Origin of the sequence: Microcoleus sp. PH2017_34_RAT_O_A (assembly GCF_020737885.1) — a bacterium.
In the GTDB taxonomy this organism is placed as follows: domain Bacteria; phylum Cyanobacteriota; class Cyanobacteriia; order Cyanobacteriales; family Microcoleaceae; genus Microcoleus.
Genome location: NZ_JAEQDD010000001.1, coordinates 108,540 through 223,882 on the forward strand (window position 1 = coordinate 108,540; position 115,343 = coordinate 223,882).

At 44.8% G+C, this 115,343-nt stretch carries 103 protein-coding genes and 2 pseudogenes (1 of these 105 only partly in view); 46 read left to right on the forward strand and 59 right to left on the reverse strand.

The genetic code is table 11. The features are described 5' to 3' along the window. Positions 1 to 335: 335 nt before the first annotated feature. The 5 genes from cruF (at position 336) to JGK11_RS00430 (ending at position 4,171) form a co-directional block, all read left to right on the forward strand. Entirely contained in the window at positions 336 to 1,274 is a 939-nt protein-coding gene (gene cruF / locus JGK11_RS00410; protein ID WP_293179163.1) for a gamma-carotene 1'-hydroxylase CruF, read from the forward strand. Positions 1,275 to 1,877: 603 nt separating this feature from the next. Beyond that, the gene (cruG, locus tag JGK11_RS00415; protein WP_293207237.1) at positions 1,878 to 3,068 is read left to right on the forward strand and encodes a 2'-O-glycosyltransferase CruG; all 1,191 of its coding nucleotides are present in this window, start codon (positions 1,878 to 1,880) and stop codon (positions 3,066 to 3,068) included. Between the two features lie 3 nt (positions 3,069 to 3,071). After that, complete coding sequence (locus JGK11_RS00420) at positions 3,072 to 3,218, forward strand: hypothetical protein (RefSeq protein ID WP_293179157.1); 147 nt, start codon at positions 3,072 to 3,074, stop codon at positions 3,216 to 3,218. A 16-nt stretch (positions 3,219 to 3,234) separates the two neighbouring features. Continuing rightward, positions 3,235 to 3,822 (forward strand): type II toxin-antitoxin system antitoxin SocA domain-containing protein, encoded by a 588-nt coding sequence (locus JGK11_RS00425; RefSeq protein ID WP_293179154.1) that lies wholly within the window; start codon positions 3,235 to 3,237, stop codon positions 3,820 to 3,822. Continuing rightward, a complete protein-coding gene (locus JGK11_RS00430; protein ID WP_293179151.1) occupies positions 3,794 to 4,171 on the forward strand; it encodes a hypothetical protein in 378 nt (125 codons plus the stop codon). The genes JGK11_RS00425 and JGK11_RS00430 overlap by 29 nt, the downstream gene beginning before the upstream one ends. Positions 4,172 to 4,338: 167 nt before the next feature. Here JGK11_RS00430 and JGK11_RS00435 read toward each other — a convergent pair whose 3' ends face one another. From JGK11_RS00435 to JGK11_RS00450, 4 genes are all read right to left on the reverse strand, one after another. After that, positions 4,339 to 6,018, reverse strand: coding sequence for a hypothetical protein (locus tag JGK11_RS00435; protein WP_293210186.1), 1,680 nt, complete (start codon positions 6,016 to 6,018; stop codon positions 4,339 to 4,341). Positions 6,019 to 6,319: 301 nt separating this feature from the next. Next, entirely contained in the window at positions 6,320 to 7,270 is a 951-nt protein-coding gene (locus JGK11_RS00440; protein ID WP_293179145.1) for an ABC transporter ATP-binding protein, read from the reverse strand. Between the two features lie 439 nt (positions 7,271 to 7,709). After that, complete coding sequence (locus JGK11_RS00445) at positions 7,710 to 8,099, reverse strand: MAPEG family protein (RefSeq protein WP_293210188.1); 390 nt, start codon at positions 8,097 to 8,099, stop codon at positions 7,710 to 7,712. A gap of 128 nt (positions 8,100 to 8,227) precedes the next feature. Next, positions 8,228 to 8,770, reverse strand: a complete 543-nt coding sequence (locus JGK11_RS00450; RefSeq protein ID WP_293179139.1) for a PadR family transcriptional regulator — start codon at positions 8,768 to 8,770, stop codon at positions 8,228 to 8,230. A gap of 121 nt (positions 8,771 to 8,891) precedes the next feature. Between JGK11_RS00450 and JGK11_RS00455 the strand changes: the two genes are divergently transcribed. Then, positions 8,892 to 9,296, forward strand: a complete 405-nt coding sequence (locus JGK11_RS00455; protein WP_293195781.1) for a DUF4188 domain-containing protein — start codon at positions 8,892 to 8,894, stop codon at positions 9,294 to 9,296. A 369-nt stretch (positions 9,297 to 9,665) separates the two neighbouring features. On the opposite strand, the gene JGK11_RS00460 is transcribed toward JGK11_RS00455, so the two are convergent. Both JGK11_RS00460 and JGK11_RS00465 read right to left on the reverse strand, forming a co-directional pair. Further along, positions 9,666 to 9,881, reverse strand: a complete 216-nt coding sequence (locus JGK11_RS00460; protein WP_293195784.1) for a hypothetical protein — start codon at positions 9,879 to 9,881, stop codon at positions 9,666 to 9,668. Between the two features lie 133 nt (positions 9,882 to 10,014). Then, positions 10,015 to 11,154, reverse strand: coding sequence for a helix-turn-helix transcriptional regulator (locus JGK11_RS00465; protein ID WP_293210190.1), 1,140 nt, complete (start codon positions 11,152 to 11,154; stop codon positions 10,015 to 10,017). A gap of 614 nt (positions 11,155 to 11,768) precedes the next feature. Between JGK11_RS00465 and JGK11_RS00470 the strand changes: the two genes are divergently transcribed. Further along, positions 11,769 to 12,803 (forward strand): RRXRR domain-containing protein, encoded by a 1,035-nt coding sequence (locus JGK11_RS00470; protein ID WP_293179127.1) that lies wholly within the window; start codon positions 11,769 to 11,771, stop codon positions 12,801 to 12,803. 46 nt (positions 12,804 to 12,849) lie between these two features. After that, the gene (locus JGK11_RS00475; RefSeq protein ID WP_293179124.1) at positions 12,850 to 16,467 is read left to right on the forward strand and encodes an NACHT domain-containing protein; all 3,618 of its coding nucleotides are present in this window, start codon (positions 12,850 to 12,852) and stop codon (positions 16,465 to 16,467) included. A 121-nt stretch (positions 16,468 to 16,588) separates the two neighbouring features. Here the strand turns inward: JGK11_RS00475 and JGK11_RS00480 are convergent, their stop codons facing one another. The 5 genes from JGK11_RS00480 to JGK11_RS00500 all read right to left on the reverse strand — a co-directional run bounded on the left by JGK11_RS00480 (position 16,589) and on the right by JGK11_RS00500 (position 21,153). After that, positions 16,589 to 16,753, reverse strand: coding sequence for a hypothetical protein (locus JGK11_RS00480; protein ID WP_293179121.1), 165 nt, complete (start codon positions 16,751 to 16,753; stop codon positions 16,589 to 16,591). A gap of 107 nt (positions 16,754 to 16,860) precedes the next feature. After that, positions 16,861 to 17,646 (reverse strand): calcium-binding protein, encoded by a 786-nt coding sequence (locus tag JGK11_RS00485; protein ID WP_293179118.1) that lies wholly within the window; start codon positions 17,644 to 17,646, stop codon positions 16,861 to 16,863. A 474-nt stretch (positions 17,647 to 18,120) separates the two neighbouring features. Continuing rightward, complete coding sequence (locus JGK11_RS00490; protein ID WP_293179115.1) at positions 18,121 to 18,906, reverse strand: calcium-binding protein; 786 nt, start codon at positions 18,904 to 18,906, stop codon at positions 18,121 to 18,123. A 21-nt stretch (positions 18,907 to 18,927) separates the two neighbouring features. After that, positions 18,928 to 19,059 (reverse strand): hypothetical protein, encoded by a 132-nt coding sequence (locus JGK11_RS00495; RefSeq protein ID WP_293179112.1) that lies wholly within the window; start codon positions 19,057 to 19,059, stop codon positions 18,928 to 18,930. Between the two features lie 870 nt (positions 19,060 to 19,929). Further along, the gene (locus JGK11_RS00500) at positions 19,930 to 21,153 is read right to left on the reverse strand and encodes a calcium-binding protein (protein WP_293210192.1); all 1,224 of its coding nucleotides are present in this window, start codon (positions 21,151 to 21,153) and stop codon (positions 19,930 to 19,932) included. A 390-nt stretch (positions 21,154 to 21,543) separates the two neighbouring features. On the opposite strand from JGK11_RS00500, the gene JGK11_RS00505 reads away from it, so the two are divergent. Then, positions 21,544 to 22,068 carry a dual specificity protein phosphatase family protein gene (locus JGK11_RS00505; RefSeq protein ID WP_293185276.1) on the forward strand — a complete coding sequence of 175 codons (525 nt, stop codon included), beginning with the start codon at positions 21,544 to 21,546 and terminating at the stop codon, positions 22,066 to 22,068. Between the two features lie 325 nt (positions 22,069 to 22,393). Here the strand turns inward: JGK11_RS00505 and JGK11_RS00510 are convergent, their stop codons facing one another. The 3 genes from JGK11_RS00510 to rnhA all read right to left on the reverse strand — a co-directional run bounded on the left by JGK11_RS00510 (position 22,394) and on the right by rnhA (position 25,125). Further along, positions 22,394 to 23,221 (reverse strand): alpha/beta fold hydrolase, encoded by an 828-nt coding sequence (locus JGK11_RS00510; protein WP_293210195.1) that lies wholly within the window; start codon positions 23,219 to 23,221, stop codon positions 22,394 to 22,396. Between the two features lie 195 nt (positions 23,222 to 23,416). Next, entirely contained in the window at positions 23,417 to 24,055 is a 639-nt protein-coding gene (locus JGK11_RS00515; protein WP_293192459.1) for a pentapeptide repeat-containing protein, read from the reverse strand. 176 nt (positions 24,056 to 24,231) lie between these two features. Beyond that, complete coding sequence (rnhA, locus tag JGK11_RS00520; protein WP_293185270.1) at positions 24,232 to 25,125, reverse strand: ribonuclease HI; 894 nt, start codon at positions 25,123 to 25,125, stop codon at positions 24,232 to 24,234. 81 nt (positions 25,126 to 25,206) lie between these two features. Here rnhA and JGK11_RS00525 point away from each other — a divergent pair, with 81 nt between their 5' ends. Next, positions 25,207 to 30,342: a CHAT domain-containing protein gene (locus JGK11_RS00525; protein WP_293210197.1), complete on the forward strand. Its 5,136-nt coding sequence runs from the start codon at positions 25,207 to 25,209 to the stop codon at positions 30,340 to 30,342. A 14-nt stretch (positions 30,343 to 30,356) separates the two neighbouring features. Here the strand turns inward: JGK11_RS00525 and JGK11_RS00530 are convergent, their stop codons facing one another. The 8 genes from JGK11_RS00530 to JGK11_RS00565 all read right to left on the reverse strand — a co-directional run bounded on the left by JGK11_RS00530 (position 30,357) and on the right by JGK11_RS00565 (position 39,302). Then, positions 30,357 to 32,105 (reverse strand): hypothetical protein, encoded by a 1,749-nt coding sequence (locus JGK11_RS00530; protein ID WP_293185267.1) that lies wholly within the window; start codon positions 32,103 to 32,105, stop codon positions 30,357 to 30,359. 74 nt (positions 32,106 to 32,179) lie between these two features. Beyond that, on the reverse strand, positions 32,180 to 32,383 hold the full coding sequence (locus JGK11_RS00535; protein ID WP_293210200.1) for a hypothetical protein: 204 nt from the start codon (positions 32,381 to 32,383) through the stop codon (positions 32,180 to 32,182). Further along, on the reverse strand, positions 32,359 to 33,759 hold the full coding sequence (locus JGK11_RS00540; RefSeq protein WP_293185265.1) for a hypothetical protein: 1,401 nt from the start codon (positions 33,757 to 33,759) through the stop codon (positions 32,359 to 32,361). The genes JGK11_RS00535 and JGK11_RS00540 overlap by 25 nt, the downstream gene beginning before the upstream one ends. A gap of 1 nt (position 33,760) precedes the next feature. Next, complete coding sequence (locus JGK11_RS00545; RefSeq protein ID WP_293185264.1) at positions 33,761 to 34,093, reverse strand: hypothetical protein; 333 nt, start codon at positions 34,091 to 34,093, stop codon at positions 33,761 to 33,763. A gap of 228 nt (positions 34,094 to 34,321) precedes the next feature. Then, positions 34,322 to 37,285, reverse strand: a complete 2,964-nt coding sequence (locus JGK11_RS00550; RefSeq protein ID WP_293185263.1) for a CHAT domain-containing protein — start codon at positions 37,283 to 37,285, stop codon at positions 34,322 to 34,324. A 91-nt stretch (positions 37,286 to 37,376) separates the two neighbouring features. Next, positions 37,377 to 37,499, reverse strand: a complete 123-nt coding sequence (locus JGK11_RS00555; protein ID WP_293185262.1) for a hypothetical protein — start codon at positions 37,497 to 37,499, stop codon at positions 37,377 to 37,379. Further along, complete coding sequence (locus JGK11_RS00560) at positions 37,496 to 37,822, reverse strand: nucleotidyltransferase domain-containing protein (protein ID WP_293185260.1); 327 nt, start codon at positions 37,820 to 37,822, stop codon at positions 37,496 to 37,498. The genes JGK11_RS00555 and JGK11_RS00560 overlap by 4 nt, the downstream gene beginning before the upstream one ends. A gap of 265 nt (positions 37,823 to 38,087) precedes the next feature. After that, positions 38,088 to 39,302 carry an acetate kinase gene (locus JGK11_RS00565; RefSeq protein ID WP_293210348.1) on the reverse strand — a complete coding sequence of 405 codons (1,215 nt, stop codon included), beginning with the start codon at positions 39,300 to 39,302 and terminating at the stop codon, positions 38,088 to 38,090. A gap of 349 nt (positions 39,303 to 39,651) precedes the next feature. Between JGK11_RS00565 and psaK the strand changes: the two genes are divergently transcribed. Next, complete coding sequence (psaK, locus tag JGK11_RS00570) at positions 39,652 to 39,912, forward strand: photosystem I reaction center subunit PsaK (protein ID WP_293185258.1); 261 nt, start codon at positions 39,652 to 39,654, stop codon at positions 39,910 to 39,912. 27 nt (positions 39,913 to 39,939) lie between these two features. On the opposite strand, the gene JGK11_RS00575 is transcribed toward psaK, so the two are convergent. The 13 genes and pseudogenes from JGK11_RS00575 to JGK11_RS00635 all read right to left on the reverse strand — a co-directional run bounded on the left by JGK11_RS00575 (position 39,940) and on the right by JGK11_RS00635 (position 52,555). Further along, entirely contained in the window at positions 39,940 to 40,578 is a 639-nt protein-coding gene (locus JGK11_RS00575; protein ID WP_293185257.1) for a histidine phosphatase family protein, read from the reverse strand. A gap of 105 nt (positions 40,579 to 40,683) precedes the next feature. Beyond that, positions 40,684 to 41,370 (reverse strand): DUF3226 domain-containing protein, encoded by a 687-nt coding sequence (locus JGK11_RS00580; protein ID WP_293185256.1) that lies wholly within the window; start codon positions 41,368 to 41,370, stop codon positions 40,684 to 40,686. Continuing rightward, entirely contained in the window at positions 41,363 to 42,472 is a 1,110-nt protein-coding gene (locus JGK11_RS00585) for an ATP-binding protein (RefSeq protein WP_293210203.1), read from the reverse strand. Before JGK11_RS00585 ends, JGK11_RS00580 begins: the two co-directional genes overlap by 8 nt. A 141-nt stretch (positions 42,473 to 42,613) precedes the next feature. Continuing rightward, the gene (locus JGK11_RS00590; RefSeq protein WP_293210205.1) at positions 42,614 to 45,091 is read right to left on the reverse strand and encodes a phosphoketolase family protein; all 2,478 of its coding nucleotides are present in this window, start codon (positions 45,089 to 45,091) and stop codon (positions 42,614 to 42,616) included. A gap of 668 nt (positions 45,092 to 45,759) precedes the next feature. After that, positions 45,760 to 46,410 (reverse strand): Rho termination factor N-terminal domain-containing protein, encoded by a 651-nt coding sequence (locus tag JGK11_RS00595; RefSeq protein ID WP_293210350.1) that lies wholly within the window; start codon positions 46,408 to 46,410, stop codon positions 45,760 to 45,762. A 16-nt stretch (positions 46,411 to 46,426) separates the two neighbouring features. After that, the gene (locus JGK11_RS00600) at positions 46,427 to 47,773 is read right to left on the reverse strand and encodes an AAA family ATPase (RefSeq protein WP_293210207.1); all 1,347 of its coding nucleotides are present in this window, start codon (positions 47,771 to 47,773) and stop codon (positions 46,427 to 46,429) included. 58 nt (positions 47,774 to 47,831) lie between these two features. Continuing rightward, positions 47,832 to 48,086, reverse strand: a complete 255-nt coding sequence (locus JGK11_RS00605; RefSeq protein ID WP_293210354.1) for an HNH endonuclease — start codon at positions 48,084 to 48,086, stop codon at positions 47,832 to 47,834. 9 nt (positions 48,087 to 48,095) lie between these two features. Next, positions 48,096 to 48,284: pseudogene (locus JGK11_RS00610) on the reverse strand (HNH endonuclease); the annotation flags it as partial. Beyond that, complete coding sequence (locus tag JGK11_RS00615) at positions 48,275 to 48,520, reverse strand: hypothetical protein (protein ID WP_293210208.1); 246 nt, start codon at positions 48,518 to 48,520, stop codon at positions 48,275 to 48,277. The gene JGK11_RS00615 and the pseudogene JGK11_RS00610, both read right to left, overlap by 10 nt. Positions 48,521 to 48,622: 102 nt before the next feature. Continuing rightward, on the reverse strand, positions 48,623 to 48,871 hold the full coding sequence (locus tag JGK11_RS00620) for a DUF4926 domain-containing protein (protein WP_180274614.1): 249 nt from the start codon (positions 48,869 to 48,871) through the stop codon (positions 48,623 to 48,625). 1 nt (position 48,872) lies between these two features. Further along, entirely contained in the window at positions 48,873 to 49,202 is a 330-nt protein-coding gene (locus JGK11_RS00625) for a DUF6883 domain-containing protein (protein ID WP_293187014.1), read from the reverse strand. A gap of 155 nt (positions 49,203 to 49,357) precedes the next feature. Then, complete coding sequence (gene topA / locus JGK11_RS00630) at positions 49,358 to 52,117, reverse strand: type I DNA topoisomerase (RefSeq protein ID WP_293210210.1); 2,760 nt, start codon at positions 52,115 to 52,117, stop codon at positions 49,358 to 49,360. A 219-nt stretch (positions 52,118 to 52,336) separates the two neighbouring features. Next, positions 52,337 to 52,555, reverse strand: a complete 219-nt coding sequence (locus tag JGK11_RS00635) for a hypothetical protein (protein ID WP_293192493.1) — start codon at positions 52,553 to 52,555, stop codon at positions 52,337 to 52,339. A gap of 181 nt (positions 52,556 to 52,736) precedes the next feature. On the opposite strand from JGK11_RS00635, the gene JGK11_RS00640 reads away from it, so the two are divergent. After that, the gene (locus JGK11_RS00640) at positions 52,737 to 53,114 is read left to right on the forward strand and encodes a transcriptional regulator (RefSeq protein ID WP_293187011.1); all 378 of its coding nucleotides are present in this window, start codon (positions 52,737 to 52,739) and stop codon (positions 53,112 to 53,114) included. A gap of 33 nt (positions 53,115 to 53,147) precedes the next feature. After that, the gene (locus JGK11_RS00645; RefSeq protein WP_293187010.1) at positions 53,148 to 53,819 is read left to right on the forward strand and encodes a VOC family protein; all 672 of its coding nucleotides are present in this window, start codon (positions 53,148 to 53,150) and stop codon (positions 53,817 to 53,819) included. Between the two features lie 132 nt (positions 53,820 to 53,951). Here the strand turns inward: JGK11_RS00645 and JGK11_RS00650 are convergent, their stop codons facing one another. Both JGK11_RS00650 and JGK11_RS00655 read right to left on the reverse strand, forming a co-directional pair. Next, the gene (locus tag JGK11_RS00650; RefSeq protein WP_293195812.1) at positions 53,952 to 54,323 is read right to left on the reverse strand and encodes an AraC family transcriptional regulator; all 372 of its coding nucleotides are present in this window, start codon (positions 54,321 to 54,323) and stop codon (positions 53,952 to 53,954) included. Between the two features lie 18 nt (positions 54,324 to 54,341). Beyond that, on the reverse strand, positions 54,342 to 54,824 hold the full coding sequence (locus JGK11_RS00655; protein WP_293187008.1) for a hypothetical protein: 483 nt from the start codon (positions 54,822 to 54,824) through the stop codon (positions 54,342 to 54,344). Positions 54,825 to 55,091: 267 nt separating this feature from the next. On the opposite strand from JGK11_RS00655, the gene JGK11_RS00660 reads away from it, so the two are divergent. Further along, complete coding sequence (locus JGK11_RS00660) at positions 55,092 to 55,523, forward strand: GFA family protein (RefSeq protein WP_293187007.1); 432 nt, start codon at positions 55,092 to 55,094, stop codon at positions 55,521 to 55,523. 323 nt (positions 55,524 to 55,846) lie between these two features. On the opposite strand, the gene JGK11_RS00665 is transcribed toward JGK11_RS00660, so the two are convergent. After that, entirely contained in the window at positions 55,847 to 57,100 is a 1,254-nt protein-coding gene (locus JGK11_RS00665; RefSeq protein ID WP_293210212.1) for an RNA polymerase sigma factor, read from the reverse strand. A gap of 257 nt (positions 57,101 to 57,357) precedes the next feature. On the opposite strand from JGK11_RS00665, the gene JGK11_RS00670 reads away from it, so the two are divergent. The 19 genes and pseudogenes from JGK11_RS00670 (at position 57,358) to JGK11_RS00755 (ending at position 72,088) form a co-directional block, all read left to right on the forward strand. Then, entirely contained in the window at positions 57,358 to 57,930 is a 573-nt protein-coding gene (locus JGK11_RS00670; protein WP_293176345.1) for a TetR/AcrR family transcriptional regulator, read from the forward strand. 97 nt (positions 57,931 to 58,027) lie between these two features. Beyond that, positions 58,028 to 58,909, forward strand: a complete 882-nt coding sequence (locus tag JGK11_RS00675; protein ID WP_293176347.1) for a sterol desaturase family protein — start codon at positions 58,028 to 58,030, stop codon at positions 58,907 to 58,909. Between the two features lie 20 nt (positions 58,910 to 58,929). Beyond that, positions 58,930 to 59,808, forward strand: a complete 879-nt coding sequence (locus JGK11_RS00680) for an ABC transporter six-transmembrane domain-containing protein (RefSeq protein WP_293176349.1) — start codon at positions 58,930 to 58,932, stop codon at positions 59,806 to 59,808. A gap of 201 nt (positions 59,809 to 60,009) precedes the next feature. Then, positions 60,010 to 60,759: a CPBP family intramembrane glutamic endopeptidase gene (locus JGK11_RS00685; RefSeq protein WP_293190297.1), complete on the forward strand. Its 750-nt coding sequence runs from the start codon at positions 60,010 to 60,012 to the stop codon at positions 60,757 to 60,759. 614 nt (positions 60,760 to 61,373) lie between these two features. Beyond that, positions 61,374 to 61,658: pseudogene (locus JGK11_RS32780) on the forward strand (transposase); the annotation flags it as partial. Positions 61,659 to 61,984: 326 nt separating this feature from the next. Then, a complete protein-coding gene (locus JGK11_RS00690) occupies positions 61,985 to 62,410 on the forward strand; it encodes a YciI family protein (protein WP_293176353.1) in 426 nt (141 codons plus the stop codon). A 70-nt stretch (positions 62,411 to 62,480) separates the two neighbouring features. Then, positions 62,481 to 62,903 (forward strand): VOC family protein, encoded by a 423-nt coding sequence (locus tag JGK11_RS00695; protein ID WP_293205884.1) that lies wholly within the window; start codon positions 62,481 to 62,483, stop codon positions 62,901 to 62,903. A gap of 61 nt (positions 62,904 to 62,964) precedes the next feature. Then, positions 62,965 to 63,447 (forward strand): VOC family protein, encoded by a 483-nt coding sequence (locus JGK11_RS00700; protein WP_293210214.1) that lies wholly within the window; start codon positions 62,965 to 62,967, stop codon positions 63,445 to 63,447. A 56-nt stretch (positions 63,448 to 63,503) separates the two neighbouring features. Beyond that, a complete protein-coding gene (locus JGK11_RS00705; RefSeq protein WP_293210216.1) occupies positions 63,504 to 63,908 on the forward strand; it encodes a VOC family protein in 405 nt (134 codons plus the stop codon). 72 nt (positions 63,909 to 63,980) lie between these two features. Continuing rightward, positions 63,981 to 64,472, forward strand: coding sequence for a GNAT family N-acetyltransferase (locus tag JGK11_RS00710; RefSeq protein ID WP_293210218.1), 492 nt, complete (start codon positions 63,981 to 63,983; stop codon positions 64,470 to 64,472). Between the two features lie 95 nt (positions 64,473 to 64,567). After that, positions 64,568 to 64,954 (forward strand): VOC family protein, encoded by a 387-nt coding sequence (locus JGK11_RS00715; RefSeq protein ID WP_293205882.1) that lies wholly within the window; start codon positions 64,568 to 64,570, stop codon positions 64,952 to 64,954. Between the two features lie 41 nt (positions 64,955 to 64,995). Beyond that, a complete protein-coding gene (locus JGK11_RS00720) occupies positions 64,996 to 65,514 on the forward strand; it encodes a GNAT family N-acetyltransferase (RefSeq protein ID WP_293176364.1) in 519 nt (172 codons plus the stop codon). 43 nt (positions 65,515 to 65,557) lie between these two features. Then, positions 65,558 to 66,091 (forward strand): dihydrofolate reductase family protein, encoded by a 534-nt coding sequence (locus tag JGK11_RS00725; RefSeq protein WP_293176366.1) that lies wholly within the window; start codon positions 65,558 to 65,560, stop codon positions 66,089 to 66,091. Between the two features lie 156 nt (positions 66,092 to 66,247). Continuing rightward, positions 66,248 to 66,451: a hypothetical protein gene (locus JGK11_RS00730; protein ID WP_293210220.1), complete on the forward strand. Its 204-nt coding sequence runs from the start codon at positions 66,248 to 66,250 to the stop codon at positions 66,449 to 66,451. A 754-nt stretch (positions 66,452 to 67,205) separates the two neighbouring features. Then, on the forward strand, positions 67,206 to 68,315 hold the full coding sequence (locus tag JGK11_RS00735) for a phosphotransferase (protein WP_293176368.1): 1,110 nt from the start codon (positions 67,206 to 67,208) through the stop codon (positions 68,313 to 68,315). Positions 68,316 to 68,423: 108 nt separating this feature from the next. Further along, a complete protein-coding gene (locus tag JGK11_RS00740) occupies positions 68,424 to 68,846 on the forward strand; it encodes a hypothetical protein (RefSeq protein WP_293176370.1) in 423 nt (140 codons plus the stop codon). Between the two features lie 245 nt (positions 68,847 to 69,091). Continuing rightward, the gene (locus JGK11_RS00745) at positions 69,092 to 69,949 is read left to right on the forward strand and encodes a hypothetical protein (protein ID WP_293176372.1); all 858 of its coding nucleotides are present in this window, start codon (positions 69,092 to 69,094) and stop codon (positions 69,947 to 69,949) included. A 466-nt stretch (positions 69,950 to 70,415) separates the two neighbouring features. Continuing rightward, positions 70,416 to 71,498 (forward strand): transposase, encoded by a 1,083-nt coding sequence (locus JGK11_RS00750; RefSeq protein WP_293176376.1) that lies wholly within the window; start codon positions 70,416 to 70,418, stop codon positions 71,496 to 71,498. Positions 71,499 to 71,686: 188 nt separating this feature from the next. Continuing rightward, the gene (locus JGK11_RS00755) at positions 71,687 to 72,088 is read left to right on the forward strand and encodes a GNAT family N-acetyltransferase (RefSeq protein WP_293176534.1); all 402 of its coding nucleotides are present in this window, start codon (positions 71,687 to 71,689) and stop codon (positions 72,086 to 72,088) included. A gap of 236 nt (positions 72,089 to 72,324) precedes the next feature. Here the strand turns inward: JGK11_RS00755 and JGK11_RS00760 are convergent, their stop codons facing one another. Genes JGK11_RS00760 through JGK11_RS00770 form a run of 3 tightly spaced genes read right to left on the reverse strand, consistent with a single transcriptional unit; the run spans position 72,325 to position 73,476 of the window. Then, positions 72,325 to 73,056 carry a WecB/TagA/CpsF family glycosyltransferase gene (locus JGK11_RS00760; protein WP_293176378.1) on the reverse strand — a complete coding sequence of 244 codons (732 nt, stop codon included), beginning with the start codon at positions 73,054 to 73,056 and terminating at the stop codon, positions 72,325 to 72,327. 36 nt (positions 73,057 to 73,092) lie between these two features. Continuing rightward, entirely contained in the window at positions 73,093 to 73,323 is a 231-nt protein-coding gene (locus JGK11_RS00765) for a hypothetical protein (RefSeq protein ID WP_293190301.1), read from the reverse strand. A gap of 15 nt (positions 73,324 to 73,338) precedes the next feature. Next, positions 73,339 to 73,476 (reverse strand): hypothetical protein, encoded by a 138-nt coding sequence (locus tag JGK11_RS00770; RefSeq protein ID WP_293176380.1) that lies wholly within the window; start codon positions 73,474 to 73,476, stop codon positions 73,339 to 73,341. Positions 73,477 to 73,587: 111 nt separating this feature from the next. Between JGK11_RS00770 and JGK11_RS00775 the strand changes: the two genes are divergently transcribed. Then, a complete protein-coding gene (locus JGK11_RS00775) occupies positions 73,588 to 76,797 on the forward strand; it encodes a glycoside hydrolase family 15 protein (RefSeq protein WP_293176382.1) in 3,210 nt (1,069 codons plus the stop codon). Positions 76,798 to 76,901: 104 nt separating this feature from the next. Here the strand turns inward: JGK11_RS00775 and hisB are convergent, their stop codons facing one another. Both hisB and fabI read right to left on the reverse strand, forming a co-directional pair. After that, complete coding sequence (gene hisB, locus JGK11_RS00780) at positions 76,902 to 77,564, reverse strand: imidazoleglycerol-phosphate dehydratase HisB (protein WP_325314964.1); 663 nt, start codon at positions 77,562 to 77,564, stop codon at positions 76,902 to 76,904. Positions 77,565 to 77,711: 147 nt separating this feature from the next. Then, a complete protein-coding gene (gene fabI / locus JGK11_RS00785; protein ID WP_293130545.1) occupies positions 77,712 to 78,488 on the reverse strand; it encodes an enoyl-ACP reductase FabI in 777 nt (258 codons plus the stop codon). A gap of 317 nt (positions 78,489 to 78,805) precedes the next feature. On the opposite strand from fabI, the gene ntcA reads away from it, so the two are divergent. The 5 genes from ntcA (at position 78,806) to ruvX (ending at position 83,695) form a co-directional block, all read left to right on the forward strand. Beyond that, a complete protein-coding gene (ntcA, locus tag JGK11_RS00790) occupies positions 78,806 to 79,471 on the forward strand; it encodes a global nitrogen regulator NtcA (protein WP_293145473.1) in 666 nt (221 codons plus the stop codon). Between the two features lie 77 nt (positions 79,472 to 79,548). Continuing rightward, complete coding sequence (locus tag JGK11_RS00795) at positions 79,549 to 81,237, forward strand: DUF3084 domain-containing protein (protein WP_293210222.1); 1,689 nt, start codon at positions 79,549 to 79,551, stop codon at positions 81,235 to 81,237. 136 nt (positions 81,238 to 81,373) lie between these two features. Next, positions 81,374 to 81,520, forward strand: a complete 147-nt coding sequence (locus tag JGK11_RS00800; RefSeq protein WP_293210224.1) for a hypothetical protein — start codon at positions 81,374 to 81,376, stop codon at positions 81,518 to 81,520. Between the two features lie 80 nt (positions 81,521 to 81,600). Beyond that, on the forward strand, positions 81,601 to 82,719 hold the full coding sequence (locus JGK11_RS00805) for a formylglycine-generating enzyme family protein (protein ID WP_293210226.1): 1,119 nt from the start codon (positions 81,601 to 81,603) through the stop codon (positions 82,717 to 82,719). Positions 82,720 to 83,284: 565 nt separating this feature from the next. Continuing rightward, entirely contained in the window at positions 83,285 to 83,695 is a 411-nt protein-coding gene (gene ruvX, locus JGK11_RS00810; protein ID WP_293176388.1) for a Holliday junction resolvase RuvX, read from the forward strand. Positions 83,696 to 83,774: 79 nt separating this feature from the next. Here the strand turns inward: ruvX and JGK11_RS00815 are convergent, their stop codons facing one another. From JGK11_RS00815 to JGK11_RS00825, 3 genes are all read right to left on the reverse strand, one after another. Beyond that, a complete protein-coding gene (locus JGK11_RS00815; RefSeq protein WP_293176390.1) occupies positions 83,775 to 84,374 on the reverse strand; it encodes a hypothetical protein in 600 nt (199 codons plus the stop codon). Between the two features lie 71 nt (positions 84,375 to 84,445). Further along, on the reverse strand, positions 84,446 to 85,351 hold the full coding sequence (locus JGK11_RS00820; RefSeq protein ID WP_293210229.1) for an Rpn family recombination-promoting nuclease/putative transposase: 906 nt from the start codon (positions 85,349 to 85,351) through the stop codon (positions 84,446 to 84,448). Between the two features lie 231 nt (positions 85,352 to 85,582). After that, complete coding sequence (locus tag JGK11_RS00825; RefSeq protein ID WP_293210352.1) at positions 85,583 to 87,163, reverse strand: photosystem II high light acclimation radical SAM protein; 1,581 nt, start codon at positions 87,161 to 87,163, stop codon at positions 85,583 to 85,585. Positions 87,164 to 87,538: 375 nt separating this feature from the next. Between JGK11_RS00825 and JGK11_RS00830 the strand changes: the two genes are divergently transcribed. Beyond that, entirely contained in the window at positions 87,539 to 87,928 is a 390-nt protein-coding gene (locus JGK11_RS00830) for a DUF1830 domain-containing protein (RefSeq protein ID WP_293210231.1), read from the forward strand. A 482-nt stretch (positions 87,929 to 88,410) separates the two neighbouring features. Further along, positions 88,411 to 88,995, forward strand: coding sequence for a hypothetical protein (locus JGK11_RS00835; RefSeq protein ID WP_293210233.1), 585 nt, complete (start codon positions 88,411 to 88,413; stop codon positions 88,993 to 88,995). Between the two features lie 180 nt (positions 88,996 to 89,175). On the opposite strand, the gene JGK11_RS00840 is transcribed toward JGK11_RS00835, so the two are convergent. After that, positions 89,176 to 89,823, reverse strand: coding sequence for a calcium-binding protein (locus JGK11_RS00840; protein WP_293210235.1), 648 nt, complete (start codon positions 89,821 to 89,823; stop codon positions 89,176 to 89,178). 631 nt (positions 89,824 to 90,454) lie between these two features. Between JGK11_RS00840 and JGK11_RS00845 the strand changes: the two genes are divergently transcribed. After that, a complete protein-coding gene (locus tag JGK11_RS00845; RefSeq protein WP_293176398.1) occupies positions 90,455 to 91,354 on the forward strand; it encodes a BTAD domain-containing putative transcriptional regulator in 900 nt (299 codons plus the stop codon). A gap of 5 nt (positions 91,355 to 91,359) precedes the next feature. Here the strand turns inward: JGK11_RS00845 and JGK11_RS00850 are convergent, their stop codons facing one another. Then, on the reverse strand, positions 91,360 to 95,037 hold the full coding sequence (locus tag JGK11_RS00850) for an NB-ARC domain-containing protein (protein WP_293210237.1): 3,678 nt from the start codon (positions 95,035 to 95,037) through the stop codon (positions 91,360 to 91,362). 470 nt (positions 95,038 to 95,507) lie between these two features. Between JGK11_RS00850 and JGK11_RS00855 the strand changes: the two genes are divergently transcribed. Then, a complete protein-coding gene (locus JGK11_RS00855; RefSeq protein WP_293176402.1) occupies positions 95,508 to 96,872 on the forward strand; it encodes a calcium-binding protein in 1,365 nt (454 codons plus the stop codon). Between the two features lie 139 nt (positions 96,873 to 97,011). Here JGK11_RS00855 and JGK11_RS00860 read toward each other — a convergent pair whose 3' ends face one another. The 7 genes from JGK11_RS00860 to purL all read right to left on the reverse strand — a co-directional run bounded on the left by JGK11_RS00860 (position 97,012) and on the right by purL (position 106,138). Further along, entirely contained in the window at positions 97,012 to 98,088 is a 1,077-nt protein-coding gene (locus JGK11_RS00860; protein WP_293176404.1) for a DUF3474 domain-containing protein, read from the reverse strand. A gap of 1,064 nt (positions 98,089 to 99,152) precedes the next feature. Continuing rightward, complete coding sequence (gene purF / locus JGK11_RS00865) at positions 99,153 to 100,619, reverse strand: amidophosphoribosyltransferase (RefSeq protein WP_293176406.1); 1,467 nt, start codon at positions 100,617 to 100,619, stop codon at positions 99,153 to 99,155. A gap of 778 nt (positions 100,620 to 101,397) precedes the next feature. After that, the gene (locus JGK11_RS00870; RefSeq protein ID WP_293210239.1) at positions 101,398 to 101,832 is read right to left on the reverse strand and encodes a hypothetical protein; all 435 of its coding nucleotides are present in this window, start codon (positions 101,830 to 101,832) and stop codon (positions 101,398 to 101,400) included. A 32-nt stretch (positions 101,833 to 101,864) separates the two neighbouring features. After that, on the reverse strand, positions 101,865 to 102,269 hold the full coding sequence (locus JGK11_RS00875; RefSeq protein WP_293176410.1) for a hypothetical protein: 405 nt from the start codon (positions 102,267 to 102,269) through the stop codon (positions 101,865 to 101,867). Positions 102,270 to 102,274: 5 nt separating this feature from the next. Next, on the reverse strand, positions 102,275 to 102,490 hold the full coding sequence (locus JGK11_RS00880) for a hypothetical protein (RefSeq protein WP_293176412.1): 216 nt from the start codon (positions 102,488 to 102,490) through the stop codon (positions 102,275 to 102,277). A 124-nt stretch (positions 102,491 to 102,614) separates the two neighbouring features. Next, a complete protein-coding gene (locus tag JGK11_RS00885; RefSeq protein ID WP_363319617.1) occupies positions 102,615 to 103,436 on the reverse strand; it encodes a formylglycine-generating enzyme family protein in 822 nt (273 codons plus the stop codon). 119 nt (positions 103,437 to 103,555) lie between these two features. Continuing rightward, entirely contained in the window at positions 103,556 to 106,138 is a 2,583-nt protein-coding gene (gene purL, locus JGK11_RS00890) for a phosphoribosylformylglycinamidine synthase subunit PurL (RefSeq protein ID WP_293190316.1), read from the reverse strand. 612 nt (positions 106,139 to 106,750) lie between these two features. Here purL and JGK11_RS00895 point away from each other — a divergent pair. After that, on the forward strand, positions 106,751 to 107,350 hold the full coding sequence (locus JGK11_RS00895) for a pentapeptide repeat-containing protein (RefSeq protein ID WP_293176417.1): 600 nt from the start codon (positions 106,751 to 106,753) through the stop codon (positions 107,348 to 107,350). A gap of 329 nt (positions 107,351 to 107,679) precedes the next feature. On the opposite strand, the gene JGK11_RS00900 is transcribed toward JGK11_RS00895, so the two are convergent. The 4 genes from JGK11_RS00900 to JGK11_RS00915 all read right to left on the reverse strand — a co-directional run bounded on the left by JGK11_RS00900 (position 107,680) and on the right by JGK11_RS00915 (position 113,697). Next, positions 107,680 to 109,992 carry a dynamin family protein gene (locus JGK11_RS00900; protein WP_293210241.1) on the reverse strand — a complete coding sequence of 771 codons (2,313 nt, stop codon included), beginning with the start codon at positions 109,990 to 109,992 and terminating at the stop codon, positions 107,680 to 107,682. Positions 109,993 to 110,003: 11 nt separating this feature from the next. Then, entirely contained in the window at positions 110,004 to 110,876 is an 873-nt protein-coding gene (locus JGK11_RS00905) for a hypothetical protein (protein WP_293210244.1), read from the reverse strand. Between the two features lie 57 nt (positions 110,877 to 110,933). Next, entirely contained in the window at positions 110,934 to 113,342 is a 2,409-nt protein-coding gene (locus JGK11_RS00910; protein ID WP_293210246.1) for a dynamin family protein, read from the reverse strand. Between the two features lie 211 nt (positions 113,343 to 113,553). Continuing rightward, on the reverse strand, positions 113,554 to 113,697 hold the full coding sequence (locus JGK11_RS00915) for a hypothetical protein (protein ID WP_293176425.1): 144 nt from the start codon (positions 113,695 to 113,697) through the stop codon (positions 113,554 to 113,556). A 354-nt stretch (positions 113,698 to 114,051) separates the two neighbouring features. Here JGK11_RS00915 and JGK11_RS00920 point away from each other — a divergent pair, with 354 nt between their 5' ends. Both JGK11_RS00920 and JGK11_RS00925 read left to right on the forward strand, forming a co-directional pair. After that, the gene (locus JGK11_RS00920; protein ID WP_293210248.1) at positions 114,052 to 115,185 is read left to right on the forward strand and encodes a flagellar assembly protein H; all 1,134 of its coding nucleotides are present in this window, start codon (positions 114,052 to 114,054) and stop codon (positions 115,183 to 115,185) included. 121 nt (positions 115,186 to 115,306) lie between these two features. Continuing rightward, positions 115,307 to 115,343: the beginning of a DUF3352 domain-containing protein gene (locus JGK11_RS00925; RefSeq protein ID WP_293210250.1), read on the forward strand. It continues 1,721 nt past the right edge of the window; 37 of the gene's 1,758 nt are visible here — the first part of the coding sequence; its start codon is at positions 115,307 to 115,309; its stop codon lies beyond the right edge, outside the window.

Consider the following 115,343-nt stretch of genomic DNA (forward strand, 5'->3'; position numbering starts at 1 on the left):
TATCGATCGAAGATTGGCTCGTGCTTGGGCCAAGGTATGTAGTTGCGCTTCAGCGCTCTTTCATAAGATCTAAGCAAAGAGGGCTCGCATCCCAACAACGTACCTAATTTGTGTAATGACTGCTGATTTTTGGGACGGGTTCTGGGGATCTTCCCAGCTATTTTTGCAATCTTGTCTAGGCTTGTTGCAACCAGACACTCAATCAGCAACGGGGTTTCTCGGGCTTGGGCGCAAATCTTGGAAAAATGCCGGTGCCCTATTGGTGTTGGTTTATTGTAAAAAATTGTAAACTGTAACGAGTGCTTTCTGCATCTAATATTTTTTCGAGGAGTCCCATGAAGCAACTTTTGATAGCTGAGCGCTTTTGCCTGATTGCCCACGTCTTGTCAATGGCCTTTGGATTGGCAGGGTTGCTGCTGATTTTACCCCATCCCGAATTCGTGATGAATTTATCGCCCGCCGGACAAACTTTGTTCCAATGGGGGATGGCTGGGGGTGGAGTAGTTTATATCATTTTTGGCGCAGCAGCGGTTGCTCTCTATGCCTATCGGACGTTGGGGCTGGGTGCAACTCTGACATTTTTGCTGCCTTCTGTGTTTTTATCTTTGAGTAGCGAGTTGTTGGGAACGAGTACGGGTTTTCCCTTCGGCCATTACCACTATTTAAGCGGGTTGGGCTACAAAATTGCAGGGCTGGTGCCGTTTACAATTCCCATGTCGTGGTTTTATCTAGGACTGGTTTCATATATAATTGCTCGCGCTGGGCTGGCTGGTGGTAAAGGCGAATTGAATTGGGTGCGCCAAATAGGCGCGATCGCCCTTGGCGCTCTATTATTGACAGCTTGGGATTTTGTACTAGATCCGGCGATGAGTCAAACTTCTGTACCTTTTTGGGAGTTTGAGGAACTTGGCGCTTTCTTTGGGATGCCTTACCGCAATTTGGCGGGCTGGATGGGTACCGGGGCGCTGTTTATGTCTGTAGCAGCTTTCTTTTGGAGAAAAACTTCGATAAAATTAGAGCGATCGGAATTGAGTTTGCCTTTAATTGTTTATTTGGTAAACTTTGCTTTCGGAGCGATTATCACTGTCACTTCCTTGGATTCTCGGTTCTGGTTCCCGACATCGCTAGCTGTGCTTCTGGGTGTAGTTCCGGCGATCGTATTAAGCTCGATCGCTAAACCCGCAGCAGATGACATAACAGAAGCAATTCCGTCTTTGGAATCTGCTCTCAAAGCTGAAATTCCATCTCAGCGCGTAGGCGCTTTGCGGAAGTAAGCGGCTGATGAGGAATCATATCGTTTCCGGTCGATTGACTGCAATAATATTCGTTCGTAGTGCGGACTTTAGTCCGCACTCAGGCTGCGGACTTAAGTCCGCACTACGAACCGTTTTTGTTATGGTAATTGAGCGGACACGAGCTCACTGCTGATTTGGCAAAAATTCACAGGAAATTTTGAGCTAATTTAAAAACCCGGTTTTAACAAGAAACCGGGTTTTTCAGCAATTATATTTTCATGCCAAATTCCTGTAATATGTTTGAGGTCATATCGTGTCCGAGCGTCGATTAACCGCAATAATATTCGTTCGTAGTGCGGACTTTAGTCCGCACTCAGGCTGCGGACTTAAGTCCGCACTACGAACCGTTAATATGTTTGAGGTCATAGCGTGTCCGATCGTCGATTAACCGCAATAATATTCGTTCGTAGTGCGGACTTTAGTCCGCTCCGATCTTGCGGACTAAAGTCCGCACTACGAACCGTTTTTGTTGTGGTAAGCGACAGGACATGATATCAAAAGTTGATTAAATTTTTCAAATTGACACCAGCCGTAATTCCAAATTATTCAATTGAAAATCTAAAATCTAAAATCTAAAATCCTATGATCGATCCTAACCACCTTACAATCATCATCCCTGCCGCACTTTTGCTGTTGCAATTACCCGCTACCGCCCTTTTAATGTCGCGGTTAATTAAAGGCCCCTCGCGCATCCCGCCCCTGGAACCAGATTCCCCGACGCTGGACTTGTTGGGTGCTTGTACTGCGGTGGTGCCGACTTTGAACGAAGCAGAAAGAATTGCACCTTGTTTGGAAGGATTGAGTCACCAAAGTTACGAGCTCCGAGAGGTGGTAGTTGTTGACAGCTATTCGGTAGATGGAACAGGGGATTTAGTCAAAGCTGCCGCCGAAAAAGACCCCCGGTTTCGCTTAATTAACGACGATCCGTTACCGCCTGGTTGGGTGGGGCGTCCGTGGGCGCTGAATTGGGGTTTTTTGGCAACTTCCGAGAAGTGCGAGTGGATTTTGGGGATAGATGCGGATACTCAGCCGCATCCGGGTTTGATCGCAAGTTTGCTCAAAACTGCTGCTGCTGGAAATTACGATTTGATTTCGCTGTCGCCGCAGTTCATCCTCAAGTATCCGGGCGAGTTGTGGCTGCAACCTGCGCTGTTAATGACTTTGGTGTATCGCTTCGGCCCCACGGGAACCGGCGGGGATGTGCCGGAACGGGTGATGGCAAACGGTCAGTGTTTCCTCTGTAAGCGCGAGGTTTTGGTGGCTTTAGGGGGCTATGAAGTCGCAAAAGGTTCTTTTTGCGATGATGTGACTCTGGCTCGCTATGCTGCGGCTCAGGGCTTTAAGGTGGGCTTTTTGGATGGGGCGAAAGTCTTGAAGGTGCGGATGTATGAGGGGGCGATCGAGACTTGGAATGAATGGGGTCGATCGCTCGATTTGAAAGATGCTGCTTCTGGCGGTCAAATTTGGGGCGATTTGTGGCTGTTGTTGGCGGTTCAAGGTTTGCCGGTGCCGATCGTCCTTTGGTATTTGCTATCGGGTTCCCTACCTGCGATCGCTGTATCTGGGCAGTTTGGGCTGTGGGGATTGAATGTATTTTTGGTTGCGGTGCGATCGGCTTTGTGTTTCGCGATCGCTCCGAGTTACGATCGCACTGAAGCTTCTGGTAAATGGCTATTTTGGCTGTCACCTTTAGCCGATCCGTTAGCGTTTGTGCGGATTCTAATTTCTGCGTTTAATCAGCCGACTCAGTGGCGCGGCCGCAAGTATAGTTAGCTTATGAGAGGCGGATCGCGATTGGAATGGGCGATCGAATTTACATTTGTGCGATCGGCTGATTTGATATTACACTCGCGACTCAGTTTCAATTATAATAGTATGTATCGATATGCTGCCAATCTGGCGATCGAAAAGTATTTGTTCTAGACTGAGGGTCGGAGCTATGATCGACTGTCTCAATTTGGCTCGCTACTTCATTATCAGAGCTTATGAAGATGGTATAGAAGCTGACATGACTAATATGAAGATTCAGAAGCTTTTATACTACGCACAGAGCTTGCATTTGGCACTCTATGATGAGGCCTTCTTTGGAGAAGAAATCCAAGCATGGCGCTACGGCCCTGTTTGTCCTCCTGCTTATAGGTTTTACAGTGAGTTTGAAGCTAGCCAGCTACCTATTCCTAACAAAGAATCCTTATTGCAGCTTACCTCTGATAAGCAAGAGCTTTTAGAAGAAATTTGGGGATATTTCGGTGGTTATCATGCTTATGGATTAAGCAATATGACTCACGGTGAATTTCCTTGGAAAAAAGCTCGTAAAGGTCTACTTCCTGAAGCAAGTTCAACGGAGCCAATTCTTCTCGAAGACATGAAAGCATTAGGTTATCAGAAGCTCGATTTGATAGAGCGCAAGCACCCCGCATACGAACTAGCAATGTCTGAAGTTTTGAAGGATACCTTTGATTCCGAATCATCAAATCGTATTGAAAAAGGAGAAGTCCATGAGTGGCTCAACTCCCTTCTCGATTGAAGCTTCCGACAATTTCAACCGTTCCTTTAAAAAACTTGCAAAAATTCACGGAGCTAGCTTTGTTGAAATAATTTCAAAAGTTTTGGAAGAATTAATTGATTACCAATATCCAAACAATTCCCGTAATGAGCCTTTACCGGGAAAAATTAAGTTGCCAGAAGAATGGACATTTCACAAGATAGATTTTAGGATTGCTAAAGGAGCTTCGGGACAGATTAGACTAATGTACTTAGTTAACGCAACTACTTGTATTATTAAACTCGTTTGGATTTACAGTCACGAGCAGTTTTCAAAACGTCCTGCTGATGCGGATTTAAAGAGTGTACTTAGAGAAATTTTAGAATTTTAAATCAACAAACTGAACAAGACTTCGGAGAGTTTAATTGCCGCTCCAAAGATAGCTTTAAACCCGGTTTCTACGAGTTTTGCGTTGACGATAAATCTACAAAGAAACCGGGTTTTTGAGGTCAGGAATGCCCACCGATTGCGATCGGGGCGCACTGCATTCTCCCTTTTTCAAGCCTTCAGCAAAGCTTTAGATGCCGATTCCCCAGCGATTCGGAGTTGCCTCCTCAATTGCAGATTCAGCAGCACCAACACAGTCCACTGGCAGAGTATCGAGACACAAATGTCATATATTGACTGGTCTCTCAAGGCAGATGAAGATCCAAAGATGGGAAATACTAAAGACAGCCAAATGAAAGGAGCTTTTGCTGGGTAGAGGGAAAGCACAGACAAAATAATTGGTGGTAAAAGGATAGCCCCTCCGACTGTACAAGTCGCCCAAACTGCTTGATTTCGGATTTTTGCGAACATGAATAGCTGAGTGAGGCCGGCGTAAATCAGGATAAGATTGATAAACGCAATCATCGCAGGAAAAGCGGTGTGATTCACCAGCAGCCAAGGTGTTAAAATCACTGTCGAACTGAGGAGATTGATTGCTATTGCAATTGGTGCTGGACTTTTTTCGCTCCAAATTAAATCGAGTATTGGGTATTTGCGCCACAACTTCTGACTACTCGGAACGATTTGTTTCCGATACCTCGCCCAATCATACAAAGCTTGTCTTTCCGAGGTTAAAGCCGCAATCAAAGCTAAAAAAACCATCAAATTTGGGATCGACAAACAGACGATTTCATCAAGGGAGTATTTATTTGATTGGAGTGCAAATCCTAAAATTATTGACTGATAGGAAATCACCAGCAAATAACTTTGTCGCTTGCTCAAAACAGTGGCGGTGGGGTTGGGAAAGCGACGCTGCCATCCCTGGTATATCCAATAGGTTGCCACTGCACAAATCAATAAAGATAAGGCGGTAGAAGACACAAGATTTTTGCCAATCTGCAAATGGAACCATTCCAGACTATCGAACTCCTCAGTTAACCAGTTAAGGTTAGAATGGGATGACTCATTAACTTGATAAGCTACCTGTTTCAAGACAGCAGCCGGAGAGAAAAATGCTAACAAGTCCGCAGCATTGCCGACTGATGGTGCCTTAAAAGCTGTGCTAATAAAACCCAAAACCGCAGCACTAGCCAGCCAAGGCTGAAACCCTCCCAACCAACTGGTTGTTAAACCAAATAGCATTGCACCGCTGTAAAATAAAGCACAGCTAGCTACCATTGCTATGTCGAAACATAAAATATGATGCAGAGGTATTTGAGCTGCTAATCCGCTGTACAGGTGCAGCGGTACAGCAAGAATTGCTGCCAGATACAGTAAAATTGGGACGCCGAGAATTTTACCCAGAAAAATTGTGTTGGCAGATTGGGGGCTGAGGCGAATAAAGTTGAGTGTACCTCGACGTTCCTCTTTATCTAAGTCGCTCACCAGCATATAAGTGCCGGCTACTAAAAGTGCGATCGCACTAAATATGCTCAGGTAAACGAATATTTCTAGCCACCAAGAGGGCCAGTTAATGATGAAATTTCCTGCCGCATCTTGGATACACTTGATTGCATCACTTTTGGGATTGCCATCAAATCCAGTGCAGAATCTGTGATGAATGGGGTACTTGTAATCGCTGGGAAGAGGCGCAACGGGTATCTGGCTCCTCGACGACAAAAACAGCACCAGTTGACTGCTGAGGGAAAGGACGCTGGCGATCGCAATATTGCCCATTTTCAGCCGGCCTTTAAGTTCTCGAAATAACTGGGAATTCCAGTTACCGATTGTGTCTAGCAAGTTGAGAGTCATAGATAATTGTTTTGAGTTGTGAGTGAACAATTGGAAATCGGGTGATTTATTTAATAGTCTTGAACTGGGTGCAGCGACCTGTGCAAGGCAAATATGTTTGTAGGGGCGAAGCATGACCGCAGTCAATATGGGATTATAACTAATAACTTATATGCGGTCATGCTTCGCCCTCTTCAAAACCCAGATGCACCCATTGAACTCATTTAGACCACAGAAACCGGGTTTTTTTGTGAGTCTCGTGGCTCCGATGAAAGATTTTGGTAAAAACCAGGTTTTTGACCGCCCGTGCGTCCAAGGCTATTTAAGATGCTTGTTTGTGTCCCATTTTCAGAAAGATAGTTTCTAAGTCTTCTTGAGTGCAGTGAAATTCGGTGAGGGGAATATTGGCATTGACGAGCGATCGCAATAAATTCGCTGCATCTTCCCGGCTTCCTGAAAAATGAACGCACACCTGCTGAGTTTCCGGCACTATTTCCCAACTTTCAACCCAAGGAAAGTTCTTGAGTTCGGATGTCAGTGCTTCTATATTGCCCAAAGTTGACAGGAAAATTTGCTGTTTCCCGAGGCGTTTGTAAAGTTCTTGTAAAGGGGCGCTTTCCACAAGATAGCCCAATTCCATAATCCCTACCCAGGTGCAAAGTTCGGCTAAATCGCTGAGAACGTGGGATGATATGACTACGGTCATCCCGGCTTGTTGCAAGGATTTGATGATTTCGCGAAATTGCGATCGCGCGATCGGATCTAAACCCGAAACTGGTTCGTCTAACAGCAACAACAGCGGTTCGTGAATAATCGTGCGCCCCAAACTCAGGCGCTGCTTCATTCCCCGCGACAGAGTGGAAATTAAGCTGTTGCGCTTGTTGGTTAATTGCACGAGTTCTAAAACTGCATAGATGCGCTCTCTGCGCCGGGGTTGTCGCAGGTTGTAGAGTCTGGCAAAGTAATCTAAATAATCGCAAACAGTCAAATCGTCGTAAAGCGGAAAATCGTCGGGAAGAAAACCGATGCGCTGTTTGAGAGTGGGATTAGATCGATCGCGCAACAAGCGTTTGCCGTTGATGTAAATCTCCCCTGTAGTAGGTTCTTCAGCGGAGGCCAACATTCGCAGCAAGGTAGTTTTGCCCGCACCGTTGGGGCCGATGAGTCCGCAGATTTCGCCAGCGGCGACTTGCAAGTCGATGTCATTGACGGCAATATGGCGATCGAATTGTTTGGTAAGTCCGCGAGTGTCTATTGCTAATTCTTTTGCCATAGTTAAAAGGCGAGTGAAATTGGCTGCGGTTTGTCTCTAGAAAAGGAAGTTTAAGCTTGTATCTAGCTTAGCCTTTTGATACAGCAGTTGTCAGGGGGATTGCGGAAAATTAACTGTTAAATTTTAAAAAGATTACGATTTATGTTTAAAAATAAGCTCGCTCAGTATTTAAACTAAATCTCAAAAATAATCCAACTTTTGTGGCCTGGGGACGCGAGTCAGTCCAAAATGTAAAAACTAAAACAGCTTATTATTATACCAGCCAAAGATTGCTAACGCGATTCCATAATTTAGGTTGGTTAGCGAAATCACAGACAGTAATTTTAGACGATCTATAGACTTGTAAGTAAGGTGCGTCAGACTTAGGCTGCGTGCGAAATAATTAGATTGTGGGCTTGACGCACCCTACAATATATGTGTTCGTTGTGTAAGTCATCAACTACAAAACTGCCATAACAATTAAGGCTACCAAGCAGCTTAACTGCATCCCTAAGCTTAATACCCTAAACATAGGATTGAGACCGGCGATGTGAATCATTGAATGCAGCAGCCGAAATACGATGTAGGCAACAATCAGCGAATCTACGGCTATTCCAGAGACGCCCCTAACTGTTAGCAGAAAAAAAACTCCCAAATACAAAGGCAGGTTTTCTATCAAGTTAGATTGTACTCTAAATAGTCGCCACAGCAAGCTTTCATCGTTTTGTGTACCAAAATCTTTGGGAGATCCGCCCGCAGATAGATGCCGAATCCTGACTGCTATGAGGGCGATGACAATTGCGATCGTCCACAAAATGAAAATTACCAAACCCCAAAGAGGGAAAGTCATATTTGTCGGTTGAATTTGGATCATCTTTCTACCGGGCGAAACTGCTGCTAATACTTTAGAAAAGTTACCACTCAGGAATCTAGGAGAAAATTGCAGAATTTTAGTAAAAAATTGCCTTCGCCTTGCACTTATTGCAGCAACAGCAGGATCTCGTCACACCAAGCTAGCCAGCCTGTTTCGTAGTGAATCCCGCGCAGTAAAGTCATGTACTGAAATTTTAGGCTGTTTGACAACTTTTGGGGATTTGTAAATTCCTGAGTCTTAATTTGTTGATAAATCATTAATCGCTGCTGATGTTGCTGGCGGTGCACTTCGAGTTTTGCCACGATTATCTGAGGAGACACCAGATACCCAGCATAGAGTTTGACGAGTAACTCATCTTTGATTGGTGCCATCTCCTCCGACTCAGCAATCCATTGGCACAACTGCTGTTTGCCCAATCCCGTCACGGTATAGATACGTTTGTCGGGTCGATTTTCCTGCTGTACGGATTCGGCTTGCAGCCACTGCTTTTCTTCGAGGCGGCTCAATTCTCGGTAAATCTGCTGGAAGCTGGCACTCCAAAAAAAACCAACCGATCCTTCCACAGAGGGATTGAAGCGCTTGGCTAGGTCGTAGCCACTGCTGGGGGCGCTTACTAAGACTGACAGAATGGCATAGCTAAGAGACATAGGCTAGGGGTTGACATACTCACTAAGTTGAATATATCATAAATTGTATATTCAATTTAGTGAATAATCGTGAGATTGAATATGTAATTTCCAGGTAGTAAGATTTTCAAGGAGTTTGAAGATGGCAAATGCAAACAGATATTCGATTTACCAGATCGATTTGCCCGATCGCGCGGAAGCAGTGGTGTTTGTCAACGGCTTTGTGGCACGCGATCGCGCGGGGTTTTTCTGGATGTGGAAAAATCTAGTGTCGATCGGCACTTCGACTGGTAAAGCTGAAGGCTGCGTGCAAGTGAAAGCAGGAATTTGTGGGCCAAAGGAAGTGATTATGGTCAGTTACTGGCGTTCAGAAGCCGATCTGAAACAGTTTTTCCGAGGTGAAGCCCATCGGCGGATGATGCAGTTTGTGTTGAAAAATCCTGATAGCCTCTGTTTGTATAACGAGACATACACACCTTCGCAAAGTGGGAAATACAGCCACGAACCGCAAGGGATGGCAACGCTTTATCCTAGTTTTGCAAAATGAGCAATAACGTGCCAAGTAGCTTGATGTTCCGGGAGCATCCCAATTTGGTAAAAAGCATTTTTTACGTAGTGCGAGGGTCTCGCTCGCGTGCTTTATAAAGCACGCGAGCTCCCGACAGCACTACAAATGCAAAACTGAGATGCTCCCGCTGAGGTAACAGAAAATCTGATGTCAGTTCTCGGCTAAAATCAATTAGCTCGATCTGCTTTTGCTGTGGTATTCTCATCTTTCGCTAAAAAAAAGTAAATCTAAAATCTACCAGAAAGAATTGGTTGAAAGCCGGAACCATTTGAGGGAGAAATTAAAAAGACGATTCATTACTCCAATTCTCTGACTTAAGGGTAGAGGTAGCTCTCAAACTGTCAACTGTCAACTGTCAACTGTCAACTGTTGAAAATCTACAATCGACTGAGGGCCGCACCATTCGATCGAGCAAATGTTCGATCGCACTTGGGAGATTCTCGCAAAAACCAGTGTGTACCCGTTTTCTTGAGGAATTACCGTAATCGCGATCGCAAGTGCGATCGACTCGTCATTCGTCTGGGCGATCGAATCATAATCTTCTGGATTCACAAGATTTGACATGATTTTTAAATCACCTAAAGTAACCAAAGAGAGATAGAAATCGATTTTGGAAAATGAGCCGATTCTACTAAGAAGCCGGAATTCTTATCCATCCTAACAACTCCTTTGGGAATACAATCAGTAAATTCCCACTTTAACGAAGTTTCCCAAGCTGTTTCAAAGCACTTACTACCGCCTCCGCACGAGTTTGTACTCCCAGCTTTGAGTAGATATGTTCTAAATACTTTCTGACTGTACCAATGCTCAGACTCAGTGTTGCCGCAATTTCTGGATTAGTCTTACCTTGCGTCACCTCAAACAATACTTCTGTTTCCCGCTTGGTTAATCCTAGGAATTCCAAAGATACGGATGATAGAGTTAAAAACTCCTCTTCTTCAAGCAACAATAGATATCTTTCCAGCGGTTGCTCAGTCAGAAAGCGTACAATTAATTGTTTTCCTGCTTGTTCTAATTTCAGCGGTAAATGAGGTGCAGGGATTTCATCACTTGGTGTTACCAGCGACAACTGATATTTAACCCATCTCTGCAAATTGTCTGGCAAACATTTTGTTGAAAAATGTGAGTCTTGAAAATACTGTTTCAGCCAATGCAAAGCTCGTTCGCTCATGAATTGAACTTGCCCATCTCCGTTGAGAGAAATAATTCCTAATGCCTCCAGAGTATGACGCTGTTCTACCCACTCCTGTTCTATTTGGGTAAACTGATTCATGTTTTGCTGGGCTTGTACCAGATGAGGGTGCAGTAAATTGAATAAATAGCGATCGCGCTCAGTAAAAATCCGATCTCCCAAAAGTGTAATCGCAATAATATCATCTTGTCCAGAGTAGAGCTTGCTCGCAGATTTAGCAGCCAAAGCAAGAGGTAGTGAAACTGCGATCAGATCCTTGATTCCTCTAGGCTGCATCACCTTTCCATACAATCCTTCCAGACGGTGCAGTTGCTGCTCGTTTAAGAAGTCTGAAACCTTATGCGCTCGATTGTCACGAGTTCGGAGATAATTACCGACTAGAGGGTTTTCGTAAAAATGCTGGTGAGCAACTTTCTCAAAATTCACTGTATCAAGGCGATCGAACCCAGGGGCGGGTTTATAGTCGAGGGAGGTAGTCTTGCTATTCTCGAAGGAGAGGGTGGTGTAGGTGTAATCTACTGCGGAAATAACCTTCGAGACGATCGCCAGCAGATGAGATGAGAAATCCTCAACGCTACAAGTTTTGTATAGTTCCTGTAAGCATCCTGAAAAAATTTGAAAATCATTCTGAGTTAAGTGTTGCATTGTCCTTGATAAAATAGTCGCTAATCATTCGGACTCGATATAGAGTAAGACGAGTTGCGAGGAGAAATAGATGCTTTTGTATCTTTTTTGTAACAATTGACTACGGCAAATGACGGGTTGAATCTAGATTTGAGATATGACAAGCTTTAAAAACAGTTGACAGTTGACCTGGGACAGTTGACAGTTGACCTGGGACAGTTGACAGTTGACCTGGGACAGTTGACAGTTGATTAACATAACAAAAACGGTTTGTAGTGCGGACTTCAGTCCGCAGCTTGAGAGCGGACACTCCCGACGCACGCGCGATCGAATCTTATAGCGGTTAAATGACACTACGAATGTAACAACAAGTCCTAAGTTCAAGTTGGAATAGTTGAAATAGTTAAAATGTCACTAACCCCAGCCTTAAGGCATGGGGCTTGAAAGAGGGAGATTCACCAACTTCTTAATTTGAGACTAAAATAGTGTCTAGACGCCAACCGCATCGTTGGGACAAAAAACTGAACAGCCTGGGCGTGGTAGCTCGAAATACGTCAAGAATGCCTCCCTAGTTTTTAACCTCTATAGCTGTCAGTGTCGAAGGGAAATATATACTCGCAAGAGACTTACCGTAAATGTTTGTACCAGTTCTAGATAGTGAAAACAGACCGCTAATGCCTACTACGCCAAGTCGTGCGCGGCGTTGGATTAAGGCGGGCATCGCCACCCCATTTTGGAAAAAAGGAGTGTTTTGCGTTCGACTCAATGTAGAACCATCAAACACGCACCGCCAACCAATAGCAGTTGGTATTGACCCAGGTTCAAAGCGAGAAGCTTTTACAGTCAAATCCAAAGCTCATGCCTACCTCAACGTGCAAACCCACGCCGTCGATTGGGTGAAAGACCATATTGAGACACGGCGAAATATGCGACGCGCCAGACGTTTTCGCAAGACGCCATGCCGCCAAAACCGAGCAAACCGACTGGTCAACAAACATCGCCTGCCCCCATCGACTAAGGCGAGGTGGCAGTGGAAATTAAGAATAGCTAAATGGCTAACCTTGATGTTTCCGGTATCAACTTTCGTCGTCGAAGATATCAAAGCCCGAAAGAGGAAAAACGCACGCAAGTGGAACGTGTCGTTTAGCCCTCTGGAAGTAGGCAAACGCTGGTTTTATCGGGAACTTACTCGTATTGCACACCTTGAAATCAAAACGGGTAACGATACCTACAATCTGCGTCAAAGTCTGGGACTCAAGAAATCAAAGCAGAAATTGTCAAACAAATTTGAGGCTCACTGCGTTGATTCTTGGGTGCTTGCTAATTGGTATGTTGGAGGACATTTTGAACCCGATAACACAGTGTTGATAGAAGTGATGCCTCTGGAGTTTCACAGAAGACAGCTACATCGATTGCAACACGCTCCCGGTCATATTCGTTCTAGATATGGCGGTACGATTAGCGCAGGGTTTAAACGCGGCTCAATCGTCAAACATCCCAAGTATGGGTTTTGCTATGTCGGTGGCTGGCAAGCGTCACCAACGAAAAAAGACCCAAACCGGAAAACAATTAGTTTGCACAGTTTAGGGACTGGCAAGCGGTTGTGCCAAAATGCGTTGCCGGGAGATTGTAAGTTTTTGTCCCCGAACTCGTGGCGCATTGCCAATTAATTGTAAAGCCGTCCTATAAGGACGGGGTTTCACACCGATTTTTCTGATGACTAAACTGCCGCAAAAGCGCAAGCGCCGAGGCGTGATTCTTTCAGATTGGGGTTTGCAGCGTCTACAGAATACCCAGGAACAATTAGCCATTGCTGAAAATGGCGGTTCTGCTTACACATTAGAGCGATTAAGCAATTTGACAGGGCTCAGTGCTCGATCGATCGGACGGCTGCGAAGTGGCAAAGCAGCAGTCGATCGCCAAACCCTAGAAGAGTTATTTCGCGCCTTTAACCTGACTATAACCGAGCAAGACTACATCCAGCCAGAACCAACAACCGCAGAACGCCAGCCTGTAAAGTCGATCGCCCAAAATTGGGGAGAAGCCATAGATGTTTCCCGCTTTTACGGGCGTACCGCAGAACTTACCACCCTCACCCAATGGATTCTGCAAGATAATTGTCGGTTGGTGTGTATTTTTGGGATTGGTGGCATCGGGAAAACCGCTTTATCTGTCAAATTAGCAGAACAGCTACAAAACCAATTTAGCTACGTCATTTGGCGAAGCCTCCGCAATGCCCCGCCGCCGGAAATTTTCTTAGCAGAATTAGTCTCATTTCTCTCAGGACAACAGGATACAAAAGCAGAAATTAGCAGCTTGATTCAGTGTCTGCGGAATCATCGCTGTCTGATCGTTATAGACAATACCGAAAGCCTGTCACAACCAGGGGATCAGAGTGGACAATATCGTCCCGGCTATGAAGCTTACGGAGAAATGTTGCGCGCGGTGGCCGAAACTCGCCATCAAAGCTGTTTGGTGTTAACCACCAGGGAAAAATGCCCTCAATTTGCTCAATCGGAAGCGGGCGACTTAGCAGTACAAAGCTTGTCCTTGGGCGGTTGTCCAGAAGCCTCCGAAGCATTGATTGAGGCGACGGAATTAACTGGATCGGACAGTCAAAAACAGGATTTGTGCGATCGCTATCGATGCAATCCCCTGGCCTTAAAAATCGTTGCCACCACCATTCGAGATTTGTTCAGCGGCAATATTGGTCTTTTCCTAGCACAAAATGTTACTGTATTTGGCGATGTTGCAGATTTAATTCAACAACAATGCAATCGTCTGTCAATCTTAGAGACTCAAGTCATGTGCTGGTTGGCGATCGATCGCGAATGGGTTTCCTTTACCGAACTTCGAGAAGATTTGAATGCTGGCGTATCCCAAACGCAGTTGATGGAAGCCCTGCAAAATTTGAAATGGCGATCGTTGATTGAAACCAACGCAGGTCAGTTTACATTACAACCTGTGGTGATGGAATATGTCACGCAGACACTGATCGATCGCATTTGTGACGAAATTGCCGATCGCTCATCGCCGACTCCATTGTCAAATTCTTCCCTATTGCAAACCCATGCCTTAATCAAAGCACAGGACAAAGACTACATTCGCGACAGCCAAAATCGCATGATTTTAAAGCCACTGAGCGATCGGTTGCTGAGTCAATTGGGTTCTCAAAAAGACATCGCATATCAACTAAAACAAATTCTATATCGCCTGCAAACCGAGTGTCCGAATCAGGCTGGATACACTGGTGGCAATATTATCAATCTATTACGCCACCTTCAGATTGACCTAACTGACTACGACTTTTCCTATCTCAGCATTTGGCAAGCCGATCTTCAGGATGTGAACCTGCATCGAGTCAATTTCACCCATTCTGACCTATCAAAATCGCGGTTTACCCAACCGTTAGGCAGTATTTTAAGGGTTGCATTTAGCCCCGACAGTCAACTGCTAGCAACTGGAGATAGCAATAATCTGGTGTCCCTATGGCAAGTTTCTAACGGACAATCCAGAGCCATATTTAGATCGCATCACGGTTGGGTTTGGGCGCTGGCTTGGAGTCTCTTTCCCTTGCCTCTTAACGGGGGAAACGAAGCAGGGTATGTCCTCGCCAGCGGCGGTGCCGATCGAACTATCAGACTGTGGAGTATTGAATCAGAAAGTTGTTTGGCAATCTTGCAAGGACATCAGACTACCATCAGAACCCTAGCATGGCAGCCGCACGGACACATCCTTGCTAGCGGGGACGATCGCCAGATTCGACTGTGGGATACTCGTACCAAAGAATGTTGCCAGATTTTGCAGGGCCACAGTAATTGGGTGATGTTTGTTGCTTGGAGTCCCGACGGTCAAATCCTCGCCAGTGCTTCCTTAGATGGAACGGTTCGAGTCTGGGATATACAGAATGGTGAGTGCCTGAAAATCTTATCCGAACATACTAATGGAATTTGGTCAATTGCTTGGAGTCCCAACGGAGAACTTCTCGCCACAGGGAGTCAAGATCGAACCGTGAAGATTTGGGATGCCGACAGCGGTAAATGTCTCAAAACTTTGCAAAGAGACGATCGGGCAGTCTTTTCCCTCGCCTGGAGTCCCGATAGCAGAATGCTCGCCAGCGCTAGCGGAGACCAGAATATCGCGATCTGGGATATAGAAAGCAGTCAATGCTTGCAAACCTTACAGGGAGACAGCAATTCGATTTGGAACGTGACTGTAGCTTGGAGCCCAGATGGGAAAACGATCGCCAGTGGTTCCCACGATCAAACCGTGCGACTGTGGGAGGTCGATCGCAGTCGATCGAATCAGTGCCGAAATTTCAAAACATTGCAGGGATACAGCAATTCTATGTTTGCGGCGGTTTGGAGTCCCGATGGTACGATCCTTGCCAGCAGCAGTGGCGATCGTCTGGTTCGGTTGTGGAATCCTCGCACAGGTCAATGTTTGAAAACATTAAAGGGTCACACCAATTGGATTTGGGGTTTAGCCTGGAGTCCCGATGGCACTACCCTTGCTAGCGGATCCGATGACTGCACGGTTCGACTCTGGGATGCCAGCAGCGGCCAATGTTTGGCAACCCTCGAAGGACACGCAGCCTGGGTTTGGGCTGTCGCTTGGAGTCCCGACAGTCAAATTCTTGCCAGCGCGGCGGGCGGCCTGAATATTCGGTTGTGGGATGTTAAGCACCGGAAATGCCTGAACATCTTGCAGGGAAATGACAGTTGGGTTGGGAGTTTAGCCTGGAGTCCCCACGGCAAAATCCTTGCTAGCGGTTCCCACGATGGAAATCTGCGACTCTGGGATAGCAGCACCGGTCAATGCGTGGATGTCTTGCAGGGACATGAAAGTTCCATTAGATATGTATCTTGGAGCCCGGATGGCCAAACCCTTGCTAGTGCTTCCCAGGATCTGAGCATCCGACTCTGGGATAGCTGTACTGGCAAGTGTCTGAAAATTTTGCAGGGACACAGCGATATGGTAAAAGCAGCAGTCTGGAGTCCTGACGGTGAAATGCTGGCCAGTTGTTCGCACGATCGAACTATTCGACTCTGGGATGCGGGCACGGGAGAATGCACGAAAATTCTACAGGGACATACAAGTCAAATTTGGTCTGTTGCTTGGCGTCCTGTTGTCTCGAATGAGGCAGAAAATCGCGACTTTGTTCTTGCAAGCACCAGCGCTGATGAGACGATTAAGCTGTGGGATGTCAACACAGGTGAATGTTTGAAAACTCTCAGAGCCGATCGCCCCTATGAAGCTATGAATATTACCGGAGTCACGGGTATTACACAAGCTCAGAAAGCCACTTTGGAGGTGTTGGGGGCACACAGTTGACAGTTGACAGTTGACAGTTGACAGTTGACAGTTGACAGTTGACAGTTGACAGTTGATACCCGGTTTCTTAAAGAAACCGGGTTTCTATGTACCTCACTTACCACCAAACCAGATTTGGGATCTAAACCAAATTGTTAGCTACCGAACTGTCTACTGTATCGTTGCCTCCGAGCATCGAAACTCCCAAAGGAAAATTATTGGCATCTGCGATCGACAAAAAAACTGTTTCGGATGTATTGTCGCCAATTAAGCGGCGCGGTTCGGATGGATCTGTTTGTAAAGCCATGATGTCTTACCTGATAAAAAATCTCGGTTTTGATGCAGAATTTTTGCTAGAAACAGGGTTTCTATGTACCTCACTTACCACCAAACCAGATTTGGGATCGTGGCAAATTAAAATCCTTGAACCGAGATGATATTGCCTTGAACCTGGGCTGGAGTTACACCATCAACAAAACCCAATATATTGCCGGAATTTTTAACTTTGATGAGAGTTCCTGTCGTTACAATAGGGCCAGGATTTAGTAAACTTGTCAGACCTTGGTCTTTTAAAACTTGTGGCCCGTCAAACCCCAATATAATTGTCACATTTGTCAGGTTTTCCAAAACTACATCGCCAGCAGTCAAACCCCCTGCTAATCCAATTCGATCGAAACCAACTCTGAAAAGGCTAATCAGATCCGCATTATTGATATCTGTAACTCCGGGTTCTGCTTGCAAGACATACAAGTTGCTGCCGATTTTAGGCCCAGAAATATTGTCATCAAATCCCAATAAAATATCTCGTCCCAAACCCCCAATAAGAGTGTCATACCCATTACCGCTAACTAAGAAATCATTGCCTCTACCGCCCAATAAAATATCGTTTCCCCCAAACCCATAAATCAAATCTGCATCTTGCCCTCCGCTGAGATAGTCATTTCCAGCCTCTCCACCTAGTAAGTCTTTCCCCCTGCCTCCAAATAAGGAATCATTACCCGAGTTTCCCCTGAGAACGTCTTCTCCTTCATTGCCATACACCAAATTGTTAGCTGCTGAAATGTTAACTGTATCGTCACCTTCGAGCATCCAGACTCCCAAAGGAAAATTATTGGTATCTGCGATCGATAAAAAAACGTTTTCGGATGTATTGTCACCAATTAAGCGGCGCGGTTCCGATGGATCTGGTTGTAAAGCCATGATGTCTTACCTGATAAAAAGTTGTCATTGAAATAATGAACCTAGAATTGTTTAACAACAATTAAAATTCAAATAATTACAATTTTTGGAGTTAAACAAATAGGTAAAGTCGCATGAAATTTGCAAGCTGACTATTTATGGGTCGCAGTGCCTATAAACAGACTCAAGCTTTTGATTAAAATTCTTACAAATTTAAACAGTGCTCCGACTTATCAGCACATTAACAAAATAACTCAACTCCATGAATCATGTCCAGGACAGTTAGCCACTTAAGCTAGCCACTTAAGAAAGGCTACCAAACAAAAGATTTTTTAATTTTCAAAGCGCCGATGTTAATTTTTTATGTTCCGGCACACAAATAATCAAAGACCGGGTTTTTTACCAAAATCCTTGGTTGAAGTCCATAGATTAGGTAAAAAACCCGGTTTTTTTTAGCTAATTTGTCCAGGAATGTCCTAGCAAGCGCGACAAGTCCTAAGGAACAAAGACGATATCCGAATCGGGACGAAATCCACCCGGTATTTTGGCAAATTGCTGGTTTTTAAACGACAGCGCACCAGTGCTGTTATTGTATTGAAATTCACTGACTGAAGACACTCCCATTCCACTTACCGAGACTTGGACTTTATCACCTTCCCAGTAATGAAAGTCTTGGATTAAATCAATGCCTTCATAGGCGGGGGTGGAGTAAAAAATGAAATTATCTGCTCCACCACCACCATAGAGAGTGTCATTTCCTGGTTCACCAGAAAGATTGTCGTTGCCATAGTCACCGTCGAGGTAGTCATTACCGAAGGAACCAAGCAAAAGGTCGTTGTCATATCCACCGTAAAGGGTGTCGTTACCAGTCCAACCATCTAAGGTATCGTTACCCCCCTCGCCGTAGAGTTTATCAGCAGAATCGGTACTATTGAATAAACCATTGCTACCGTTGATATAATCATTACCTGCACCTCCCCAGACGGTATCCGCGCCTTGTTCGCCATAGAGGTAGTCATTATCCTCTTCACCGAAGATCAAGTCATTGCCCGAGTATCCCCACAAGGTATCATTTCCAGACCCTCCATACATCGTATCGTTGCCCGCCCCGCCAGATGAAGAGTCGTTACCCGCCAAGGCATAGATAGTATCAGCCCCGCTAGTACCATCCAAATACGTATCGTTGAATGATGTACCGATAATTGGCTTTGCCATCGGAATTTCTCCTAAAATTTGTAGTTTGTTTGCTTGTTTTCTCTGGTTCTCAAAGTTCAGAACCAATCTGCAAATTGCGAATTAGATTCACAATCGATCGATTTTGCGATCGCACAGATACAAGCTGTCGCGATAGGTGAGCGTCGCACTAAACACATTGCTGTGAATCTGAGTTGAATGCGAATTAGAACAATCGGAAATGCCACAATAATTAAACATTATTTAGGTAATTTCCTGATTGGTTGAAATCTAACGCTGCACGCTGATATATCTACTTTGTCCTGAGTGACAGCCAATGTCCAGGACATTTAGACAGTTAAGCTAGCCACTTAAGCTAATATCAAAAAACTACCTATAGATTAAGATTGAAAGATAAATATTACTAAGATTTAATTTTTTTTTAGCAGGGTTAGATTCAGCCATTCAGTCAGTTATGCTGTCATCTAAACAAACAAAAGAGTGCCCAATGGGTACTCTTTTGTTTGCATCCGGTATTGTAACTAGCACGCTACTATAGACTTGTAGGGTGCGTCAGATTTTTATGTTTCCCAAAAGGTACGTTGTTGCGCTTCAGCGCTCTTTCTAAATATAACACTGCGAGCGAAAGATTCGCGGACGCTGTTGGGATGAACTCACTCCTTAGAGTTATTGTGTAGCAAGGTATGCGCCTAACAACTCGATTTACAGTCATACCTCATCTATCGCTCGAAAGGCTATATAAAAGAGCGCTGAAGCGCAACTACGTGCCTTTCCGGAGCGCTTAAGCGCAACTACGTGCCTTTCCGGAGCGCTCAAGCGCAACTACGTGCCTTTCCGGAGCGCTCAAGCGCAACTACATACCTTTCCAGAGCGCTGAAGCGCAACTACGTGCCTTTCCGGAGCGCTCAAGCGCAACAACATACCTTTCCGGAGCGCTCAAGCGCAACTACGTGCCTTTCCGGAGCGCTCAAGCGCAACAACATACCTAAGATTTAGTGGGGGCAGAACATCCTGTCTGCCCCGTAAATTGCTGATTGAAAATGGTGTAATATCTGAGTTAAACGGACTTAATGTCAAGTCTGTTTAACTCAGATACAATTCAATTCATCCTCATGGCAATAGCACAATATCTCGGGATACTAAGAAGTCTGCTGGCTTATTCTCAAGAGTGGCAAACTTAACTTGACCGAAGAATAAATCACCAGTAGTCTTGCTATAGCTGAATTGGTTTAGGGAAGTAGCACCAAAACTGCGGTGAATTTCAATTTTGTCAACTTCACTCTTTTGGAAGTCTTTGATGGTATCAATCCCTGTAGGAGCAAAATAGAATCTGAATCCATCCGCGCCTGCACCACCGTAGAGAATGTTATTGCCAGCAGCATCGATATCGCCACCACCAGTTAAGACATCATTACCATTTCCGCCATAAAGAAGGTCATCGCCACCACCACCAGAAAGTTGGTCATTATCATCGTTGCCGTAGAGGATATCGTTACCTTTCATGCCTTGTATGTCATCATTTCCAGCATCACCTAAAAGCGTGTCAATTCCATTACCACCAAGAATGATATCTCTGCCACCTCTACCATTGATTAAATCGTCTCCATCCTCACCTTTGAGGAAGTTCTTGCCAGCGTTACCCAGCATATAATTATTCAATTCGTTACCAGTGCCATCGATATCAGCAGCATCACTCAAGGTGAGGTTTTCGACGTTTGCACCCAAAGTATAGCTGATAGTGGAAGTGACTACGGTATCAGTACCTTCGGCAGCTTTCTCGGTAACTAAATCAGCAACATTATCAACCAAATAAAGGTCATTACCGCTACCACCATTCATGTCGTCGGCACCAGCACGACCATATATGATGTCGTCGCCTGTACCACCATAGATTTGGTCATCGCCATCACCACCATCTAGGAAGTCGTTACCACCTCCACCAAATAAGTAATCGCGATCGCCTAAACCATAGAGAGAGTTGTTCGCATCATTACCTAGAATAGCATTGTGCGCGTTGTTTCCCGTCGCATCAATGGCAGCGGTTCCCTTCAAATGCAGGTCTTCGACGTTCACTCCTAAAGTGTAGCTGACGGTAGATTCCACCAGATCGATACCTTCGGCAGCAGACTCAGTAACTACGTCAGCAATATTATCGACAATGTACTTATCATTACCGCTACCACCATACATTTTGTCTGCACCAGAACCACCATCAAGCTCATCATCTCCTGCTTTACCGTAGAGAGTGTCGTTGCCTGCTAAACCTGTGAGAGTATCGTTATCAGGAGTGCCATGTAGTAAGTCGTCTTTGGGAGTACCTGGAATCTTAGCCATGTTAAATTTCTCCAAAAAAAATGATGAATTTGTCTGAACTGTATCGGGCGCTAGAAAGTGTCGCGATACGTTAAGAACTTATCTACAAATTGCAAATCTAATTGGCTATTTGCAGATGCCAGATGCGGCGATAGGTGAGCATTGCACTCAAGACTTTGCTGTGAATTTGAGTGAAATGTAAATTGGAACAATAGGACAGATCGCCATACTTAAACAGCATGGGATTGATTTCCTGATTTGTTGAAATCTAACGCTGCACTTGATATATCAACTTTGTCCTGATTTATGGTGAACGTCCAGGACAGTTAGACAGTTAAGCTAGCCACTTAAGAAGTAAAGTAAGAATATCTAAAAATCTCTAAGTTATTTTAGGATTGAAATTGAGGGCTGATGTACAAGTTTGCGGCGGCTGCGGAGGATGAATTAGTTGTGTTTGGTGCGGCCAAACCGGGCTACCGCGATGAGGAAGTTGCTGGCTGGATTGATTTTATGCGGCGACAGAAGATCGATCGAGTTTGTTGCTTGCTTCCCCAGACACAACTCATCGGCTATGGTGACTTGTTGGGAAGCTATGGAAATGTTTTTGGGTGCGATCGCGTTTGCTGGGCTCCGATCGCAGATTTTGAATTGGCCGATCGCGAAATTTTAGTCGATCGCATTTTACCGTTTTTGACATCTGCAAGTCGATCGGGCGATCGGGTGGTGGTTCACTGTGCTGGCGGGATTGGGCGCACAGGACAGGTTTTGGCTGCTTGGTTGGTTAGCGGGCGGGGTTTTTCTAACCAAAAGGCGATCGCGGCTGTGAAAAAAACTGGCAGAAATCCTTATGAAGCTGCGATCGCTGCTGTTTTCAAGGGTCGAAATCCGTGGAAAGTCGCTGCTGAACTTGATGCTTTGTTGGATGATTGTCGTTGACAGTTGACAGTTGACAGTTGACAGTTGACAGTTGATCGCTTGAGTGCACTTGATAAAGGAAGGAGGAGGATTGGAGTAATGATATCGTTTCCGGTTACATCGATATTGTTTAAACAGTCACCGGAAAAGGGTTCCGGCTTTCAACCAATTCTTGGTGGTTAAAAAGTCGGTTTCTGATCTCGCAAATGCCTAAATGGTGTTCAACATAGGAGATCGATCGCCTTCAATGACTATTGACTATTGACTATTGACTGCTGACTACCCTTCGGCTTCGCTCGGGGGGCGAGCTGACTACTGTCAACTGACTACTGTCAACTGTCAACTGTCAACTGTCAACTGTCAACTGATTTGTCACTGCTTCGGCGAAGGGAACCGGCGCATCAAGCTGCAACCAGTGGCTGGTTTCTGGTATGACTGTGGTGGCAATTTGGGGGCGCAGTATGTGGAGGCTGAAAGGCCAGGAGTTTGCCGGCGCGAGGACTGCTGAGATTTGAGTGCCCGGAGTTGCTAGGATGCGATCGATCGCACCAACTGCATCGTAAGCAAACATACCTTTGTACATACCGATGAGACGATCGCGCGGCGTGGCTGCGAGGCGTGCGATCGTGGTTTCGCGCGTCGCAGTTGTACCGCCGTCGAGGGCTTGGGAGAACTTTTCCTCTGCCGCAGCGCGGTAGCTGTCGCCCGCTAGCGCTGCGAGGAAGGGAACCATCTGTTCTTCGTACACGGAGGGCGGCAGGTAGTTAAAGTCACCGGGGGGATCGGCTAGGATGACGCGGGTGATGCGAGTTGGGGCGCAGTCGGCGGTGGCGAGGACGACGAGGGAACCGAAGCTGTGTCCGACGAGGGCTACTTGGGGGATATTCAGCGCGTCGAGGATGGCGATGATGTCGGTGGCGCAGCTATCGGGGGTGTAGTCGCCGTCTGCGGGCGGATCGGATGCGCCGTGGCCCCGGAGGTCGATCGCCAAAATGCGCTGGTTTTGGCCGAGATTGGCGCGCAAAAGTGCGATCGTCTCGTCCCAGACTCCGAGGTGGTATGCCATACCGTGTACGAAGAGGACGGGGATGGGTTCTGCTTCTGCGCTGCTTGCTGCGCCCGTGTCGGTGAGATTGAGTCGCCCCGCTGGGCCGGTGACAGTCGTAATTTGCATAAAATACCTGGACTTTAACGTTGTTCGGATTGGTTCGTAGTGCGGACTTCAGTCCGCATAATGCTACGGACTGAAGTCCGCACTACGAACCGTTTTTGTCATGGTAATCGACCGGAAGCGATCTGCGCGATCGCAAATATGAATCATAATTGGAACCTGCGGCATGAATAATTTGCAGTCGCCCCTCAACTTGTTTTACTCAAAGATAGCCCCATCCAAGCAAGCTTTTTTCAAGTCTACTTTACCTAAAGTTGCACCTCTTAAATCAGCATTTGTTAAGTCAGCATTACTTAAATCTACATTAGTCAAATCGGCACCTCTGAGATTAGCATTGCTTAAATTTGCCCCAGCTAAATTTGCCCTCACAATTTGTGACTTATGCAAGTTGCAGCCACTCAAATTAGCCGATTGCATCTGTGCTGCTGCTAAAATTGCTTTATTTAAATTAGTGCCGCTCAGGTCAGCCAAATTCAATTTGGCATAACTCAGATCGATGTTTTCCAAACAAAGTTGGCTCAATTGAGCGCATCTCAAGTTAGCATTAACAAAATATCTGTCTCCCGCCGCATAACGGCGCAGCAATTCGTCAACTCCCAGCCGAGTTAAAACCGGTTCGGCCGCCTTTTGATAGCACCACGATGTCTCCAGCAAACTCGCGGCTGTTTCAATTGCTACCTTGTCGGATTTAGGTAGAACCAAGCTATTGCAGCCATCCCACTCGCCGCCTAGCATAAATGCCATTTCAGAAGCTGCTGCAATTGAGTCGCAAAGCAAAACGGTTTCTGGTTTGGGTGGCAGCCAGTTCATTAAAGCGATCGAACTCTTGTTTTTCACTGTTTATTCAGGATTTGTTCGCGTTTCTTAAATTATAAGTTAAATTATTTTTCCTCTCTGGAAACAGGTAAGGTGCGCTGCGCGCACCTACCGTTTGAGTTCTTGCAATTAGTCCTAGATATTGCAGCAGTCAGAAGGCCTTTGTCACAATCTGACTGAGGACTTATGACTGATGATTAATCAGTCGTACTAACGTGGTCGATGCGCTCTAATTGCCAGAGAATTTGGTTGCCCTCGCGGCGCACGCGAGAAACTACCCAGTTGCGCCAAACCCAGTTGTCTCCGCGGCTGGTGACAGCGCTGGCATTTACATCCATCAAATCAGCCAGTTCAGAACTGGTAATCAAGTAGCCTTTGGTGGCAACTTCGTCAGCTATGTGCAACGTCTCGATCAGGTTGCGGAGTTCCTGAACCCTCACCTCGCGGGGTAAGTTCTCCAGGGTATCGGCAGTTGAATCCATCATGGTAGAGTTGGAGATCGGAAGGTCAGAAGTTATGACATAGGATTCTATCGTTTTGTTACCAGTTGTGTCCGTTTCTTCCAAAACAATTGGGTTTTCAATGTCTAGCGGCGATGACCCAGACTCATCTGTTGTTGGTCGATGCTGTTGCAGGGCGGGAGTGCGATTGTGAGAGAAGCTGCGGGCAATTTCATCGCATCTGTCGTTGTAGAAGTCGCCGGAGTGGCCGCGGACGTGTTCCCACTTGATTTGTCGGGAATTCAGCTTGTCTAGCAGGTGCCAAAGGTCTTGGTTGACGACATCTTTGCCTGTTGAGGTTTTCCAGCCTTTGTTTTTCCAGCCTTGAATCCATTTGGTGATGCCGTTTTTAACGTATTCGCTGTCGGTGTAAACGGTGACTGGTTCGGTTTGACCGGAATTGGCAAAAAATTCTAATGCAGCGACGGCCGCCTGCATTTCCATGCGGTTGTTGGTAGTTTGAGGGTCTGCACCTCCGAGTTCGTGACATTTGCCGTCGGCGAAGCAGATGACTGCACCCCAACCGCCGGGGCCTGGATTGCCGGAACAAGCGCCGTCTGTGTACAAGCTTTTGATTGTGGGAGTTGTCATGAGTTAATTAATTTGTTATTTACGATTATTTTGTTCGCGGGTGCGATAATTGAGGGAAATTGCGATCGACTGTAGATGCCCATGAAAAACGTCAACTTAAAGATTAAAAAGGTCGGGCTATTTGTTTGTCCGTTTTCTTTGTTAATTTTTAATACTTTCGCCCAGGCGCAAACAGTCGTGCCTGCTGCTGACGGTACTGGCACTGCTGTCATCCGCAATGGTAACCGCTACGATATTAACGGTGGCAGTTTGTCGGGAGACGGGGCGAATCTTTTTCACAGTTTTGGGCAGTTCGGCTTGAATGAAGGTCAAGTTGCTAATTTTCTGACTAATTCGGCTATTCAAAATATATTAGCTCGCATTGCTGGTGGGAACCCTTCGCTAATTAATGGTTTAATTACGGTCACGGGTGGCAATTCTAATCTGTTTTTAATTAATCCTGCGGGGATTGTGTTTGGCCCGAACGCGAGTTTGAATGTGCCAGGTGCTTTTACTGCGACTACTGCTAATAATGTGGGTTTTGGTTCTAATTGGTTTAATGCGGCAGGTACAAATAATTTTAGTGCCTTAGTTGGTGCGCCAAATGCTTTTTATTTTGGGGCGAATCAACCGGGAAGTATTGTTAATGCTGGCAATTTGGCTGTGACTCCGGGCCAAAGTTTGGCTTTGCTGGGCGGTACGGTTTTGAGTACGGGGCAGTTGTCGGCACCGGGCGGGCAAATTACTGTTGCTGCTGTTCCGGGCGAGAATGTTTTGCGGATCAGTCAACCGGGGCTTTTGTTGAATTTGGAAATACCAACTGACCAGAATTTGCGTAATTCTCAACAAAGTTTAAATCCTGTTTCTTTGCCGCAGTTGCTGACAGGTTCTGCACAAAATCAGGCGACGGGTGTTGCTGTTGCTGCTGATGGTAGCGTGCAGCTTGTGGACTCTGGTTTGCAGGTGAATTCTGGGGATGTGGCGATCGCTGCTGGGAATATATCTGTACTTCCGCAGGTGAATGCGGGAAGTGCGACTGTTTCGGCGGCGGGAAATCTGACGTTAGCGGGGGCTAGGCTGCAAACTGCGGGGGATTTGAACTTGCTGGCACGGGATGCGGTGCGGGTTCGCGATCGCGTGCAGAATCCTTTTTTGGCCCGGGCTGGGGGGAATTTAGAGATTCGGGCCGATCGCGCGATCGACATTCTCACCTTAAACGCTACCGGCGGCTTATCTCTTCCCCCGCAATTTCAAAGCGGTGGCAATTTGAGTTTAGTCAGCAACGGTGTAATTTCTGGGGATGCTCACTTTGCTTCAAGGGGCAATTTTTTGGTGCGGAATCTGTCGGGAAGGCCGGGAAATTTTGTCAGTTTATTTGACCCGATTATCAGTTCCGAAGGTGATGTTTTATTGGGAGATTATACTGGGGTTTCGCTGAAAGTCGAGGCGAGGGGTAGCATTGTTGCGGAGGATATTACAATTACCGGCCCGGATGTTGGATTGCGGACTGAAAATGCGACTTCAGATCCAGATATTGCTATTTTAACTAGCAGTCCAGCCTTAATTCTCCGGGCGGGAGTAGCAAGTTTGGCAAATCCGGTGAGTATTTCTTCTGACAGTGTAGATGATGATAGTATTTTCACTTCGACGCCTATTTTGAGTGGCAGAACTTTGATTTATGTGGAAAACATTTCTGCGGGCGGGCCAGTGATTTTGTCGGCGGCGCAAGAGGTGGCAACTAGAAATATTAATGGCGGTCAAATTAATCTCGAAAGCAGGGAAGGGGCTGTGATAGTTGGAGGCAGATTAACGTCTGCTTCGACGATTAATATTCAGGCTGTTAATAATATTATCTTGACAAATGACATCGTTCCGGCTGATATCAACGGCAATATTACTCTGAATTCGACTGGGGGCAATATAGTAACTCGCGCGATCGACACTGGGAATTCTGGGGCGATCGCACTCACAGCATTCGGCAATGTCAATTTCGGGAATTTGCGGGGTTCTCAAGTTAATGTTATCAGCAACTCCGGCGCTCTGGGAGTGTTGAACGATCCCAATACAATCGTCCCAAATACTACACCTGCCAGCGTTACAGCAACCGAGAATGTCACTTTGGCAGCTCCTGGGGACTTAAACGTGGGGAACCTCACGGGTTCGACTGTCGGAGCTACCAGCCGCACCGGAAATGTCGCTACGGGTGCGATCGCCTCTACCGGAGATGTCAGAGTTGTAGCGGGACAGCAAATCATTACAGCGCCAATAACCGTTAATGCGATCGCAGCAAATCCAGTTAATCCTACTACTCCCACAGTCAATCTGGACGCGAACACTAATATTAATGTAGCATCGGTTAATGCTCCCACTGCCACCGTTGCTTTGAGAGCAACCAACAACTTAACTGCCGGAAATTTGCAGGGGGGAGCAGTGGATGTTTCCAGCACCACGGGGAATATTACAACTACTAATACTGCATCAACAGGAAATATCAATATCAGGGCTCCTGGAAATGTAATAAACTCAGGAAATTTGCAGGGTATCGGAGTTAATGTTGCCAGCAATTCGGGAACTGTTACCACTGGTAATACCAACGCTACAGGTAATGTAGATTTGACAGCTTTTGGCAATTTAAATGCCGGGAATTTGCAGGGAGTTGGGATTAATCTTAACAGCACTACCGGAAATGTCACCGCTGGTAATCTCACCCCTGCCGAACAAGTTGGGATTTCGGCGGGCCAGCAAATTCAAACCGGGACAGTTAATATTACTCGCCCTACCACACAGCCAGTTAATCCCCTGTCGGCGGTAACTCTCAATGCTGGAAATAATATTAGCGCGATCGGGATAAATGCTCCTGCTACAAGGATTGTTTCGAGAACACCGACTAACTTTACTGCGGGAAATTTGCAAGGAAGTGCAGTTGATGTTAATAGCGGTGGCAATATTGCGATCGGCAATACTTTATCAACTGGGAATATCAATTTAACTGCGGTGGGAAATGTGACGGCGGGTAATTTGCAGGGAGTAGGAGTTGGTTTAATTAGCAGTAGGGGAAATGTCACTACTGGTAATATCAATGCTGCGGAAGTTGTGAGGATTTTAGCGGGAGGGCAAATTAGCACCAGGGCAATAAATGTTAATCCTGTGGTTGCCGATCGCACTTCTGGAGTAAATCTTAACGCTCAAAATGATATTAGCATTGAATCTGTTAATGCTCCCGGCGGTACGGTGAATATCGAGACTCCGGGTTTGGTGCGGGTGACGGGTACTTTTGACCAAAACGGTACTCCTGTGAGTGTCTCGACTGTTGGCGGCACTCAACCGGGTACAGTGAGGATCGCCCACGGCGGCGGTGATGTCAATCCGCCGACACCTTTTGTGGTGGGAAATGCGAGGAATAATGGGACGGCTGGGGCGATCGCCAGCAATGATTCTGGTACGATTACTGAGGGACAATCTTTCATAAATTCTTACACTCAGGGCAATAGTGCGATCGTCACTACCAACCAGCCAATTAATCCCAACCAACCAATTAATCCGAATAATCCGAATAATCCCAACCAACCAACTAATCCCGAGAATCCAATTAATCCGAATAATCCCGAGAATCCAATTAATCCGAATAATCCAATTAATCCGAATAATCCCGAGAATCCAATTAATCCGAATAATCCAATTAATCCGAATAATCCCGAGAATCCAATTAATCCGAATAATCCGAATAATCCGAATAATCCAATCGATCGCAATAACCCAAATTCGTTGCCACCATCGCTAATCAATAGATTTCCCTTAGATAGATCCAGAGCGGTTTTTCCCGAACCCAACCAACCCTTTAACCCCGAACAGCTACAGAATCAAAACAGAATATCGCGATATCTAGGAAAACCCGGAGACAGGCTGCCGCCGGAAAGAATGCAATCTCCGAGAGGACTCAGAAATTTCATCGTTGGAAATCCCAGAGAACCAGTTTTTGAGGCAGCATTTCGCAGCGACATCGGCAGGAACTTGGATGCAGGGAAATTATCAGCAGCTTTACCTCTGCTGGAGAAATCTTTTGGTCAAGAATTCGAGGAATATTTCGGTCTTAACATCAGCAAGGATTTACTATCGGTAGACGACATCAAGAAAAAATTAGTATCGGTGGGCGCAGAAACGAAAACGAAACCCAGCTTAATATATCTGTTTTCGCGATCGGAAAAATTAGATTTAATGTTAGTAGATTCTTGCGGTGCAGTAGTTCACAAAACTGTGCCGGAAGCGCACCGGGAAGAATTGCTGAAAGTTGTAAAGGAGTTCAGGAATGAGATTACTAATCCAGCCAGACGTAATACTACGAGTTATCTATCATCTGCCCAACAGCTTTATAAGTGGATGGTTGAGCCTTTGGAGGAGAATTTGAAGAAGTGCGAAACAGATACTATTTCTTTTGTAGTCGATCGCGGTTTGAGAGGTATGCCCTTTGCTGCTTTGCACGACGGAAAGCAATTTTTGATCGAAAAGTACAATCTCAGCCTGATGCCCAGCATTAATTTAACAGATACTCGCTACGTGGATATCAGGAAATCTGAAGTTTTAGCAATGGGTGCGGATCAATTTTCGGAATTGAATCCTTTACCAGCGGTTCCTGCGGAAATAGCGGCTATTTCGCGAGAATGGCCGGGAATTAGTTTTCTGAATGAGGGTTTCACTTTCGATAATTTGAAGCAACAGCATGAAAGCCGACCTTTTGGGATTATTCACTTAGCTACTCACGGCGAATTTCGTCCGGGACTGCCGAATAATTCTTTTATTCAGTTGTGGGATAGTCGGTTAAGACTGAATCAATTGCGTGACTTGAGATTGAATAATCCGCAGGTAAATCTATTAGTTTTAAGTGCTTGTCGGACTGCGGTGGGTGATGACAGTGCGGAGTTGGGTTTTGGGGGATTGGCGCTGCAAGCGGGGGTGCAAACTGCTTTGGGGAGTTTGTGGTATGTTTCGGATGAGGGTACTTTGGGATTGATGGCTGAGTTTTATCAGCGTTTGAAGATTGCCCCAATTAAGGCGGCGGCGCTGCGAGAAGCGCAAATTGCGATGTTGCGGGGAGATGTGCGTTTGGAGGGCGGCAAGTTACGGGGTTCGAGTCGGGGTGAGGGAGTGGAGTTGCCGCAATCTTTGCAAGGGTTTGCAGATTTGAAGTTGTCGCATCCTTATTATTGGTCGGCTTTTGTGATGATTGGGAGTCCGTGGTGACTGGTAATCGGTAGTCAAGCCTTCAAATCTGAAAACCAAATAGAAACCTCAGCATCTGGATTTTCGGGTAGCCGAGTCCATCCAGTTGATTGGGCAAATCTCTGCTTGACTAGCGCCAGTTGATTTTCATTTTTATCCAAAGCATTGGAGACAACAAGTATGACTCTCAAATCTTGCGCTGTTGTAATTTTACTCTTAGCTTCTTCACCGTCAACTATTGGGAGTGAGAGGATTCTGTGTCTCATTTCCAGCCACGAACCAAAACGCAATTCATCGGTATCTTTAGTTAAAACGACAACATCTTTAGGTGATTTAACGGCAGATTTTATCTGAGTAACTACCGATTTAACATTCTTTTTTGACAAGATATCGACATAGAGAAAATTCTCTGTTGTTGCGTAATTTTTCCGCAAAATTATAGCCTCAGCCCAATCAACTATATAATTGAGCGGGGGCAGCAATACAAAGAATACCAATACAACAGACAATACAATTTTTGACAGTATAGATTTTTCATGATTTGAAATCCAGTAAATGTAGTAAGAAATCACAAAGAAGACAGTAAGTATAAAGAAAGGATTGCTGTAACGACCGATGCCTGCCATTAATAGATTTATTCCAGTTTTATAAGATATATATGCAATGAATATAAAAGGAATCGTTGTAATGCAGCCCCAAAGAATAATAAGTTTTTTATTGTATATATTTTTGCGAGCAGACTCTGCAACAAACCAAAAAGCTGCTAAGGTTCCTGCCAGACCTACAAATATTTTAAAAGTTTCTGCTTTCCGTGAAATATCTAAGGTAAATAACTGTTTAAGAATAGTGCTTGTAAACGTCAACAGCCTACCTTGAGTAAAAATTTCTGAATTGAATAGACCTAAACCTGGAGCTCCTATTAAACTCAATAAAAAACGCATTCCTCTTGTAGAAGGCGATGCCACAGGAATAGCAGCTTCAAATTGGTCTATAGCACTATTGACTCCAGAAAGTGCATGGTGAATAGCGCTCAGACCAATTACTGGCAAAAGGGTGAATACCGTACAAACTGCTAACAGGATAAAACGGTTTTTTAAGGTATATTGTTTGCTGAAAAACCATAAAAATACAGCTAGATAGGCGAGCATTCCTAGAGAAACTAAAAAAGCAGAGTATTTTAACCAGTAAATTCCTCCTAAAAGTAGACCTAGTAGAGCTGCATGAACTAGAAAGCGACTATCAAATTTATTCCCTGAGTCTAAAATTGAGCACAGATACATTGCGTACAGTAATACCCAAGGCATGACTGCCCAAGGAATCACATCTCCTGCTGTACAAACCAATAATGAGCCAATTTCTATATAATAGATAGATAACAGGACAGCTATAATTATTTTGATTTTCTGGTCAGAGGTGAGAGTATCTATTACCTTTATCCACCCCAGACCGCCTGAAACAAACAAAAAGTATGCGGTTGTTCTGACTGCGATTCCTAAAGGCAATCCGAGGGCGATTAAAGGTAAAAATGCGAAGGTGACGCCGGGAGCGTGCCAGACTATCCAGGTTTGTATATCTTGAGAGATATCTTTTTGATTTACTGTGACAACTGAGTTGATCAAACTAGATCCTCCGCTCAACCACTGGTTGATTCCTTTGATTTGAGGGATTGGATCGAACTCTATTTGGTAAGGAAATACTGAGGCGATCGCAAAAAAGACAGTGACTATAAATAGAAATATTAAATATGGCGCTAATTTCTGATAACGAGAATTTGTTAAATTCATAATTATAGTTTTAATTAGGTGAAAAATAAACTATAAGTCACCTGTCTAAAAACTGGCGATAAATGTGATATTTCTTAATAGTTATGAAAGTTTTCGCTGGTAGGTATGTTCGCCAGCAAGAGGTGGGAGTGTTGGGTGGGACGATCGCGCTTGTTGTCGATCGCGCTTATTGTCGATCGCACTGCGCTATCATTCGGATCTAAGCGGATTTGAGATCGATGATTTTTTGGGAAAGGTCGATCGCCCTTTTGACCTATTTTTTCGGTTTGGTGCGCCACCAGGTGATGCCGGCTGCGAAAAGGGCGATCGCGCAACTCAACAAAAAGGAGAATGCAAAGGGATGCAGGTGCATTACAACTGGGATGTGATGGTTTTGCACTGTCTCGAAGAGTTTGTCTGTACCGCTGGATGCGGCGATGCCTCCGGCTGCTAAACCTACGCCGATCGCCTGTACTGTGCTCTCTAGGCGATCGTCCCGATCTTTCTCTTTGTCCTCGCTGTTGCGGAGTGCGAGTTGATTGGTGCGATCGCTCCTGGCTTGTTCTATTTCTACTATGCCGCGGATTGAGGCGATCGCCTGGTCGATTAAGTTTGTCCCGTGGCGGAAATATCCTAAGTCTCCGGCTATTTGCGATCGCATATAAAGAGCACTTTTTCTACTGAAGTGATTTAATATAGATAGTTCTTCCTTATCGATTCCTAGTATATCACAAATTGTTTGCAAAATGTCAATGTAATTGTTAAGATTTAGGACGATTGTATTGTCATAATCTTCGAGTTTCCGCAGCAGACAAGTATAAGTTACAGCTTTACTGAAGAGTTGCTTTAGCTGTTCCTGAAATTCCTGCAATTGGGCGGCAGTTAAGACGGTTCCTCTGGAAAATTGAGCCTGCAATATCTCCACATTTTTCTCAATAATGCGGTATTCGCGATCGAGTTCGCGGTAAATCAGGCGGCTGTCTTGAAAAACTTTGATGATTTTGTTGCGGTAAAATAGTAGGTCAAATATTTCTTCTTGGCAAGTGTTAAAATCCTTGTCGGTTTGTTTGTCAGCCAGCAGCCAGACAAGCAAATGGCGGTAATTTGCTATATCGGCAATTGAACCGTATTCAAAAATCGGACTACCAAATAATTTACCTGAACGATAAAATACAGGTGGCGAGTCGCCTTGGAATAAAGCATTGCGACATTCATCGGCGAGGGGTTTGAGGGAATCTAAATTATCTGAAGAGTTTTCGGGAAGCCCGGTGGTAATTAGGAGAGTTTGACCTAAAAAGTTGTCGTCGCCGTTGATAAGTAAGACTCGATTGGGGTTGAATTTCTGGATGAAATCGACACCTAAATTATTAGCGGTGCCGTCTTCCGGGCAACCTATATTTAAGCATAAAGCATAGCTGTCTTGAATTTGTAGCGGTTGGGCAAAACCTTCTATGGGTTGATTGCTGTTGAATTTTAGTGCGACATTTGGCAGTAAATCCTCGCGGTAGCTGTGAGAATTTGGCGGAAAAACTAGATTTGGTGTCAGCTTTTTATCGGTGAAGTTGGCGAGGATGTTGTCGCAGTGTTTCCAGAGAGGATTATGGCGGCCCTGACTGTCATCGTGCAGTTGGAAAGCGTATAGATAAACATTGGGGGCAGAAATTTTGTCGCTCATATTATTGGCGCGGGGGCTGTGAATTGGGAAGGCGTTTTTTGAGGTTTTCGGGTAACTCTGGATAGCGGTTTAATAGCCTTGGTTCTTGCTCTTCTTTTTTGGTGGGTTGCGGTTCTGGTTTTCTCTCAAATTTATTGATTTCATCTGTTATTTTAGGATAGTTTGCACACCAATCGCCAATGGCATCAGCTACTTCGTTGTTCGATTTATCAGCCATCTGGGATATTGTATTGCTGAGATTTGCTAAATCCTCAACCGCCCCGACTTGTTCAAATACTTCGGGTTTAGTTTCAAAGACTGCTAGGAAACCAGAAATAAATTCTTCATCTGTCATTGCCAATTTCTCCTTTGATTGTATTGTAGTTAGCCGGGGCGGGTTTTTGGGATTTACGGTGTGGTTTCACAGATAGTCGCGAACCCGCCCCTACAGCAATTATATCTGTTTCATACAAGATTAAATTCCCAATTTCAACAATTTTGTAGGGGCGGGTTCGCAGAAATTTATGACTCAAAACCAACCAACTAATAAACCCGCCCCCACCCCATGAAAAGACAGTTTATATTATTGCCCAACTGCACAGAAAGCCGCCCAGTATACGGGAGACTCATAAGGTTGATAATCCTGTTTGTAACCGCGCCTGTATTTGCCTTGAATTTTCTGTTTGTGTTCGCGACTCAGCAACTGCGACGCTTCCACCCATTCTAGCAAACTTTTAACAGTCAAACTCCGCAGCCACAACTGAGACTCCCGCAAAGCAACAGCCACAGGCGGGCGAGTTTTAGACAAGAAAATCTCATAAAACTTAATCATCAAAATCGCCGTAGATACATCATTGACAGCCCACAAAGTGCTAATCACATTCGTGGTTCCGGCGTACAAAAAACCGCTAGGCAATCCGATATACTCATCTGTGCTATCTCTAATATCCGTTAACCCAGTTTCGCAGGCGGAAAGCGTCACTAAACTGCACTTACTCAGGGGCAAATCAAAGATTTCTTCCAGCGTCAGACATTTTTCAATATCCCACAATTTGTCTTGAGGGGAACGAATATAACTTTTGTTCTCGGAGTCCACGTTATCGGTGGCATTTTTCGCACCAGCTAAGATTAAAGCTGATTTCCGAGGATTGTTAAAGTCGAAAAAGCCGTGACAGGAAAAGTGGGCGATCTCGGCATTTTGCAACGCTTCAAGCTGTTGCTGCAATCCTGTCTTACTTGCCTTTTCCCGAATCAAAACTTCCGCTGGATTAAAGGATTTGGCAATTGCTTCAACTTCGATGTCGGTGAAGTCTAAATCTTCTGTCGGGTTTTGAATGGCAAACAATCTTGTGGGTGATGACTCTTCCCCAGTCGGATTTACCCGCTGAGATAATTGTAATAGCTGACAACTGGGAGTATATCTCACGCCGCCAGGGAAAAGATCGAGGAGACATCCAGTTTCTTCTATATTTTGTCTTAGTCTTCGGCTGGTTAATGCGTGAAGCGGTAACAAGTGCAAATATCGGAAGGGAACTAATATTAATTTTTGGCATTTTTCTGGGAGGCGAGAGATTATTTCATCGAAATGCAAGATTTTAGCTAATTTTTCCAGGCGGGTTTTTAGCTGATTTCTCCAGTTTTCAGGTTGATTGATATAGTCACCGATATATTCATTCATAAACTCCACTAATGCTTCTGAGTCTGTATCGGAAGATTGCCAGACATCAGGTTGGGTGGAGTCGCGGGTAATAATGAAAACTTTAAAACCGTTAGAGGTGATGTACCATTCCAAAATTGCCTCATCTTCACCTAACAGACTGCGAATTTCCTGAAAACTAATCTGCTGCACATTTTCCGGGAGGCTGCGGGCCTTGTGAAACAATTCTACTAGGTTTCTGGTTTTGCTGCGTTCGAGGTATTCTAGGGCGACAGTGTTGTTTTCCATTTCCAGGCAAACTGCTACCATATTATGATAAAGCATATCCCATTCTTCGGCTAATTTCTGTCTGTCTGCTTCGCCACCGATAATAATTTCACTCCGCATTAATTCTACTGTATTAATGGCGGATTTAAAGGTATTGTAAGCTTCTGGTAGTTGGGAATTATCCCAGTAAGCAAGTCCGAGATTAGATAGGCTTACAATATTATCTATAGGAAATGCCTCGCGGGTGTAAACTGATAATGATGCTTGAGAAGCAACGATTGCGATTTCGAGATTATCGGCTTTTTCACCTCGAATTCTGTTGCGGTAGGCAAGCCCCAAATTATTTTGACTCCGGGCCCATTCAAAGGGAAATGCCTCACGGGTATAAACTGATAATGATGCTTGATAAGCGGCGATCGTGAGTTCGAGATTATCGGCTTTTTGGCCTCGGATTCTGTCGCTGTAGGCAGCCCCCAAATTATTTTGAGTCCTTGCCCAATCAAATGGAAATTCCTCAGAGGTATAAACTTCTAATAATTCGTCAAAAGCAGCGATAGCCAGTTCGAGATTCTCAGCTTTTTCGCCTCTGATTCTTTTGCTGTAGGCAAGCCCCAAATTATTTTTACTGGTTGCCCATTCAAACGGAAATGCCTCGCGGGTGTAAACGGACAAAGCTGCTTGTGAAGCGGCGATCGCCATTTCGAGATTCTCAGCTTTTTCGCCTCTGATTCTACTACAGTAGGCAAGCCCCAAATTATTTTTACTCATTGCCCATTCAAACAGAAATGCCTCGCGGGTATAAACGGACAAAGCTGCTTCTGAAGTGGCGATCGCCAGTTCGAGATTCTCAGCTTTTTCGCCTCTGATTCTGTTGCTGTAGACATTCGACAAAATATTTTGAATACCTGCCCATTCGCTGGGAAATGCCTCACGGGTGCTAACTTCTAAAGCTGCTTGAGAAAACTCGATCGCCCTTTCAAGATTATCGACTTTTTCCCCTCTAATTCTGTCAAAATAGGCAACCGCCAAATTATATTGAGTCATTGCCCAATCCTCTGTATATTCTTGACGGTTAAAAACAGTCAGGGCAACTTCATAACCTGCAATGGCAATTTCCAAATTACTCTCTCTGTTTAAGGAAAATTGCCAGATTGCATTACTAAACTGGACAACAAGTAATATTATAAAAATGCAGTCTTGTTTCCTATCTAAGTTTTGCAAAGTTTGCTTCGCCCAATTTCGGAAAACTACAGCAAAATTATCATTAATTAAGTTGAGATTATCCCGCAGCAGGGGATAGATTACATTACGATAGTCGCCACTTTCTGCCGTACTTTTTGCCGTACTTTCTGCCGTTACCTGCAATACTTGCTTCAAAAATTCTAACTGATCATTAAAAGAGGGCAATTTTAATATGAGATAGCTTGCCCAATTCATTAAAAAATCTGCTTCATTCTCATTGCCTTCCTCGCGTTTAATTTCTGCCAGCCATTGCGTTACCTGCACCAACCCCGCATCAACTAACTCGGGGTTTGCCTGCAAAATTTGGTTTCTTTCCCCGCTGGGGCAATTCACTAGCGATTGAATCAAATTGAGATAAGCTTGGATTCGTTGTTCGTCCATATCTGGTGGCGGGGATTGCGCGGCGAGGGTATTATTATTTAGCCGGATGTAGCACAATACTGAGTCCGACTTATAATATCCGCATAATTTCTCAGTCTCGCGTTGCGGGAACTTCGTTTGTATAGATGCGATCGCAATCGCCGAATTCTCTGGGGCAATTCAGTAGGGATCGAATCAGATTTTGAGCTAATTCGACAAATTGTTCGGGTTTCATAAAACTATTCCCTCTTTACGAATGTTCCTCAACAAAGGCCCGTTGTAGTGCAAAAACCGATTTTCATCCATAAACAAACAGCTAATCACTTCATCATTTTGGAGAGACAAGTCAGCCCGAATATGGCTAATTCTTTTGATTTCTTCGCCGGGATTGACTTGTCCTTTGAGAACTACCAAAACATCAATATCTGAGTCGGGATCTGCGTCGCCCCGCGCTTGGGAACCGTAGAGTACCATTTGGGTGAGCCGATCGCCGTAGAGTTGCTCGAAGTGCGATCGCAACTGAGTTAAAATAGTCTGGAGCTTATTGTTGACGTTCATATTCGTTGTCGTGGATGCTGGAAGGGCGATGGGGCTTGTCAATCTACGTACATAGTCTAGTCTAAATGCACAAAACTCGGCACAAAACTCCGCACTCTTCAACCCGCGGAGGCGGGTTTCGTATGTGTAGACGCGGTTTCAACCGCCGTCTCAACCGCCGAAAAAACCCCGCACTCTTCAACCCGCGGAGGCGGGTTTCGTATGTGTAGACGCGGTTTCAACCGCCGTCTCAACCGCCGAAAAAACCCGCCGAAAAAAACCCGAATTATCTACGAGAAATATCCCAACATTCCCGCGCAATCTCCCAATCTTCCTGAGTATGAATCACCAAAACCCGCACCGCAGAATCAACCGCCGCAACATCATCATCAACCGGCCAATTCAAATTCTTCTCCCCATCCAACCTTAACCCAATAAACCCAAAAACCTCGCACACAGCAGCCCTGACAGCAGCCGAATTTTCCCCAACACCAGCCGTAAAAATCAAAGCATCCAACCCTCCCAAATTCGCCAACATCGCCCCAATTCCGGCGCGCAAACGGTGGATGTAAATATCCAATGCAAGTTGAGCCCGAGAATTGCCATTTGCGATCGCCTCCGCAACCAGCCGCATATCGCTAGAAACCCCAGAAATCCCCTTCAAACCAGAATTTCGATTGAGAATATTATCGAGTTCCTCAGCAGTAAAGTGCGATCGCCTTAACAGATGAATTATGATACCAGGATCGATCGAGCCCGATCGACTCCCCATCATCAAACCATCCAAAGGAGTAAAACCCATCGTAGTGTCAACACTCAGGCCGTCGCGAACCGCCGCCAGAGAGCATCCGTTGCCCAAATGACAGCTAATCAGCCGCAAATCGGCAGAATCGCGGTTCAGAATTTCGGCAGCCCTGCGAGCGCAATATTGATGGCTAATGCCGTGGAAACCGTAGCGGCGAATCCCCTCTTCCAGCCATTCGTAGGGGCCCGGATACACAAAAGCTGCGGGCGGTAACTGTGAGTGAAAAGCTGTATCAAAAACTGCGACTTGCGGCACATTTTTGAGGATTTTTTCAACGGCTTCGATACCTTCCAAGTTAATCGGATTGTGGACGGGAGCAAACTCAGATAAACGGGCAATTTCCTGTTTGACTTCCGGCGAAATCAGCGTACTTTGCTGATAGTTTTCCCCGCCGTGAACCACGCGATGACCGACAATATCAATCTCGCTTAAACTGTTAATAACTTGAGTTTCACCCTGCCACAGAGTCTCTAGCATTCGAGCGATCGCCCCAGCGCGAGAATCCGAGGCAATTTCTTCCTCAAATCTATGGCCAGCAGCAGTTCTGACTTGCAACTCCCCCGCACCTTCGCGGTGAGTCCAGTCTATTTTTGCTTCCCATAGAGGTTGTGGCGGGCGATCGGGAAGCGTGTCATTTAGTTCGTAAAAGCAGCTTTTTTGACTGCTAGAACCTGCATTTAAAACTAAGATTTTCATGGTAATTGGGCATTGGGCATTGGGCATTGGGCATTGGGCATTGGGCATTGGGCATTGGGCAAACAGGTAATTGGTAATTGGTAATTGGGAATTGGTAATTTAGGACTTACTCACTTCAACTTCAGAAACCGCGTTTTTACCTTTTCTGCTGGTTGGAACCTGTGTATTTTGCTCAAAAACGCGGTTTCTGGCTACCCGTATTGATTGTTAGCTATTCACTAATGACGACTTTATTAAGGAATTTATCAAAATGTTAAGTATTAATGCAATCTGTAGTCAAGCGTTACGGTTATTTGATATATCTTCGTCATCAGATTTTCATTGATTAAAGTTTAAGGAGCCGATCGCCATGTTGACAACAATTTTATTAACCGTTGCCCCTCGTACCGTAGAATGGAGCCCCACCATTGGGCTGATTATGATTGTCTGCAATATTCTAGCCATTGCTTTCGGCAAATTAACAATCCAGCATCAGAGCACAGGTGGGGCAATGCCTTCAGCGAATATGTTCGGCGGTTTTGGTTTGGGTGCAGTCTTGGGAACCACCTGCTTTGGTCATATTTTGGGCGCAGGTACGATTTTAGGATTGTCTTACATTGGCGCGATTTAGAATCTAGGTGGGGACTGCACACCTTTTCTAAGTACCGGGTAAATTGCGGAGGTTTTCATCCAAGTGCGATCGATCGCCCAAAACCTCCAGCATCGGCCCGCGCACATCAAACTTAACTATACTAATAGAAGCGGCTAAAGCAGCAATGCGATTGCGATAACTTCCCAAATCAATCCCCAACAAACCGCACAGAATAATCCGAATAGTCGCCTTGTGGGAAACCACCAAAACATTTCCGCTCTTGTATTTTTCCTGAATTTCTGCAATAACTAAGGAAGCTCTACTAGAAATCTGCACAGAAGTTTCCCCCTCAGTCGGTGCATTCCAAGCCGGTTCCGTCAACCAATTCATGTAATCTTCAGCATATTTTTCGCGAACATATTCAACCGTTTCGCCTTCCCACTTGCCGTACTTAATTTCCTTAAGTCCGTCGCGAAGCTGCATTTCAATCCCCACAGCATCGCACAAAGGTGTTGCAGTTGCGATCGTGCGCTTCATCGGGCTGACATAAACAGCATCCCAAGGCAATTTTGCGTAAGTTGCGCCAAATTGTTCGGCCATCATAGAACCTTCGGCTGTCAATTCTGGATCGAGGTCGCCGCAGAAACCGCCACTTTTGCTGTAAACTGTTTCACCGTGGCGCAGAAAGTAGATTTTTAAGCTCATAAATTCCTAGGTTTGTTCTTCAGTCCGCGTAGGCGGACTTCGTTCGTGTAGTAGCGGTTTCAACCGCCGATTATTTCAACCGCCGATTTCATTTGTTTTCTCATTTTAACAAAAAAGCCTAAAAAAATCTTTCAAATCATCAAGAGCAGAATTATCCCAATCCCAAATATCTTTTTTGTGTTCCATAACATAATCAAACTTAGACATACTGCATTTCCCTCCTGCTTGTTTCTGTTCCTGCTTTGAGCAAGTATCAAATCTAATATAGTTGCTAACCCAGAATTTATCAAACTCTTTCTGGTTGATTTTCTTTCCCTGGTTTTCTAGGCAAGTTTTCCAGCTATCCAAACAATCAGCATAGGTCGAATCTTTAGCTTTTATTGCCTTTAAAAGCGTTTCCAGTTCCCCTCTACCTCCAACATTTGTAAAGTAACAAGCCAATTTTGCATTTGTGCCAAGTTTTGTACAAATATCGATAAATTGTTTAGTGCTTGACAAGCTTTCAGCTTCAAACACTGGTTTTATACATTTATCTACGAATTTCAGCCGTTCTTGCTCTGAAAAATTATCAATATCAATAATAATTCCAATCTTTTCGATATCTTTTCTGTCAATCTTTCTTTCTAAATTTTTTAAAGCTTTGATTAACTCTGTTTCGCTCAAGCCTTCCAAACTTTGATAATCATCTATATAAATAGGTGATGCTACCTGGATATCGCAGTTTAGTTTTTCAACCATTGCCTGCATGAAAATTTTATCATTTTTACTTTCTACTATGACAATATTACTCACCTCTCACTCCTTCTTTATGCTCTAGTGCGTAATTCAAAGTTTCCAAATCGAGCCGACTTCCGATTATTTGATTTGTTTTGAGTTTCCTTGCTAGTTCAAAATAGGCGCTGCTGCATTCTTGATTAGGTTCCAAGCCAACATCAGCAAATGCTTGAAGCATCTCTAAACTGTGAGTTGTCGCAAAAATCTGGGTATCCAGTTCAACCGCTAATCGAAACAACATTCTCCAAAAATCTCGCTGGTTCGTATAGTGTATGCCATTCTCTATTTCATCAATGAGCAATATTTTATGTTCGCTGTTTACCAGTTTAAGAATAATGTCTGCAACTCGGTTCATGGCATCTCCAAACAATGATAGAGGCAAACGCTTTTCGCCTTTTCTTCTCAAGTATAGCGTTGGTTCCCCAATATAAAAACTCTCTACTGATTCGATTGCAGGGTCGATAATTTGAAAAGCTTTCAAAACTTCGCTATCTTTTTCATTCAAACGAGCGTTATCATATGCTTCTGTGAGTTCTCTTCCCGAAATCCTCATAAAGGAGGCAATGATTGGTGATTCATGCGTAATAGAAATATTACCAATAGTTATTAAACCACTCGAACTGGATATTAAAAAAGACATAACAAGTGGATTTTCGTTTCTTATTGACCGAATAGTTATTACCGATACACCAAATCTTTTATTAGGTAAAGAATTTATTATTTCTCTTATTTCTATATCTAAACGATTGAACAGATTAGGAGCTGTAATAATACTTGTGCTAATAATTTTATTTAGCGATTTTATCGATATTTCTAATTTATCTATTTTATGATTTTCGTCTTTTCCAAGAATTACTATTGTTTCTTCTTTTTTTAGTGCATAAAATAAGTTATCCCAAGCTCTATTAGGCATAGCCTTTAAGGCTTCTGAGGAGTCCCTTCTAAGTTCTCTTAATATTTCCAAACTACCAGCTTCGGGAGCAATATAGAGAACAAGTGCTTCTAGCAAGGCTGTCTTGCCAGCATTATTTTTACCACCGATTAAATTGACTCTTTCAAACCCAGAAATTTTGATTTGCTCAAAACACCTAAAATTTTGGATTTCTATTTCTTTCAGCATTACTTATCCTTTTGAATTAATCTAACTCATCTGCGTTAATCTGTGTTCATCTGCCTGTATCTGCGGTTAAAAAAAGAGAATTTTGCAACCGCAGATGACAATAGATTAACGCGGATTCACGCAGATAAAGAGAAGCCGCGCCTAACCCGGTGCACCCGATCGCACACCTTGATCTCCAGTCACCGTCGGATCCTTAGTTTCCTTCGGCTTTTCCGACGAAACAGCGCCACCGTGCGGCCACTTCCAGTCGCGGATTTCCGGCATATCATCACCGTGTTTAGTGATATACAGCCTGTGCTCAATCAGCTTATCCCGCAGCGCCTGTTTCCCATAAGCCGCAGCATAACTCAGTTTTGGAACGCGATCGATTACATCACCAACTAAGTGGAAGCGATCGAGATCGTTGATCACCACCATATCAAACGGCGTAGTAGTCGTGCCCTCCTCCTTGTAACCGCGAACATGAATATTCGGGTGATTCGTCCGGCGATAAGTCAACCGGTGAATCAGCCAAGGATAGCCGTGAAAAGCAAAAATTACAGGCTTATCCTTCGTAAACAAAGCATCAAAATCCTTGTCAGACAAACCGTGAGGATGTTCTGTCGAAGGCTGAAGCGTCATCAAATCCACCACATTCACCACCCGCACTTTTAACTCAGGATAATCTCGGCGCAGAATGTCAACAGCCGCCAAAGTTTCCAGGGTTGGAACATCACCCGCACAAGCCATTACCACATCCGGTTCGCCACCTTTATCATTGCTAGCCCACTCCCAAATCCCGAGGCCCGCCGTACAGTGTTTAATCGCAGCATCCATGTCCAAATATTGCAAAGCTGGCTGCTTCCCAGCAATAATCACGTTGACATAATTGCGACTACGGAGACAGTGGTCAGTTACTGACAGCAAAGTGTTCGCATCGGGCGGCAAATAAATCCGCACCACCTCCGATTTCTTGTTAATTACGTGGTCGATAAAACCCGGATCTTGGTGCGAAAAACCGTTGTGGTCTTGCCGCCAAACGTGAGAAGTTAGCAGGTAGTTGAGAGATGCGATCGGTCTCCGCCAAGGAATCTCGCGAGTAGTTTTCAACCATTTAGCGTGTTGGTTGAACATCGAGTCAATGATGTGAATAAACGCTTCGTAACAGGAGAAAAATCCGTGTCTTCCTGTTAGCAAATAGCCTTCCAGCCAACCCTGACAGAGATGTTCGCTGAGGACTTCCATCACGCGGCCGTCGGCAGACAGGTGCTCGTCATCCTCCGGTAAAATACTACCAGTCCACGCGCGGCCAGTCGCTTCAAACACCGGATCGAGGCGGTTTGAAGCAGTTTCATCCGGCCCGACAATGCGGAAATTTTGGTTTTCCTGATTGAGTTTCATCACATCCCGCAGAAAGCGGCCGGAAACGCGGGTTGCTTCTGCCATCACAGTCCCCGGTTTTTGCACGTCTACGGCGTAGTCTGCAAATTCTGGCATTTTCAAGTCTCGCAGCAGCAGACCGCCATTAGCGTGCGGATTTGCCCCCATCCGTCGATCGCCCTTCGGTGCAAGTTCCGCCAATTCCGCAATCAGTTTACCCTTATCGTCAAACAGTTCTTCGGGCTTGTAGCTTTTCATCCAATCTTCCAGGAGTTGGACGTGGCCAGGCTTAGAAGCCATTTCTGCTAATGGAACTTGGTGCGATCGCCACGATCCCTCAGTTTGCTTACCGTCAACCTCCTTCGGCCCAGTCCAACCCTTGGGACTTTTAAGTACAATCATCGGCCACTGAGGGCGATCGGAATAGCCCTTCGTGCGCGCTTCCTCCTGAATCGACTTAATTTCGCCGATCGCCGTATCCATCGTTGCAGCCATCAACTGGTGCATCGTTTCCGGGTCTGAACCTTCGACCCAATAAGGTTTGTAGCCGTAACCAACCATCAAACTCTCCAATTCCTCGCGGGGAATGCGGGCCAACACGGTAGGATTCGCAATTTTGTAGCCATTCAAGTGCAAAATCGGCAACACGGCCCCATCCCGAACCGGGTTGAGAAACTTGTTAGAATGCCAGCTAGCAGCCAGCGGGCCAGTTTCTGCTTCCCCATCCCCGACAACCGCAGCCACAATCAAATCGGGGTTATCGAAGGCCGCCCCGTAAGCGTGGACAAGGGCGTAGCCAAGTTCGCCGCCTTCGTGAATCGAACCGGGAGTTTCCGGCGCTACGTGGCTGGGGATACCGCCGGGAAACGAAAACTGTTTGAACAGCCGTTGTATCCCCTCTTCATCTTGGGAAATGTTCGAGTAATATTCGGTATAAGTTCCTTCGAGATAGGTGTTCGCCACCAAGCCCGGCCCGCCGTGTCCTGGGCCTGCGATGTATATGGCGTTTAAGTCTTGGGATTTGATGAGGCGGTTGAGGTGAACGTAGATGAAGTTGAGACCTGGAGTGGTGCCCCAATGTCCGAGGAGTCTGGGTTTGACGTGTTCGAGTTTGAGGGGTTCTTTGAGTAGCGGATTGTCGAGGAGATAGATTTGTCCGACGGAAAGGTAGTTAGCCGCCCGCCAGTAAGCGTTGATTTTGCCTAGTTCTGAGTCGGAAAGCGGTTTTAATTGGGGGATTTCGGTCGTTGTTAACATCATAAGCGATTCAATCCTGAGTTTGAGTGATGTGTTTGGTAAACTCTGTTTTGAAATTTGATGGAGGCCTAGAAACCGGGTTTTTTACAAAAATACTTGGTTACAACCCGCAGATTCGGGGAAAACCCGGTTTCTTTGTCGGAGTGCATAATTTATGTTTACTCCATATTTCACAAGCAAACAATTGAATTGTATACCAGTTTTATCTAAATCCAAGTTTAAATCAACGTTAATTTTTGATCGATAAGTCAGCTATTGTCGTGGCAGGAAAGCTGGATGTTGTGAGGTGAAAGCTAGCAATAAAAAAGATACTTCTCTAGGTAGAGGTAAGAATGATTTATGTGTGAAATTAAATTGGGAAAACTCAATTCAGAATTGAATTCAATAATCAGGAATTACCAAAGCCATAAAATAACAAAGACTCCTTAAGGAGCCTTCGCCAAAATATAAATCTTGGTATTCAGAACGTCTTTACCGGAATTCCTCGACCCTCGTGGGTAACGGGATGTCATGATTAGATCATGTCTGCTGCATCCATTTCTCTAATATAGTTCACGGTTTCGATCTGTGTCAATGTTTAATCAGGAAAAGTATGAAAATTTTCCAGTGTGGGCAATTTACGGTATAGTATGCTTTCTAGTTCTGGATTACCGAAGTTTTTTCCTTGCCCATTAGCTTAGCGCCTCAATTAGAGCATCTTTCTTCATCTTAGTTATGCCAGCAATTCCTCTTGTTTTAGCTATTGCTTTTAATTCAACAGTAGTCATTGTTCTGAGAATAGTCACGTCGTTTATCGTATCTGGCATTGATTGGGGAATCAGATAAAATACACTCTTAATTGCGTCAAGTTTTTTGCCTTTGGTAATACCGCATTTCAAGCTTGTGATTGGCTCAAAATTTTTCCAATACTGACGAGGAGCCTCATCAATTCGATTTGTAGCTACAGCAAGTTTAACTGACTTTAGATCGCTGTTTGGCTGTTCAATCAAATATTGCAATGCTGCCATGATTTCATCTCTGGATGCTGTGGAAAGATTAATTTTCGGCTTTTCCTCACCTGCAAGAATTTTAGTGAGTGTAGTAGTATCATCATTATCGTCAGCAATAATGCACCAGACTTTTTCTAGCCCTGCTTCTTCTGCTACAGCATAAACAAAGGAATTGCCAATAACTTGATAGCTATCTTTACCAATGTCTTTGACAATGACTGGAATCCAGTTTCGTCCACCCTTTTGTTTAAGTATGTTTGCAGTAGCTTTGAGCAAAAACTCAGGGGCATCAGTAGCATCCCCTGGGTCGATTTGATTTATGGGGAGGTGCATCAAACTCCCAATACTGTTAGTGCTTTTCATTTTGTAAGAAATACTCCTTGGCTAAATTTTTGTAATATTCATGGGCAGAACGATCTCGATAAACAGCAGGAATTCGTGAGAAGGCAGCACTAGCTATGTTAGCGTAACTTGGTACTTCATGGATATGTAAATCTTTTCTTGCATTGGTGTACTTAGGATAGAAGTAGGGCAGTAGATCGAATTTTACTTTTTTCGCATTTTTCATAATATTGTTAATTGCTTGTTGAGCAACTTCTCGCTGTGGCTCTGTGATTTTTTCTCCATTAAAAAAGATAGGTAAGGCAATGGGACTTCCATCTTCTTTCTCAGCTTGTATCTCAGGGATGAATTTCTGAATTGCCATTGCTGCATTCTCTAGGGAAAAGAGGTTATTGTGCTTTGTAGGAATGAGAATAACGTCAGCCGCATACACTGGAAGTTTACTATTGAAACGCCAATTCGGGGATGAATCTATCAAAATATAATCGTAGTCTTGCCTTGCAAATTCGAGCTTGTCGTACAATGCATACAATCGCATTAACTCGCTCAATTCCCTGTCGGAGTTGTTGGCTAGTTCACTATCAGCAGGAATAATATCAAAACTGAGTTGTAATTTTTTATTGGAAAATTTATATGTAACCACGGCAGATTTTAGCTCTACGTTCTGGTCTGTAAGAGCTTTTTTAACAAGCCCATCACTGACAGGAATACCCAAAGCACTTGTTAAATCTTGTTGATTGAAATCAAAATCTATTACCAAAACTTTTTTGCCCAAAAAAGTTAAAATGCCTGCGAGGTTAACTGTTGTAGTTGTTTTGCCAACACCTCCTTTGTTATTATAGATTGTTACTGTCAAGGCTCTACTGGTTTCTTCAATCTTCTTCCTTATCTCAGCAACAACTCGATCGACGTTATTCAAGTCCATAGCCAAGCATTGAGTCGCTGGGAATATTACTTTGCCATGCTTTCTAAACAGTTGAACATGGGATGAGTTAGTCAGAATCCCCCATTCTGCTGACGTGCAATTAGAACCAAGTAACTGTCGCTTAAGTTGATTAACTGTTTTTAAGTATGCTGGTGTACCTTCAGTAAGATTGATATCTTTTCCTTTTAGCTCTACAAGGAGATAGGGATTATATTTTGTGTGTAAGAAGATATCATTTCCAATGGTTTTTCTAGCTGCTCGATCGACTATTCCACCACCATTAGTGTCATATTGGGGAATAACTTCATCAGATTCAAACCCCAATGCTTGCAGAAACTGAGGTAAAAAATTAGCACTGACAATAGCTTCAGAAGCGTCTTGAGGAAGACTTTGTAATGCAGCTTGAAGGGTAGTGGCTGGGGCATTCATGGGAAGGAAAATTCAGGAATAATTTGATCTGAGTATATCACTATAAATAACTACATTATTATGAATTTTGGCGAGGATCGTTAGAGGGAGGATGCCACCCTGCTCTAACCCATAAACGACGAGCTCTGATAATCGCTCCTTCATTATGATACCGATCGTTAAGGTCTAATCGATCGCAGGTTCCCCTACCTGTTGGAGTAATACCCATGATTTCTAAACCATCCGCAGACCAGTTAAAATGCTCAAACCATTGCTGTTGACGGGGGTTAAACACGGTTACTTCTTGTTCTGTTTCTGGGTCAGTAGCAGTCACAAAATTATAGCGATTATTATTACACCTATGACAAGCTAAAGCTAAGTTTTCAAGTTCATCGCTACCACCTATTGAGCGAGGTAAAATATGGTCTATCGTAAACAGAGTAGAGCTACTTTCTTCCGCTGAATGGCAATATTCACAAAGAAAATTAGCTCTACTTCTTACTAAATTTCTAGTGGCGCGGTTTACGGACATGAGGCTGCTATAACTTTAGCGTTAATTAAGGTGAAAATCCGATCTAGTTCTAGTAAGCTTGCTAATTCTACAACCTCTTCTGAAGTTAAAAGATTAGCCTTTTTTCTCTCGGCTAATTCTTCTAATCTGGCTTGCAGATTTTCCGTAAATTTGAATAAGTAAAGATTTCTGACTTTCTGCATCGAAATCTCCCGATCGATCCAGTAGGAAGGTTGTACCATAAGTTCAGATATCATGGTGATTCAATTGCTCCAATTACTACATGGATAGTCTCGATTATATCATGAAAACAAAATGTTCCGATGCCACGGTTTCTACAACCTGGATGTGAATCAATATTAACCTGCTGTTGCCAAAGAACGAACAGTTAAGATTTCATCAGGGCGGAGAACTTCTACAGTAGAGATAGGGACGGCTATAACTGTAAGAGACTCACCAACAGCATTAAATACTTCCAACAGACAGCCTTCTTCACCACCACTAGGATGAGGAACAAAATCAACCAATGTGGCAATATCTCCAGCTCTGAGTTGATATTCTGGTAAGTCACGAGTTAAAGCAACTTCCTGATATAGCTTTAGAATCATCTTAATTCTCCTTAAAAGGTTGTAGCGTCACAAACTGAAATTTTCCATCAATCCGTCGTTGCAGCCAAATTGTAACGACAGATAGGTTTATACCATTTGTACCAACGAGTTCTCCTACAACTCGATAAAAGATTCCATACTCGTTATTCCTCTCTTCAATCGCCTCACCTACTCCCACAACTGACTGGATGGCTGCTTTCAGCGCTTCTGGGTTTTCTGAGGTAAATCCAGCCCGTGCCAAGAATTTTGACTTATCATTTCTGGCTTTGTGTACCAGCAGATAACCAGTTATCTTATCGTCTGGGATGACCGCATCTTTTGGAATCTTCACCCTGAAATCTCTCCATCCTTTTATTTTGCTCGTGCAATACAGCAGCCAAAAAGTTTCTATTTCTTCGATAACGCATCATCCAAAAGAAATCCGTGAGTTTTGTAGGGACACAGCACTGCTGTGTCCTTACTAATTTCAACGTCTCCTTACTAATTTCACTCTGTTTTCTTCTTACTCGCCGTAGCAGTCGTCGCCTTCTTAGCAGTGGTTTTCTTCGCAGCGGTTTCCGACTTTGCCGCAGTAGTTTTCTTCGCCGCAGTTTCCGATTTCGCCGCAGTGGTTTTCTTCGCAGTAGTCGTTTTCTTCGCCGCAGTTTCCGACTTCGCCGCAGTAGTCTTAGTTGACTTCTTCGACTTGCTAGATTTTCCGCCGCCCGCAGCTTCCTTCGCTGCTAACAAATCCAGTGCTTTTTGTAAGGTGAAATTCTCCAAAGATTCATCCTTAGCCAAAGAAGCATTGATATCGCCGTGTTTCACGTAGGGGCCGTAGCGGCCGTCGTAAACATTGATCATTTCTCCCGACTCTGGATGCGCGCCCAATTCCTTCAATGGTGTCGTTGATTTGCTACCCCGAACGGCTTTTGGTTGCGCTAATAGTTCCAATGCCCGATCGAGCGTTATAGTCAAAACATCATCAGGCGGCTTGATCGATCGATAATCCTTACCAACCTTACCCTGGTCGTGCACCACATAAGGGCCATACATCCCCAAATTAGCCTGCACCTTCGCCCCCGTATCCGGGTGAGTGCCCAACAGGCGAGGTAGAGTCAACAAACTCACCGCCATATCAACCGTCACACTATCCTTATCCGTCCCCTTCGGTAAAGAAGAACGCTTCGGTTTCTTGTTCGTTTCCGAAACATCCCCCAACTGAACATAGGGGCCGTAATTGCCAATCAGCACATAAATCGGTTCCCCAGTGTCCGGGTGCAAACCTAATTTTTCTGGCCCTTCAGTCTTTTGCTTTAACAGAAACTCCACTTTTTCCGGGTCTAAATCTGCCGGAGTCAAATCCTGGGGAATCGATGCTTTCACCTGGCCTTCTTCGTTTTCAGATTCGAGGTAAGCGCCGTATTTACCGATGCAAACTTTGGCTGTGATATTCTCCAATATCACAGTTCGGGCAACTTTCGCGTCAATCTGACTTTCCTGTTCTTTAACTTGCGTTGCAAGTCCCATTTCCCCTGTATAAAACTTTTGCAAATACGGCAACCATTTCGCCTCGCCCGTGGCAATTTCATCCAGGGTTTGTTCCATGCGGGAAGTAAAACCCGTGTCTACTAAGTCGGGGAAATGTGTTTCTAATAAAGTCGTGACGGCGAAAGCGGTGAAGGTCGGAATTAGCGCGTTAGCTATTAATTTCGCGTATCCTCGATCGACAATTGTACCGATAATACTCGCATAGGTACTCGGACGGCCCACACCCTCACTTTCCAACATCTTCACCAGAGAAGCCTCCGTGTAGCGGGCGGGAGGTTGAGTTTCGTGTCCCACAGCCTCTACATCCTTGCAATTAGGCTTATCCCCCACCTTCAGCGCCGGCAAAATCACCTCCTGGTCTTCCAGCGCCGCATTCGGGTCATCGGAACCTTCCACATAAGCGCGCAAAAAGCCCGGAAAATCAATGCGTTTCCCGCTGGAACGGAAACCGGCATCTTCCACCTGAGTTAATACCGTGACGTGAGTTTGGCGCGAATCTGCCATTTGAGAAGCCACTGTCCGCTTCCAAATCAAATCGTAGAGGCGGAAATCAATCCCATCCAATCCCGTTTGCTGCGGCGTCCGAAAAGTGCTGCCGGCGGGGCGAATAGCTTCGTGGGCTTCCTGGGCACCTTTGCTTTTCGTCGTGTATTTGCGCGGTTGGGGGCTGAGGTATTCGCTACCGTACAGTTCTTGCACGCAACTGCGGGCGGCCGTAATCGCCTGTTCGGACAAATGTACCGAATCCGTCCGCATATAGGTGATAAAACCGCGTTCGTACAAACTTTGGGCAATTCGCATGGTTTCCCGCGCACCCAGTCTCAGCTTGCGGTTAGCCTCCTGCTGTAAAGTCGAGGTCGTAAACGGTGGCGACGGTTTGCGGGTGACTGGCCGTTCTTCGATATTACCGACAGTCCAGGGTTTGTTTTGAATGCGTGCGAGTAAAGCCCGCGCCTGTTCTTCGTTCAGCAAAAGTACGCGGCGGCCTGCGGTAATCTGTCCGGTATTTTCATCGAAATCGCTACCGTTGGCAACTTTTACATTCCCGACTGTCACGAGTTTGGCATCAAAGGAAATTTTGCTTTTTTCCAAAGTTGCTTTCAAATCCCAGTAGCTACCTTGGCGGAAAGCGCGGCGTTCCCGTTCCCGGCGTACCAACAGCCGTACTGCGACTGACTGGACTCGCCCTGCGGACAAACCCCAGGCGATTTTCTTCCACAGTAGCGGAGAGAGGGTGTATCCGACGAGTCGATCGAGAATTCGGCGAGTTTCCTGGGCCTGTACCACTCGATTGTCGATATCGCGGCAGTGAGTTAGGGCGTCGCGGATAGCTTCGCGGGTGATTTCGTGAAACACCATCCGCTTGATGGGAACTTTGGGTTTGAGGATTTGCAGCAAATGCCAGGAAATGCTTTCGCCTTCCCGGTCTTCGTCAGTGGCTAGAATCAGTTCTGTGGCGTCTTTTAGCGCATCTTTGAGTTCTTTAACAATTTTCTTTTTATCTTTGGGAATGACGTAAAGCGGTTCAAAATCTGCCTCCACGTTGACGCCGAGTTGCGCCCATTTTTCACCTTTAACGGCTTCTGGTATTTCTTCGGCGGAGGATGGGAGGTCTCGGACGTGGCCCATAGATGCCTCTACCCGGTACGTAGAGGGCAGGAAGTTACGAATGGTACGGGCTTTGGTGGGAGATTCGACGATAACTAAAGTTGACATGGCATCTTTTTATATATGGATGGCGGCGCAGTTAGAGTGTCTAATTTACAGAGTGTAGGTCGGATGTCAAGGCTTAGGGGAACTTTAGGGGATGATTTCAAATTACCTTAATGTTTAAGTTACTGCCGATCGGGTTGCAGGTCACAAGCTGATGGGATTTTACTGCTTTTGGGGCAAAGACCAGGAACCCTTGTCTCTGCAAGATGCACGGAATGTCTCTCACCTGACTCTAGCAGAATTGGCGGTAACTGGATGCTGAGACTGCTGGATGCGGGCGGATGGTTCCTCTGTTGTAGATTTGAGATTTGAGATTTGAGATTGGGCAAGATTTGATGGTTTCCCCGCAAACAAGACTTGAAATGCGATCGAGAATTGGTCGAATAGTCGATCGCACTCACCAGCTAACATCAGATATTGTGGACTAATTCTTGATACCATTTTGCGATCGCGTTATTATAAATACTCGGCAAGATTACGTAAATCTTTGATTGATAGAACAACCGCAGATGTCAGGCAGATAAACACAGATTAACGCAGATGTATTTAAAGATGGGAAAGCGAATGAATGCCAGCACTCTAAAATAATAGATGCGGAAACTATCTAAAAAGAGGTTGATGTATGGAATTACACCCAATTAAAACAGAAACAGATTATCAGGAAGCCCTGCGATCAATTGAATCACTGTTTGATGCAGCCCCCAATACCCCAGAATGCGATCGATTAGATATCCTCAGTACCTTAGTGGAAGCTTATGAGAAGGCAAACTTCCCCATTGAAATACCAGATCCAATCGCAGCAATTCAATATTATATGGATACCTGTGGATGGTCTCGTCATGATTTAGAGGTATGTCTTGGCAGTCAAGCTAGAGTCTCTGAAGTGCTATCTCGCAAACGTTCTCTAACCTTGGAGATGATTCGGAAGTTGCATCAAGAATTGGGGGTTCCGGCTGAAATTTTGATCCAACCATATCAATCGGTACAAACCTCTGCTTAATCATGCCAGCGCACACCGAATAGCTAAAAAATTATGGCATTTGAATTCGACCATATCTTCATCTTAACTGATATTGGTGCCCCGATCGCCGATCGCCTTTCATCCCTCGGTTTAGTCGAGGGCTCGTCTCGCATTCACGTTGGACAAGGTACCACGAATCGCTGTTTCTTTTTCCATAACGCCATGTTGGAACTGTTGTGGGTGCGCGATCCAGAGGAGGCGCAATCTGAGCCTATTTATCGGACTCGTCTTTGGGAGCGATCGACAAATCGCAATAATGGCGCCTGTCCCTTCGGCATCTGTTTGCGTTCAACCACAGGTTCTGAGGACACAGTAGCATTTTCTAGTTGGGCATATCGTCCGCCCTATTTACCTGAAACAATCAGCATCGCGGTAGCCACAAATAGTGATAATTTAACTGAGCCGATGCTGTTTCAAACTCCCTGGGGAAAACGTCCAGATTCATCCTCTACTGAGAAATTACAGCCCCTGAATCACGGTGTTGGTTTCCGCGAAATTACTCGTGTAGAATTAGTAAGTCCTGCTGCGAATAATCCGTCACCAGAACTGCAAGCAGTAATTGATACAAATCAGGTCAAGTTAAGGAAAGGAACCGAGTATTTTCTGGAGCTAGGCTTTGATGGAGAAGTGCATGGTAAACAAGTAGATTTTCGACCGGGATTGCCGCTGATTATCAGTTGGTAATGTCAAGTTGCAAGCTAACAGTGGACATCTTCCATTCATTCCCAACTAATCTAGAAATTATCTACATTTATTTGTGTTTATCTGCCTTTAATCTGCGGTTCATTTATTAATCAAATATTTATGCAATCTTGTTTAACGATCTCTATAAGCTGTAGGAGTCATCCCCGTCAACTGCCGAAACTGTTTGCTCAAATGGCTGTGGCTGTTGAACCCACATTCTAAGGCAATTTCCGCGATCGATCGCTCTTTTTGCTGTAACAACTCCTTCGCCCGTTCGATCCGTTGTTGAAGCAGATACTGATAGGGAGCTATTCCCACCGCCACTTTAAACATATGACTAAAATGAAACTGACTCATCCCCAGCAACGCAGCCAAATCAGCGAGCTTAATGTCTTGACTTAGATGTTCGTTTATGTATTCCAAGACTTGCAACAATTGACGCTGAGGTAAACCGCCCTCGTAAATTGTCAGGCGAGGTTTGGTAGTAAAGTATTGTCTGAGCAAATGCACTGCTATAATATTTTACACTGACTTGATGTAGAGATTTGGGCTTAAATTTTGCTGCTGTAGTTCCGAAAGTAGCATAAAGCTGATCGACTCAATTTGTCGATCGCGCATCCGAAATTCCGGCAGCAATTCCAGGCGATCTGGATTCATGTCAAAAGCTTCTCTGGCAACACTTTCAATGAAACCAGACGCAATTTTAATCTGCAAATAGCGATCGTCACTATCCCAACGCGCAAACAACGGCATCCTTGCAGGCGTGATGGAAATATCACCTTTCCTGTAAAGCCCTGCATAGGTTTTTTCTCCCTGGATTTGCAGCAAACGGACTGGACGAGGTGCAAGGGACAAATTAATTGTATGTTCATCACCGCCATCATAGTTGCACTCACCCGGAGGTTCATAGAATTGCTCGACCAAAATATGCTTCCAACCCAGGCTTTGGCTAGATAAATTGTGCAAGCTACTTGCTTCAGGTTGATGAGTCGCTGGTGGCTCCATGATATAAACCCAACTCGTCTCGTTTCTATTGTACTCGCTGTTCGATAATTGCTCTCAAGTCTGGCTACAAAAAATGTTTGTTATTTAACCCCATGTGGGAGGTGCGTCGCTATAAAATTTTCCATTTTACTTGAGAGATTGTCGATGGCGACGCACCCTACGGCTAATTTTAACTGCCGTTATTCCTATACCGCCCAGAGCAAATCCTGGAACGAAACACATTCAGAAAGTTAACATAATAACTGATAAGGATTAGGAGATACTTTCATGAAAACACCTTTTACTGGCGGTTGTATGTGCGGAAATATCCGCTACGAATGTTCAGCAGAACCAATTGTGATGGGGAATTGCCACTGTCGCGATTGCCAAAAAGCGACAGGTACTGCATATGCTGCTGCGATGCTGGTTCCTCGAAATGCAGTTGCGATCGCAGGTGATGTCAAATACTATGATGTTACGGGCGATAGTGGGGGAATTGTCGGTCGTGGATTTTGTCCCAACTGTGGTGCGCGATTATTTAGTAAACCACCAAATCCTGAACTCATGGGCATCATGGCAGGCAGTCTTGACGAGCCGAGCTGGTTTGGGCCGACAATAGATGTTTACGCAGCTAGTGCCCAACCGTGGGATTATATGAATCCAGATTTGCCTAAATTTGACCAAATGCCGCCACCAAAGAATTCAAATGCGGTAGATTGAATCAATTTTTGGTGAAGGTGCTGCCGCTACTGATTCTTGCTGTTAGGTTTCAGAAGAGCGTTGACAAATGTATAACACAAGTTCATATCAATAGTGCATGAATAGGCGACTAATTAATTGCATTTCCAAGCTCTCACTTCTTGAAATTATCTGCGTTTATCTGTGTTCATCTGCCTATCATCTGCGGTCGAGCAATCAATCAAACATATGTGCAATTGCTCGTATATTGAATTGTCATTCCTTAGCAACAGTCGGGAGTCCGACGTGGTGACTTCGCTCGATCGAGTCATTTCATCGATCGCCCGTGCACCTCAATCAGGATTTTAGGATTGCTGGACTTCGCGCAACCGCCGATCGAGAAAACGGCGTTCGCTATCATTCGTAACTAACGTCAATGCTCGCTCATAACTGTGCGCGGCTTCTGCGGATGCTCCCATACGGCGCAACAAATCGGCCCGCGCGGCGTGAAACAGGTGATAGCCATCAAGTTCGGGGCCGATCGCATCCAGAAGCGCGATCGCAGTTTGCGGCCCATCTACCATCGCGATCGCCACCGCCCGATTCAGCGACACAATTGGCGATGGCTGTAAGCGTTCGAGCAGATTATAAAGCTGAACAATCTGCTGCCAGTTTGTCTCTTGGGCCCGCACCGCCCGACAATGCACGGCTGCGATCGCAGCTTGCAAAGCAAACGGCCCGATCCCGCCACGGAATGCTTCCTCAACCAGCGGCAGCGCCTCGACAATCTGTGCCCTGTTCCAGCGACTGCGATCTTGCTCTTCCAGCAGGATCAGGTCGCCAGACTCATCCAGACGCGCATCGCGCCGCGAGTCGTGCAGCAACATCAGAGCCAGAAGAGCAGTCACTTCCGCTGGCGGTTGCGGTGCCATCAACATCCTCACCAGTCGCCCCAGCCGGATCGCTTCGGCGCAGAGATCCGCTCTCACTATTGTCTCGCCATGCGTCGCCGCATAACCTTCGTTAAAGATCAAATAGATCGCCGTCAGCACCGCTTCCACGCGATCGGGCAAATCCTTCGTATCCGGCACTGTGTAGGGAATGCCCGCGTCACGAATCTTGCGCTTTGCCCGTACCAGCCGCTGCGCCATCGTCGCCGTTGGTACGAGAAACGCCCGTGCGATTTCATCCGTCTCCAGGCCGCCCAGCAAACGCAGCGTCAAAGCAACCTGAGCCTCGATCGCCAGCGCGGGGTGACAGCAGGTGAAAATCAACCGCAATCGCTCGTCGGGGATTTCGCCGATATCGTCATCGATTTCTTCGATAGTTTCGATCGACTCAGAGGCAGCATACACTTCAAGTTTTTCGGCGAGTCGCGTCCGCCGTCTGAGGCGATCGATCGCCTTAAATCGAGCTGTTTTAATCAGCCACGCGCGCGGGAGATCGGGAATTCCGGCAGTCTGCCACTGCTTCAGTGCAGCCGTAAAGGCTTCCTGCGCCGCCTCTTCGGCTACGTCGAAATCTCCAACCAGTCCGATCAATGTGGCGACGATCCGACCCCAGTCCGATCGATAAACGGAGTCAATGGCTTGGGTTACGTCTGGTTTTGCGTTTGGCATCACAACCTGATGAGAAAAATTTTTGGCGAGGTGTCGATTTGAGCGATCGCCCTTCGACTTATACCATTTTTTTAAATTTATGACAGACTTTTGCCAACTAGGGAAACGAGATAATTACAACGTCTTGTCGTCGTATCAAAATCGCCAATAGCCTAACTTCTCGTTGAAACCAAAATAGCCGATAGACTTGACACAGTATAATCGCACTGCTATATTATAATGAGCGCTCGATATAAACTTTATGCCCAAAATCGTCCATGCCCAAAATCGTTGACTCTGAGGAGTATCGTAAAGAGCTTCTCCATAGATGCTTTAACCTATTTGCCGAAAGCGGATATGCTAGTGTTACAACACGACAAATCTCTAAGGCATTGGGTATCTCCACTGGAGCAATGTATCACTACTTTGCTAGTAAACAGGTGTTGTTTGAGCAATTGGTTGAGGAGATCAGTTGGCAGGATGTTTATCTATTTAAGTCGATTGCTGAAGGAGGAACGCTGACCGAACGCATTGAAAGACTTGGATGTATGCTGGTTCAGCATGAAGAACACTTTGTCAAACAGGCAGTAATTTGGACAGATTTCTACCAGCATACCGCCGTGACAGAGATTAACAGTAATCCCATTTTTCAGCAAATAGATCGGCGCTATCAACAAATGATGGAGGAACTGCTTAATCTCTCAGATCCGAAGCTCGCTCGATTTGTCTGGACTTTGATCAATGGTATCTTGATCGAGCAGATAGAACGTGAAAATAGCTTTTCCTTTGCCCAGCAGATTCACTTATTTACCAAGATGTTAATTGCCTACTGCGAAAAATACTGTATCTAGCCTTAACAGGCAGACAACTGTAAAAGCTCTATCGACATTAATTTAAATAATTCGAGCGCTCGAATTAAAACACTCAAAACACCATAGGATGTTGACTATGAACATTTCTGCCCAACCGATTCTAGAAAACTTGCAGCATCTAGAAACTTCGCTGTTCTCCCTATCGCTTATCTTGTTTTGTATTATCTTCGCTGAAATCGGCGTTGACTTTTTCTTTCGTAAACAACGGAATTACCGAGAAACGGCTGCAAATATCGGTGTTGGTATCGTTCATGATTTTCTCAGCGATCAATTAGCAAATGTTGTAGCTGTAGTTGGGCTATCCCTAATTGCGGCAGTCAGTCCTCTAAAGGTTCCTGTAAATGGCTGGACAATGCTATTAGCAGTATTCATCGCAGATTTTCTCTATTACTGGAACCATCGTGCAGAACATCGGATTCGTTTTTTTTGGGCATATCACAGCGTTCATCATAGTTCCACTGATTTTAATTTGACTGTAGCGCTGCGGCTGGCATGGGTTGAAGACTTTATCCTTTGGATTTTCTACATTCCGATGGCACTGCTGGGATTTCATCCCCTACAAGTCTTGATTGCGCTCGAAGTTGTGGGGCTATATCAAGTCTGGATTCACAATCAGAAAATTGGGCGATTGGGAATTCTCGAATCCATGATGAATACAGCTTCCAATCACCGTGTACATCATGGCTCAAATCTGCCATACATTGATAAAAATTATGGTGGCATTCTGATTGTTTGGGATAGGTTGTTTGGAACTTACCAAGCCGAGACGGAAAAGGTGATCTACGGGCTGACTGAAAATATTCAAACCCACAATCCTATTCAGATCAATATTATGGAATATTCCAGAATCATTAGCGATTTACGACGATCGCAGACTCTCAAAGAATGGTTCTTGAGTCTATTCGGTCCGCCTGAATGGAAACCACAAGCATTCAAACAACTGCCTAGCAAAGATTAAACCTACTTGAATCTATCTCTATGAAACTTCATTCTGTCTCGCAAATTTTGGAACGCCTGTTTCGATCAAATTACAGGTCTATCCTGTTTACCTATGGGCTGACGTTGCTGGAAAATACGTTTGAATTGCTATATCCGCTAGCGATCGGATTTGCTATCGATCAGCTTCTAAAGGGAAACTATAGCAACATCATCCCCTTTCTATGCATTTGGCTGGCACATGCGATTACAGCTATTTCTCGTCATGTATACGATACTCGAACCTTTACCAGTATCTATAGCAACTTAGCAACAGCGATGGTTGTAGAGCAGAGTAAGCAGGGCGCTTCAACGGCTCAAATTGCTGCGCGTTCCGTGCTTTCCAGAGAATTTGTCGATTTCTTTGAGCGAAATATTCCCCAAATTATTGCAGGGTTGTTTAGCTTTGTTGGCGCATTGGTAATGCTATTCATCTATGACATACAGATTGGCGCATATTGTTTGGCTTTGCTTATTCCGTTGATTTTGATCAATCGCAGCTATGCTCAGAAATCACAACGGTTGAATCAAAACTTGAATAATCAGCTAGAACAGGAAGTAACAGTTTTAAGCCAATCTGAGGCTGAAGTAGTGAGATCGCACTACTTGTTAATAGCAAAATGGAGAGTCCATCTTTCTAATGCAGAAGCCCTGAATTATGGATTTATAGAACTGTTTACGATTTTACTTGCTGCCACGGTTCTGATTCGTACAGTCTGGATTCCAGGCATTCAAACAGGTGAGATTTATGCCATTATTTCCTACCTGTGGAACTTTTTAAAGAGCTTAGAGAATATTCCAGCACTGGTACAGCAGTTTAGCCGGTTACAGGATATTGGGCAGAGAATGCAACTAAGTTCTGAGGCATTGAGCAAGCTGTGAATCTTGAAGTGATGGCAGCAGCCCAATAACTGTTCTGAACTAGAACGTATCAATACTAATTGATCAGTTGGGGTGCAAAGTTTGGCTGCATCTGATAGGTACATCAGTTATACAGAGAACCTTTGATAGGATCGTGATTAAAGATTAGAGTGTTGGCTCTCAGTATTGAATTTAGCTGTAATTGGAGGAACTATGATGTCAATGAGATTATTTACAATTTTGTGGCTAACAGGCATGGTAGGCATCGTTTCTCTTTGGTGGATGAAATTACCTATTCCTGAGGATGAAGAACTTCAGATGCCGCTCTGGGGAATCAAATTGATTTCTTTGATTCAACCAACCTTTCTTTTGTCTATTACTGTCTTGATTGGTGTTGTACTAGCTCATAAAGTTGGATTATCCGCACCTCTGGCTGAGGCAGTGTCTAATCGAACTTCAATTAGTTTGGCTATTCAGCCCCAAGTGCTTCCAGGAATTATTGGAGGCTTGATCGGAGTTATTGGATTAACTTTTATTCAGTTTTGTGCTAAAGTTTTTCTACCTTCTGATTTTATTACGAAGGCTGAAACTCTATCAAGCAACACCCCATTTTTGACTCGTATTCTGTATGGAGGTATTACCGAAGAATTATTGCTCAGATGGGGAATAATGACGCTTTTAGTATGGATAGGTTGGCGTATTTTTTCAAAAGGGCAGGGTGTGCCTTCCATATTCTGCTTTGTATCGGCGATCGCCCTTTCAGCATTTCTCTTTGGGCTGGGTCATTTACCCCTTGCCTTCGTACTAGGAACACAAGTCACTCCTTCAGTCATTACCTATGTGATTGTGGGTAATTCATTTTTTGGCATCATTGCAGGCTATCTGTACTGGCGTAAAGGTCTTGAAGCGGCAATGATTTCTCATATGTTGGTTCATGTTGTTATGGTTACATTTACCCGTTTAGCCCGATGATACAAGAATGGAATGTTTTCATTGACAACTCACTGTAAATGTTAGCCCCATTCGGTAGTACAATAATCCCAATGCACCAGATTGACACAAAGTTCTTAGTTGAGGATTCGAGGCAATCGGCAACTGGTGATTAGGAACGCCATCGTACAGCAAGCTCTTGGTGCTGGAAGCATAAGGAGAATTTTAGTGTTAAAATTTGCTGGGAAAGTCGGTCGAGGTAGAATCGTTTTATGCTTGCTCAATCCATCCTAGAAACAACCAGATTGATTTTGCGCCCCCTATCTCTTGCAGATGCGCCATCGCTCCAAAGTGTGGCAAGCGTTCGTGAGATTGCCGATACTATGATTTCTATTCCTCATTATAAATTAAAATCTTACCTCAAAGTTCCAAGACCCCAAAGTAATAAGGTGAACGAAGTTGCACAGACAAACTTCAAAAAAAACTGTGGGAGATTATCAAAGTAATGATTAAATATTTCGGAACAGGACAGCCTGTAAGGATATGGTGTCAGGACGAGAGTAGATTTGGATTGATTACTATGCAGGGCAAGATGATTACATTGAAGGGGATAAAACCCATCGGCAAAAAGCAATCTTTAGCGAGAAAACTTCTATCTTTATGGAGTTGTAGAACCATCAACAGGTGAACAATATTATCAAGAATTTTCTCAGCTCAATCACAACTGCTTTCAAGAGTTTTTAAATGGATTTGCTGAAAAATATTCAGAGAGTTTCAATCTAATTATCATGGATAATGGTAGCTTTCATAAAGCTCTCTTGTTAGACTGGCATGACCATGTGATGCCAATATATTTACCTGCCTATAGTCCTGAATTGAATCCGATTGAAAGATTGTGGGAACAAAAAAAGACCTCAAGTTGGCAAATTATTCGAGTTTAGAGAAACTCAAAGAACAGGTAGATATAATTATCAAATCTCTCACGAATGAAGAAGTCTTATCTCTCTGTAGTTGGGACTATATCCTTGAAGCTATATTAAGTGCAGGTTCATAGTGAATTGGTATTACACAGGGCAACAACGGAGGCAAATAGACATCTGGTAAAAAGAAATTAGGCGAGGAGCGAGCGATCGCACTTGCTCGGATCCGGGTGAAGCATTTGGACATAAAATCAAGGGTTTTAGGCATAAATTGTCGCCCTCGGCGTACGCCCTACATTTATCAAACAGATGTCTCTTCAAGATCGTAACCTGACGAGCAAAATTTTTTGGCGAGGTGTCGATTTGAGCGATCGTCCTTCGACTTACTGATACAGGGAAACAACCGAGACAAACCAATGAAATATTTGCTGCTGATTTACATGGAAGAAAACGCCATGAACCAGACCGATCGCGAACATTGTTATGGAGAATCCACACAGCTTGCACAAGAACTCCATGCAAAAGGGCAGTTTTTGTCGGCAGCCCCGCTGCACCCTGTAGCGACGGCGACTAGCGTCCGGGTGCGCGACGGCAAACAGTTTGTTACCGATGGCCCGTTTGCAGAAACTCGCGAACAACTCGGCGGGTTCTTCCTGGTTGATGCCCAGGATCTCGACGAGGCGATCGCGATCGCCGCCCGCATTCCAGGGGCGCGCGCCGGCACGATCGAAATCAGACCAGTAATTGAGGTCGCGGGATTACCTAAGAATTAGCTTTTGCACTTCTTAAAGACAATTTGAGTGCAAAAGATAACGCCTAAAACTCAACAAACAGGAGCAAGCCATGCAACTCAATCCTTATCTCTTTTTCAACGGTAACTGCGAGGCAGCTTTCAAGTTTTACGAGCAATGTTTTGGGGGCAAAATCGTCACAATGCTCACTAACGCGGATGCGCCAACTGCGGAACCAAAACCCTGTGAATTATCTACTGATTGGCTTGACAAAATTATGCACGCGTGTATGGAATTCGGAGCGTATCGCTTGATGGGTTCTGATTGTCCGCCTAAGTTTTTTGAAGAAACCAAAGGCTTTTCTGTACAAATCGCGATCGACGATCCAACAGAGGCGGAACGTATCTTTCACGCCCTCGCTGAAAATGGCACAGTGAAGATGCCATTCGGGCAAACTTTTTGGGCTTTTCGGTTTGGAATGCTCGTCGATCAGTTCGGTATACCGTGGATGGTGAATTGCGAGAAAGCTGCCTAAATCAAAGAGAGGCTTAACTGTTTCCGTCACTTCCGCCACTAGAACGATTAGTAGAAACACCATGCAAAACAGTCAAAAAATCACACCATGCCTCTGGTTTAACTTTAATGCCGAAGAGGCTGTCAATTACTACCTGAGCATTTTCAAGAACAGTAAGATTTTGGAAGTTTCGCACTACGGCGATGCCATACCCGAACACAAAGGCAAAGTGCTTACCCTGCTGTTTGAAATTGAAGGGCAGCAGTTTCAGGCACTCAACGGTGGGCCACAATTCCCATTCACTGAAGCCATTTCTCTCAGTGTGGACTGCGAGACACAAGAAGAAGTTGACACGCTGTGGAGCCAGTTGTCCGCAGGTGGAAGTGAAAGTCAGTGCGGCTGGCTCAAAGACAAGTTCGGGCTATCTTGGCAAATCGTACCGCGATCGCTCACAGAAATGCTGAAGGACAAGGATGCCGACAAGGCGACGCGCGTGATGCAAGCCCTGTTCGCAATGAGCAAGATTGATGTTGCTCGCTTGCAGCAAGCCTACAACCAGCAATAGCCAACAACGCAACAACTACCATTTACTTTCCCATAAAACAACAAAAGGAGAAGACCGTGGCTACTAAAATTTTCGTCAATCTTCCCGTAAAAAAGCTCGATCGATCTATTGACTTTTTTACTAAACTCGGCTTCACCTTCAATCCTCAGTTTACTGACGAGACAGCCACTTGCATGATTGTCAGCGACGACATATTCGTCATGCTTTTGACTTACGAAAAGTTCAAGACTTTTACGCCCAAAGCAATTTGTGATGCCACCAAAAGCACAGAAGTGCTGGTGTGTTTATCTACTGAGAGTCGAAAAGAAGTTGATGAAATGGTTGAGGGGGCGATCGCCGCTGGCGGAACAACCTATAATGAACCACAAGACCACGGCTTTATGTATGCCCATGGATTTCAAGACTTAGATGGTCACATTTGGGAACTTGTCTACATGGAACCAAGCGCAGTAAACCAATAGTCACTGCGTTCACAATGGAAGAAAGATTGCGATCGCCATTACAAATGTAATACACTGGTTACAACCTTTGAGATGATGATGCAAATGCGGATTGAACCTTACGACGCTCAACAACTGGATGCAATCATTCGCCTTTCTCTTCGGGCATGGACTCCGGTATTTGATTCGATTCAGAAAGCGATGGATCTGGATGTCTACCAGAGTTTCTATCCCGATGGTTGGCGCGTCAGCCAGCAAGAGGCTGTCGAAGGTGTCTGCGCTGCGGAGGATACAAATGTCTGGGTTGCTATTGATGCAGGTTCCACCGTGGGCTTTGTCGCCGTGAAACTCGATTCGGAAAGCAGCATGGGTGAAATTTACATGATCGCTGTCGATCCAGACTTTCAAGGTCGTGGCATTGGCTCCGCTCTGACAGAATTCGCTGTAAATTGGATGAAAGATGCGGGGATGTCTGTTGCAATGGTCGAAACCGGAGGCGATCCAGGTCATGCCGCAGCACGTCGCACCTATGAAAAGGCGGGTTTCGGGCTGTTACCGATCGCCAGATACTTCAAAAAGCTGTAGATTTGTCGATCGGGTGGAACGTTATTGTCATTGAACTCGTCGATCTGGTTACTTCTTCACAAGATAAATAAGCGATAATATAGTAGGAAAAATTGATGATTGACCATACTGGCATTAACATTAGTAATTTCGAGAAAAGCAAAGATTTTTACACCAAAGCCTTAGCCCCGCTTGGTTATCAATTGCTGAAAGAGTTTGATGCTTCTGTGACTGGTTCTATATCTCTGGCAGGTTTTGGAATAGACGGAAAGCCCGATTTCTGGATTACACAGGGAGAGGTAAATACCCCTAGAATTCATATTGCTTTCCGCGCAGAAACTCATGAGATGGTTCAGGCTTTTTACACAGCAGCGCTAGCAGCAGGGGGGCGAGACAATGGTACTCCGGGTTTGCGAACTCACTATCATCCTGATTATTATGGTGCTTTTGTTTTAGATCCAGATGGACATAATATGGAAGCAGTATGTCATTTTCCTGTTTAACATTAATCAAGGCAGTGAAAATAAAATTTCAAAAGTAATGAATGATGATAAACCTCCGCTCCGCCACCTCCGCTGATTTAGCTCTACTGCGACATTGGGATGAGCAACCTCATGTGGTTAATGCAGATCCTAACGATGATTGGGGTTGGGAAATAGAACTCGATCGCACTCCCGACTGGAGGGAGCAATTAATTGCTGAAATTGATGGCCGGGCGATCGGATTTATTCAGATTATCGATCCAGCACTTGAGGATAGTCACTACTGGGGCGATTGCGAACCGAATCTACGTGCGATCGACATTTGGATTGGAGAAGAGACAGATTTGGGCAAAGGCTATGGCACACAAATGATGCAGCTTGCACTGACTCGATGTTTCGCCGACTCTGCTGTGACGGCTGTACTCATCGATCCACTGGCCAGCAATACCCGTGCCCACCGCTTCTACGAACGTCTTGGCTTTCAATTTGTTGAACCGCGACAGTTTGGTGACGATGACTGTTTTGTTTATCGCCTGAACCGGGCAGATTGGCACCCCAGTAATGAGAATAACGCTCAATGACTTGTTCGTTGCACAAGCATCGCCCTGGAAAGGAGGTTAATCAATGACAAAAATCGTACTTTATATTGCAACCAGTCTGGACGGTTATATTGCTCGTAAAGACGGCAGTATTGATTGGCTTACAGCTTTTGAGACGGACGAAACTGACCACGGGTATGGTGAGTTTTATCGATCGATCGATGGATTGGCGATGGGACGCAAAACCTACGAACAGGTGTTGAGCTTTGGCGAGTGGCCCCATCCCGGCAAGCCATCCTACGTTTTTACCCAGCAAAGCCGATCGCCCGATCGCGATGATGTGTTATTTACCTCCGCAACGCCCGATCGATTTCTGCACGAAATGGAGTTGCAAGGACTCAAACGAATTTGGCTAGTTGGAGGTGCAGAATTAATCGCCTCATTCCTCCAATGTCAACTGATTGATGAATATATTCTGTCGATCGCACCTATCATGTTAGGCGAAGGAATTCCCTTATTCTTGCCATCTCCCATGGAGATGAAATTAAAGTTAATAGAAGTACAGAAGTATCCGACCGAGTTAGTTCAAGTAAGATACACCAAATATAAAAGTAAATAAAAAATACAGACAAAGGAAGCTTTCACATGAGCAAAGTTCGCATTTAATTCTGCTGAGGAATCAGTACAGGTTTTATTTATCGAGTGATGTCTAGCTTTAAAATGATTAGAGGCGTACCAATTGCATCGGGATAGCGACGGTTAACAACAACTTTGAATGCCAACTCAATTTGAGTCTGAGGAAAGTTTTGTGAAACCCATGCTGGCGAAAAATTGTATTAAGCAGACGATGGCGACAGTCCTAATAATGAATGTAATTGTTGGCAATCCGTTTCAGCAACAAACAATCTCAGATGTACCAGATAGGAATCTCCTCAGAATACAGTCTTATCGTCAGTCAGTTTTCCTGTTCTTGAATTAGTACAGGTCAAGGGAATTTTCAAGGTCAAAATTCATTCTTTATTGTAGAATATCTTTGAGCAAACTCCACAGCAGCAATCGGGTGGGCTCAAAGCCTCTGTCCACAACCAGAAGTTTGATGAAAGCCGACGAACTCCCGCGATTGCTATCAGTCAAGCCCCTCTCTATCCCAGGGCTGATTTATTCTAATATCAATTTACGATTTAAATCTGGACAAAGCTTTTAGTAGCAAGGAAAACAGGAGTTTTTAATAATTTGCTAAGCCTGCTACAGAAAGATCTACCCAACGCCTCATAACATAAGGGTTAGAGAGATTGGAAAATTTTAGAAGGAATCAGCCCTGCTCTCTATCCCAATCTCCTGCTGCTTCAAAAGCAGAGTTTGCCTAATATCGATAGGGACTGTTGACATTTGGTAAAATCCCCATGTATTGTTAACGGAAAATTAGTACCCCGTGAGGACGGTGATTATGTCTATTCAGGCGATCGTCTCAATTGAGACTGATTACCAGGAATATTTGGTGAGGTCAGACAGGAAAATGTCAGTGATGCAACCGCATCAAAATCTCGCAATCGAATCGGATTTGCAGCGGTATGGTTAACGGCTTGAAAACACTCAGGCTGTTATGAGTTTCCTTGGGCGCTGCCCTACAGCTTGCTTGGAACAATTGAGATCAATGGTAATGGCGCCGACAAAGTTATTGTCAAACGTGCTCTGAGTATGAAGGCACTAGCTTTGAGTTCTAGGAATACAGAATGGTCAACTCAATCGCATTTTCAGGGGTGAAGGGTACGGTTGTCAAAGTTGTTTTCCAGGAATGTAAATTCGTTGAGGATTTTATGCCAAACTCTACTTTGAAATCATCGATCCCAGAAGCAAAACTCGAAGCAGTTGAAACAGCAATTCAAACTGCTTTTAATACCAGAAATGTCGAAAGTATCCAGCTTCTAACTGGAGGGTTCTCCTCAGCGCTGGTTTATAAAATTACCGTGAATGGTAAAGCTTATGTATTAAGGCTGATTATGCAGATCGATCCGCTCAGCGATCCCGTTCGGCAATATGCTTGCATGAATTTGGCCGCAGAAGCTGGCATTTCACCACAGGTTTATTATTTCAGCACGGAAGATGCTTTAGCAATTACCGACTTTATCGAAGCTGTACCTTTGTCGAAATATGTTGGCTCGCGAGATGATTTGCTGGCAGAATTCGCAAAAATGATTGAATCGATTCATGCTACCTCGCTTTTTCCAAAATTCGTGAATTTCATGGATGGCATTGACGGTTTTATTCAGGAGTTTAAGGCTTCAAAAGTATTGCCAGAAACTGCAACAGCAGAAGTTTTCAAATATTACTCAGAAATCCAGATGGTTTATCCGCGTCACGATCGCGATTTAGTCTCAAGTCACAACGATTTGAACCCACACAATATTCTTTTTGATGGCAATAAATTCTGGGTTATTGATTGGGAGGGAGCCTTTGGGAGCGATCGCTATGTGGATTTGGCGATCCTTGCCAATAGCTTTGTCACCACCGAAAAGCAGGAAAACATCTATCTAAAGGCATACTTCGGTGACGCACTGGATGACTGCAAGCGCGATCGCTTGTTCCTGATGCAGCAAGTTTGTCACATTTTCTACGCGCTACCGTTTATGAAGTTTGCTGCGGCGTTGCGTCCCCCCAATTTCGTCCATGACAGCAGCATGGATACGCCTGGTTACAGACAATTTTGCTGGCAACTTGGGGCTGGTGAAGTTTCGCTTAATTCCTATGAAGGAAAACTATTGTTTGGAAAAGTCTTGTTGAACGAGGCTTTGCACAATATGAAAACAGCGCGATTTGTAAGAGCGATCGAGCAAATGGCATAATAAGATATGATGTTCGCAACCTAACTCTGTGAATTCAGATTCCATCTCTTGAGAGCAAAACAGTTCCATAGATCGCGATTAAGGGGTAGCACATTGATTTCCACAGCAATGCAAAATCAAGAAATCACAGATTTTGGAATCAAACTGATTGCAACGGTGAATGGGATTGCAGCCTTACTGCACTTGGGTTTCTGGATATTTGCTTTCCTGCGGCTGCCCCGTCCATCGGTTGTCGAGACAGAAGCAGAACGTGTTGACCTAATCGTGACTTACGGGTTGGGAGTTGCGGATCTTTTATGGTCTGTACCTCTGTTGATTGTGGGTTGTTTTTGGCTTTACAATGGCAGGGAAATTGGTTGGCTAGCGGCACAAATGGCAAACGTGCTTTATTGGTACTCTTTTACGTTCATTCTGATCCGCGAACTGAATGCTAAGTCTATTCGTTTTGGCACCCTGCTATTTTCGCCGTTTGCTATGTTCTCGCTGTGGGCGGCCTGGTATCTATGGCAGGTTCGCACCATGTTTTATTAACCAGAAAATAGATTAGATTAATAGTGCAGAAAAAGTTCTAGCTGGATGATTCTGAAGCAAAACTACTGGTTGGAAAAGTCTTGTTGAACGAGGCTTTGCACAATATGAAAACAGCGCGATTTGTAAGAGCGATCGAGCAAATGGCTCGATAAAATCTACGCTTTAGTCATGACATTCAGGGAAATTGCCTGCGTTTAGTAAGCGGGATAGTTAGATATAAATTCCACCTTTTTGCCGATCGTTGAATGAAACATACCGCAATTGATATGCCGCGCATTCCCACCGCGCCGAGTTCAATTCAGAAGGGAGTTCCTCTGAAGCATCTGCTTGGGTCAGAAGCAGTTGATTGTTTGGCACACAATATCTTGCTCGCGTACCCGCAATTTGATGAAAAATCGTTTCGTCAGGTTGCGTTAGATGGATTGGATTCGCTTGAACTTATGGAACGCGGCCGACATCTGGCATTAGCACTCCGTCAATGTTTGCCTGATAAATATGCGACAGCTATTGAGATACTTGTGGCTTCTTTGACACCGCCACTAACTCAAACAGATGGACTAAAACTGGCAGTATTTTTTTATCTTCCTCATATTTGTTTCATTGCTAAGTATGGTATAGAACTAAAAGATAATGATGGACAAGATCCGTTTGAAATATCCATGCTTGCCCAATACGAACTTACCAAACGGTTTAGTGCGGAGTTTTCCATACGACCGTTTCTAATTCAACAACAATATCGCACCCTTTCGCAACTGCTTGATTGGACATCGGATCCAGACCCCCATGTCCGTCGTCTTTGTTCTGAAGGTACGCGATCCAGACTTCCTTGGGGAACGCGAATCCCCGCTTTCATCGCCAACCCAGCCCCCGTATTCCCAATCCTTGATGCCCTGAAGGACGATCGCAGCCTTTACGTGCGTCGCAGTGTCGCCAACAATCTGGGCGATATTGCCAAAGACCACCCCGAACAGGTATTTGCAATTTGCGATCGTTGGCTAAACGGTGCCTCTAATGAAGTCAAATGGCTCATCCGCCATGCTCTTCGGTACCCAGCAAAAAAAGGAAATAAAACCGCTCTCCAACTTAGAGTCGCAGCTAAATAACGAAAATCACTTTAATAAACCTCTCCTAAAAAGATTCTGGAGGCCTTGCTATATGACGATTTTAAAATACAATAAAAATAAAAGTGTTTTTGTTGCGTAAGTCATATTTGAATTAAATTTCCAATCAAATATCGATCGAGAAGGCAGAACCATGATTGAGACGACTAATCTGCAACTACTCCCCGTCGAACGGATACACATCAAGGCTTTTTTGAGCAGTAAAAGCGAGCTGGCAGAACTTTTGCAAGTCACAGTACCTAATAACTGGCCGCAGTTCCCTCACCGAAAACGAGCGGGAAGCCCCGGGCTACCGACATGGGGAGGAACGCGGCTGCGACTTATTTAGTCGCCTACATCTTTTTTGAGAATAAATCTTTTCATAGTCGCCTACAAAATGTTTTTTATTGGCAAAATCCCACCTTAAATAAGATTGCTATGCTAATCTAATAATCAGGAGGAAATAGAAATGTTTGGATGTCAACAAAATCTCATTAGTCCCGATAATAATCTCAAAGCAATTCTAGAATTCCTGTGCAGTGAGTCATCAAAATTGACGAATTGCGGAATTTATTATGCTCGACAGATGTACTTCAAGACTGGTAAAATACCGACGAGGGCAGAGTTACACAAAGTGTTAGGCACGGAGAATCAAAATCTGCATTACAAGGCATTCTATTCGGACACGGCACAGCAGATTTTAACTACTGTCGCCGAGTCTTTTAAATCCTATATTGGACTTCTAGAAGGCATCAAAAAAGGGACGGTAACTCAAAGACCTAGATTACCTAATTATCGACAAGGTGGTCTAGCTTTGGTGACTTATACAGGTCGCTCCGTTCGACTTAAAGACGGACTTTTGAGATTTCCGCTGGGTACTAAAGTTAAAGCCTGGTTCGGATTGGATGCTTTTTATCTACCTTGGCCTACAAACTTAGACGACAAAGCAATCAGAGAATATCGAATCCTACCTAGAAACGGCTGCTTCTATTTGGAATTAGTCTACAAAACGGCAGATATCCAAGCAGATGTAGACCCATCTAAAGCTTTGATGATCGACCACGGAATGAACAACTGGCTAACTTGTGTTAGTAATATAGGAACTAGCTTGATCGTTGATGGGTTACATTTGAAGTCGCTCAATCAAGGATACAATAAGCGTGTTGCTTTTTTGATGTCAGGGAAGGCAAATGGTTATTGGTCAAAACGACTGGCGCGTTTGACAGAAAATCGCAATCGGACGATGCGAGATGCTATTAATAAAGCAGCTCGAAAAGTGATAAATCATTGCTTAAGCAACAATCTTGGTACTGTTATATTTGGTTGGAATGCTGGCATGAAGAATGCTATTAATCTTGGCTCTCAAACCAATCAGAATTTTGTGCAAATTCCGACGGGTAGACTCAAGAATAGAATTGCTAAACTGTGTGAAGAATACGGGATTAAGTTTGTAGAAACGGAAGAGTCGTATACTTCCAAGGCTTCATTTATTGACCTTGATTTGCTACCTAAATTCTGCGAAAAACTTTCGTGGGTGGCAACCTTGTGGTAAACGAGTTAAGCGCGGATTGTATCGTACTCTTGAAGGTTTGTTGATTAATGCAGACTGCAATGGGGCAGCGAATATTGGTCGAAAAGTAGCGGCAACCTTGGGGATAAGTCTCAAGGGAGTCAGTAGAGGTGCTTTGATAACGCCTTTGAAAGTCCCTTTGTGGTCTTAGTCAAGAATCCCCCTGATTCATCAGTGGGGAGTATCAAGCATTTTCCCTCCCTGAGGATGAATCCTTACCGCTTTCTAATGGTTGGAATGGATATTTGTTTATTCACCCGCAACAGGCAGTGCTTGTGGGTAATGGAGGTTTCAAAGGTGAACCAAATGAGTCGGGCATTGTAGAAATTGGTTATGAAATAGCTGCCGAATACTGGAATCGCGGATTGGCAACTGAGGCAGTACAGGGGCTAATTGACTATGCTTTCGATCGCGAGGAAGTGCGAGCAGTCAACGCTCATACTCTGGGTGAAGCTAATGCTTCCAATCGGGTACTACAGAAGGTGGGGATGCGGTTTGTGTCCGATGTTGTTCATTCTCAATTAGGTACAATCTGGCTCTGGCAGATCGATCGAGATTCTGCCAATCGTTGATGGAATTGATGAGGATTTTTGTAGCAAGGTCAACAGGTGCGATCGATCGCCCGCAATGACTCGCCAGTTGTTTCGAGCATCCGCTTTAACACTCGCTGCATCACCTGTGCTTCATCATCATGTAGAATATGCTGGATCTGTCAAATAAATTAACCACAATTATTGTAGAGACGGGTTCGCGGGCGATCGCAAATATCAGCAATAACACCCGCAAACCGGATTTGATTGGGAACTTTCTAAGCTCGCAAATCGCCTAAAGCTTTCAAGGCAAATTGTGGCAAAGCCAACATCCTGCGCCAGCGCCAAGGTTCTTGATAAAGCCGGTACAACCATTCTAAATGATTGTCGCAAAACCACGCCGGTGCGCGGTCTTTTGTTCCAGCCCAAATATCAAAACTGCCGCCAACTCCCACCCAAATTGACTGCGGACAAAGGTGGCGGTGTTCGGCAATCCAAAACTCTTGGCGCGGCACTCCTAAGCCGACAAAAATAATTTTTGGCTGTATTTGTTTGAGGCTTTCACAGAATTCTGTTTCTTCCTCAGCAGAAAGATAGCCGTGTTGAGCAGAAATAGACAATCGATTAACTTTTTGCTGCCAACTTTCCGCCGCCTTCGCCGTGACTCCGGGTGCACCTCCAAAGAAAAATATTGGTTCGGAATTCGGCAATTTTCCGGCCTGTTGCAGCAGCGATTCTGCTAGTTCAATCCCCGGAAACCGCTGTGCCGATTTGCCGCGCATTCGCAAATACAGCACTACTCCAGAACCGTCGGGTATCACGAGCTCGGCAGAGCGAATTACATCGGCTAAAGCCGGGTTTTGTTCGGCTTGCATTGCCATTTCAGCATTCAGCGTCACGACGTGAGTCCCTAACCCTTGATGCAGGCGCTCTATCAGCCAACCTGCATAATCGTCTAATATGTGAACTGGTAGTCCCAGGACTGAGAATTGCGGGCGCGATCGATCCATATTTCTTTACTTTGAGATTCCTACATACCTAGTTGTTTAAATTAGCTTAGTTTGGCGATCGCCGCACTTGCCACTTCTGGACGCCAAAAATCCGGTTGGTGCCGAAAATAGGGGAAAATTAAGGGTGAGAGCTTTTCTCTGAGTGCGATCGCACTTTTGCTTGCTGGTATAGCGGTTCTCTCGCTTGCTGTGAGGTACCCGCCAGTTAATTACCAATGCCCCAAATGCCCAATCTAAAATATAAAATCTAAAATCTAAAATTTCCACCTGTGCGATCGCCCGTTAGCGTTCAATTTTCTTAACAGAGCCGTCAGCGTACCATTCCATCGGCACGAGTTCAATTTTACCATTAATTTTCACTGTAGAGTAGACAATCTTTACGAAAGCAACGCTGTTGTTATTGTTGTTGCGGCTAGACATGGCAAATACCTTGTTATGTTTGTAGAACTTGAGAAATGATAGAAACTCTGATATATTTAAAAGTCTATTCACCGCAATTCGGCTCGCATCAGGAAAACTAAGGAAAACGAAATGGCGATCGCAACAACCCAGCGGCAAACCCGGTTAGATTATTACTACCAGCAAATCAAAAACGTCATCCTCAAACGCCAGAACCCAATAACCGGTTTGCTGCCGGCGAGTACGGCTGTTAACGCCCACGGCGACTACACCGATGCCTGGGTGCGCGATAACGTGTACAGCATTTTGGCAGTGTGGGGTTTGGGTTTAGCTTACCGCAAAATTGATGGCGATCGCGGCAGAACATTTGAACTCGAACACAGCACAGTCAAACTAATGCGCGGCTTGATGTTTGCGATGATGCAGCAAGCAAACAAAGTCGAACGTTTTAAAAATACTCAATTGCCCCTAGATGCCCTGCACGCCAAATACAATACTCAAACCGGAAACATTGTTGTCGGCGATGACGAGTGGGGACATTTGCAGTTAGATGCTACCTCTATCTTTTTGTTAATTCTTGCTCAAATGACGGCTTCGGGATTGCATATAGTTTTTACAATCGATGAAGTCAATTTCGTCCAAAATTTAGTTTACTACATTGGCAGAGCTTACCGCACTCCCGATTACGGAATTTGGGAAAGAGGTCATAAAATTAATCGCGGCAATGCCGAATTAAATGCCAGTTCTGTTGGCATGGCAAAAGCAGCGCTGGAAGCAATCAATGGATTGGATTTGTTTGGAGTTAACGGTTCTCAAGCATCGGTAATTCACGTTTTGCCGGATGAAATTGCCAGAAGCCGCATCACTTTAGAATCGCTTTTGCCTCGCGAATCTAGTTCAAAAGAAGTAGATGCTGCTTTATTGAGCGTGATTAGTTTTCCTGCTTTTGCTGTGGAAGACAAAGAATTAGTAGCACGGACTCGCAATAAAATTATTGACAAATTACAGGGAAATTACGGCTGCAAGCGGTTTCTGCGGGACGGACACCAAACAGTTTTAGAAGATGCCGATCGCCTGCATTACGAACCGACAGAATTAAAGCAGTTCGATAGTATAGAATGCGAGTGGCCGCTATTTTTCACTTATCTGCTCTTGGACGGCATATTTGAGGGAAACCAAGCCCAAGTCGAAGAGTACCAGGAGCGTTTGGCATCTCTGGCAGTCGATCGCGCTGGTTTACCTTTACTACCAGAATTGTACTATGTCCCTGCCGTAAATATAGAAGCCGAAAAATTAAATCCCCGCAGCCAGCAGCGCTTACCCAATGAAAATGTTCCCCTAGTTTGGGCGCAAAGTTTGTATTTTCTCGGTCAATTGCTGAACGAGAAATTAATTGCAGTGGGGGATATCGACCCGCTAGGAAGGCATCTGTCAGTCGGCCAGCAAAGAGAACCTTTAGTGCAAATTGCCCTGTTAGCTGAAGACGAAGATTTGCAAGCAGAATTAGCCGCTAACGGCATAGCAGCCCAAACGCCCAAGCAGGTAGCACCAATTCAAGTCCGCCAAACTAAGGAATTATCCGCTATTTACGCGGAGATTGGACGCAACGATCCGCTAGGCTTAACCGGGCGCCCCGTGCGCCGTTTGCGGAGTTTGACGACTTCCCGGGTGTTCAAAATTCGCGGAGAGGCGATCGTATTTCTCCCCTCATTTTTGGACAGAGAAGAATTTTACCTAACCCTAGACTACCATTTTCTAGTATCTAAAATCCAAAGTGAAATCGCTCACATTCACCGCCACTGGTATCAGTTAGGACGCCCCACAGTAACGCTGATGTTAACTCATGCGATGCTGGAAACCGGCCGGGAAGCATTGTTAGACTTGATGAAAGAACTCCGGGACGGACACTGCAAAAACACGCCAGTTAAACTCGGGAATCTCAACCAGTTAATGCTGACTGCGGGTACGGAAAGAATTGATTTCATGCACGATTTTGAATTCACCGAATCTCCGGTAACAGGTGCAATAGAAACCCGCAGCTATCTCGGTTACAATCCCGAAAAAACTTGGCCTTTGGGTCACACGCAAGAATTCAAACTAGAGTGCGAAACTAATACTAAATTGCTGCTCGCTAGCCTGCGCGGTTCAGAGAACTTGTACGAACAAATAGAGCTGCTGCACACATTGATTCGACTAAAAGGACTAAATTTCGATACAGGATTTGGAGGCGCCGAAGCAACAGTAAAAGTTGTGGATTTGCTCAACGAAGTTTATACAAAAGCTGGAGAAAGTTCGCAGTCAAAAATCCAATGGGCAGTCATCCGCCATGCTGCTGGATTGCTGGACAAGGTTGATATCAGCTTGTCGGATGCGGTGACAGACATTTTGGTCAGGCAAAAACAAATTGCTGTGGGGAAAGCCTACAGCGAAGATTCGGTGATTTCGCGGCCTGGTTCTTACATGGAAGTGATGGACAAAATCCGCCAATTCTGCGGAGAAGATGTTCGCGATCGAGTTCTCACCCAAGAAGTTATTATCTATCTCAGCGTCCTAATTAAAGCCGAACCGCAGTTATTTAAAGGTCTGCTGACACTGAGAGTTAGCTACTTTATTTTGTTGTTAACCAGCGAATTAGCCCGCGAATTGGGAGTTACGCAAAACGAAGCTTACGAACATTTAATGCAGCTAAGTCCCTTTGAAATCAAAAATCGCCTGCGCCAAGTTTTGACAGAATACGAGGAAATGAATCAAATCCTCAAAGAGCAAGAATCCCTGCGCGTCAAACAGCCGGAAAAAGATATTGAATGGGTAGTCGCGCCTGTTTTTGAAGAACCACAAATGCCTGCGGGAGGATGGCGTCGCAAGCGGCAAATGGAAGGTGCAGTCAATCGCGTACCGAAAGATTTTTATCCGAGTGTTTGGGGATTACTGCGGCACTGTAAAGGCTTGATTATTGGCGACAAATTAGAGCGCCGAAATCGGTTAGATAGCGATGTTATTTTATCGGAAATGACGCCGGGTGAAAAGAATTTTGCGCTGCAAATCGAGCATTTGCTGAACAAGATTGTGGCACCGGAATATCGACAAGTAAATATTGAGGCGCTGATGGAGTTGGCTGCGATCGCCCAGCGGAATCCAGAATTGAAAGTAGAAGAATACATTGTTTTAGATGTATTAGTCGGTCACGCGGTGCGGCTGAATTGGCAAGGAAAACACCCGGAAAGAGCGGACAGGTATGATGAAGATAAGGCGGCGGCGTGGCAAGGTTTTTACAATACTTCGCCCTACGTTTGTGCGAGTCACGTCCTCGATGCTTTCCGATTCTTGACGACGTTTGGATAGGTAGTAGGGTGTTGTGAATTTAAATTGCATATTCGGGGTGGTGCTGCGAAGCCCACCCCACTAATTGTTTGATTGTTTTTTGGGACGCAGTTACTACCCCTAAACTACAAAACTCCTTTAGAGCTCGGAATCCGACTGGCGCGCCGAGGATCGATCGCCACCGCCATCCGCAGAGCCCGCGCAAATGCCTTAAACGCGGCTTCGACAATGTGATGAGAATTCCCGCCCTGCAACTGTCTGACGTGCAGTGTCATTTGAGTGTGGTTCACCACCGCAGCAAAAAACTCTCTCACTAACTCGGTGTCGTAACTACCGATGCGCTGGGTGGGAATTTCCAAGTTGTAACTTAAATGAGGCCTTCCCGAAAAATCTAGCACTACTTCAATTAATGCTTCATCCAGCGGGGCGATGAAGTGTCCGAAACGAGAAATGCCCGATCGATCTCCGACAGCTTTTGCTAGGGTTTGACCTAAGGTAATGCCCACATCTTCGTTCGTGTGATGGTCGTCGATCGCCAAATCGCCGATCGCCTGCACGTCCAAATCAATCAATCCGTGAGAAGAAATCTGCTGCAACATATGGTCTAAAAACGGAATTCCTGTAGACGCCTTGCAAGTTCCCGAACCGTCGAGATTGAGGCTGACAGTGACATCCGTTTCGAGTGTTGTGCGCTTCACCAAGGCGGCCCTGGCGATCGTGTTACTAGAAATTGGAGGAGGTACAGGCGGGCGATCGATTATTTCCATAATTCGCAATTGGTCATTCATTAGAATTAATTAGTAATTTGGGATTAACACTTTTGTAGCGAACAAAAGACAGTTATTGACAGTTGACTGTTTGCAAATCTTGCTGTCAACTGTCTAAAAACTTCGCTGTCAACTGTCAACTGTCAACTGTCAACTGTTTAAAAGCTGTTACATTCCCATGATTTCGTAACCGGCATCGACATACAAAACTTGACCCGTAATCCCGCTAGATAGATTGCTGCACAGAAAAGCCGCAGCATTTCCCACTTCCTGCTGAGTTACCGTCCGCCGCAGCGGTGCCACTTCCTCAACGTGGTGGATCATGTCCAGAATGCCGCCAACTGCTGACGAAGCCAAAGTCCGAATCGGGCCCGAAGAAATGGCATTTACCCGAATATTTAACGGACCGAGTTCCGCCGCCAGATACCGAACATTCATTTCCAAAGCAGCCTTAGCAATTCCCATGACATTATAATTAGGAACTACCCGCACACCGCCCAAATAAGTTAGCGTGATAATACTGCCGCCTTCGGCCATCAGCGGTTTAGCAGCAGCACAAAGCCGCACCAGCGAGTAAGCGCTAATATCCAAAGCATTGGAGAAGCCTTGACGCGAGGTGTTGCTGAAATCTCCGGAAAGTTCGTCTTTGCCGGCAAAAGCCAGACAGTGAACTAGGACATCTAACTTGCCCCACTTGTCGGCGATGGTTTTAAAAGTAGACTCGATTTCGCTTTCGTCTTGGACATTGCAGGGCAGATACAGACTGGGATTGAGCGGTTCCACGAGTTCAGCGACTTTGCGCTCGTGCTTGCCTTTTTCGTCCTTCAAATAAGTTATGCCGAGATTAGCCCCAGCTTTGTGGAGCTGCTGGGCGATGCCCCAGGCGATCGAGCGATTGTTGGCAATGCCCGTAACAAGAGCATTTTTTCCGGTCAAATCTATCATCTGTATTTTTTTAAGAAGCAACTAGCACCGTTCTCATTGGCTGTATGCGACAACCCCGCCAGTTTAGACACAACCGATTCAGATTTAACTGATTCAGACACAATTGAGACACAATTGATATTAATTTTGCTGTGGAGCTAGATGGGGCGGAATTGAAAAAGTTAAGAGAAGGGCTAGATTTAATCATACAGCGTGTGCTTACCTTAACATTAGATGACAGTAACAGAATCCCTAGAGATTGGAGGTTGGGCAGTATATTTACTCAATAAGGTTAATCGACAAGTTACAAAGTATTGATTAGTACAAAGGATCTCGTCGTGACACATGATAGACCGCTAGCAGCCGTGTTCCGCCAAATCAGCGGCGGGGCGTTTCCGCCCATTGTCGAAAACTTTGAACGGGGCAAGACAATTTTTTTCCCTGGAGATCCGGCTGAGCGCGTCTACGTTCTCATTAAAGGCGCTGTGAAGCTCTCCAGGGTGTACGAAGCAGGGGAAGAAATTACAGTCGCCCTCCTGCGCGAAAACAGCGTATTTGGGGTGCTGTCTCTGATTACGGGACACAGATCGGATAGGTTTTACCACGCGGTAGCCTTTACACCGGTGGAATTGATCTCGCTGCCGATCGAACAAGTCGAGAAAGCGCTCAAGGAAGACCCGGAATTGTCGATGGTGATGCTCCGGGGACTCTCTTCTCGGATTTTGCAAACCGAGATGATGATCGAAACGCTGGCACACCGAGATATGGGTTCGAGACTCGTCAGCTTTTTGCTGATTCTATGCCGGGATTTTGGGGTGCCGAGTACGGATGGGATTACGATTGATTTGAAGCTGTCCCATCAGGCGATCGCCGAGGCGATCGGCTCGACGCGGGTAACTGTGACTCGTTTGCTGGGGGATCTCAGACAAGAAACAATGATCTCGATCCACAAGAAAAAGATCACAGTTCACAATCCGGTGGCCTTAAGCCAGCAATTCACTTGATGCCGAGAAATTATACGATTTTGGATTTTGGATTCTTTCTTCAATCCAAAATCCACAATCTAAAATAAGAAATCGGAATGACTGCTGGATACATCTTAATATTTGTAATGTTAGTGTTGGGCGGCGTGATCGCTACTGTTAGCGATCGCCTTGGGACGAAAGTCGGCAAGGCCAGATTGAGTTTGTTCAAACTGCGCCCCCGCGATACCGCTGTTGTAGTGACAGTGATGGCCGGCAGCATCCTGTCAGCCATTACTCTGGGCATTTTATTTGCTACCAGCAAGCCGCTGCGAACCGGAGTTTTTAGCATAGACGAGATTCAAAAAAGACTCAACAACGCCCGCAGAGAAATCAAACAAGCCACTCAAGAGAAAAATCGAGTTGAAACTGAATTAGCTCAAGCTTTGGCGGCTCAATCCCAAGCTAAAGCCAATTTAGAGCAAATTAATCAATCGCTCCAAGCAGCTAATGCCGAGCAAGCTAAGACGCAAACAAAATTAAATTCGCTGCGGGCCCAACTTAACAGCGTGCAAGCAGCCAAGTCTAAAACTGAACAGCAGTTAAGTCAGGTAGAAGCGGCTAAATCGCAAACGGAAGAACAGCTTGCTACTGTGGAAGCGGCTAAATCTCAGACAGAAGAACAATTGAAATTGGTGGAAACGGCGCGATCGACTACCAGAGTTCAGCTCGATCGCACTGAGAATCAATTGAAGACTGTTTCAGGGCAAAAAACGACTTTGAGCTCGGAAATCGCCCAACTGCAAGCGGAACGCCAACAGTTAATCGAGCAGCGAGAGCAGGTTAAAACTCAAATTGCTCAGCGGGACAAGGAAATTGCCCAGCGAGAGGCAGAAATTACAAAACGAAATGTGGCAATTGTCGATCGCAACAAGCTAATTGCTGAGCGAGACAAGGAAATTGCCCAGCGTGCGGAAAATCTCGCCCAGCGCGATCGCATAATTGTCGAGAGGGACAAGGTAATTGCCGAGAGGGAAGCACTTTTAGAAACCCTGGGACAGCAACAAGCTCAACTCGAACAGCAACAAACTTTATTGCAGCAGCAAATGCAAGTTTTGGAACGCGATTTTCAAGCCATCCGCGAGGGAACAGTTGCGATCAGGCGCGGTCAAATTTTAGCTGCTGGTGTTGTTAGCATCAAAGAAGCGGGTACGGAAAGCCGCGCGATCGATCGACTGTTGCAAGAAGCAAATAAAACCACCGTCGAACTGATGCAGCCGGAAAATAATAAGGTTAGAGAGCAGGTTATTCAAATTACTAAAGCGGAAATCGATCAATTAATCAGTCAGATCAAAGACGGTAAAGACTACGTGGTGCGGATTGTAGCCGGCGCTAATTACCTGCGACAAGAAAAGGTAATTAAGGTATTTGCAGAAGCCGAAATCAATCGAGTGGTGTTCCGGGCTGGAGATGTGATTGCAGGGGTTGCTGTCGATCCGGTAACTTTACCTGACGAACAGGTGCGACAACAGTTGCAGCAATTGATCGAAGCTTGTCAATTTCGCGCTCGGTTAATTGGTGTTGTCGGCGGTAGAGTCCAAGTTGCGGACAATCGGATTGAAACTTTGGGCGGTTTTGTCGATCGACTGCAACAATACGATAAACCGCTGGAAGTTCGGGCGATCGCCGCGGATGTCACTTACATCGCCGGGCCGCTGAAAATAGATTTAGTTGCTCTGTCAAACGGAGTCGTGGTTTTCCGCACCGGACAACAAGATCCAGGTAGGGGAGATTTGAAACTTAGATAAGAAGTGCGATCGATCTATCGAATTTGATGAAATATTTTGGGCGATCGAACCGCAATTTTGCTTGACATTTTCGCGCCATTGACATATCATTAAATCATGGGAATCCGTGTCGCCATATATATAGCAATCGTAGGGTATGTCGCCACCAAAAATCTGGAAGCACCACCAACAATCTCACAGCGACGCACCGCACCCAATTAGTAGGGTGTGTCGCCACCAAAAATCTGGAAGCACCACCAATAATCTCACAGCGACGCACCGCACCGCTAAGAGAGCAAAGTAGAAAAACTAAGAATCGAACCCTGAGATATTGGCATCACAAAACAAAATTTTGCTCAATTAAAATGCAGGAGTTCAGGCGTAATGTCAGAAAATCAAAATGAACCCAGAGAATACGATGCCGTCCGTGGCGGTCAAAATTCAATTCCTGTCAATGCTGCGGTACTCGGAGGCATAGCCGGTGTTAAAAGCCGATTAGCCTCACCCATTGTCTCCGTTAGAATCGCCGCACTCTCCGAAGCACTCAAATATGGAGAAGCCGGATTAGATTTGATAATTCAAGCATTGCACGATGAATCAATGCAGGTGCAATTAGCTGCCTATTTACTGCTGAAAGCTCGATCGGACTTAAAGATTAAACCTCAATTTCAAAACTATCTCTCTATATTTGATGTAATCACAGTCGATGCGTCTGGAAAAGAAAACAGTCGGAGAAAGTCATGGACTCATTACTTCAGAGAAGACTTAGGTAATGGAGTTGTACTAGAAATGGTTTACATTCCTGGCGGCACATTTATGATGGGTTCGCCAGCAACAGAATCAGCTAGGCTCGATAACGAACGTCCGCAGCATCAAGTAACAGTACCGACTTTTTATGTAGGAAAATACCCCATCACCCAAGCACAGTGGCAAGCAGTGATGGGAAATATTCCATCGTTCTTTAGGGGTGAAAAAAGTCCTGTAGAAAGTGTAAACTGGCATGATGCTGTAGAATTCTGCCGGAAACTTTCTGAAAAAACAGGCAAGATTTATCGCTTACTTTCGGAATCTGAATGGGAATATGCTTGTCGCGCCGGAACTACAACACCTTTCTATTTTGGCGAGACAATTACCACAGATTTAGCTAATTATGATGGGAATTATCCCTTTGGTGGTGAACCGAAGGGACTTAATCGCGCACACACAATGGATGTGGGGAGTTTTCCTCCGAATCCCTTTGGACTTTATGATATGCACGGTGAGGTTTGGGAATGGTGCAGCGATAAGTGGCCCAGTAACGATGACGGCGCACCGACTGACGGAAGTTCTTCGGAAACTGGAACAAGTGATTACCGGGTGCTGCGTGGGGGTTCGTGTTGGTACCGTGCGGTCCATTGCCGTGCTGCAAGCCGCTACTTCCGCTCTGCGGGCAACTCGTACTTGGACGGGGGTTTTCGTGTTGCGGTTGCTTTGGCTGTCCCTTCCTCCCCGTCTTCCCTGTGAGGACTCTTCTCTACTCTTTAGATAGTAGGGTGCGTCGCCATCTACAATTTGCAAATCACATCGACAATCTCACAGCGACGCACGGCCCGCACAAGGGCGAGAGCAACCGAGTTTTTGCGCGGGGTGAAAGAAACCGGGTTTTTTCGATAAATCAAAACTGGGAAGCAAATATTGTGGCAAAAACCCGGTTTCTGATTGTTGCGGGGGTGAAAGAAACCGGGTTTTTTAGATAAATTAAAACTGGGAAGCAAATATTGTGGCAAAAACCCGGTTTCTGATTGTTGCGGGGGGTCAAAGAAACCGGGTTTTTTCGATAAATTAAAACTGGGAAGCAAATATTGTGGCAAAAACCCGGTTTCTGATTTTAGGCATTATATGGCCGCACGGATTACCATGATGATATAATATGTCAATCCTGCCAAAAAGTCAAGTAAAATAAGTGCGATCGCCCGCAAAGATTTAGAGACATTCAGAAATGCAAGTATCAGATTAGATATAGGTTGGCGATGGGTTTCCTCGACTACAACAGCGCAACTACAAACTTAATAACACAGGACTCATAAATATGATTTTAGGTTTCGATCCGGGGAAAGACAAGTGCGGCATCGCCGTGATGGGTAGAGATAAGAACATCTGCTACCATCAAGTAGTGCTGTCCGACGAAGCAATATCTACCATTCAATCACTGTGCAAACAGTTTCCCATTGAGTTATTAGTCATGGGAGACCAAACAACTTCCAAAAGTTGGAAACAAAAACTGACGCAGAGTTTGTCGCCCTTTATAAAAATTGTGCAGATTGACGAGAGGTTCAGCAGTCTAGAAGCGAAGGATCGTTACTGGGAAATGTACCCTGCGACGGGACTTTCTCGCTTGATTCCCCAGGGAATGCGGACTCCGCCGCGGCCTGTAGATGATATTGTGGCGATCGTCCTAATTGAAAGATATTTAAACAAGCAGTTGACATTTGACAGTTGACAGCGAGGTTTTTAAGCAAGTTCTAAAAACTTTGGGTTTAGTGCGAAATCCTATTTTTTACTGAATAAGTGAAATCTAGCTAAGTCTGTTGAACCATCCAAACCAAGAATCCTAAAATGGTTTCCACGGGAAGCAGCGGATAATCGGTAAGATCGATCGCCACAGTTGTTCCTGAAAGCTTGAGAAAACGCCATTGAGTGCCGCTGCTGATACAACCGTAGATAGTTGCGATCGGGTGTTCTGCTGCTTCGTTAAAGCGCTGTGCTGCTACCATTTCAGCAATACATTGACCGATCCCTTCGTTCAAATCGGCTTTTTTTGCTTCCACAACTACGATCGCGGGCGCTTCTACGGTAAGCTGTTCGGGCGATCGGCTAATTAAAAAATCGACGTATCCGGTGAGATCGCAACTGGGGTCAACATTGAATTCCCGTCCCGAAAATAAACTGATTTGGCGGTTCATCAAGCGCCGGACTTCTTGCAAAACTGGGTAGACAAGGGCTTCCGATCTCGCTTTTTCTGAACCAACTGCGATCGTCCAAGGCAAATCTTCTAATTCGCTAGTCAATCTCGGACTGGGATTAATTGATTCCACCTCAGGAAAAAACCTAGTTCCCTCCACGATAGTTAACTGAAAGTCTTTTTTAGCTTTAGTAATTGTGAATTGACTGTAAGGCATAATGTGCGATCGCTCTTTATGAAATTGAAAATGCTATAGACAAGATACGCAAGGCGCACTCTGACTTTTTACTATCGATCGCCCATTTCCTGCAACCAACTCACCAAATCTTCCGCGCTATTAAAATCAAGCACAGCTTCTGTCAAACTATCGATTCTATCGCTAGATAACTGTGCAATTCTAGATTTAATTGACTCATCCAAAGTTTCCAGCTTTCGTTCCAGCAAACGAATCACAGTATTAATTTGACCCCGCTGAGCTCCGGTTTCTAAGGCTTCTTCTATAGACCTTTGCTGATCTTGCAGATAAAAGACCTGTGCTTCCAGTTGATCTAATTCTTTGCGGCTGAGGTTCACGGTATTAGCAATACCAAAAGCTTGCTGAATCGGTGCAGTTGTTTCCAGCGATTCTGGAACCATTTCCAAATTCGGTGCTTCTCTGATAAAATAAATCCACTTGTCAGCTAGAGATTCTAACTCATCAACAGACTTATTAAATTTTGGTAACTCCACAAAAATTAGCGTCATTGTCGGACAGATATAATCAAAATGTTCTTCCTCTTCTTTAAAAGAAAAACGCGAAATAATTTTATTGGTGTTTTCAAACAAAATAAAATCCGTAATTGTGATGGCAATTACTGGGTCTAAACTGAAGTAGCCCTTGCCCCGCGTGAGTTGATTTCCGTAAGCTTTCGCTGCATTGTAGGCAATCCGTTTTTCAAAGGCTTTAACATTCAAAACTTGCATTTCGATAATCACGATCGTCCCGTTATCTAGGGTTGCTTTGACATCTAAATACGAGTCTTTCAATCCCACAACTTCTCCGGCTTGATACGGATCGATCATTTGTAAATCTTGAATTGTGGGATTGCCTTGATAAATCAGACCGTTGAGAAAGCTAATCAGAATAGGTTTACTTTCTGCGGAAGCAAATATTCTTTTAAATGCAAAATCCGTTCTGGGGTCGATAAAAGTCATGATGTTTATCTCCTATTTATGATTCTGTTTTCCAAGTGTTGACAATGTGAAAAAATTAGGTTCGTAGTAAGGACTTTAGTCCGGTTTGTTTTAATTTCGGAAGGACTGAAGTCCTCACTACGAACCTTCTTGAAGGACTAAAGTCCTCACTACGAACCTTTTTGTCGTAAAGACTTTAGTCCGGCTTATCTTAATTTGGAAGGACTGAAGTCCTCACTACAAACCAGGAAATCAACGAACAGCAGTTAACTGTTTGTCTTTGATTTCAACAGGTGCAGTCAAAGCTGCTTCCAAATCCGCACAGCCGAGTTTTTCCTCCAAAATCGCCATCACTTCGCGGCCGAAATCATTGGAATTTCGCTGCCAAGCTTCTAAACAAATTTGTCCGAAAAACGAGCCCAAAGGTTCGGGATTCCACAGCAGTTTGCGCGCTGTCCAAGGCATCAAACTCATCGGATCGTAACCGGGTTGCAGAATATCTTTTTTGAAGGCGTATTCTTCTAAAATTGTGTGCGGCTGCAACCCGATAAAGAAAATCGCTGGTTCTACTTTATCGACTCCGAAAATTCGCTCTAATTCTCGGTGGTAAGCAATAGTTTGGCGGATGGTTTCAAGAGTTTCGTCAATGACGTTGAATGAATAATTTACCGAAACCACATCGTTGTAACCGGCGGCTTTTAAATCGCGGCAATTTTCCAAAACTACGCGCAAGTTGTAGCCCATCCGCATTTTGCGAACCAGTTCCTGGGAACCGCTGGTGATGCCGATTTCAAAGTAATTCATTCCCGTTTTTACCATCAAATCGCACAATTCGGGTGTGAGATTGTCCGCACGGATGTAAGCAGCCCAGTGGATGTCACTCATGCCGTCGGCGATGATTTTTTGCAATAATTCGATCGCATCATCGATGAATTTGCGCGCCGGGATAAATTGAGCGTCGGTAAACCAGAAATTGCGGATACCTCGATCGTACAATTGGCGCATCTCCGCCACCACCTCATCCGCCGGATTGATCCGCACTTGCTTCCCTTCAATCACCGTATAGATGCAGTAACAGCAATTGTGAGGACAGCCGCGCTTGGTTTGGACTCCGAGGTAGAAGTCCATATCCTGTAGATAATAGGAAAATTCTGGCCAAATGCTCTCGATGTAGTTATAGTTGCAAGCAGTTTTCTCGATGTTGGCTGGCTTTTCGTGAATTAGTCGATCGCGCGGTACAGTTTCTCCTACTACATAACACCTTTCCTGTGCCAAATCTTCGCCTTTAATCAACTTCTCCAGCAAAGCCTCGCCTTCGCCCACCGAAACCACAGTCCCGGCCGGCAAGCTGCGGCCCAACTGCTCGTAAAACACGCTCACAGCACCGCCACCGACGACTGCACGAGCGCCTGGATGGTATTTCCGGGCCCGCTTCAATCCGCGCTTAAGCAGTCCCAGATTGCGCCAGAGTTCGGTGTAGTAGGACGTGGCCAAACGCAATCCTCCGAGAGCTCCCCGGAACTTGGTTAGGGGATTTTTGGCGTAGTAAAACTCGAAGGCATTTTGCAGCGGATTTCCGCCTCTACCGCCCACGGGCGCGTAAATTTGAATGTCCCGCCAAGAGAAAACTAACAGCGTTGGCCTAAACTCATCTACGATCGCATCCAAACCTTTAGCGTAGTCGAGGGGCGGCACTGCGCCTAAGTCGAAAATCCGCTGTTGGACATCGGGAAACAGCTTGTGCACGTGATCCGAAAGGTACACAACTCCGATCGGGAAAATGGGATTGCAAGGGAGGCGAACGTACAAAACTCGGTTTTCTCGGCTTTCCATGATTGCCATATCCTAATGTGGAACTTTTTTAACTATGTTTATATTCTTTTAATATAACTTTACATTCAATCTAATTTTCGCAATTTAATATTAAATATTCTTAAATTTTGCTAAGAGGCTTAAGGGTGAGCTGGTGGGTGTCGATGGGCGATCGCAGCAGAAAAAAGTTAAATTTTAAGCAAATACAGCGTATATTGACCGAAAATCGCCGGAAAAAGTCAAAAATTTGGTATTTTTTTGGGTAAAGACAAGTATGAGGTGCGATCGGTCTCTCATCTGTTATTCAGTTGGTAGTCGGCTTTACAGTAGGCCGGGATCGCAAGATGTTAGCCTGAGAAGATAACTAAAACTTTTAGGCAAAGCCCCTCAGCATTTATGGCTCAAATTCTTGACCCAGTACCCTCAGACGCCGACAGCAAAATTCTCTGCTGCTACGTCAACGCCACGAGTCAAATTCAGATTGCTCGCATCTGCAACATTCCTAACTGGTATTTTGAACGAGTGGTGTTTCCCGGACAGCGTTTAGTCTTTGAAGCGATGCGGGCCGCAGCATTGGAAATTCACACCGGGATGATGGCCAGTGCAATTTTGTCGGATAAAATTCCTTGCGATCGCTTGCAGATTAACGAAGGCCCTTATTCAAGCGTCAATCCTAGCAGATCCCGAGGCAAAGCTCAGGGCGATCGCACCATGATGGCCGGCCGCCCCAAATCCCGAGAAATCTCAGAACCTTTGACAGTACCCGCATTAACAGCCGTTGATTAATATAAGTTGTGAGTTTTGAGTTATAAATTGTCCGTTAATTGATAACTGGGCACTCAAGATTCCAACTCCTGCAAATCGGTAAAAACTCAACAGTTAAAAATCAAAGTTTCTGAATAGAATTTTAGCTCGAAAGTCAACAGTGCAAATATAGTCATGTTTTGCATATTTGCCTGAGTATTTGTAGGGTGCGGATCCATCAACAATCCCTCCCATTTAATCGACTTTTCGAGTGGCGACGCACCTTATACCATTTCTTTCAAGTATTGGTACATAATTATTGAGTTTGTTTGCTCGACTATTCAAAAGTATAGGTGCGTCGCTATTAGACGAGCGATTTTTATTTGGGGATTTTTAATGGCGACGCACCCTACGGCTCAAAACTTCATGAATATAGCCGATACCCGTGCTGCATCAATGATTTGATTCGGGTTCTGCAACTGTCAACTGTCAACTGTCCACTGTCCACTGCTATAATTTCAGCCATGTCAGCAGAACCGATCGCACTTTCGCCATCTTCCCCCCCAGTATTTGAGCCGGCAGTATTCCGGCTTTCTCCCCTGATTAGAATCACGCTGTTGAGTTTGTACTTCGCCCTGAGTATTCCGTTACCGTTTCTGTCGGAAGTAACGAAAGCACCCGTTCCGCCCGCTGCACTCTGGGTGGCAATTGCGATCGGCGCAGCGGGCCTTTACGGCGTGCTCAGCGAACGGGTAATCCTCACCGAGGAGGGGATTGAAGTTACCTATCCGAACTGGTTTCCGCGCGTGTTTCGCAGGGGTTGGGATCTTCCTTGGACTGAGGTGAAGGCTCTTAAACCTCGATCGACCGGTCAAGGAGGTTTAGTGTACTATTTTTTGAGTCATGCGGGTGAAGGTTATTTGTTGCCGATGCGGGTGGCTGGATTTGGTAAATTAGTGCGTTTGGTGGAAGCGAAAACGGGTATTGATACTAGAGATGTTCGCCCTTTGTCTCAACCTTGGATGTATCTTATTTTACTTTTATGTACGCTGCTGCTGCTGTTGGTGGATGCGTGGACGATCGCAACTGCGATTAGTCTGAAAAGTTAAGAAATTCAAGTAATAATTGGTAATCGGCAATTGGTAATCGGTCAATCCTGGACGCAACCATCAAAGAAATAGGGGCAACCACGAGTGGATTGCCTCTATAAAACGCTATATGTTGGTGTGTTATATGGCGTCATGCACCCTGCATGACTCGATTATGGATCCTTTATTTCGAGCAGATCCCTAAACGCTAAAGAACGAGGAATTAGGCACATTGATCGTGTCTTGAATAACAGCAATCCGGTTTCCGTTTAACAGAATCTCCGTGTCAAATGCGCTGCCCCCCAGTTGAAGGTCACGATCCTTCCTTAGCGTGTACTGAGACAGACTGCCCTTAATCTGAATCTTGTCGCCCTCACCCGGTGCAAAACCTCGGATCAGCGCGAATTGGTTGGATGCAGTGTAGAAGGCAGTGGAGAAATTGCCAAGCACATAGGTATCTGCACCACCTCCACCAAGAAGATCGTCAACTTGAGAACCAGATTGATTGCCGAAGCCATTCAAGGTGTCATTGCCCAATCCCCCCGTTAGGAAATCTGAGCCCGCCTCACCATTCAAAACATCGTTGCCTTGGCCACCACTCAACACATCGTTGCCAGTACCACCGAAAAGTACGTCATTGCCACCATTACCCTGGACGTTATCATTTCCGTTTCCAGCAAAGATTGTGTCATTACCATCGCTCGGCAGGGCTGCACCACCGTTATCACCAAAGATGCGATCGTCTCCGTCAAGACCTTGAATGAAATCGTTTCCTCCAAATCCCCTGATTGTATCAGCTTGTAAAGTGCCGATTAGATTGTTGTTGCCGCTGTTACCTATAATTTCCATGTTGGGTTTCCTGTTTGTTGTTAATCCAGTGATGTGTAGACCCTAACAAGGCATCGTCTACGCATCGTCCACAGCAGCGTGAATCGATCGTGAATTGGTAAAATTTTCTGGCTTTACTGTTTTGGCTACTATGGAAAAGCTCAGCAATTTCATAACCGTAATTTTTTTGCTGAGGAATGAGAATTAAATAACTTACAAGCTTTATTATTCTTGTGGGATGGGCGTCCCGCCCGTTCTTTATGGACGGGCGGGACGCCCATCCCACTTTCATTGTGTAAATTATTTAATTTGCGATCCTGAGTACCCCTGTGGGTACTTTCTCTGCTCCTGAATCAATACATACGACTTTTTATGACTTTTTCTAGCTGGCATTGTCAGTGCATTGGTTTAACTTGGGTTTATCAGGTCAAACAAACCCGCTGATACTAATACTATTTCCCAAATTCATGCAACAGTAAAAACCTTAGATTGATTTGCTGAAATAAAGCCAAGGATGCAGATTGTAGCCAGAGTTTTTTGAAGTGGTATTTCAAGCGAAGATAACTGACTCAAAAGCACAATTTGATTTCTGGGAATTGACCAAAATCACACACTACTCACTCAATTAAGTTTTTGTAGGAGACACAATGTTATGACTCGATTAGCGTTAGCATTGCTCGGACAAATGCAAGTAATGGTGAACGGGCAGCCAATCCTGAATTTCCCCTATGAGAAAGTGCGGGCGCTGTTTGCTTATTTAGCGATCGAATCAAGCTATCCCCATCACCGCGATTCTCTGGCTGCGCTGTTGTGGTCAGATCGGTGCGAGTCAAACGCTCGCAGCAATCTTCGCAAAGCCTTATGCACGCTCCGCCATCTGCTAGGAGATTCGACGGTTCACTCACCGCTATTTCTCACCACGCGCAATACGATTCAGTTTAATCCTGCGGGCGAGCATACGTCTGATGTCGCTATATTAACTCAATTGCTTGATGGTCACAGCGAACATTCCTATGCCGGTGGTGAACTCGATCCAGAATGCGTGTCTGATTTAGAACAAGCAGTTGCTTTGTATCGGGGAGCGTTTCTCGATCGCATTCAACTTCCAGATAGCGAAGCTTTTGAAGCATGGGTGATGCTGAATCGCCAACGATTCCACGAATTTGTGGTCAACGCCTGTATGGCACTTGTCACACACTACGAACACCAGCATAACTATCAAAAAGCACAACATTACGTTCAACGGCAGCTTCAACTAGAACCCTGGAATGAATCAGCCCATCAATGTTTGATACGGATTTTGGCACAGTGCGGGCGGCGCACGGCTGCTTTGAAGCAGTACGATCGCTGCTGTCAGATTCTAGAACAAGAATTAGCCACCGAACCAGAACCCGCAACGATCGAGTTATGGGAAGCGATTCGATCGGGCATATTTCCTGACCGGGCGAGTGCAGATTTCGATCGGGTGAATCTACTATCCATCTCTGCGGTTTCTCAGCACTCGGTTCGAGAATCCTTAGCGGTAGTGGGACAGTGCGGACGGCAGACATGATATAACTAATAACTATTCGCAATTTCCACTGCTCCGAGCGCCTTGAGTGTTGATTTTTGAGCATCGGTTATACCCGTGACACCTGCAATATTCATGCCTTCATAAATCCTGGGCGATCGCATATTTCCAACAGATTCTGCCGTCTCCATTTCCCACAGATTAATAGCTCCATCGGCGCTGCCGCTGGCTATGGTCTTACCATCGGGAGAAATTGCGATCGCCCAAACTTCAGATGTATAGTTCTGGATGGTTTTAACACATTCCCCGGAGCACACATTCCACAACTTAATTGTTTTATCGTGACTGCCGCTGACCAAAATTCGCCCATCTAAACTAAACCGCACGCACCAAACTAAAGCTGCGTGACCTTGCAAGGTTTTCAGACATTCTCCAGACTCAACATCCCACAGTTTTACCGTTTTGTCGTCACCGCTACTTGCTAGAATCTTTCCATCTGGGCTAAAAGCAACCGAAAACAGCAAACTGGTATGACCTGAAAGGGTTTTGAAACATTCCCCAGAACGCACATCCCACAATCTCACCAGTCTATCATCGCTGCCACTGGCTAAAATTGTGCCATCTGGACTGAAAGCAACTGACCAAGCACGACAATTATCTGACAGAATTTGGCAGCATTCACCAGTCTGAACGTTCCACAATCGGAGAGTATGAGCATTATCGCTACTTGCCAATGTGCGACCGTCTGGACTGAAGCTAATGGCAAACACGACATTCGGAATGCTTGTACTCCCCTGCATTACCCGCAGCAATTGACCTGTAGCGACATCCCACAAGCGGATAATGCCACGATTACTGCTGCTAGCAAGCATTTGACCATCTGGACTGAAGGCAACCCACCAAACCCAATTTGTATGTCCTTGCAGTGTTTTGCTGCACTCACCAGATTGGACATCCCATAATTTGAGTGTTGTGTCATCGCTACCGCTGGCTAATAACTGTCCATCTGGACTAAAAGCAAGCGATTTAATCCCAGCGCTGTAGCCGTGCAGCGTCCTGAATGATTCTCCTGTTTCCCGATTCCAGAGCGTGACGGTGCAATCTAAGCTACCACTTGCTAGAGTATGACCTTGCGGGTGAAATGCGATCGACCAGATCCAACCGCAGTGTTTCTGCATAATTTTGAAACACAGTCCAGTCGCAACATCCCAGAGTCGAACCGTGCAATCATAACTGGCACTAGCGATCGCGCAACCATCGGGACTAAACGCGACTCCTGCAACAGGATCGGTATGTCCCCGCAAAATCTTTAAACATTGTCCTGTAGAAATCTCCCACAAGCGAACAGTACCATCCCAACTGCCACTGACCAGAGTTTGATTATCTGGACTAAAAGCAATCGACCGAATGATGTGTGTATGCCCTTGCAATGTGTTAATAATTTCCCCTGTTTCAAGCAGCCACAATTTTATAGTTTTGTCGTAACTACAAGTCGCCAAAAGTTTACCTTCGGGACTAAAAATCACCGATGTTACAAAATTGGTATGTCCCTGAAGCGTCTTTAAACATTCACCCGTTGCCACATCCCACAACTTAATTGTGCAGTCCCAACTACCACTAGCTAAGGTTCGACCGTCTGGACTAAATACAACAGAATCCGCCCATCCGGTATGCTCTCTTAATGTTTGAATACACTCACCAGTAGCCAAATCCCATAACTTGACGGTATGGTCAAAAGAGGCACTTGCTAAAGTTTGATTGTTCGGACTGAAAGCAACACGAGCAATCCAACTGGTGTGTCCTTCACAGGTGAGAAAATCTCGATAATCTTGGGTGCGGCAGACTCGAATCTTACCATCCGCATTGCCGACTGCCAAAAAATTACCATCGGAGCTAAAGGCAACAGATACAGCCCCATTTGAATTGCTGGTAAAAACGGATTTAGATAGATCGGAATTGGCAAAGTTCACTCGATGCAAGTTGGTACCAATCAGATAAGCTTGCCAGATACTCAAGTACGAGAAATCATAGTCGCTTAAATTTATTTTTAATTGAAGTAACAGGTTAATCAAATTGCCACCCGCATATCCCACTGAGTTAGGAAATTGCGATCGCATCCGAAACAAAACCTGATTTAGTTGATATTCGACCTCTTTATTAGAGCGGTATTCGCCGATTAGTCGTTCGGCAAACGGTGCTAAAATTAAGCGAGTTTGGCTTTCTCTGACGTAATCTTTAGCCTCGGCTTTAATCAGGGCGTGGGTTATGAATAAATCTAGATTCTGCGACTGAATTTCCCGCTCGAACCGCTCGATCAACTGTTCGGTAACGTACTCCATCACCACAGGTTGCAAGGTGAATTGTCCGGCATTTTTTTCGATCAGCGATCGCCCTCTTAGCGACAACAAAGCATCCAGCAGTTTAGATTGTGAAGGGAGGGAAACAAAATCCGCCCGTAACTCGGCAAGCGTTATCCATTCTCGATCGATCGCCAGCCAATACACGATCTGCTTTTCCAAGTCTGACAAACGACGAAATTGCCCGTCGAGCAGAATATTGATATCTCCAAACGCGATCGCTCCATGCTCCAAAAAGTTGGTAATATTGCCATCAAATAAATCTCGCACGGTTGTGGAGACAATTTTGAGCGCTAGGGGATTTCCGCAATAATGTTGAGTTAAATTTACCCAATCTGTTTCTGTTGTGGAAAAACACCCATTGGCTTGTAAAATATTTTGCACTTCCTCGGAACTTAAGCCTATTAAGGGTAAGGTTCGCACAGGTGAGTTTTCGCCTTCCAACGGCATCAAAGTTGTGGGTTTTTCCCGACTTGTTAATAGCAGACAACTGGAATGCCCTTCGCTTCCCACTCGTGTCAGAAGTTCCCCATATCCCTCGTAACCTTCTCGATATTGTTCTACTATACCTGTGGGAAAACTCTGGTTTGGCAGGCATCCTGCCTGTCTTTGTGCTTCTGGGCTGGATAAATTTGCGGGGGACTTTGCGCCATCATTACTGCCGAGAATTGCCTCAAGGTTATCCAGGATTAAAAGACAGCGTGAGGCACGTAAATATCCCATTAATTGAGAAATTTGAGCCGACAGCGATGTCGGGAGTGCAGTTTCTTGCTGCCCAGAAAGGATTTGAATCAAATTTAACAATACATCTTCAATTGGTGGCGCGTTGCGTAAGGATTGCCAGATCAGGAAGTCAAAGTTATTTTGAAGTGCGATCGCGAGTTTTGCAGCCAGTGACGTTTTGCCAATTCCACCCATTCCAATCAAGGCAACCAAACGGCAGGAGTCGCTCACAATCCATTGTTGCAGTCGCGCTAATTCCTGATTTCGGCCGTAGAATGCGGAGACATCAACGATTTCTCCCCAGTGGCGGTGTGTAGAAAATTCTTGTTGTTGAATTTGCTGTTGCAGTGGCTGTATTTTTTGTATCTCTGTGCTGGATGATTCTACGGATACCTGACGCGCTCGCCGCCCTATTACTGCTTGAAGATTGCTTTTAGTAACCTTTTCTCCAAGTGCTTGACTGAGTAGTTGCCATAACTTGTAACCCACATCTTTTATATAACTAGCATCATAGCCAGCGCTACCAGCAATATCTAAATAAGATAGCCCTTCCCAAGATTGGCGAAATACGATCTCTTGGATGTTGCTCAGAGAAGTTGGCGCGATCGCACTATCTAAAATTTTCAGTGCTTCTTCCACAGTCATGGCTTTACAGCACTCCTAAATTAGTCTTCTGATATCTTGCTTTTCTTATTTTACGTGAGATAAGTTTTCCAGCCCATCTCACAAGAAAAATTAACCTCTTGCAGGTAAGTATCTCGCCTGCCTAGTCTGTGGATGCAAAATCTGAGTCCTCTTACTTTAACAAGATTTTTCTATGTTTTTACAAAAATAGCGATCTCAACATTTATCGCCCGCCAGCGGACGAACAATGGTCATCGAACTTGCCAATCTTAATCGTACTGACTTTTTCAGACTATTTATTCCTGACTTTTTACGGCCTTTTCTTGTCGTCATATCAAAGCTGATTGCTTAACTTGGGTCTAGAGCGAAACAAAACTTGCATTGTACGCAGCAAGAGTCGCTCAATTGTCAATCATTCATTTGGATGATTTTCTTGAGTTTGTAACAAAAGAGAAACATTCAAACCTAAACAAATAAGGAGAAACAAAATCATGGCGATTATCGGAAACCCAACCCCTGGTAACGACTTAATTCTTGGTGATGCAGCGAATAACTTCATCGATGCCCTCGCAGGCGATGATACTGTCAATGGTAACGGTGGCGATGATTCCCTCCTCGGTGGATTGGGCAATGACCAACTTCTGGGTGCAGTTGGCAATGACACCCTGATCGGTGGAGGAGGCAATGACGTTCTCGTTGGGGATATTTTTGGAGGCACGGGCAATGACAGCCTCAATGGTGGTGCGGGCGACGATGTACTTAACGGAGGCTTAGGTGCAGATACTATCGCTGGCGGCCCCGGAAACGATACCTACAGTGTCGGCTCACTTAATGCCACCTTTATCGAGCAGGCTAATGAAGGCAATGACATCGTTAATTCTCCTATCAGCTTCACTCTACCAAACAACATCGAAAGATTGACTTTGGTGGGAACTGCTAACATCAACGGCACTGGCAATGCCCTTGGGAATAGCATTCTCGGTAATGCCGCTAATAACAGTTTGAGTGGCTTAGCAGGGGATGATACAATTAACGGTCTTGATGGCAATGATACTCTCAATGGTGGTGATGGCATTGACATTCTCAATGGTAACAATGGCGATGACATCCTCAACGGTGGTGCTGGTAATGATGTCATCAATGGTGGTGCTGGAATCGATCGAGTCAAGGTGAATGCTGTTGGAAGTAACATCGTGCTGACTAACACCAGCGTGACGGGTGAGGGGGTTGATAGCCTGAATGGAATTGAGAATGCTGAACTGTTTGTCTTCCAAAGTAACAATATTCCCGGCAACATTGATGCTTCAGCTTTTACCTTAGGATCTGTTACCCTCGATGGTGGAATTGGCAGTAACGTCCTCATTGGTGGCAGTGGCAATGACTTTTTGGATGGAGAAGGTGCCAATGACACTCTCACCGGTGGCAGCGGCGATGACACTCTCAATGGTGGATCTGGTAACGATTTGCTCACTGGCGGTGCTGGTGCCGATCGATTCCTTTACGAAACTGGTCGAGCATTTATTGCTTCCGATGTTGGCCTTGATACTGTCACTTCTTTCAGCGTTAGTTCCGACAAATTCGTTCTATCCAAAAAGACTTTCGATACTCTTATCACTGCTGCTGGTGGAACGTTACTCAGTTCGGAATTTGAAGTTGTAGATAGTTTCATCGAACAGTTTTCAAGCAATGCCAAAATTACTTACAATCGTGTAAGTGGCGATTTGTCTTTTAACCGCAACGGTTCTATCCTAGTTGGCGGAGATGCAGAGGGCGGTTTTATTGCGGATCTCAATCCTGGAAACGTAGCGGGTGGTGCTCCTCTGCTGAGTGCTTCAAATATTCGGATTGTGGCGTAGGGAAGTTGTATGGGATTGGAAAAAATGTAAATAAAAGAAACCCGGTTTTATTGCAAAACCGGGTTTTTGAGTCGGAAGAGTTTTAAACAGTGGACAATTGTCAATAGTCAATTGTCCACTATTAAATTAACCTGCTAACTCAATTCGATTTCCGACTGTTAGGCGATTCGTAGTAAACTCCAGAACCTGTATCGGAAACAAAGTGACAATCCCAGTAAGAGCGAATAAAGCTCTTCCAAATGGGATCGGTTGATTTGCGATAATAATCGCCCAACAGTGGCTTGATGGCTTCTGTGGCTTCCTTCAAGTGATAGTGCGGCATTGTCGAGAAGATGTGGTGGGCGACGTGGGTGCCGATGTCGTGATGGATGGAATTGATGATTCCGTAATCGCGATCGATCGTAGATAGCGCACCTTTGAGGAAATACCAGTCATCTCCGCGATACCAGGGAATATCGGCTTCTGTGTGGTGCAGGAATGTTACCAAATCCAGCCACATTACGAAGATTACGTAGGGAACTAGGTAGAACTTCAGTAAAAACAGCCAACCAAATTGATAGGTTAACGCACCCAAAAAGGCTACCATCAATACCAATGATGCGGAACTCGTCAATACGTCCGCTTTTTCGGATGGACGGAAAATCGGGCTACCGGGCATGAAGTGAGAACCTACCCGATCGGGCGATCGCCGAAACAGATAAATTGGATAAGCAAATAACATCAAATAAAAGCGTCCCAGCTTCTCGTACCAGGGCATTTGATTGTATTTGCTCTCCGACACTGGATACCAGCTTTCATCGTTGTCCAAGCTGCCTGTATTCGCGTGGTGGGTTCTGTGGCTGATCCGCCAACCGTGGAATGGTACGAGAATGGGTGCGTGGGAAAGGTGTCCGATCAGGTTGTTGAGCCATTTGCTCTTAGAAAATGAACCGTGCCCGCAGTCGTGGCCGACTACAAACAATGCCCAAAACATGGTTCCCTGCATGAACCAGAAGATTGGATAAAATAACCAGGAATCTAGGCTGTAGGCGATCGCGTATAAACCTGCGATAATTCCAAGATCCAAAAAGAAATAAGCTAGAGATCTCCAAGCCGAGGGTTCAAAACAATGGGCTGGAATGGCTGCTTTGACATCACCAAGAGTAAAAGGTAACTCTTTTGTACGAGAGGATGAGCTGGTATTGCTCGGCTGATTGAGAACAGTATCTAATTGCACGAAGTTTCCGATTTAAGCTGACTTGAGAAACCGCATTCCGCCTTTTAACTTTCACTTTCAGCCCGCAAGGAGCCATATTTTTTACTCTGCAAGGGTTTCTAAAGTTCTTTAGTTCCGCATGAATCGCCCGCCCGCGATTCTCAAGCAAGTTGGCTTGTAGAATATTTGTGTGGGGAGATTTAGCGCGATCGACCCTGTTATCTGAAAAAATCCTATGTGTCCGTTGTTGGTACGAAATGCGACTTCAATTTGAGATCGCACTTTCTGGAGAAACTATCTCCAGTTCGCAGGTAGCATACAACATTTCCAGCAGGTATTGTCAACGAGAGTGTAGGTTGAGCCGATCGATTTTAGATTGGCGATTTTAGATTCAAGGACAAATCTCAAATCCGAAATCTCAAATCGGAGTCTTGGGTTTCACATCAAGCTCTACCTCAATACGCTTGGGCTAACACTGTTTATTGCCCGGAGATCCCCCTCGCATCCCCCTTAAGAAGGGGGACTTTGAGAAGATTCTTGTCCCCCCTTTTTAACGGGGGTTAGGGGGGATCTGTCTTAAACCAAGCCTATTGAGTTCTACCCAACTGATCGCTCCCTACAGTTCACAAATTCTGCCAGAGTTGCTAGAGCTAAGTTAATTTAACATTTCTACACACACTCTGGCAATGACTTACCAGAAAATTTTTTTCAATCGACAAATCGCGGAAAGCGAGCTAAGTAGATGAGTATGAAAATACACAAGTATGTCCGAAGAGAGCGAAACGAAGTGAAGCGAAGCATAAGCCCTAGCCCTTTCAGGGCGGCTTCGCCAACGGGCAGGCACGCGGCTACGCAGGGGTTACGGTTGCTTTACGTTCTGTTACATGAACCGATTTATTTACACCCACCTACTTACCCAAAAACGGATAGAAGCGCTAAACAATCGTCGCGAATACAGCAGAGTTTTAGACTAAAGTTTTAGATATCAGATTCACTGTGCGAGCCGTGTGAATCTAAAATCTAAAATCTAAAATCTAAAATCTAAAATCTACTGACTGGCGATCGCTTTCTCGCTGTTTGGTTTTCTAGGTTGCAGCCTTTTCTAATAAGAGCTTCGCCCGTTTGACCATTTCCGGAATCTCGATCGGATAATCGCCGGTGAAACACGCCGAACAAAAACTTTTCGTGTCTTCGTTAGTCGCACTCAGCATTCCTTCCCGGCTCAAGAAAGCCAAGGAATCCACCCCAATTTGAACGCCAATTTCGGCGACGGACTTGGTAGCAGCAATCAACTGATCTTGATTGTCGGTGTCGATGCCGTAAAAACAAGGATGAGTCACTGGGGGCGAAGAAATTCTCATGTGAACTTCGGTGGCGCCCGCATCCCGCAAGGCTTTGACAATTTTGCGGCTGGTAGTGCCGCGGACGATAGAATCGTCGATAATAATGACCCGCTTTCCTTCCAACACATCTTTGAGAGGGTTGAGTTTCATGCGGATTCCTGACTCGCGCATTGTCTGAGTCGGTTGAATAAAAGTGCGTCCGACGTAGCGATTTTTAATCAATCCTTCGGCGTAAGGAATGCCGGAAGCTTGAGAAAAGCCGATCGCCGCTGGGATTCCAGAATCGGGAACACCGATGACTATATCAGCATCAATCGGAGATTCGACTGCCAACCTCCGCCCGATCCGCAGTCGGTAGGTATATAAATTTTCACCTTCCATAATGCTGTCTGGTCGAGCAAAATAGATCATTTCAAAGACGCAAAGTTTGCGTTTTTGCTGCTGACTCCAGTGGAAAGAAGCCATACCTTCCTCTGTAATCCAAACTAATTCTCCCGGTTCTACGTCCCGCAAAAATTCAGCACCGATAATATCTAATCCGCAGGTTTCCGATGCTAAAACGTACCGTTGCGGAGTTGTGGGGAGGGTGCCAATTACCAGCGGGCGGACGCCGTGGGGGTCGCGGACTCCCATGACGCCTTGGGGGGTGGCGATCGTCAAACTAAAGGCTCCTTGGCACATAGCAAAGGCACTGATCGCAGCTTCCAGCCAGTCTTTGCCCTGGTCTACCTCCCAACCGATCGCCACTGCGATCGCCTCTGAATCCGTCGTGCTGACAAACTCGCACTTCCGAGACAGCAATTCTTCCCGCAATTCTTTAGTATTGACAAGATTCCCGTTATGTGCTAGAGCCAGACTTCCCAAGCGAGTTTCGACAACCACAGGCTGAGCGTTGACCACGCGGGACGAGCCGGTAGTAGAGTAGCGAGTGTGCCCTACGGCTAAGTTACCGGGCAAATGACCTAAATTCGATTCGTTGAAGACTTGGGAAACCAGTCCCATCTCCTTGTGCAGGTGGACTGTTTCACCATCAAAAGTAGCAATTCCGGCGGATTCCTGACCTCGGTGCTGCAAAGCATACAAGCCGAAGTAGGTCAACTTGGCGACATCTTCACCCGGTGCGTAGATACCGAAAACGCCGCAAGCTTCCTCGGGCTTGTCTGGTTTGCTAGAATGCTCGTCAGCCTCGAAGGAATGGTTGGGAATCATAGATGGGTGGGCTCCTAATGGGAACGGTGGGTTAGCGGGAAAGTTTCAGCGGGAAGTTTTGTTTGCGATCGCGTCGCATAACTTAATAATTCCTTAATATTGCCACGGATCGAACATTAATTTCAAGTTGTTTGGCATTCTGGCTGGGGATGTGGGGCGTTTAAGGGGATTGTAATATCGATCGCCCATATCTCTGATAGTAGCGTTTATTCACGGGGGGCGATCCTCTTCGAGGGCTTCGCTAACGGGGGGAAAACCCGCATAAGTAATTCGGGATTCGCAAATCGATAGATTTTGTAGGGCAAATAGGTCTTTTTCAAAGATTAAGATATCGAGGGCGATTTCCTACGGGATAGCTACGCTTCACGGGCTGTTTGAAATATTAGCATTTAATGGCGATCGCTCTTGACTTTTGTGTGAGATTGACATACTATATCATCATGGGAATCTGTGCGGCCATATAAATCATTTTTGACACGACAAGTTATGTCAATAGCACAGAGCAGATAAATTTTTCAGTCTAATTGGTAGGGTGCGTCGCTGCGAGATTCTTGATGAAACTTGCAGATTGTAGATGGCGATGCACCTTACTATTGTGTGGTGCGTCGCTGCGAGATTGTCGATCGAAATTGCAGATTTTCGATGCGACGCACCCTACGGATTAAGTCCATGCACTTGCTATTATGTGGTGCGTCGCTGCGAGATTGTCGATTTGATTTGTAGATTGTTGATAGCGACGCACCCTACGGCTTCAACCCGCACATCCTCCGGGTTTTGTTTATCTAGACGCGGTTTCAACCGCCGCTTCCAATTCTTGAAAAATTTTGTAACTACCGCAAACTACTTCGATACAAATATCTCCTTCCAGCCGAAAGTAGAAAAGAGTTGAAGAACCTGTCTCAACCAAACCCTCTTGATTTTGAAAAGGATAGGACAAAGCAGATAAAATTTGACTCTTATCTTCTGTCAGTTGTCTTAATTCTGCGTTACCTACCCAGAAGCAAGAGTCTTCTGAGTCGGAGTTGACAGGTTGAGAGATTACCTGATGCACGAGTTGATAGAATTCGATCGCAGTATCGTAGATCCCGGTTCCGAAAGTAAAGTCCAAACGCAAGGTTAAAGGTTGAGGGATGAGAGAAATACCTGTGAGGTCGGCACTTTTCAGGTCTTCTATGCAAAAATGTTTTAAAGGGCGATCGGTTGTAGCAGTCATAGAATTACCGTGCCAATAAATTATGGTGGAAATTAACGCTTCAGCTCAATATCAAACTCAAGCCGAGAACGATAAAAGTGAACGTCAAATTCTAAGAAAAAATTTGTCTGTCCCAGAATCAATGATACGCTATCACTTTTTGCCCAAGCAAATACTAATCTTACCGGAGCAAACTCCCCTATTTCAGCCATGAAAAATACTGGCATCGCTGGTTGATTACCAACGTTACCAGCCAGTCGAATAATGGCTTTGCTGTCATCCCACACTAAGCCAAGCTGAATTCCTATTTTGTAAGGCAATACACTCACTGTTGCACCGCTGTCTACTAACCCAACAACTTCGACTCTCTGGTTATTGTGGTGCAGAATCAAGGGAATGCGCGGTAAGCTGTCAAACTCATCTTGAGAGGGGTGATTGGTAGAGTATTGAAATCGCATAATACTCACTTTTCGTTGCTGTTAGCCAGATTCATTGCCTGCATCAAAGCTGTACCAGCACCAAAAGTATTGTAGGGAGTTGGCAAGTAGTAAGTCTTGTAAGGTTCCAAAGGAAAAATATTCTGACTGATATCTTCTTCCGCCATAAGAATACGGATTAACTCTCGTTTATCGATCGCAGACAGTTTTTTAATGGTAGGGAGTAATTCTGTTAGTGTCATCGGTTGTTTTCCTACGATGCGTCTATCTTGATGATAGCAGGTGAACAGTGTTTGTAGGGTGCGTCGCTGTGAGATTGTCAATTTGATTTGTAGATTGTTGATAGCGACGCACCTACAAGTGAGACTACCCAGAAACAAGAGCAACGCGAAAACCTCTGTCGTCGTCGCCTGCCCTATTCCCGGAGCGATAGGCACTGCGACAATTCACCGCATGACATTTCCAGGAACCGCCACGAAGAACTCTCAAGTCAGAGTGAGTTTCCCAAGAACTTCCATCATTTGGTGCGCCATTGTAGTTAAAATTCACGCTATCGCTGCACCATTCGTTAACATTCCCGTGCATATCGTAAAGTCCAAAAGCATTCGGAGGAAAACTCCCGACATCCGTTGTTTCTTTGCGGGAAGGTTCCCATTGTGCAGAACCATAGGGATAGCCACTATAATTGACTAAATCCGCGGTAATTGTTTCGCCAAAGTGAAAAGGTGTTTTAGTTCTCGCGCGACAAGCATATTCCCACTCGGCTTCCGAAGGTAAGCGATAAGTCTTGCCTGTTTTTTGGGAAAGTTTCTCGCAGAATTCCACAGCATCATTCCAACTTACTTTTTCTACAGGACGTTTCGCGCCTTTGAATTTAGATGGATTATTTTCCATCACTGCTTGCCACTGCTCTTGAGTGACTTCATACTTGCCCATAAAAAAAAGGAGAGATGTTAACTTTGTGTTGATGTTAACTTTGTGTTGCGGATTTTCCATATTTTCTTTCCCTACTTCCTCAGTGGGGGAGCCCATCAGGAAACTGCCTCCAGGGATTGCTATCATTTCTAAGCTTGCACCGCCACCTAAATCTTCGCTAATAAATTGTGCTTGATTGTCTTTACGGTTAGTTATATTACCCTGGACATCAACTGTCACTGTTTCAAAATCAAACGTTTGTAAATTTCTCATAATTGTGGGTTTTAAAGAAGAAAAGATATTGTAGAAATTTAACCCGCGCAGGCGGGTTTTGTCAGTGTAGCGGTGGTTGAAACCAGGCACTTTCAACCACCGCTACTTATCGCTCGCCATCAAACAGATCCAATTCGACGCTCGATCGCATTATAGAACCGATCGCCCATATCACCCATCCCGACCTCAATCAACCCCAAATTATCCGCACTCAACACCCGCAAAGGCGAGTCAGCACCCCCAACTACACCGATTTTCTGCCACATTTTAGCCAAATGTTCTTGCAAGTAAGCTTCCCAAACTCCTTGATTTTCCGGCGCGATGGAAACAATAATGCAGTTGCCCATTTCACCAAACAAAACTTCATCCCAACGGCTAACATTTGCCGAATTCAAGCCCAGATGGATTTCCGCACCCAGTTTACCAGAGATGCAGGATTCCGCCAGGGCGATCGCAATTCCACCTTCCGCAGCATCGTGGGCCGAACATACCCAACCGCTGCGAATACCGTCGCGACAAACTGATTGCACTTTCCTTTCCAATTCAAAATTAATCCTTGGCGGTTTCCCCGCTACAATCCCGTGAACTGCCGCTAAATATTCCGAACCTCCGAGAGTAGCAAAAGCCGATTTCTTCGGAGTTTCAGTTTTCAATTCAGAATTAGCAGATTGAAAAAAGGTCAGTTCATCCTGACTATTTGCTCCAATTCCCAACACATAAATTAAATCGCCCTTCTTTTGCCAACCTTGACCGCAAATCTTCGTCAAATCTGGAATCAATCCCACCATTCCGATTACCGGAGTTGGATAAATCGGTTGAGGATTGCCATCAGAATCAACCGTTTCATTGTACAGAGAAACATTACCCCCAGTCACAGGTGTTTTCAACTCGCGACAAGCATCAGCAATCCCGCGACAAGCCGATGCTAACTGCCAATATCCTACAGGTTTTTCGGGACTGCCAAAATTGAGATTGTCCGTAACTGCAATAGGTTCAGCACCGACACAACTTAAGTTTCTCGCTGCTTCCGCTACGACGGCTTTTGCACCTTCATAAGGGTCGAGATAAACATAGCGAGAATTGCAATCAACCGTCGCCGCAACTCCGGGAATAACCCCCCCTGGCGAGGGCGGGCACGGGGGCACCGCCCCTACAAGGGGGGGAGAAAATTCGGCAGTTTCTCTTCCTTGTGCTTTCTTAAATAAGGGAATAGCTTCTGCTTCCTCTTGTAGCGTCGCCTTAGTAAGGGCGGGTTCTTCCTCTTGTAGCCCCCCCTTAGCAAGGGGGGGTTGGGGGGGTTCTTTTTGACATGGTTCCAGAGGCCGCAATCTGACCACAGCAGCATCAGCGCCTCCCGGCAAAACAACAGTATTATTTTGCACCTGATGGTCGTATTGGCGATAAACCCAGCGTTTAGAAGCGATGGTGGGAGTATCTAAAAGAGTCAGCAAAATCTGATTCCAAGTTTGGAAATCACCTTGAACTTCGATACCGGCTGCGGTGCATTCCGGCAACTTGTCCGCCGTCCATTCCCATGCTTTTCTAGCATATTCTGGCGCTTCCGTTAACAATTCGCGGTGATAAATTGGCGTATTATCTGCCAAAGCAGTCGCGGTAATTTCAGCAGCGATTTCGCCTTTAAACAGAATTCGGACGATCGGCTCTGCGATGACTGTCCCCGCGACTACGGCGTGCAATCCCCAGCGATGAAAAATATCAATTAATTCCTGTTCCCGTCCTTTCTGTGCGACAAACAACATCCGTTCTTGCGATTCCGAAAGCAGGTATTCGTAGGGAACCATACCGCTTTCTCGAACCGGAACTTTATCTAAATCAAATTCAATTCCGACACCACCTTTGGCTGCCATTTCCGATGTCGAACAGGTGATTCCTGCCGCGCCCATATCTTGGGCGGCGACGACAGCACCAGTTTTGAATGCTGCCAAACAAGCTTCAATTAAGGATTTTTCGAGAAACGGATCTCCTACTTGGACTGCTGGGCGGTCATCCATTGATTTGTCGGTCAATTCTGCACTAGCAAAACTTGCGCCTCCCATGCCATCTCTGCCAGTAGTTGAACCCACATAAAGCACAGGATTTCCGATTCCCGATGCGCCAGATTTAACAATTTCTTGAGTTTCCATTAAACCCAAAGCCATGACATTAACTAGCGGGTTTTCAGAATAAGCAGCATCGAAATAAACTTCGCCGCCAACCGTGGGTACGCCGATGCAGTTTCCGTAGTGACTGATTCCCGATACAACACCTTTGAACAATCTCTGAGTTTTGCTATCATCTAAATTGCCGAAACGTAGAGAATTCAAAAGTGCGATCGGGCGAGCACCCATTGTAAAGATATCGCGGAGAATCCCACCGACGCCAGTTGCAGCACCTTGGAAAGGTTCCACTGCTGACGGGTGGTTGTGGGATTCAATTTTGAAAGCAAGTTGCAAGCCATCTCCCAAGTCTACGACGCCGGCATTTTCTCCTGGGCCGACGAGAATGCGATCGCCCTCTGTGGGAAACTGTTTTAATAGCGGCCGCGAATTTTTGTAGCAGCAGTGTTCGCTCCACATCACGCCGAACATTCCCAATTCAGCCTTATTGGGATGGCGGCCGAGACGCTGAACGATTTCTTCATATTCTTCGGGTTTGAGTCTTTCAGCGGCAATTTGTTCGGGGGAAAATGGGAGGTTTGGCATAATAATTGCGATGTTTTGTAGATTTTACATCCCGACTTGGGATTTTGTCGATCGGGATTTAGGTATCAAGACCAAAGAAACCGGGTTTTTTATTTAATCTGAGGGTTGGAAGGAAATCTTTGGGTGCATCTGGTTTTTGAGGAGGGCGAAGCATGACCGCATATAAATTATTAGTTATAATCCCATATTGACTGCGGTCATGCTTCGCCCCTACAAACATATTTGTCTTGCGCCAGATGCACCCAAATCTTTTCGGTAAAAAACCCGGTTTCTGACCACTCGTCCATCCAGGACTGTTAATGCTAATTTCTAGGATGACAGAGTTTGTGGATAACAGCATTCAGATTTTAATTTCTAGCATGAATTGAAGGGGCTGCATTGTTGTCAACTTAATCTCAAAGATCGTAGCAGTTTTTGGCGGCTCCGATGAATTCCTAGGACGCGATCGATCGTACAGGGAAACTGAGAAGTTACCAAATATCGGATAATAATTGACATATATCTTATTTTCTGCTAAAGAAGTCGCACCCGACAGTTAAGATATGCTTAATTCCTCAAACCCTCTTCCTTCTTCCCTCTTCCTTCTTCCTTCTTCCTTCTTCCCTCTTCCTTATGACTCAAAATCTCAATTTTGCCAACCAAAACTTGCGGAACCGTTCATTTAAAGGGCTGGACTTATCAGGGGCGAACTTCAGCGGTTGCGACATTCGAGGCTGCAATTTCACCGGGGCGATTTTGAGAGGGGCAAATTTTCAGGGCGTCAGAACCGGACAAAGCCGCCGCCGAGTAAAAAAATTGATTGCTAGGGCTGGCGTAACAGCGGTGATAGTGACGGCTGCTGGGGCTTTGATTGGACTGATTGGCGGGGTGGATGCGGGGGCTGTGGCTGTGGCTGGGACTGCTGCGACGGCGATTGCTGCGACTCGGGGCGAGGCGGGAATTGTGGCGGGGGCTGTAGCTGGGGCTGCTGCTGCGATCGGCGCTAACGGTATTGTGACATTTTTGGGCGGGGATACTCTGAGGGGAATTGGTTTATTTTTGGTTTCTGGGGTTATTTTGGGGTTATGTGCGATCGGCTTTTTTATCGCTGTTGAAGAAATCGAAAAATTATCAGTAACGTCGTTTAGAAAAGCTGATTTAACTGGCGCTATATTCGATCCGGGGGCGGTTCTCGATGCTGATTTTTCCGATGCGCGAGGCTTGCCGTGGTAACCTGCACAATTAGTTCGCGTTTGGTAAAATAACCCTGATAACGTTAGGTATGAAAGCACGTCCGCCGCTACTGGGAGGACGTTAAGCGTGCGATCGAGGCGGGGATTATTCCGGCGATTTAGAAGCTGATTGATGATGGTGGAAGATGTTTTGGGCGATCGTACCCACAGACTTATGTTAAATTAGACAAGATTGCAAAAATAGCTAAGACGGGCTCTCCGGCCCCTCCCACAAAAATCATCTTTTCTTGTGCAATGGGCATCTTGCCGTCCTAAAATTTGATTAAAAGGACTTTTGCAAAAGGTCTATTTTCCTGTATTTTCAGTCACTCACAGTACCTCCGGCGAACGACTTCTTTTTAAAGCAATAGATAATTGCCTCAATCGTTCGCTAACTTCTAAATTCGATTCTTGTGACTTCAAGTTATCAGGTATTTCAGCAAAGAGAAGTGGATTTTCCTGCAACCACTCATTGAGAGCAACCCCAGTCCAAGTACCTTCTTTGTCTCGGAAACTATCAACTAAACCCTTCAGTTCTTGAATACAGTATGACTCGAAACCAGAGGCACCGAAAATTGCATAGCGTAGGTATTCTTCAAACGCATTAATATCATTCTCTACCTCAAAAGCTACAGAGTCTTGTGGAGATGTCAGGCCTTTAGAAACATCTACCACTATTTGCGTTGCTACCCCAGCAATTTGTGTTGCTACTCCTGGCACTCCCAAGACTTGTTGCCGAAGGTCAGGATTAAATAGTAAATCCGAGCCATATTTTACATATTTTTTGAGAATTTTAAAGGCAGCTTCTTCGCCACTATAGTAGTTATCAACAATTTCAATATCTACTCCTAAACTTTTGATGATTTTATTTCGAGTATCACTATTTACAGGGCCACGAATCAGCGCTTCCGCAACTGGACGGGCAAAGCGTAAAAATAATACGCTTAAACTATTTTCGAGTTTTGCTAAAAAATACTCCTCGGAATTTTCAATTAGCCTGAATTTTACTTGGTTACTTTCCCATAATAACCTTGTCATGTAGTCAACTAATTTTAAGGCTTCATCCTTAAGTTCTAAAGCAAGTTGATGAGCAATTGAAGATAAAAGCTTACTAATATCACCGTACAAACTATCACGCCAAGCAAAATTGGCTTTCATTCGATCGAACTCGGGATTTGAGTTAGCTAGAAAAATCGTATCTTTCTTTTTAAATGTTTCCTCCCTAAGTTTCTTCATTTCTGCCTCAACGATTTGTAAATATCGTTCTCTAAATTTTTCTATTTGAGTGAATGAGTTAGCACTTGAACTCTCTAAGGGTTTGTTGACAACAGAATGTTCATAATATTTTTGTAAGTCAGCTCTAATTATTTCCCATTTTTGGTTCCACCATTCTGTAAACAAAACTCGGCGATTATTTTCTTCAAAGAGCTTTGCTTCTTCAGGATTTTCAGGATATTTTTTGCTAACTGTAATATAAATTTCTTCAGAATTGCTGATAATTTTATCGATAGACGCTTCGCATCTTTTCTTTAAAATAGAGACACGCTCAGTGTTGATATAGTTAAATATTTTGTCTTTAATTTCTGGAATGCCCGTGCCATCTTTAGTAATAATCTCTCGATCGGTAATTCCAGTTAATCTCTTCAACTGAGCTTGAATGTTACTGGCTTCTCCAATCTCTAACTTAGTCTGTTCTCCTGCTAAACCATTCAAAATTAAATAGGCTCCCGCTGAACCATATACAATGCGTTCAGGTGGAAGGTTTGCACGCCTTAACCAATCTTGGGAAGCTTCTTCAATATGTGTTTTAAGCGCCTCTGCACTACCTAATGAATCAATTCGACTTAAAAAAACAAACAGCTTATCAGCAACGGTGACGTTTTTATCGCCAAGTTCTGTGAATTTTATTATTTCTAGTTCCTTTTCTCGGAGGCTAGTAAACCGCTGTACTAATATCACAGCATCACAGTCAGATAGCATTTCTTGTGCTTCGTCAACGTGCTTTGCTAAACCAGAATCCAAACCCGGAACATCATAAAAAACGATACCTTCAGCTTGAGCAAGTTTGTTAGTATAAAGTCGAGCTTCTAAAACAGCGTGAGCATACTTTTCATCTGCTACATATTTTTTTAGCGGTTCTCTAATATCTTCTAGTCTAGTAAATGAGAAAGTCACATTACCTTCTCTTCTTACCTGTTGTAAAGTTATTTCGTTTGCTCTTATGGTATTTATGTCTTCTTTCGCTCCTACTTTATCCAGTTCCTTGAGTAAGTTGATAAACTCCTCTTCGTTCCTGGCTTGTACTTCCAGCCTTTGTTCGGACTCATTTTCAACTGAATAAATTTGAGTGGTTGTAAATGTACATCTTCCTCCCTTAGCTGGAAGTAAATCACATTCCAACCAGGCATTAATAAAGGTGCTTTTTCCCGCTTTCTCTAATCCAACGACAGCGATGCGAAACTCACGCTTTTTGAGTCTTTCAAGTTGACGGCGAGTTGGTTCTGCTTCTTGCAAAAGTACGTCTTTTAATCGAGCAGGAACTTCAGCCTGGGGTAACATAGCCAAATTAACCGCGTGTCGCTGCACGTTTAGAGCGTCGCTAAGACGAGCTTCATAGTAAGAAGATGCTGTTTTCCAATCCATTTTGGGCTTCCTTAAATGCGGTTAAATTTTTCTAAACCCGATACAGATAGATATTTCAGAGAAGCTAATTGTGTAACCATACCTTGTCCATTAGAAGGGAGATTTCTCTTTAAAATATATGGGACTTTCTTCCCAATCATTTCTTCCCCATCATCAATGTTAATCCTGATGTAAATTTCTCTCTGTTCACTAACAGTTGTAATATCTTCGTCGGTTCTGTCTAAAAGCTCCCATGTCGCCTTCGCATCTTCTGGAGTTGTACATAGAAAATATAAGGAACTATCTATGAGTTTTTCTATGTCAGACACATTAATTGGGTTATTGTTGCTTAAATTTCCTACCACCGATGCTGGTACAATAAGACACAAAGCTACAGGTACAGAAACTTTTGGACGTGGTGGAGAGATATCTGATGGCGGAATTTGGCGACTATTTCCTACTTCTCGTTCTTTTTTAGCTTTTTCAAGATATTTTATACAAACAACTGCTCCTACAATGAGACATCCTATAACAACAATCTGAAATAACTTCATATCATTACCTTCCAAATTACTCCCAAACTTACGTGCATTTTTAAACATCTCTTTCCCAGGCTTAATTATATTATCATTTATCCATTGGGTTTTGTTATTAGGATTACTTATGAAAAGCCCAATAATATCAACTGATATAGATAAATCATCTTCTAATGATGCGTAATCTTTAATTTTAAGATACTGACAAACTTCTTGAGCTTGTGAGTTGTCTGATCCAAGTATTATATATATTACTGTGGACAGAACTCCCTTATTTTGATTTTTAATTTTAGGATAAATCTCCTCACAAATCGCTTGATACAATTTTTCTATGTTTTGACCTACTGAAAATTTGGGTTGCGGATTCATGTCATTATATTTTTGGGATAGAACAAGGATTTTAAATTAACAAAATCAATTGTCAATTCAGTTAACTTTCCAGATTTTTCCTAAGCTAGAAAACTCTTCTGCTAGGTTTTGAGCTTTTTGTTCCATAGGTTGCCAGACGTTTCTTTGCTTTTCATAATCAATAGTAATTTCTTGATTTGCCTTATCGAGCCTTTCTTGATAACGGTCAATAATATCACTCTGAACTTTATCTACATTTTTTTTTAGACAATCAATTTGTTCTAGTAACCAGCGTGCAACTTGATTTACTCTTTCTGACTCTTCCCCTTTCGCCTGCTCTATCCAACCAGTCAGTAAATATTCTATGCTGGGTAGTTTAGCATTATCGCTAGAACGTGGTTGATACTCGGTTTCATAAATGGTTTTTTTCCCTATCCACAATGTATACCAAGTTCTTTTTTGTCTTTCAACCTGTACTGCTTCCTCCCAAGTTCCTTTTGTAATAGGAAATCCTGCTTGAAATCTAAAATTAAATGTTAAATGACTCTCGACTTTAATCAGTTCTGATTCAGGAAATTTAATCGCTATGTTAGGTGCAATATCATTGGCTTCATTTTCAAAATAAGACAAATGGCAACGAAACAATTCGGAGACAGCCTGATGAATTCTATTTAATTCTTGAGTAGAAATCTGTTCTAATACATCCTGTATAACAATGTTAAGATGGATAGCTAGTTCATTGAGTTCTTCATTAAGTTCTTTGAGTTTATTTTTCTCTGCCTCCGTTCTTGCTTCCATTGTTATTCCTTCTTTAGCAACGGAAGCCTTGTAGCCTAAGCCAACTAAACGGTTCAAGTTTCTTGCTAGTAAATTGACATTTAAAACATTTGCTCTTTTTAAATTCGGACTGTCTAAGTCTACCCTTCCAGTTTCTAAAGACTTTGCCACTGCTTCCAATACTTGGTTAATTCCTTTTTGAAATTCATTTTCCCATGAATAAAGTGGGAATAATTTTTCTTTTAATTCATTGTATGGTTCGACCTGCTGGAGTTCCGAAATTATGGTTCTTATATACTTCACAACATCATCTTCTGACTGTTTTCCTAGAACCTGTTTAACTTTTGTATCTAGTCTTTCAAAAGGCTGTTTTAAATTTGTATCGCTAATTTCTAAGAACTGTTTAAGTGATGCCCTAATCCTTGATATATTTTCGTATTCCTGTTTATAGCGTTCTTCCGAACTATTAAGAATAGCTGTTGTTGTTTGTGTTGCCCATTCCGTTACGGCATTTCCTGCGGATAGATTGAAGCGTTCTATAATTTGTGGGATTACTAACTGTGGAAAGTGTTGAGTAATATGTCCCCTTAAGTTCTGTTGAAATTCCTCTGCATAAGATTTTTGCCATAATGCTTCAGCAACTCGGTTTCGATCGTGTCTAGACCATTTCTGTACGTTACGTGGCAGGACTTCTAATATATCTTCATCAATTAATCCATTAAAATTGTTGTCTGCCTTTTTACAGGCTTCAGCACTATAGATATCATCATTATTTTGGATCTGAAGGGCTAGTAGCGCAGGCCATGTACTAAGTTTGACAACTTGTAACTTCTCAATATCTTCTGTATATTCTTGTAATTGTTCAGTCAATTCGTTTTTTATATCACGTATAGCTTTTTCAACAAAGCGATTTTCTGTTTCAGGCCAATTTTTGTCGGCTCGAAAAACGTCAATCCGATTCAGAGTAAAGAGCATACGTGCAGGAGAACCACCTAAATCTTTTACCTGCTGTACAACTTCTTGCAGTAAGCTTTTTACTTTATGTGCATCGGTTTCTGCACTATTGTATGTGACTATGCACAATGCCTCTCGGCACTGTTTAATAACATCTGCGTTACCTTGATCGCCCACATACGCCAAACCAGGTAAATCAAGAATTTTTACCCTTGTTCCTTGTGGCAGTTCCAGTTTAGACTCTTTGACAAGCCTGAAAGGGTAAAAGATTGTAGATTGTGGGCAAGCTAAATTCGGTTGTTTTTCTCTGTTTTCGATATAACTTATCATTACTTGGTATAAGCGCTGATAAATTTTTTCCTCTCTGATACCTCTCCATTCTCCACATTCCCACAATGCTCCTGGTGTTTCATGGATTATTAGAGACTTTTCCTTGCTATATTCGATAGTGACTGCCCCTGCGCTCATTTCACTTACGGCTACGGGGACAATTTCGGCTCCACATAACAAATTTACCAGAGTGCTTTTCCCACTACTGGTGGTTCCTGTAGTCGCAAGAGTCAGAGTTGGATTACGAAGTTCATCAACCAGATTACTTAAAGCCTCGTCTAATTTACTAGAAAGTTCTTGTATTTCAGGCTGATATGTATCTGGTAAATGTTCGGAGATTTCTGTAGAAAAATTATTCCAGTATTTAGCAAGCAGTTGAGCTTGGAATTCTACTTCGTCAAAAACTTTGTATAATTGTTTACTCATGTGTTAAATACTGGTGTTGAGAGTGAATATGTATCCTATTTAACATATTTGAGTCGCAACTGATAGAGGGCTGACAGCCGCACTGTTTAATTATGACTCTAGGGTATTATACTATACTTGTAAAGATACGATCGCACTTTCTTTAAAGAATTTTACACACAGGCTCTTGAGATTGTTGCAGGTCTTCAATCAGATGATCGGCGGGCGTTGCTTAATGCAGGTATGAAACGATCGCCCGCTCGCCGAACGAGCGCTCTCTATTGTAATAAATTATACCCATATTCCCCAAAAGTCGATCGCCCGCACAGTCAAACACCAGTTTTGTGCGAGCTCTGTGATTGTCGTTTGCGTGCACGAGGGATCTCGCACGTTAAGAGTTGGTAGACTCACAATTACCTATTCCTCACCCATTCCCGGAATTCTCGCACTGCTGCGGTTGCGCCTGCTGTTTGAGTGCGATCGATCGGTCTGTTGCGATTTTCATGTTCCGGTAGCGGCACCATAATTTCTAATTGACCTTGATGATAAGCAATTCTTGTCGAACGTTGGTTTCCCAGTTACGCGAGCAAATATTCATATAATTTATAACTGATATTTGGCAGGAAAACTCTTTGTTCAGAGGACGTTGATATTGTTAACATTTGAGTTTGGTTTGTATTAATGACTATTTGTTTGTGTAAAATAGCAGGGAGTGCAAAACATTGACTTTATGACTAAGTTTCCCCACGATCAGTTTGCTAAAGAATACCTTCAAGAGTTATTGTCGCCTCTGGGAGAAGTAGAAACCAGCAAAGATGTCACCGCTGAAGTCAGAGAAATTGATGTCTGGTTTCAACCCACTTCTTTTGAGGGCGAATATGTTCAGAGTTTGGGTTTATTGGGTAAGATGGCTGCTACTGTAGCTGTGATTGAGCCGTTTCGCAATCCGGTTAATACTGAGGGAATCTTCAGTTGTGTGGTAAAACTATTAAATAGTAGGGCGAAACTGGGGCGGCAGACGAATCGAGAAGACCAGGGTTTAGAAGAAAAACAATTGCCGAGGTTGTGGATTTTAACTCCCACTGCTTCGGAACTTTTACTGGACAGTTTTGGTTTTCGGGTTCCCGAAGAGTCCGAGGGCTGGGCGAAAGGAGTTTATTTTTTAACTCAGGTTTGGAGAGTCGGACTAATCGCGATTCACCAGCTACCGAGAAGCCCCGAGACTATGTGGTTGCGGATGTTGGGCCGCGGGCGGGTACAGCAGCAGGCGATCGCAGAACTCAGTGCATTGCCTGTGGATAATCCACTCCGAACTAACGCGCTAGAATTATTGTACATCTTGCAGGCAAATTTGCAAGCGAATACACCACCTATTCCCGCAGGGGATGATGAAGATCAGGAGTTAGTTATGGCGATTGCACCTCTTTTTCAACAACATTTAGAAGCTGCACAACAACAAGGCCTCCAACAAGGCCTCCAACAAGGCCTCCAACAAGGCCGGGAAGAAGGACAGCGGATGATTTTGGAGAGTTTTTTGCAAGTTAGATATGGGGAGTTAGACCCACGAACTGTCGCATTAATTCTACCGATTTCGGCTTTGCCTGTTGCCGAGTTCACCTTGCTGTTAGTGCAATTATCTACTCTGCCTGCGGGAGAAAATGAACACCAAAATGTGCAAATTTTGTTGGCACAAACAGTTATGGAAAAAACCTTCATTCAATCGGGACAATTAGAAGAAATCCCGGTAAATCTCATCCCCGATCTGCTGGCTTTATCCCCAGACAATTTATCATCGCTGTTGGCAGACTTGCCTCAATTATCGATTGAAGAACTGATGGCTAGATTGGCACAATCATTGACTTAGAAAAAAATAAACTGACGGGTAATAGCCTGTCAATATTGGGGCGGTTTCTCACAGACACCGCCTCTATATTTTGCAGGTGTCAATAGCTACGGTCATGCGCTACTGTAGTTAATAGTAGACTGTGGTCATTAGTCCTTGTTTTATGAAGTTGCGATCGT

Coding starts and splice junctions, on each gene's coding strand:
- JGK11_RS00750 (WP_293176376.1), top strand. CDS start 70,416: ATGTTTGGATGTCAACAAAATCTCATTAGTCCCGATAATAATCTCAAA.
- fabI (WP_293130545.1), bottom strand. CDS start 78,488: ATGATAGATTTGACCGGAAAAAATGCTCTTGTTACGGGCATTGCCAAC.
- JGK11_RS00805 (WP_293210226.1), top strand. CDS start 81,601: ATGTCAGAAAATCAAAATGAACCCAGAGAATACGATGCCGTCCGTGGC.
- JGK11_RS00430 (WP_293179151.1), top strand. CDS start 3,794: ATGAGTGGCTCAACTCCCTTCTCGATTGAAGCTTCCGACAATTTCAAC.
- JGK11_RS00665 (WP_293210212.1), bottom strand. CDS start 57,100: ATGCCAAACGCAAAACCAGACGTAACCCAAGCCATTGACTCCGTTTAT.
- JGK11_RS00895 (WP_293176417.1), top strand. CDS start 106,751: ATGACTCAAAATCTCAATTTTGCCAACCAAAACTTGCGGAACCGTTCA.
- JGK11_RS00640 (WP_293187011.1), top strand. CDS start 52,737: ATGGAATTACACCCAATTAAAACAGAAACAGATTATCAGGAAGCCCTG.
- JGK11_RS00585 (WP_293210203.1), bottom strand. CDS start 42,472: ATGCTGAAAGAAATAGAAATCCAAAATTTTAGGTGTTTTGAGCAAATC.
- JGK11_RS00525 (WP_293210197.1), top strand. CDS start 25,207: ATGAAAAACGTCAACTTAAAGATTAAAAAGGTCGGGCTATTTGTTTGT.
- JGK11_RS00540 (WP_293185265.1), bottom strand. CDS start 33,759: ATGAGCGACAAAATTTCTGCCCCCAATGTTTATCTATACGCTTTCCAA.
- JGK11_RS00725 (WP_293176366.1), top strand. CDS start 65,558: ATGACAAAAATCGTACTTTATATTGCAACCAGTCTGGACGGTTATATT.
- JGK11_RS00565 (WP_293210348.1), bottom strand. CDS start 39,302: ATGAAAATCTTAGTTTTAAATGCAGGTTCTAGCAGTCAAAAAAGCTGC.
- JGK11_RS00575 (WP_293185257.1), bottom strand. CDS start 40,578: ATGAGCTTAAAAATCTACTTTCTGCGCCACGGTGAAACAGTTTACAGC.
- JGK11_RS00505 (WP_293185276.1), top strand. CDS start 21,544: ATGTACAAGTTTGCGGCGGCTGCGGAGGATGAATTAGTTGTGTTTGGT.
- JGK11_RS00495 (WP_293179112.1), bottom strand. CDS start 19,059: ATGTTTAATTATTGTGGCATTTCCGATTGTTCTAATTCGCATTCAACT.
- JGK11_RS00700 (WP_293210214.1), top strand. CDS start 62,965: ATGCAAAACAGTCAAAAAATCACACCATGCCTCTGGTTTAACTTTAAT.
- JGK11_RS00590 (WP_293210205.1), bottom strand. CDS start 45,091: ATGATGTTAACAACGACCGAAATCCCCCAATTAAAACCGCTTTCCGAC.
- JGK11_RS00460 (WP_293195784.1), bottom strand. CDS start 9,881: ATGTCAAATCTTGTGAATCCAGAAGATTATGATTCGATCGCCCAGACG.
- JGK11_RS00900 (WP_293210241.1), bottom strand. CDS start 109,992: ATGGATTGGAAAACAGCATCTTCTTACTATGAAGCTCGTCTTAGCGAC.
- JGK11_RS00685 (WP_293190297.1), top strand. CDS start 60,010: ATGAGATTATTTACAATTTTGTGGCTAACAGGCATGGTAGGCATCGTT.
- JGK11_RS00740 (WP_293176370.1), top strand. CDS start 68,424: ATGCAAAATCAAGAAATCACAGATTTTGGAATCAAACTGATTGCAACG.
- JGK11_RS00835 (WP_293210233.1), top strand. CDS start 88,411: ATGTCAGCAGAACCGATCGCACTTTCGCCATCTTCCCCCCCAGTATTT.
- JGK11_RS00745 (WP_293176372.1), top strand. CDS start 69,092: ATGAAACATACCGCAATTGATATGCCGCGCATTCCCACCGCGCCGAGT.
- JGK11_RS00510 (WP_293210195.1), bottom strand. CDS start 23,221: ATGCAAATTACGACTGTCACCGGCCCAGCGGGGCGACTCAATCTCACC.
- JGK11_RS00645 (WP_293187010.1), top strand. CDS start 53,148: ATGGCATTTGAATTCGACCATATCTTCATCTTAACTGATATTGGTGCC.
- JGK11_RS00655 (WP_293187008.1), bottom strand. CDS start 54,824: ATGGAGCCACCAGCGACTCATCAACCTGAAGCAAGTAGCTTGCACAAT.
- JGK11_RS00680 (WP_293176349.1), top strand. CDS start 58,930: ATGAAACTTCATTCTGTCTCGCAAATTTTGGAACGCCTGTTTCGATCA.
- hisB (WP_325314964.1), bottom strand. CDS start 77,564: ATGAATGACCAATTGCGAATTATGGAAATAATCGATCGCCCGCCTGTA.
- JGK11_RS00615 (WP_293210208.1), bottom strand. CDS start 48,520: ATGATATCTGAACTTATGGTACAACCTTCCTACTGGATCGATCGGGAG.
- JGK11_RS00500 (WP_293210192.1), bottom strand. CDS start 21,153: ATGGCTAAGATTCCAGGTACTCCCAAAGACGACTTACTACATGGCACT.
- JGK11_RS00480 (WP_293179121.1), bottom strand. CDS start 16,753: ATGGCTTTACAAACAGATCCATCCGAACCGCGCCGCTTAATTGGCGAC.
- topA (WP_293210210.1), bottom strand. CDS start 52,117: ATGTCAACTTTAGTTATCGTCGAATCTCCCACCAAAGCCCGTACCATT.
- JGK11_RS00730 (WP_293210220.1), top strand. CDS start 66,248: ATGCCAACTCAATTTGAGTCTGAGGAAAGTTTTGTGAAACCCATGCTG.
- JGK11_RS00870 (WP_293210239.1), bottom strand. CDS start 101,832: ATGACTGCTACAACCGATCGCCCTTTAAAACATTTTTGCATAGAAGAC.
- JGK11_RS00440 (WP_293179145.1), bottom strand. CDS start 7,270: ATGGCAAAAGAATTAGCAATAGACACTCGCGGACTTACCAAACAATTC.
- JGK11_RS00840 (WP_293210235.1), bottom strand. CDS start 89,823: ATGGAAATTATAGGTAACAGCGGCAACAACAATCTAATCGGCACTTTA.
- JGK11_RS00620 (WP_180274614.1), bottom strand. CDS start 48,871: ATGATTCTAAAGCTATATCAGGAAGTTGCTTTAACTCGTGACTTACCA.
- JGK11_RS00560 (WP_293185260.1), bottom strand. CDS start 37,822: ATGAACGTCAACAATAAGCTCCAGACTATTTTAACTCAGTTGCGATCG.
- JGK11_RS00675 (WP_293176347.1), top strand. CDS start 58,028: ATGAACATTTCTGCCCAACCGATTCTAGAAAACTTGCAGCATCTAGAA.
- JGK11_RS00465 (WP_293210190.1), bottom strand. CDS start 11,154: ATGCAACACTTAACTCAGAATGATTTTCAAATTTTTTCAGGATGCTTA.
- JGK11_RS00670 (WP_293176345.1), top strand. CDS start 57,358: ATGCCCAAAATCGTTGACTCTGAGGAGTATCGTAAAGAGCTTCTCCAT.
- JGK11_RS00660 (WP_293187007.1), top strand. CDS start 55,092: ATGAAAACACCTTTTACTGGCGGTTGTATGTGCGGAAATATCCGCTAC.
- ruvX (WP_293176388.1), top strand. CDS start 83,285: ATGATTTTAGGTTTCGATCCGGGGAAAGACAAGTGCGGCATCGCCGTG.
- JGK11_RS00600 (WP_293210207.1), bottom strand. CDS start 47,773: ATGAATGCCCCAGCCACTACCCTTCAAGCTGCATTACAAAGTCTTCCT.
- cruG (WP_293207237.1), top strand. CDS start 1,878: ATGATCGATCCTAACCACCTTACAATCATCATCCCTGCCGCACTTTTG.
- purL (WP_293190316.1), bottom strand. CDS start 106,138: ATGCCAAACCTCCCATTTTCCCCCGAACAAATTGCCGCTGAAAGACTC.
- JGK11_RS00445 (WP_293210188.1), bottom strand. CDS start 8,099: ATGACTTTCCCTCTTTGGGGTTTGGTAATTTTCATTTTGTGGACGATC.
- JGK11_RS00845 (WP_293176398.1), top strand. CDS start 90,455: ATGACTCGATTAGCGTTAGCATTGCTCGGACAAATGCAAGTAATGGTG.
- JGK11_RS00695 (WP_293205884.1), top strand. CDS start 62,481: ATGCAACTCAATCCTTATCTCTTTTTCAACGGTAACTGCGAGGCAGCT.
- JGK11_RS00485 (WP_293179118.1), bottom strand. CDS start 17,646: ATGGCTTTACAACCAGATCCATCGGAACCGCGCCGCTTAATTGGTGAC.
- JGK11_RS00455 (WP_293195781.1), top strand. CDS start 8,892: ATGGCAAATGCAAACAGATATTCGATTTACCAGATCGATTTGCCCGAT.
- JGK11_RS00635 (WP_293192493.1), bottom strand. CDS start 52,555: ATGGTATCAAGAATTAGTCCACAATATCTGATGTTAGCTGGTGAGTGC.
- JGK11_RS00735 (WP_293176368.1), top strand. CDS start 67,206: ATGGTCAACTCAATCGCATTTTCAGGGGTGAAGGGTACGGTTGTCAAA.
- JGK11_RS00530 (WP_293185267.1), bottom strand. CDS start 32,105: ATGAATTTAACAAATTCTCGTTATCAGAAATTAGCGCCATATTTAATA.
- cruF (WP_293179163.1), top strand. CDS start 336: ATGAAGCAACTTTTGATAGCTGAGCGCTTTTGCCTGATTGCCCACGTC.
- JGK11_RS00820 (WP_293210229.1), bottom strand. CDS start 85,351: ATGACTTTTATCGACCCCAGAACGGATTTTGCATTTAAAAGAATATTT.
- JGK11_RS00775 (WP_293176382.1), top strand. CDS start 73,588: ATGGCGATCGCAACAACCCAGCGGCAAACCCGGTTAGATTATTACTAC.
- JGK11_RS00475 (WP_293179124.1), top strand. CDS start 12,850: ATGACTAAACTGCCGCAAAAGCGCAAGCGCCGAGGCGTGATTCTTTCA.
- purF (WP_293176406.1), bottom strand. CDS start 100,619: ATGATTCCCAACCATTCCTTCGAGGCTGACGAGCATTCTAGCAAACCA.
- JGK11_RS00800 (WP_293210224.1), top strand. CDS start 81,374: ATGTCGCCACCAAAAATCTGGAAGCACCACCAACAATCTCACAGCGAC.
- JGK11_RS00850 (WP_293210237.1), bottom strand. CDS start 95,037: ATGACTGTGGAAGAAGCACTGAAAATTTTAGATAGTGCGATCGCGCCA.
- JGK11_RS00470 (WP_293179127.1), top strand. CDS start 11,769: ATGTTTGTACCAGTTCTAGATAGTGAAAACAGACCGCTAATGCCTACT.
- JGK11_RS00555 (WP_293185262.1), bottom strand. CDS start 37,499: ATGAAACCCGAACAATTTGTCGAATTAGCTCAAAATCTGATTCGATCC.
- JGK11_RS00760 (WP_293176378.1), bottom strand. CDS start 73,056: ATGGATCGATCGCGCCCGCAATTCTCAGTCCTGGGACTACCAGTTCAC.
- JGK11_RS00715 (WP_293205882.1), top strand. CDS start 64,568: ATGATTGACCATACTGGCATTAACATTAGTAATTTCGAGAAAAGCAAA.
- JGK11_RS00910 (WP_293210246.1), bottom strand. CDS start 113,342: ATGAGTAAACAATTATACAAAGTTTTTGACGAAGTAGAATTCCAAGCT.
- JGK11_RS00825 (WP_293210352.1), bottom strand. CDS start 87,163: ATGGAAAGCCGAGAAAACCGAGTTTTGTACGTTCGCCTCCCTTGCAAT.
- JGK11_RS00595 (WP_293210350.1), bottom strand. CDS start 46,410: ATGCACCTCCCCATAAATCAAATCGACCCAGGGGATGCTACTGATGCC.
- JGK11_RS00420 (WP_293179157.1), top strand. CDS start 3,072: ATGAGAGGCGGATCGCGATTGGAATGGGCGATCGAATTTACATTTGTG.
- JGK11_RS00550 (WP_293185263.1), bottom strand. CDS start 37,285: ATGGACGAACAACGAATCCAAGCTTATCTCAATTTGATTCAATCGCTA.
- JGK11_RS00450 (WP_293179139.1), bottom strand. CDS start 8,770: ATGTCTCTTAGCTATGCCATTCTGTCAGTCTTAGTAAGCGCCCCCAGC.
- JGK11_RS00425 (WP_293179154.1), top strand. CDS start 3,235: ATGATCGACTGTCTCAATTTGGCTCGCTACTTCATTATCAGAGCTTAT.
- JGK11_RS00885 (WP_363319617.1), bottom strand. CDS start 103,436: ATGAGAAATTTACAAACGTTTGATTTTGAAACAGTGACAGTTGATGTC.
- JGK11_RS00435 (WP_293210186.1), bottom strand. CDS start 6,018: ATGACTCTCAACTTGCTAGACACAATCGGTAACTGGAATTCCCAGTTA.
- rnhA (WP_293185270.1), bottom strand. CDS start 25,125: ATGACAACTCCCACAATCAAAAGCTTGTACACAGACGGCGCTTGTTCC.
- JGK11_RS00545 (WP_293185264.1), bottom strand. CDS start 34,093: ATGACAGATGAAGAATTTATTTCTGGTTTCCTAGCAGTCTTTGAAACT.
- JGK11_RS00855 (WP_293176402.1), top strand. CDS start 95,508: ATGGCGATTATCGGAAACCCAACCCCTGGTAACGACTTAATTCTTGGT.
- JGK11_RS00720 (WP_293176364.1), top strand. CDS start 64,996: ATGATGATAAACCTCCGCTCCGCCACCTCCGCTGATTTAGCTCTACTG.
- JGK11_RS00875 (WP_293176410.1), bottom strand. CDS start 102,269: ATGCGATTTCAATACTCTACCAATCACCCCTCTCAAGATGAGTTTGAC.
- JGK11_RS00815 (WP_293176390.1), bottom strand. CDS start 84,374: ATGCCTTACAGTCAATTCACAATTACTAAAGCTAAAAAAGACTTTCAG.
- JGK11_RS00770 (WP_293176380.1), bottom strand. CDS start 73,476: ATGTCTAGCCGCAACAACAATAACAACAGCGTTGCTTTCGTAAAGATT.
- JGK11_RS00905 (WP_293210244.1), bottom strand. CDS start 110,876: ATGAATCCGCAACCCAAATTTTCAGTAGGTCAAAACATAGAAAAATTG.
- psaK (WP_293185258.1), top strand. CDS start 39,652: ATGTTGACAACAATTTTATTAACCGTTGCCCCTCGTACCGTAGAATGG.
- JGK11_RS00710 (WP_293210218.1), top strand. CDS start 63,981: ATGATGATGCAAATGCGGATTGAACCTTACGACGCTCAACAACTGGAT.
- JGK11_RS00795 (WP_293210222.1), top strand. CDS start 79,549: ATGACTGCTGGATACATCTTAATATTTGTAATGTTAGTGTTGGGCGGC.
- JGK11_RS00830 (WP_293210231.1), top strand. CDS start 87,539: ATGGCTCAAATTCTTGACCCAGTACCCTCAGACGCCGACAGCAAAATT.
- JGK11_RS00880 (WP_293176412.1), bottom strand. CDS start 102,490: ATGACACTAACAGAATTACTCCCTACCATTAAAAAACTGTCTGCGATC.
- JGK11_RS00920 (WP_293210248.1), top strand. CDS start 114,052: ATGACTAAGTTTCCCCACGATCAGTTTGCTAAAGAATACCTTCAAGAG.